This window comes from Pseudomonas sp. MT92, assembly GCF_058792515.1.
Window position 1 is genome coordinate 54,666 of record NZ_JBXAFA010000007.1, and the last position, 115,104, is coordinate 169,769.

The following is a 115,104-nucleotide window of genomic DNA, read 5'->3' on the forward strand; positions in this document are numbered from 1 at the left end:
CCTTGCAGGTCCTGATGCGAACCGGGAAGCTAAAGCAATCAGTCACCTGACGGAGAGAACCAGCCTTGGATTGGCACACCCTGCTTACCCGTGAACGCCTTGGAAAACCGCTGCACAGTCCGGAAGAACTCGGTCGCAGCCCCTTTCACAAAGACCATGACCGCATCATTTTTTCGGGTGCGTTTCGCCGCCTCGGGCGCAAAACCCAGGTTCATCCGGTTTCGAGCAACGACCATATCCACACCCGCCTGACCCATTCCCTTGAAGTGAGCTGCGTCGGTCGATCACTGGGCATGCGTGTCGGCGAAACCATCCGCGGCGCCCTGCCCGACTGGTGCGAACCCAGTGACCTTGGAATGGTGGTGCAATCAGCCTGCCTGGCACATGACATCGGCAATCCGCCGTTCGGGCATTCCGGTGAAGATGCGATTCGGCACTGGTTCCTGCAAGCCGCCGGCCGTGGCTGGCTGGACGCAATGAGCGAAGCGGAACGAAGTGACTTCCTCAATTTCGAAGGTAATGCCCAAGGTTTCCGAGTGCTGACGCAGCTTGAATATCACCAGTTCGACGGTGGGACGCGTCTGACCTACGCGACCCTCGGCACCTACCTGAAGTATCCATGGACGGCCCGGCACGCCGACTCGCTGGGTTACAAAAAACACAAATTCGGTTGCTATCAGAGCGAGCTGCCGCTACTGGAACAGATCGCTCACAAACTCGGCCTGCCGCAACTCGAAGAGCAACGCTGGGCGCGTCATCCGCTGGTGTATCTGATGGAAGCCGCCGATGACATTTGCTACGCGTTGATCGATCTCGAAGACGGCCTGGAAATGGAGCTGCTGGAATACACCGAAGTCGAGTCCCTGTTGCTGAATCTGGTGGGCGATGACCTGCCGGAAACCTATCGCCAGCTCGGTCCGCAGGATTCTCGTCGGCGCAAACTGGCGATCCTGAGAGGCAAAGCCATCGAGCATTTGACCAATGCGGCGGCCCGGGCCTTTGTCGAGCAACAGGACGCACTGCTGGCCGGCACCCTGCACGGCGACTTGGTAGAGCACATGCACGGCCCCGCCAAACGCTGCGTTCTGAACGCCAAGGACATGGCGCGCAAGAAAATCTTCCAGGACAAGCGCAAGACCCTGCACGAAATCGGCGCCTACACCACGCTGGAAATCCTGCTTAACGCTTTCTGCGGCGCGGCACTTGAGCAACACGGCGGTCGGACGCCATCGTTCAAGAGTCGGCGGGTTCTCGACCTGCTGGGCAACAATGCACCCGACCCCAACGGCCCGTTACACGCGTCGTTCCTGCGCATGATCGACTTCATCGCCGGCATGACCGACAGCTATGCCAGCGACATGGCACTGGAAATGACCGGTAGCTCTAGCCACTGACAGGAACAGGAACATCAGCCATTACGCCCCCCTTAATGGCTGATGTCCCCCGAAAACTGCAAGTGCGCTCAAGGTTCGCGGAAATCCCCTACAGCTCCTGTCGAGTGAACTGATCGATTTATCCGCGTTTCCCACGGAACAATCACGCCTACTTTGTTCGATAGAAAAAGCGTGAATAATATGATCAAAGACAATCTGCGCATCTTGTTGGTGGAAGATCACCCGTTCCAGCTCAGAGCCACTCAGTACCTGCTCGAGAGTTACGGCTTCACCCAGCTAACCACCACTGACTGTGCCCAAGGTGCATTGCAACTAATGCTCACCGCCACACAACCGTTCGATATTCTTTTGTGCGACCAATGTCTTCCCGATCTCTGTGGCCTTGATCTGGTCAAATTCGCCAGTCATCAAGGGATGATCAAACAGGCAATACTTCTAAGTAGCCTGACACCCGCCGAACTGGACCAACTTGAACACATGGCAAACACCCATGGACTCCCGTTGCTGGGCTACTTGATCAAGCCTTTGAAACAATCCGAATTCAGAAATTTATTGACCCTGATCCCATAACAAAAAAACAACAAAAAACCAGCACTAAATATTACAACTAAACCCTAACAAAGTTTATTGATCCTTATAAAAAACCTAGTTGACACGTAGGCCTATTCCTTTTTGCATGTAGGAACATTCCTATAATGGCGCTACGACTACCTCAGTTCATACGTCACCTCAACTATCTGAGCTAAGGTGCGCGCTTTATTTGAGCTTGCATGGAATTTTATTATGAACTCCGTTTTTATTGTCGACGATCACCCTGTCATCCGACTTGCCGTCCGTATGCTGCTGGAACACGAAGGTTATGAAGTCGTTGGCGAAACTGATAATGGGGTCGACGCCATGCAGATGGTTCGCGAATGCATGCCCGACCTGGTCATTCTCGACATCAGCATTCCCAAGCTGGATGGCCTGGAAGTACTGGCCCGCTTCAACGCAATGAGTACCCCACTTAAAACATTGGTATTAACGGCACAATGCCCGACACTTTTCGGTATTCGCTGCATGCAGTCCGGCGCTTCTGGATATGTCTGCAAACAGGAAGACCTGAGCGAACTGATCAGTGCCATTAAAGCAGTATTGTCAGGTTACAACTATTTCCCAAGTGAAGCGCTCAACCCGGTTCGCGGCGATGAAGCGCGTTACGCCGAACTCGAACTGTTCAAATCAGTAAACGATAGGGAACTGATGGTATTGCAACTTTTTGCCCAAGGCCGCACCAACAAGGAGATCGCCAAAGGCATGTTTCTGAGCAACAAAACTGTCAGCACTTATAAAAAACGTCTCATGCAAAAGCTCAAGGCCAAATCCCTGGTTGAACTCATCGAAATGGCAAAACGTAACGCTTTGGTGTGAGAAACAGGATGCTCAGTCGTTTAAAGGATTTTCTGATACTCACGACAGCAGGCTTATGCCTGAGCACCTCATTGCTCGCGGCGCAGGATGGTGAGGATTACGTCTTGCTCAGCCGCTCGACGGCCGGAAATCTGGAAGTCCAACTGGATCCATCGCAACGACAATGGGTCAGGAACAAACGTGAATTGGTTCTGGGTACCTCAGCACCGGATTATCCACCGTTCGACCTGACCCTCAGCGGCCACGACTATGAAGGCTTCACTGCCGATTATGCGGGCATACTCGGCAAGGCCACTGGCTTGCCCATCAAGGTTCAACGCTTCTCATCCCGGGGAGCCGCAATCGAAGCCCTCAAAAACGGCGAGGTTGACTTGCTCGGCACCGCCAATGGATTCGAAGCAAGCAATGCCGACATCGTATTGTCCATGCCCTACGCGGTGGACCAACCGGTCCTGGTGACACGCGAAGGCGAAACCCGATCACTGACTGACGGCCTTGCCGGTCTGCGCCTGAGCATGGTGTATCACTATCTGCCGCTGGAGGAGGTCAAGGCCCTCTACCCGAAGGCGATCATTACCTCCCATCCCTCCTATCAGAATGCGATCAACGCCGTAGCCTTCGACCAGGCGGACGTGTTTCTCGGCGATACCATTTCGACCCATTACATGATCAACAAGGGCTACCTGAACAACATCCGCATGGCCAACTTCGGCAAACACGAAGCCCACGGATTCAGTTTTGCGGTGCACAAGAACAACCCGGAACTGCTCGGCATCATCAATACGACGCTCATCGCGATCCCTGTCAGCGAACGAGAAAACATCGCCAAGCGGTGGAGCGCCGGCAGCGACATCCTGCTCACCGATCACAAGCTGGAGCTCAGTTACGGCGAAGAACGCTGGCTGGCGCAACACCCGGTGGTCCGAGTAGTCGTCAATGAAGCACTTGCGCCATTGACGTTTTTCGACAGTGACGGCAACTTCCGCGGCGTTGCCGCCGACTTGCTTGAACTCATCAGGCTGCGCACCGGTCTGCGCTTCGAGATCCAGCGCAGCCGAAGCGACAGCGACATGATTCAGCGGATCAGAAACAACCAGGCCGATCTGATCGCCGCACTGCTGCCCAGCGCAAAACGGGAAAGGCTGCTGAATTTCAGTCGACCCTATCTGCAAAACTCCAATGTCCTGTTGACGCGCAAAGCCGCGGACAGCCCTGCCAATCTTACGCAGCTTCATGACAAGCGCCTGGCCATCGCCCAAGGCAATCCACTGATAGATTTTTTGCGTACCGAGTTCCCGCAGATAAAACTCGTCAAAATGCCGGACACGTTCAGTGCCGTGGAAATGCTTGCCGAGGGCCAGGCAGAAGGTGCAGTGAGCTCTCTGGTGATCGCCAACTACTTCATCTCATCGCGGCTCTTCGAGCACAGCCTCCAAATCAGCACCACCATCGGCACCGAGCAAGCGGCATTCTCTCTGGCCACGGGTCGCGACGCCAAGGAACTCAATGCCATCCTCAACAAGGCGCTGTTGAGCATCTCGCCGGAGGAACTGGGGATTATCAACAGTCGTTGGCGTGGTTATTCAGCATCCTCACAAAGCACCTGGCGCACCTATCATCGGGTGTTCTATCAAATCGTCATCGGCGCAGGCGTGCTGTTGTTAATTTCCATGGCCTGGAACGCAAACATGCGGCGCCAGATCAATCAACGCAAAGCGGCCGAGCGTGCATTGAACGATCAATTCGAATTCATGCGTTCACTGGTCAACGGCACGCCACATCCGATTTATGTACGTGATCGCCAGGGTCTGCTCCAAAGCTGCAATGACAGCTACTTGCAAGCCTTCAGTGCAAAACGCGAAGACGTCATTGGCAAAAGTGTCATTCAAGGCACTATGAGCAACGCCTTCGAAGCCCGGGAATATCAGGCCGACTATCAGCGCGTCGTGGCCGAGGGCACACCCCTGATTCTCGATCGTGAACTGCACATCGGTGGACGCCGGTTGACGATCTATCACTGGATTCTCCCTTACCGTGACTCTAGCGGCGAAGTGCAAGGCATCATCGGTGGCTGGATCGACATCAGCGAACGGCGGCAACTGTTCGATGATCTGCGTTGTGCGAAAGAACGCGCCGACGAAGCCAACCGGGCCAAAAGCACATTCCTGGCCACCATGAGCCACGAGATCCGCACCCCGATGAATGCAGTGATCGGTATGCTCGAATTGACGCTCAAGCGTATCGAACAGGATCACCCGGACCGTCCAGCCATCGATGTGGCGTACAACTCGGCAAAAGACTTGCTGGAATTGATCGGCGACATTCTCGACATCGCCCGCATCGAATCGGGGCACTTGAGCCTGAGCCCGGAGCGTGTCAATCCGCAGGAAATCGTCGCGTCAGTAGCACGTAACTTCGATGGGCTGGCCCACCAGAAAGGACTCGAATTGCGGCTGGAGTTCAACCCGGCCAACCCACCGATCGACGTCCTGCTGGACCCGTTGCGTTTCAAGCAAGTGCTGTCCAACCTGGTCAGCAACGCCATCAAGTTTACCGAGCGCGGTCAAGTCAGGATTATCGTCAACCTGCAGCCGTCCGCCGAGCCGGGCCAGGTACGAATGCAATTGCAGGTCGAGGACAGCGGTATCGGAATCAGCGAACAGGATCAGCAACGCCTGTTCGAGCCTTTCGCTCAGGCCGATAACGCCGGACAGTCCGCCAGGGGCGGCACCGGGCTTGGCCTGGTGATCAGCCGCGGTTTGTGCGAAAGGATGGGGGGCAGCCTGCAGTTACGCAGTCAGCCGGGGCTGGGCACTCAAGTGGGCATTACCTTGCACCTGCCCACATTGCCACGTGAACCTGGGCCGAAAATGGTTGAAACAGAAACACCCGCAGCATTAACTCCCTTGAATGTACTGGTAGTCGATGATCACGCGGCCAATCGCCTGCTCATGTGTCAGCAGCTGGAGTTTCTGGGCCATCGATTCAGCGTCGCTGAGGATGGTCAGGCAGGATTCGAGCTATGGAAAGCCGGCACCTTCGATCTGGTCATTGCCGATTGCAACATGCCGGTCATGAATGGTTACGAGCTAGTCCGCGCCATTCGCCGCCAGGAATGCCAAACGCAACAACGCCCGTGCACCGTGCTGGGATTTACGGCCAATGCACAGCCGGAAGAAATTCAACGTTGCAAACAAGCCGGAATGGACGATTGCCTGTTCAAACCGCTGACCCTGACGGCCTTGAGTCAATGGGTTGAGGGCATGGAGCCCATGGTCCTCGCCCCCGTTTTCAGCCTGCAAGGATTTGAACTGATGACAGGAGGCAATCCCGTACTGAACCGACGATTGTTGACCGAACTGATCAATAGCAATCGTCTGGACCGACAAAGCTTGCTGGCGTTATCCGGGTCCACGGATCCGCAGGTTTTTCTCGATATCGCCCACAAGATCAAAGGTGCCGCCCGAATCGTTCAAGCCTCCCGATTGATCGACACCTGCGAAGCGCTCGAAGCGGCCTGCCGCAGCCAGTTCGAGCCAGGCAGGACGGCCGAATGCTGCAAGGCCATCGAGAGCGCCATGCTCGAATTGGACCAGGCATTGCTGCAGCAAATTGGGCAAAACGACGGAAGCAAAATCACAGAGCCTTAACTATGCTTGGACGCTGAGCAGTGCGTTAATCATCATGGAGTGAACTGCATGCCCAACCCACTGCGCCCGGATCAACGGCGGTTTCCCCTGCACGTTCATATCAGTGTGATGTTCACCCTGCTGCTGTTGCTGACCGGGGTGGTGTTGGGCATTTTCAATTACCGTCAAACCACGCAGATCATTCTTTCCAGCAGCGAAAAGCTCTTCAATCGCATCGAGCAGGATGTCCGCCTGGATCTGCAGGCGACCTACGAGCCGATTCGACATCTGCTCAGCTTGTTGGTGCTCAACCCCGCCGTGCAAGGTTCCGACCTTCAGCAACGCCTGGCGCTGCTCAAACCCTTCAGTCAGTCGCTGCGGGATAACCCGGATCTGGCATCCCTGTATCTGGGCTATGGCAACGGTGATTTTTTCATGGTTCGCCCGCTGCGCGCCCCGCAGCTGAAAACGCTGCTCAACGCCCCGGAAGCAGCGGCTTACCAAGTGTGGAGCATCGAGCGAGACACCCGCGGTCAGGCTCATTCCCAATCGTTGTTTTTCGATCAGGACCTGGCCTTCATCAGTCGTCACGAAGACCCCACCGACACCTACGACCCACGTAGTCGCGCCTGGTTTTCCAGCGCCAGCCGCGACAGCACCCAGATCACCACAGAACCCTACGTCTTTTTCTCTACCCACAACGTCGGCACCACGCTGGCCCTGCGCAGCGGCGACCATGCCGTGATGGGCGCCGACCTGACCCTGGAAGAGCTCAGCGCCACCCTGGCCAAACATGTCGTGACGCCCGCCACCGAGATCGTGCTGTTCGATGCCCAAGGCAATGCCATCGCGTATCCCGACAGCAGTCGTCTGATCGTCGACGACCAAACGGCGCGTCTGATCAAGGCCGCCGACCTGAGCCCCAGCCTCGGCGCCCTGCTCAAAAGCCCCCCCGAGGGCAACCGGTTGAATGCCGGCGGTCGCCAATGGATCGTGGCCCGCAGCAGCATGCAGGAAGGCGGTCCACAAGGTCTGCAGTTGGCACTGCTGGTGCCGGAAGACGAATTGCTGGTCGATGCCTACCGCATGCGCTGGCAAGGTGCGCTGATTACTCTGGCGACACTGTTGCTGTGCGTTCCTCTGGGTTGGCTGACGTCGAGGGTGTTGGTCAAACCCCTGCGCGCGTTGGTACAGGAAGCGGATGCGATTCGCAGCTTCGACTTCAATTTCCCGCTTTCCCGTCGCTCCCCGGTGCTGGAAGTCGATCAACTGAGCGTGTCGATGGCGCGCATGAAAGACACGCTGGCAAGCTTCTTCCAGATCACCGACAGCCTGAGCGCCGAGACCCGTTTTGCGCCGCTGATGGAGCGGGTGTTATTTGAAACCGTGAAAATCGGCCAGGCCCAGGCCGGTCTGATTTACCTGCGCGAAGGTGACGGTGATCGCATGGAGCCCCAGGGCCTGGTCATCAATGACACCGCTGAAACGCTGTCGTCATTCGATATCCACGGACATGATCTTCAAGACCCGAAAACTCCAGCCTGGATGCAACAGCTTTCGACCGCCGACAATGTCGTCAGCCATTTCGGCTTCGAACAGGCGGGGGATTTGCAAAAAGTGTTGCTCGCACTGGCTTGCCCTCGGGTTCATCTGATCGGTATCCGCTTGCACAATCGTCATAACGAAACCGTGGGCCTGCTGGTGTTTTTATTGGCCGACAGCGGTAACCAGAGTGACCTGGAAAAACTCCGGCCCGACCGTATCGCGTTTCTGCAGGCGGTGTCCGGTGCGGCAGCCGTGAGTATTGAAAGCCAGCGCCTGCAAGACCGACAAAAAAACCTGCTGGATGCCTTCATTAAACTGCTGGCCGGCGCGATTGACGCCAAAAGCCCCTACACCGGAGGGCATTGCCAGCGAGTACCGGCCCTGGCACTGATGATTGCCCAGGCTGCCGCGGCCAGTCAGGATCCAGCCTTCAGCGGTTATCGCCCCACCGAGGATGAATGGGAGGCGCTGCACATTGCAGCCTGGTTGCATGACTGTGGCAAGGTCACCACACCTGAATACGTCGTCGATAAAGCCACGAAACTGGAAACGTTGAACGACCGCATCCACGAAATCCGCACCCGTTTCGAAGTGCTCAAGCGCGATGCCTGGGTCCGCTATTGGCAAGCCGTTGCAATGGGGGGGGACGAGCAAGACCTGTCGCTTTTGCGCGATGCCACGCTGACGGCGCTCGATGATGATTTCGCCTTTATTGCCCGGTGCAACCTTGGAGGTGAAGCGATGGCAGAAGCCGACCTGCAACGACTACGCAGCATTGGCCAACGCACCTGGACCCGAACCCTGGATGACCGGTTGGGCGTTTCCTGGGAGGAGAACCGGCGTCAGGAACGCACCCCGGCACCGACACTGCCGGTCAGCGAGCCGCTGCTGGCGGACAAACCCGAGCATTTGTTCGAACGCATCGACGCCGAACTCATTGCCCCGGACAATCCCTTGGGATTCAAACTCGATGTGCCGCGCTACAAATACAATCGCGGCGAGCTCTACAACCTGAGCATTGCCCGAGGCACCCTGACGAACGAAGAGCGCTACATCATCAATCATCACATGGTGCAGACGATCCTGATGCTCAACCACCTGCCCTTCCCCGGCCACCTGCGCAACGTTCCGGAAATCGCCGGAGGCCATCATGAAAAAATGGACGGCACCGGTTATCCCAAACGCTTGAAGCGCGAAGACATGAGTCTGCCGGCGCGGATGATGGCGATTGCCGATATTTTCGAGGCGTTGACTGCTGCCGACCGCCCCTACAAGAAAGCCAAATCCCTGAGCGAAGCGCTGGGCATCATGGCCAACATGTGCCGGGACGCTCACATCGATCCGGAATTGTTCGGGTTGTTCATTAACGACCACATCTATCTGCGGTACGCCGAGCGTTTTCTCGACCCACGGCAAATCGATGCGGTCGATACGTCAAGCCTGCTGATCAAGGCAGGCTTGCGGGTTTGATCAGCAATCGGTCAGGCGCAGGAAAATCGCTGCCAGTTGCTCGATGCCGGCCTGATCCTCTGCGGTGAAACGCGCCAGTTTCGGGCTGTCGAGGTCCAGTACGCCGATCAAACGACCGTCCTTGACCAGCGGCACGACCAGTTCGCTGTTCGAGGCGCTGTCACAGGCGATATGCCCTGCAAACGCATGCACATCTTCGACCCGTTGACTCTGCAAGGTCGCTGCCGCCGTTCCGCAAACGCCGCGGCCGAACGGGATCCGCACGCAAGCGATCTGCCCTTGAAACGGGCCCAGCACCAGTTCTTCATTGCGATTGAGATAGAAGCCGGCCCAGTTCAAGTCATCGAGCTGATTGAACAGGAAGGCCGAAAACTGTGCGGCATTGGCGATGAAGTCCCGCTCGTCCGCCAGCAACGACTCAAGCTGCGCGTGCAGCATGCCATAGCCTTCGAGGCCCTGGCCGCTCTTGTGTATATCGATCATGCCTTGTGCTCCAACAGTTTCAGCCCAACCCAATAGCGGGCAAATTGATACGCGCAACGTCCGTTACGATTACCGCGCCCGGTGGCCCAACGCACCGCAAGGATGTCCAGTTGCTCGTCGCGTTGCCACTTGAGGCCGGCCTTGTCCGCCAGTTGGCCGATCCAGTGTTCGACCACGTTGAGGAAATGCTCCTGGGTGAACGGATAGAACGACAGCCACAGTCCGAAGCGGTCCGAGAGCGCGATCTTGTCTTCTACCGCCTCGCTGGGATGCAGTTCGCCGTCGACTCGCTTCCAGTTTTCGTTATCGCTTTCCTTTTCCGGCACCAGGTGGCGACGGTTGGACGTGGCGTATAGCAAAACATTATCCGGTGCTTGCTCAAGCGAACCGTCGAGTACGCTCTTGAGTACGCGGTAATCACCTTCGCCCGACTCGAACGACAGGTCATCGCAGAACAACACGAAACGTTGCGGCAGTTTGGCGATTTGTTCGACGACGCGCGGCAAATCGGCCAGGTGATCACGCTCGATTTCGATCAGACGCAAACCCGCCTTGGCGTGCTCGGCCAGCAAGGCGCGAACCAGCGAGGATTTACCGGTACCGCGCGAGCCCCAGAGCAATGCGTGGTTGGCCGGCATGCCATCAAGGAACTGTTGGGTATTGCGCCCCAGTTGCTCCACTTGGCGATCAACGCCGATCAGGTCGGAAAGACGCATGTCGAGACTGACTTCCAGGGGCAACAGAAAGCCGCTGCGACCCTCACGCTGCCAGCGCGCCGCCAGGCTCTGAGTCCAGTCGATGGCATGCCGAGGGGTGGGCAACAGTGGCTCGATACGAGCCAGAACGGCATCGGCGCGTTCAAGAAAAGCATTCAATCGGGAATCCACGTCTTTTCCTCGGGCACGTTCACAGTAATGATGGCGATACAGCGACGAAACATGGTGGTCGATGAGCGATTAGCCCCGTGTGCAAGGGCTCGCCAGGCACATCGGAATCCATGCATGATCGACTATGCTTGAGCAGCGAAGGGAAACGGAAGTGGTTCAACACCCCATGGACATTAAATTCACCAACCGACTGTCTTACAAACAGGCGCGGCTTACCGTGCTGGTCGGTTTCATTCTGGGCATGCTGCTCAGCCTGCTGCAAATAGGCATCGATTATGCCAGTGAAGACGCTTCCATCAACCGCGAAATACAGTCTTTACTGGAAATCAGCCACAACCCCGCGTCCCGCATCGCCTATAACATCGATGCCGAACTGGCTCAGGAACTGACACTGGGCCTGCTGCGCTCACCCGCGATCATCGGCGCGAAACTGACGGACAACAACGGCAACGTGCTGGCCAACGTCAAACGCCCGGGCTTGCAAAGCGGCTATCGGGTGCTCAGCGACTTCCTGTTTGGTGCCGATCGCCAGTTTGAAGACCGCTTGTATCTGGATCACTTGCCGAACGAATCCCTTGGCACGCTGCAACTGGACGTCGACACTTACTCCTTCGGCTACCGTTTCCTGCGTCGGGCCGAGGTGACCCTGCTTAACGGCTTCGCCCGCAGTCTGATCCTGTCGGGCATCCTGCTGGCGCTGTTCTACGTGATGCTGACCAAACCATTGGTGCGCCTGATCCACGAACTCAGTGGCCGCGATTCGCGCAGTATGGAGCCGACGTCACTGGAATGTCCGGCGGGGCACGCCGACGATGAAATCGGCGTACTGGTGAAAGTGGCCAACCAGCAGTTTGAAAATGTCGCCACCGAAATCCAGCAGCGGCGCAACGCCGAAAACCGCCTGACCGACTATCTCGGCCAATTGGAAAACATCGTCTCGGCCCGCACAGCGGAACTCAAGGCGATCAATGCGCGGCTGAGCCAGTCCAACCAGGAACTGGAAACCGCTCGCAGCACAGCCCTGGACATGGCTGAAGCACGCTCGGCGTTCCTGGCCAACATGAGTCATGAAATTCGCACGCCCCTCAATGGCCTGCTGGGGATGATCGCGCTGTCCCTCGATGGCCCGCTGAATCCCGAGCAACAGCAACAACTGTCCATCGCCCATGACTCGGGCAAGGTTCTGGTGGAGTTGCTCAACGATATCCTTGATCTGTCGAAGTTCGATGCCGGTCAGCTGGAACTCGAACACATCCCGTTCGACCTCGCCTCGCTGATCGAAGACACCGCCAACCTGCTGTCGCAGAACGCCGCGCCGAGTGTCGAACTGACCTGCCTGATCGAACCGCAGTTTCCGGCGCTGGTACTCGGCGATCCGACCCGGGTCAGGCAAATCGTCAGCAACCTGCTGTCCAACGCGCTCAAATTCACCCGGTTCGGTCGGGTCGATGTGCGTCTGTCTACCTTTGACGACGGCGTCAGAATCGAGGTCTGCGATACGGGCATCGGTATCCCGCAGGACGCACAGGTCAAGATTTTCCAGCCGTTCACTCAAGCCGGTGCCGGCATCACCCGGCAATTTGGCGGCACCGGGCTCGGGCTGGCCCTGACCTACAATCTCTGCGAAGCCATGCAGGGCCGCCTCACCATCAGTTCGGAAGCGGGTTTCGGCAGCCAGTTCTGCGCAGAATTGCCACTCCCCCGTCACACCCGGGCACTCGCCATCCCGGCGCTGCAAGGCAGAGTGGTTGCAATCACTGCGGCCAGCAGCGGTTTGGCGGAATTGCTCGGCAGCTTGTTGCCAGGATGGGGGCTTGAATATCATCAGTGCGCCATCGATGACCCATTGACCGGATTGGCGCCCGATGTGCTGATTACCGATTGCCCCGAATGCCTGTTCAACCTGCGTCCCACTTTCACCGCGCCAATTTTGCTGGTGACCGCTTACGGCAGTTTCATGCCCAGCGATCAGGTCAGCGCCCTCGCCCCCCTGCAACAACAGGCACGCCCCTTGGCACGCAACGCACTGCACCAGACCTTACGACGAATCCTTCAACCGGATACCAGCATCATCAATGCCCCCCATATCAACACCCACTCACCGCAACGACGCGGACGGGTGCTGCTGGTTGAAGACAACCCGGTCAACCAACTGGTGGCCAAAGGCATGCTCGGGAAACTCGGCTGCGATGTCACCGTCGCTGCCCACGGTGCCGAGGCGCTGGATCAGCTGGAGTACAAGGAATTCGATCTGGTGCTGATGGACTGCAACATGCCGGTGATGGATGGCTATGAAGCCAGCCGGCAAATCCGCCGCAGCGGACGCTGGCCACAACTTCCCATCGTCGCCCTGACCGCCAATGCCATGTCCGAGGAACGCGAACGATGTCGTGCTGCCGGTATGAGCGACTACCTGGCCAAACCCTTCAGCCGGGAAGAACTGGCTGCCCTGCTCGACGTGTGGATCCCCCTTACGACAGAGTCTTGATTTGCCCCAACAGATGATCGAGACCATCGCGCAGCTGATTCAATCCACCCAGATCCACACCGCTGTCGCAAAGCAGGCGAGCCTTCAGTGGCCCGACCCGATCGCGCAACGCCAGACCGGTTGGCGACAGGCTCAGGTGCACCTCACGCTCATCCCGCGCCGAGCGCTGACGCTGCACAAGTTGCAACTGTTCCAGGCGCTTGAGCAGTGGAGTCAGCGTGCCCGAATCCAGGGCCAGGCGTTCGCCCAGCGCCTTGACCGTCGGCTGTTCGGGTGCTTTTTCCTGCCATTCCCACAACACCAGCATGACCAGGTATTGCGGATAAGTCAGACCCAACTGATCGAGCATCGGCTTGTAAGCACGAATCACTGCACGGGAAGCGGCGTATAGCTTGAAGCAGAGCTGGCTGTCGAGATTCAGCGAATCGACTGACAGGCTGTTCATTTGAGCAAGGCTTCAATCTCGCGGCTCAGGTCCTGCGGCTTGGTCGCCGGGGCGAAACGCTTGACCAACTGGCCGTCCTTGCCGATCAGGAATTTGGTGAAATTCCACTTGATGCCCTGGGACCCGAGCACGCCCGGCGCGCGCTTTTTCAACTGGACGAACAGTGGGTGAGCACCGGCACCGTTGACGTCGATTTTCTTGAACAGCGGAAAACTCACGCCGTAGTTGAGCTCGCAGAACTCGCTGATCGCTCCTTCGCTGCCCGGCTCCTGCTTGCCGAATTGATTGCAGGGAAAGCCCAGCACGACCAGGCCTTGATCCTTGTAGGTCTGCCACAGCTCTTCAAGGCCTTTGTACTGAGGCGTGAAACCGCACTTGCTCGCGGTATTGACCACCAGCACGGCTTTACCGGCGAAATCCGCCAAGGTCTTTTGCTCGCCCTTGATGGTGGTGCAAGGGATGCTCAGCAGGTTATCGCTCATGTTCGAGGTACCGATTGAAGGGAAGTGAACATAAAATAGCGAGCAATTGAATTGCGTGCAATTTAATTAATCAATCGACGCTGCTCGTTCGGTAGAACCCGAACCTGCAGGCACTGGCTTGTCAGCGCCTGCAGGGCATCCCCACGCCCCGGTTCAGTCTCGAGGGACGAGGTCCAGGCACACCGAGTTGATGCAATAACGCAGGCCGGTCGGTGGCGGGCCATCTGGAAATACGTGTCCCAGGTGCGCATCGCATCTGGCGCAGACCACTTCAGTGCGGATCATGCCGTGGCTGACATCACGAATCTCGATCATGGCGCTGTCGGCGATCGGTGCGTAGAAGCTTGGCCAACCGCAGCCGGAATCGAATTTGGTCCTGGAGTCGAACAGCGGTTCGTTGCAGCAGATGCAGTGGTAGACACCGTCGGTCCTGGTATCGTTGTACTTACCGGAGAACGGGCGCTCGGTGCCCTTGAGCCGGCATACGTTGTACTGCTCCGGATCGAGCATGGCTTTCCACTCTTCCAGGGTTTTTTCCAACTTTTCCATCGTCACACCTCAGCAGCTGAAAAAGCCCGATCTGTATCTTTTCCACGGATCGGGCGGCACGTATGATTGCGCCTCGTCAAACGCCAGTCTGGCAGCCAGACCACGCGCATTCAAACGGATTTATGGGTGCTGCCTCTCAAGGCTTCAGACCTGTGATTACGCAGGATTCCCAGTACGGTTGGTCATTCGCCGCCTGGATCGTTCATTTTCGGGAACACATCGCCATGCAGGTCAGCAAATCGAACAAGCTCGCCAACGTCTGCTACGACATTCGCGGCCCAGTGCTCAAGCACGCCAAACGCCTGGAAGAGGAAGGCCATCGCATCCTCAAGCTGAACATCGGCAACCCGGCGCCCTTTGGTTTCGAAGCGCCGGACGAAATTCTCCAGGACGTCATCCGCAACCTGCCCACCGCCCAGGGTTACAGCGATTCCAAAGGCCTGTTCAGCGCACGCAAGGCCGTCATGCAGTACTACCAACAGAAGCAGGTGGAAGGTGTCGGCATTGAAGACATCTATCTGGGCAACGGCGTTTCCGAACTGATCGTGATGTCGATGCAGGCCCTGCTCAACAATGGTGACGAAGTGCTGGTCCCGGCGCCGGACTACCCGCTGTGGACCGCCGCGGTCAGCCTGTCGGGCGGAAGCCCGGTGCACTATCTGTGCGACGAGCAGGCCAACTGGTGGCCGGACCTGGCCGATATCAAGGCCAAGATCACCCCGAATACCAAAGCGCTAGTGATCATCAACCCGAATAACCCCACCGGTGCGGTGTACTCGAAAGAAGTGCTGCTGGGCATGCTGGAACTGGCCCGCCAGCATAATCTGGTGGTGTTCTCCGACGAGATCTACGACAAGATCCTTTACGACGACGCGGTGCACATCTGCACGGCGTCCCTGGCGCCAGACCTGCTGTGCCTGACCTTCAACGGTCTGTCCAAGTCCTATCGGGTGGCCGGTTTCCGTTCCGGCTGGATCGCCATATCCGGCCCCAAACACCATGCCCAGAGCTACATCGAAGGCATCGATATGCTGGCCAACATGCGCCTGTGCGCCAACGTGCCGAGCCAGCATGCGATCCAGACCGCACTGGGGGGATATCAGAGCATCAACGATCTGGTGTTGCCGCCAGGACGCCTGCTGGAGCAGCGCAACCGCACCTGGGAACTGCTCAACGACATTCCGGGCGTGAGCTGCGTCAAGCCGATGGGCGCGTTGTATGCGTTCCCGCGCATCGATCCGAAAGTCTGCCCGATTCACAACGACGAGAAATTCGTCCTCGACCTGCTGCTCTCCGAGAAGCTGCTGGTGGTGCAAGGCACGGCCTTCAACTGGCCATGGCCTGACCATTTCCGCGTTGTCACCCTGCCGCGCGTGGATGATCTGGACATGGCCATCGGGCGCATTGGCAACTTCCTGAAGTCCTATCGCCAATAAGCGGATTTTCACCGTGCGACGCCCTGGCGGGTCGCACGGTGATTCATTCAGCAACATATGTTTGCATCCTGCGGCTCACCGACGTATCAACCCCACACCTGTACCCACTTGCCGGCCCACGACTAGCGGCGACGGGGTTCGGGGCGTCCAATGGCCTACAAACTCTTCCTGCCGAAACCTCGGAAATGCCCTTCAAGCAGCTAAGCTGTTGCCGTAAGACACAGTTTGAAATAGTCACTTGGTTGAATACCCCGGTGCAGCACCTTATATACCCCGCAGTACGCTACATCTTTAGCAAAAGGAGATTTCTACAACCATGATGCGCATCCTGCTGTTTTTGGCCACTAACCTGGCGGTCGTGCTGATTGCCAGCATCACCCTGAGCCTTTTCGGCTTCAACGGGTTCATGGCGGCCAACGGGGTTGATCTCAACCTCAATCAGCTGCTGATTTTCTGTGCGGTCTTTGGTTTCGCCGGTTCCCTGTTCTCGCTGTTCATCTCCAAGTGGATGGCGAAGATGAGCACCAGCACCCAGATCATTACCCAGCCACGCACTCGTCACGAACAATGGCTACTGCAAACCGTCGAGCAATTGTCCCGCGAAGCCGGGATCAAGATGCCCGAAGTCGGGATTTTCCCAGCCTACGAAGCGAACGCCTTCGCCACCGGCTGGAACAAGAACGACGCACTGGTCGCGGTCAGCCAGGGTTTGCTCGAACGATTCTCGCCCGATGAAGTGAAAGCCGTACTGGCCCACGAAATCGGCCACGTGGCCAATGGCGACATGGTCACGCTGGCACTGATCCAGGGCGTGGTGAACACCTTCGTAATGTTCTTCGCACGGATTATCGGTAACTTCGTCGACAAGGTGATCTTCAAGAACGAAGAAGGTCAGGGCATCGCCTACTACGTGGCGACCATCTTCGCCGAACTGGTGCTGGGTATCCTCGCCAGCGCCATCGTCATGTGGTTCTCGCGCAAACGCGAGTTCCGCGCCGACGAAGCCGGTGCACAACTTGCCGGTACGGCTGCGATGATCGGCGCCCTGCAACGCTTGCGTGCGGAACAGGGGCTGCCCGTGCACATGCCGGACACCCTGAACGCTTTCGGCATCAACGGTGGCATCAAACAGGGCTTCGCCCGCATGTTCATGAGCCACCCGCCGCTGGAAGAGCGTATCGATGCGCTGGCTCGTCGCCGGGGCTAAGAGACTCCGTGGCAAACAAGAAGGCCCGCAGTGATGCGGGCCTTTTTTTGGGTCTTCACGGATTACCGGGTGGACACCCGATACACCCGCTCCTCAAGCCGGGTAACCCCCGCCTCCAGAAATTTCCCGCTCTCGCTCAGCACATCCTGATCCTCCAGGATTTTTAGCGACCATGCCTGGCCAAACAATCGCTGCACTTCGTCATCCAGCACGGCAAACGGTGGGCCGTCCATTTGAGCCTGGTCATAATCGAGGGTGATCAAAAGCCCATGGCAATCCTTGGGCAGGATCCGCTTCAAATGCGTGGCATATTGCTCGCGCATTGACGGTGGTAGCGCAATCAATGCGGCCCGGTCATAAAGCGCAGAGCAATCAGCCACATCGCCGGCTGTCAGCTCGAAGAAGTCACCGCACCAAAGCTCGATGGAGCCTGCCCGATAAACCTTGAACGGCCCCTGCTCGCTCACCGCAGGGTCAAAGTGATGCTCGCTGAAAAAGTCCTCGATGGCTTTTTCCGACAGTTCGACGCCCAGAACCTCGTGCCCCTGATGAGCGAGCCACAACACATCCAGACTCTTCCCACACAAGGGCACCAGAACGCGACTGCCCTCTTCCAGGCCCAACGCTGGCCAGAACCGTTGAAGATAAGGATTCACTTGCGGCAAGTGAAAGCCGATCTGATTCGACGCCCACTTCTTGTGCCAAAACTCCGGCTGCATAAGTAACCCCAAAAATTCGATCAAAACACCCTAAAACTTATATTAGATTTAGATCAATGATCTGACTGAAGATGGTGCCATCTTAACTCTCCGGAGCTCGTTCATGTTCCCCAGCCTGTACATATCCCATGGTTCCCCGATGCTCGCCCTGGAACCCGGTGCCAGCGGGCCTGCCCTGGCTCGCCTGGCGGCCGAGTTGCCAAAACCCAAAGCCATCGTGATTGTTTCCGCGCACTGGGAAAGCAATGAACTGTTGGTCAGCGGTCATCCACGACCTGATACCTGGCATGATTTCGGCGGTTTCCCTAAAGCCTTGTTTGAAGTCGAGTACCCGGCACCCGGCGATCCACAGCTGGCAGCCGAGGTCGTCGAACTGTTGAAGGCCAGCAACCTTCCCGCCCGCATCGATTCCAACCGACCTTTCGATCATGGTGTTTGGGTTCCGTTGTCACTGATGTATCCGCAGGCGGACATCCCGATTGTTCAGGTTTCACTACCAACCCGTGGCGGTCCTGCCCTGCAGGCCCACGTCGGACAGGCGCTGAGCAGCCTGCGCCAGCACGGCGTACTGCTGATCGGCTCCGGCAGCATCACCCATAACCTGCGAGAACTGGATTGGCATGCCGGCCCTGAGAGCGTGGAGCCTTGGGCACAGGCGTTCCGGGACTGGATGGTCGAAAAGCTTGCGGCCAACGACGAGGCAGCCCTGAACGATTATCGCCAACGGGCACCCAATGCCGTGCGCAATCATCCCAGCGATGAACACCTGCTGCCGCTGTACTTTGCGCGCGCGGCCGGGGGGGATTTCAGCATCGCCCACCAAGGATTCACTATGGGTGCACTGGGCATGGACATCTATCGTTTCGGCTGACCGGTACACCAAGTCGCCCTGCCATCCGGACAAAAAAAATCCCCGAACCAGTCGGGGATTTTTTATGTGCGATCAATCAGCCCGAAAGCGGATCAATCTTCGCGGTAGCGACGCAGCTTCAACTGCTTACCGGCAACGCGAGTGTCCTTCAGCTTGGTCAGCAGACGCTCCAGACCATCTTCCGGCAGCTCAACGAGGCTGAAGCTGTCACGAACCTGGATGCGACCGATGGCTTCACGAGCCAGGCCACCTTCATTGAGGATGGCGCCCAGCAGGTTCTTGGCCGCGATGCCATCACGCGCGCCCAGCGCGGTACGGCAACGAGCACGACCTTCGGCCAGAGGCATTGGTGCGCGACGCTCGCGGTCACCACGCTCAGGACGATCACCGGAACGCTCTGGACGATCGCCACGCGGTGCGTTGTTCGGCACCAGTGGACGCTCCTTCTCGATAGCGGCCAGGTTCAGCGCTTGACCGTTGGTAGCCTTGCGCAGCAGGGCTGCGGCCAAGGCACGCGGGCTGCAACCGATATCGGCAGTCAGGCGATCCAGCAGTTCACCATGGGTCGATTCAGCTTCAGCCACCAGCGGCGACAGGCTGTTGGTCAGTTTCTTGATGCGCGCATCCAGAACGGCTTGAGCGTCCGGCAGGCGAACTTCGGCAACTTTCTGACCGGTTACACGCTCGATGACCTGCAGCATGCGGCGCTCACGTGGAGTCACCAGCAACAGCGCACGACCTTCGCGACCGGCACGGCCGGTACGGCCGATACGGTGAACGTAGGACTCTGGATCGTACGGCATGTCAACGTTGAACACGTGAGTGATGCGCGGAACGTCCAGGCCACGAGCAGCAACGTCGGTCGCCACAACGATGTCCAGACGGCCATCCTTGAGGGAGTCGATCACGCGCTCGCGCTGGTTCTGGGCAATGTCACCGTTCAGCGCAGCGGCTTTGTAGCCTTTGGCTTCCAGGGCACTGGCCAGGTCCAGGGTCGCTTGTTTGGTACGCACGAACATGATCAGCGCATCGAAATCTTCCACTTCCAGCAAGCTGAGAACGGCAGAAGTCTTCTGGTCAGCGTGAACCAACAGGTGAGCCTGTTCGATCGCGGTAACGGTCTGGGTCTTGGTCTGGATCTTCACGTGTTGCGGATCGCGCAGGTGGCGTTCGGCAATGGCACGGATCGATTGCGGCAAGGTGGCCGAGAACAATACGGTCTGACGGGTTGCAGGCAGAGCCTTGAAGATAACTTCCAGGTCGTCCATGAAGCCCAGCTTGAGCATTTCGTCGGCTTCGTCGAGAACCAGATGGTTCACGGTCGCCAGTACTTTTTCGTCACGACGCAGGTGGTCGCACAGACGGCCCGGAGTGGCGACAACGATCTGTGCGCCATTACGGATTGCTTTCAGCTGTGGGCCCATCGGCGCACCGCCGTAGACAGCCACAACAGTCACGCCCGGCATTTGCTTGGCGTAGGTTTCGAAAGCGGTTGCAACTTGTAGCGCCAACTCACGAGTTGGGGCCAGGATCAGGGCTTGCGGCTCGCGCTTTGCAGGATCGATGCGATGCAGGATCGGCAGGGCGAACGCGGCGGTTTTACCCGTACCGGTTTGCGCCTGACCAATCATGTCGTGACCGGCCATGATGATCGGGATCGATTGCTGCTGAATAGCCGATGGCTCTTCGTAGCCAGTCGCGGTGACGGCTGCAAGAATATTCGGATTAAGATTAAAAGCGGCGAAGCCGCCGGTTTCCTGGGTCATGGGTCTGCCTCTAAGTGCATCCGCAAAGACCCATGCTCCAAAGCTGCGCGTGCCGTGTTGAGACTCAAGAGTCGCCCTGGCAGCTTTGTCGGCGGGGATTTGCGAAAACGAATGAATGAAAAGAATCGTCAAGGAAGAGTCCGCGATGCGGACGTGCAGCCGAAGCTGACTTCGGGGAATTGCTCTACCTAAACGCGGCCCGGCTAAAGGCCGGCGCGCACTATACCGGAATTTGCTGAAAAAGGGAGCTTTTTTTATCGCAAAACTCCTGTGCACGGCGTTCTGTCACAGGCTTTGCGGATAATCAGGCGAGCGTCTATTTTTCAAAGGCCCGGCCATGCGGGCGCTGAAGCTAAAACGGTTCATCTTGAACAGGCAGACCGTCGGTCTGACTCCCCTTCCCGCCCGAGGAAATGCACCATGAAAGAGCTCAACACCAGCCGCGTGAGCCGTGAAAAGCGTGGTCATGTCCTGATGATCGGCCTGGATCGGGTCGCCAAACGCAACGCCTTCGATCTCGACTTGCTCAACGAATTGAGCCTGGCGTACGGCGAGTTCGAGGCTGACACCGAAGCGCGGGTGGCGGTGGTCTTCGGTCATGGCGAGCATTTCACCGCCGGACTGGACCTGGTCAATGCCAGCGCCACGTTGACCGAAGGCTGGCAGGCACCGCCCGGCGGCTGTGATCCGTGGGGTGTGTTCGCCGGTCCGAGGGTCAACAAACCGGTGATTGTCGCCGCTCAGGGCTACTGCCTGACGATTGGCATCGAGTTGATGCTGGCCGCCGATATCAACCTGTGCGCCAGCAACACCCGTTTTGCGCAAATGGAAGTGCAACGCGGCATTTTCCCCTTTGGAGGCGCCACCCTGCGCCTGCATCAAGTCGCCGGCTGGGGGAACGCGATGCGCTGGATGCTGACCGGGGATGAGTTCGATGCCCATGATGCCTTGCATCTGGGGCTGGTGCAGGAAGTCATGGCCAGCGAGGATTTGCTGCCACGGGCAATCGAGCTGGCCGAGCGAATTGCCCGGCAGGCGCCACTCGGGGTTCAGGCGACATTGATGTCGGCCCGGCAGGCGCGTTATGAAGGGGAAACGGTGGCCGCGCAAGGATTGCCGGCGCTGGTGAAGAAGCTGATGAGCAGCGAGGATGCCCGGGAGGGTGTTTTGTCGTTGGTGGAGCGGCGCCCCGGAGTCTTCAAAGGCATGTGAAATGTGTGTTGGCCTCCATGGCCTCATCGCGAGCAAGCTCGCGATGAGGTCCGCCCAGGCAACAATCAGCTCGCTGGACGAATTGCCTTGATCAACGGCTGCAACGAATACCCCAACCGCGGCGCCAGCCCTTCGGCCCGCGCGATCAGGCCGTCCATGTCCAGTTGCTGATCCAGCTCCGAGGGCACGATCAGGATCACATTGCCCTCCTTCACCGGCAATTCCCAGTAATGCCGATGGTAGAGCCCGCGCAGCAACGCGGCACCCAATGGTTTGCCATCATCGGTAGCCCATTGATTGATCACCAGCCAGCCGCCCGGATTCAGGCGTTTCTGGCAGTTTTCCAGGAAAGTCCAGGCCAGGTGTCCGACTCCGGGACCGACATCGGTATACAAGTCGACAAAAATCAGGTCCGCCGGCTCCGCAGTGTCGAGCAACTCCAGCGCATCACCCACGCGGATGTACAGACGCGGATCGTCATCGAGCCCGAGGTATTCGATGGCCAGGCGCGGCACATCAGGGCGCAACTCGATGGCTTCGACGTCCTCCAGCGGCAGGAACTTGAGGCACGCCTGGGTCAGCGTCCCGGCACCGAGGCCCAGAAACAATGCACTTTCCGGCTGCTCGTGGCACAGCGCACCGATCAGCATGGCCCGGGTGTAGTCATATTCGAGCCAGCTCGGATCGGCCGTGAAGACGCAGCTTTGTTCGATGGCATCACCGAATTCGAGAAAGCGGTAATCGGCCACTTCCAGCACGCGAATCACGCCAAATTCGTCCTGCACCTCGGCGAGCAGATGCTCGACGCGCTCCTCAGTCATTTCGTCTCCTGATCGTCACCGGGCCCGGCAACGCAATAACACCGCCAACAGGGTGGGGCAAAGGCGCGATTGTCCGCGAAGCGACGGGAACAGGTCACGCACTAATTGCTGATAACATGGCTGTCCGAGCGTAAAACATTAGAGACTGCGATGAGCCAACCCTGGAGCCCTGACAGCTGGCGCGCCCTGCCGATCCAGCAACAACCCCTATACCCCGACGCGGCGCATTTGCTGCAAGTCGAGCAAACCCTGTCCAGCTATCCGCCGCTGGTGTTTGCCGGTGAAGCCCGGGAGTTGCGCCGTCAGTTTGCCGAAGTGACCCAGGGCCGGGCGTTTCTGTTGCAGGGCGGCGACTGCGCCGAAAGCTTCGCCGAGTTCTCCGCCGCGAAAATCCGCGACACCTTCAAGGTGCTGCTGCAAATGGCGATTGTCATGACCTTTGCCGCCGGCTGCCCGGTGGTCAAGGTCGGGCGCATGGCCGGGCAATTCGCCAAGCCGCGCTCGGCCAACGACGAAACCATCGACGGCGTGACCCTGCCCGCCTACCGTGGCGACATCGTCAACGGCATCGGCTTCGATGAAAAAAGCCGCGTACCGGACCCGGAGCGCCTGCTGCAGTCCTACCACCAGTCCACCGCCACCCTGAACCTGCTGCGCGCCTTTGCCCAGGGCGGCTTTGCCGATCTGCATCAGGTACACAAGTGGAACCTGGACTTCATCGCCAACTCGGCCCTGGCGGAAAAATACAGCCACCTGGCCGACCGCATCGATGAAACCCTGGCCTTCATGCGCGCCTGCGGCATGGACAGTTCGCCGCAACTGCGCGAGACCAGTTTTTTCACCGCCCACGAAGCGCTACTGCTGAACTACGAAGAAGCCTTCGTTCGTCGCGACAGCCTGACCAACGACTACTACGACTGCTCGGCGCACATGCTGTGGATCGGCGACCGCACCCGTCAGCTCGACGGTGCCCATGTCGAGTTCCTGCGAGGGGTGAACAACCCGATCGGGGTCAAGGTCGGTCCGAGCATGAACCCTGAAGACCTGATTCGCCTGATCGATGTGCTCAACCCGGACAACGATCCAGGCCGCCTGAACCTGATTGCGCGCATGGGCGCGAACAAGGTCGGCGATCACTTGCCGCAGCTCATCCGCGCCGTACAGCGTGAAGGCAAGCAAGTGCTGTGGAGTTGCGACCCGATGCACGGCAACACCATCAAGGCCAGCAGCGGCTACAAGACCCGTGACTTCGCGCAGATTCTTGGCGAAGTGAAGCAGTTCTTCCAGGTGCACGAAGCCGAGGGCAGCTACGCCGGCGGCATCCACATCGAGATGACCGGGCAGAACGTCACCGAATGCATCGGCGGTGCGCGGCCGATTACCGAAGACGGCTTGTCGGATCGTTACCACACCCATTGCGACCCGCGGATGAATGCCGATCAGTCGCTGGAGTTGGCGTTTTTGATAGCAGAGACTTTGAAGCAGGTTCGGCGCTAACTCGCATCGCCCCCATCGCTGGCAAGCCAGCTCCCACAGGATTTACGTCGTTGGGCAATAATGTGCACGACGCAACCTCTGTGGGAGCTGGCTTGCCAGCGATGCCCTCAGATCAAACCCCGCAAATGCTGGCCAAGGCCACCCGCAACCTGTCCGCACTCGCCCGCGGACAATTCAACTGAACCTGCACCAGCCCCAACCATTGCGCCATCTGTCGCAGATTGGCCGCCAACGCCAGCATCCCTTCGTCATCCAGACCCGGTTCTTCCTCATGCACCGCGTGCACCGCCAGTCGACCGACCGTCCGTTCGGCGCGCAGATCAACCCGCGCGGCAATCCGTTCGTTGTGCAGGAACGGCAGGACGTAATAGCCGTAAATCCGCTTGTCCTGCGGCGTATAGATCTCCAGCCGATAGCGAAAGTCGAACAGGCGTTCGGTACGACTGCGTTCCCAGATCAGTGAATCGAAAGGTGAAAGCAAGGCACTGGCCTCGACCTTGCGCGGTACCTTGGGCTCAGGCAGGCAATAGGCCAGTTGGCGCCAGCCCTGGACTTCGCAGGTGAGCAACTCACCGGCCTCGGCCAACTCCGCCAGACGTGGACGGCTATCAGCGGGATTCAGGCGAAAGTAGTCGCGCAGATCCTTTTCCGTGCCGACGCCCAATGCTGTCATGGCATGCAACAGCAATCCGCGCTGGGCTTGCGCCTCATCAACCCGTGGCTGCGAAAGAATCGCCGAGGGAATCACCCGCTCCGGCAAATCATAAAGCCGTTCGAACCCACGCCGGCCGGCCACGGTCACTTCACCGGTGGCGAACAACCATTCCAATGCATGCTTTTCCGCACTCCAGTCCCACCACGGCCCCGCTCGCTCCTGGCGGGTCGACAGACTCCCGGCCCCCAGCGCGCCCTGCGCCTCGACAGAGGCCAGAACCCGACGGATGACGTCCTGCTGCTCACGACCAAAACGCGCCAGTTGTTGATAAATGTCTTCGCCACGACTCGCTCGCTGCATGCGCCAGCGCAGCAACGGGTACATCGACAGGGGCAGTAAAGAGGCCTCGTGGCCCCAGTATTCGAACAATGTTCGACGCCGGCCCTGACTCCAGGCAGCCTGGTCGAGCACGTCGCAAGTGTAGTTTCCAAGGCGGGAAAACAGCGGAAGGTAGTGCGAACGCACCAAGGCATTGACTGAGTCGATCTGCAGAACGCCCAGTCGCTCGATCAGGCGGTTGAGCTGAAGCGGCTTGATCGTCGCTGGCGGCTGACGCCCGTTGAACCCTTGGGCAGCCAGCGCCAGACGCCGAGCCTGTTTGAGGGTAAAGGACAACGTTGCGGGCATGAGCATCTCCTTGTCTGCTCGCAACCTACCTCACCGGTAAGTGGTTTGTGTAGCGTGGCACTCATCATTTATGCATCGGGTCTTTCCAGAATGGCTGGACCGACTCGAATTCGACATCCGCACGACTCATGCCGATATCTTTCAGCGCTTCATCGCTCAGACTCGCCAGCAGTTCGCGCTCCTTGTGCAGCTCGTACCAGCGACTGAATTTGTGCAGCAGATCGGATACCAGGTGGATCGAGTGTTTTTCTACCGCTGGGTATTCATGTTGACCTTTCATCTTGTTGCCCTCCGTTTTGGATAGCTCCAGTCTCGCGCCAGGACTAAGATCAATCCAACGAATGTTTCTGATGTCACATATCTCGGAGATTGATGAATGTCCGCCTACCCGAGCATCGACACCGAAGTGCTGCGCACCTTCGTCGCCATCGCCGACCAGGGCGGTTTTACCCGCGCCGGAGAGTTGGTCAACCGCACCCAGTCGGCCGTGAGCATGCAGATGAAGCGGCTGGAAGAAGATGTATTGCAGCGCCAGCTGTTCCAGCGCGACGGCCGGCAGGTTCGGCTGACGGCGGAAGGCCAGGTATTGCTCGGTTATGCCCGGCGCATCCTCAAGCTGCACAGCGAAGTCTTCAACACCTTGCGCGAACCGCACATGGTCGGCACGGTACGGATCGGTACTCCGGACGATTACGTGATGCGTTTTCTGCCGGGGATACTGCGCCGGTTTGCCCAGTCCTATCCGCTGATCCAGATCGAAGTGCACTGCGAGTCATCCAAACAATTGCTGATGCGCCAGGACCTCGACCTGTCCATCGTGACTCGCGAACCGGGCAGCGAGATCGGTCAGCTACTGCGCAAGGAACGCTTGGTCTGGGCCGAGGCGCAATGCTACAGCGCCCACGAGCAGACGCCGCTGCCACTGGCGATGTTCAACAGTGATTGCTTCTGCCGCCTGTGGGCCTGTAACGCCCTCGATGTCATGGGCCGCGATTATCGCGTGGCGTACAACAGCGACAGCCTGTCGGCGATCATGGCAGTGGTCAGCGCCGGTCTGGCCGTGACCGCGCAACTGGAAAGCCTGATCACCGCAGACATGCGCATCCTCGGTGAGGCCGAAGACCTGCCGAGCCTGCCCGAGGCCAGCATCATGCTGGTGCGCAACCTGCACAACCCGTCCCCGATAACCGAATGCCTGGCCGACCACATCGTCGAAGGCTTCAAACCTTAAAGGCGAGCATCACCGCGCAGCACACCAGGAAGCCGCAGAACAATCCGCGCAGCAACCGCTCGGGCATGGCATGGGCGATCCTCACACCCCAACTGATGCTCATCAGGCCACCGAGCGCCAGTGGCACGCCAATCATCCAGTGCACCTGATGGTGTACGGCATAGGTGACCAGCGTGACGCCGGTGCTTGGCAATGCCAGCGCCAGCGACAAGCCCTGCGCCACCACTTGCGTGGTACCGAACAGACTGGTCAGTACCGGCGTAGCCACGACTGCCCCGCCTACACCAAACAACCCGCCCATGGTTCCGGACGCCGCGCCGAGCACACCCAGCCACGGCCACGAATAATTCATCTGCGCCGAGGCCGGTGCGCTGGCGGTGAACATGCGCACCAGGTTGTAGGCCGACAGAGCGACCAGAAACGCGACAAAGCCAATCCGCATGATCTGCGCATCGATGCCCACGGCCCAAATCGAACCGATCCAGGCGAAACAGAACCCCATCGAAGCCAACGGCAACGCGTGGCGCAACTCGATGCGGTTGCGTTGGTGATAACGCCACAGTGCCAGCATCACATTCGGCACGACCATCACCAACGCCGTCCCTTGGGCAATCTGCTGATCGAGACCGCACAACACGCCCAGCAAGGGAATGGCAATCAAGCCTCCGCCGATGCCGAAAATCCCGCCAAGGGTTCCCAGGGCTGCGCCGAAGACCAGATACATCAGAAACTCAATCACAGCCGTTTTTCCCTTTGGGTGAGGCGATTCATCCTACGCAGTTGGTTCTGGCTCGGAAACGCACAGCAACGCACAATGGCTATGCCAATTTCGCACAAGCATTGACCACACATGAATCCGAATCAATTGACTGATCAACTGGGCCTGTTTCTGGACGTGCTGGAAACCGGGAGCTTTTCTGCGGCGTCCCGCCGTCATCCGCTGACGCCTTCGGCGGTGGCCCGGCGCATCGATAGCCTGGAAAGCGCCGTCGGCAGTCAGTTATTCATACGCAGCACCCACGCGGTGCGCGCCACGCCGGCGGGGCTGGCCTTTGCAGAACGCGCACGGCGGATCGTCGCTGAGTTACGCCTGGCCAGGGCGGAAGCCGTATCCCTCAGCAGCGCGCCGGAAGGTTTGATTCGGGTCGATGCGCCGGCCGCGTTCGGTCGCCGGCATCTGGCCCCGGTGATCGCCGATTTCTTGATGCTTTATCCCGGCCTCGATGTGCAATTGCACCTGATTGACAGTTTTGTCGACATGCAAGGTTTGAACCTGGGCAAGGTCGATCTGGTGCTACGTGCCGGGCAGATGGCCGACACCCGGCTGGTGGCCACGCCGCTGGCGAGCATGATGCGCATCGCCTGCGCCAGTCCCGACTATTTGCAGCGCCGGGGCGTACCCACCGATCCGGCTCAGTTGATTGATCATGACGGCCTCGATTGGGATGGCCTGGCTCCCCCCTTCGCCTGGCGATTCGAGCGAGACGGTCAAATGCAATTGCACCGCCCTTCCCGGGTGCGCATGAGCGCCAACAATGCCGAGGCGCTGGTCTGCGGTGCATTGGCCGGATTGGGTATTGCGCATTTGCCGACCTGGCTGGCCAGTGAATACCTGCTGCGCGGCGAACTGTTGCCCTTGTTCTGTGAGAGCGGCCTGCCGAAACCCGAGAGCTCCGGGATCTATGCCTTGCGCCTGGAACAGCAACCCAATTCCCGCAGCCGCTTGCTGCTGGAATACCTGAAGAGCCGTTTCAGCCCGATACCGCCGTGGGACCTGGTACTGCAAACCCACTTGGGCCGCCACTAGTCGAGAATTGTCTGGCGCATTAAAGATTCGCCCGCTAGATTCTGAAGATCACTGATCAAGGCTTTGACATGACCACCGAGCGCGACACCCCGGACACCTGCGACGACCTGCTGCTGGACAATCAGGCCTGCTTCGCCCTGCACTCCACTTCACTGATGATGACCAAGGTCTACAAACCTTTGCTCCAGGCGTTGGGCCTGACCTATCCGCAGTACCTGGCGATGTTGGTGCTGTGGGAACAGGACGGTTTGACCGTAGGCGAAATCAGCGCACGCTTGCTGACCGATCCTGGCTCGCTCACGCCGCTGCTCAAACGCCTGGAGACCGAAGGTCTGCTCAGTCGCACCCGCAGCCGTGAAGATGAGCGCGTGGTGATCGTCGAACTCACCGCCAAGGGCCGCGCCTTGCGCGACCAGGCCCGTGACATCCCCCAATGCATCCTCGGCGCGAGCGGCATGACGCTGGAGCGACTGCAGACACTGCAAGCGGAGCTGCAAGCGCTGCGTCATCACCTGCAGGAAAGCCTGATTTGAATCCGCATCACCCGTTTGTGGAAACCTGAATCCTGTGGGGGCCGGGCTTGCCCGCGATTGCGGTATGTCAGCGCCATTGATGTCGACTGACAGGACGCTATCGCGGGCACGCCCCGCTCCCACAAGAATCGCCTGCGTATTTGAAATCCCGGCCACATAAATTTTTTTTGCGACCCGCCTTTCCCCCTCCAGCGCCTCTATATCAAGCCTTCCAGCCAATTCGGTCGCATCGACGCGATCCCTGGATAGACTTTTCTTAAAAATTTATATTGCGCGCTAAATATTTGCGCGATACATTCATCTCGCACTTACTTAGCGCGCAAACATTTAGCGCAAAAAAAACACAACCTGAACGAGGCTTTCACCATGCAAACTCTCTACACCGCAATCGCAACTTCCACTGGTGGCCGTGATGGTCGTGCGGTTTCCAGTGACAACATCCTCGACGTCAAACTCGCCACCCCGAAAGAACTCGGCGGTGCGGGCGGCGCAGCAACTAACCCTGAGCAATTGTTCGCAGCCGGCTACTCCGCCTGCTTCATCGGCGCTCTGAAATTCGTCGCCAGCCAGACCAAACGCAGCATCCCGAACGACGCATCGATCACCGCCCACGTCGGTATCGGTCAGATCCCTGGCGGCTTCGGTCTGGACATCGACTTGCATATCAGCCTGCCGGGCCTTGAACAGGCCGACGCGCAATCCCTGGTCGACGCGGCCCACCAGGTCTGCCCGTACTCCAACGCCACCCGCGGCAACGTTGATGTGCGTCTGCACGTCACCGTCTAACCGCTGATTGCCCAGGCCCGAACAGGAAATGAACATGAACACTTTCAGCAAAGTCTTGACCGGTACCCTCCTCGCCCTGTCCATCCAGAGCGCATTTGCCGGCGACGTTGAACACAACACCCAGGCATTCCTCGATGTGCTCAATGCCGGCACCGGCAAACCGATGGAGCAAATGACACCTGCCCAAGCGCGCGCCGTATTGGTAGGAGCGCAGGCCGGGGTGAAGCTGTCGCTGCCAAAAGCCGATGTCAGCCAGAAGACGATTCAGGTCGACGGCCAGCCGCTGAACCTGACCATTGTCCGGCCGGCCGGGGTCAAGGGTGAGCTGCCGGTGTTCATGTTCTTCCACGGTGGTGGCTGGGTACTGGGCGACTTCCCGACCCACGAACGACTGGTGCGTGACCTGGTTGTCGGTTCGGGTGCAGCGGCGGTTTTCGTCAACTACACACCGTCGCCGGAAGCGCACTACCCGGTGGCGATCAACCAGGCCTACGCCGCAACCCAGTGGGTGGCCGAGCACGGCAAAGAGATCCATGTCGACGGCAAACGCCTGGCCGTGGCCGGCAATAGCGTCGGTGGCAACATGGCGGCCGTGGTTGCACTGATGGCCAAAGACAAGGGCACACCGGCGATCAGGTTCCAGGTGTTGCTGTGGCCGGTGACCGACGCCAACTTCGAGACGGGTTCGTACAACCAGTTCGCCGAGGGGCACTTCCTCAGCAAAAACATGATGAAGTGGTTCTGGGACAACTACACCACCGACGCCAATCAACGTAACGAGATCTACGCCTCGCCGCTGCGGGCCACCACTGCGCAACTCAAGGGCCTGCCACCGGCGCTGGTGCAAACGGCGGGTGCCGACGTCCTGCGCGATGAAGGTGAAGCCTACGCCCGCAAACTTGATGAAGCCGGCGTGCCGGTGACCTCGGTTCGTTACAACGGCATGATCCACGACTACGGCTTGCTTAACGTGGTCAGTCAGGTGCCAGCGGTGCGTTCGGCGATGTTGCAGGCTTCGCAAGAACTCAAAGAGCACCTGAAATAAAAAATTGAGCCTCAAACCGCAAACACAAAAAAGCCCGACTCAATGGTCGGGCTTTTTCATTCCTGAAGCTGTGCTTATTTGGCACGGCCTTTGTAGGAACCGCCTTCGCGGGTATCGATCTCGATCATGTCGCCGATTTCGATGAAGTCAGCAACCGACAGTTCGGTACCGTTCTTCAGTTTGGCAGGCTTCATCACCTTGCCGGAAGTGTCACCGCGAGCGGAACCTTCGGTGTAGTCAACCTGACGCACGATGGTGGTCGGCAGCTCTACGGAAACCAGACGGCCTTCGAAGAACACGGCTTCGCAAACGTCGGTCATGCCTTCTTCAATGAACGGCAGTACGCTTTCGATGTCTTCAGCGTTCAGCTCGTACATGGTGTAGTCGGTGGTGTCCATGAACGTGTAGGAGTCGCCGCTGATGAAGGACAGGGTCGCTTCTTTGCGGTCGAGGATCACGTCGTCCAGCTTGTCGTCGGCGCTGTAAACGGTTTCGGTCTTGTAACCGGTCAGCAGGTTTTTCAGCTTGGTCTTCATGATCGCGCTGTTACGACCCGACTTGGTGAATTCAGCTTTCTGAACCAGCCAAGGATCGTTGTCGATACGGATCACGGTACCGGGTTTGAGTTCTTTACCAGTTTTCATTGCGAATATCCGAATTTGGATGGGATTTACAAAAATCTAGGCCGCGTATCATATCCAATTTACATAAAACTGTACCAGCGCCGTGGCAAGATCAGCCTGCAAGGCTTGTTCCAGACACCACGCCTGGGCGTGCTTTTCCAGCTCTGGCCAGTGTTTGCGGGTCGATTGCCAGTGGTCGGCCATTATTTCACCGGCATTCCACGCCCGCCAGAGACCGCTGATCGCCTCGCCAGCCGGCCCGGAAAGGCCCTTCACATAGAGCGCGAGGAAGGCTTCCAGCTTGTCCAGGTGGACATCTTCGTCCTGCTGATAGATGTGCCAGAGCATTGGTCGACCCGCCCACTGCGCGCGGACAAACGAGTCCTCACCGCGCACGGCATTGAAATCGCAGCTCCACAGCAACAAGTCGTATTGGTCCTGTCGGACGAACGGCAGCACTTGCACGGTCAAGGCGTCGCGCACATGCACGGCACCCGCCGCCAGCCCTTGCACACCGAGCCAACGCTCGACATCGCCAAGAATCCGCCCTTCCGGCACCAACAGATGCGTGGGCGTCACGTCGCCAGCCATCGCGTCGAGCCAACTGGCCAGGCCGGTATTTTCGTAGGCGAACAGCGAGATCAGTTGCGCGCCGGGTGCGCGATCGATCCCCAGCCCTTGAAGGAAAAGTCGCTGCGCTGCCGGACTCTGTTGAAATTGCTCACGCCGTTCAAGAAGATCGCTTTCACGCAGCAAGCCACCGGTGCCCTTGTGGAACCCGGGGAAGAAAAAGAACTTCTGCACCTGCTTGTACTTCACCGACGGCAAGCCATGACAGCCGACGATCCAGTCCTCGGCGCTCAAATAATCGAGGTTCATCCACAGCGGCGTTTTTTCCCGTTCGACCATCGCCTCCATGTAAGCACCCGGCAACTGGCAGGCGAACGCGGCGATCACCACATCGGCGGCTTCAGTGGGCTGCCAGTCGGCCACCCACTGCCGCACCTCAACACCTTGCTGCCATTGCTGCAACGCGTGGATGTCGATGTCCGGGCAGAGGCGCTCGAAGGCGCGCAGATCATCGACCCACAACCGCACCGCCTGCGAATGCTCGGCAACCAGTTGCCGGGCCAGACGCCAGGTCACGCCGATGTCGCCGAAGTTGTCGACGACGGTACAAAAAATATCCCAGCGGGTTTTCATTTCAGGCATTCCAGGCTCCCGTTGGCAAAAGCCCCGATTGTCCGCATAAATTACCCCGCGCAGAAGGGCCGACGGCGATTAATCTTCGTGCGACAATCGCCACTCGCCCGCGACCACCGCCAGGAGGCAGCTATGCCCTACCGTCCCAACCCGCGCCGCCCATTGCCGATCCAGCTCAACACCTTGCAATTGAGCGGCAGCATCGCCCTCGGTTTGTGGCTGGGGTTCATTGCCATTGCGCTGACCTGCTGGCTCGCTTCTCGCTTTTTGTTCAGCGAGCAATTGGCACCCGTGGCCCAGGCCGTGCAGCAGCTGGCCAATCCGCCTGCTGCTGCACAACCGGTACCGGATATTCCTCCACAGAGCCCGCTGTTCGAGCAATACGAAGAGAACCTGCGCAAGAACGAGCAAGCACAACGGCTCGATCAGGCTCGCAGCAGCAGTCGCAATCTGTCGAATCCCAAGTGCCAGTTCTGGCTGCAACAGGACCACACCGCACCGAGCGAAAAAAGTCGCGCCAACGTTTTGCAATTCTGCGATTGACCATGAACAAACAAACTGTCCACCAACTGATTCTCGACAAGTTGCGCATTGATCTCGACATCGCGGAACGCGCCGCGCAGACCGCATACGAAACCGCGACCCATGAAGAAAACATCGCCGAGAACAAGTACGACACGCTGGGACTGGAGGCGTCCTATCTGGCCGCCGGCCAGGCCAAACGGGTCGAGGAGATCAGGCAGTCACTGGCACTTTGCCAGAACCTGATACTGCGTTCTTATGATGAGCAGCGCGGGATCGAGGTCGGCGCACTGCTCGGCCTTGAAGACGAAAAGGGTCGCGAGCAATGGCTGTTTCTGGCACCTGATGCGGCAGGCCTGAAGGTCGATCTGGTGGGGCAACTGATCACGGTCATCACCCCGCGCTCGCCGCTGGGCAAAAGCCTGCTGGGCAAGTTCGAGGGCGATGAAGTGGAGATTCTGGTGGCGGGTACTCGGCAACAGTTTGCTGTCACCGAAGTGGTCTAGCGGCGCCCACTGATCAATGGACCGGCAGTTCGACGCCGTCGAACAGCTCTTCCAGCTCCTGCTTGTTGTGGCACTGGATGGCCTTGGCCATAACTTCGCGAGTCAGGTGCGGAGCGAACTTCTCGATGAAGTCGCACATGAAGCCACGCAGGAAAGTGCCGCGACGGAACCCGATTTTGGTGATGCTGGATTCGAACAGCTCGCTGGCGTCGAGGACCACCAGGTCGTTGTCGAGTTTGGTGTCGACCGCCATTTTCGCCACGATGCCCACGCCCAGTCCCAGGCGAACATAGGTCTTGATCACGTCGGCGTCGGCCGCGGTGAACACCACTTTCGGCGTCAGGCCACGATGACTGAAGGCTTCGTCGAGCTTCGAACGGCCGGTGAAACCAAACACGTAAGTCACGATCGGGTATTCGGCCAGGGCTTCGAGGGTCAGCTTCGACAGCTTGGTCAGCGGGTGTCCCTGAGGCACGACCACGCAGCGGTTCCAGCGATAGCACGGCATCATTACCAGATCGCCAAACAGTTCCAGCGCTTCGGTGGCAATGGCGAAATCCACGGTTCCGTCAGCGGCCATTTCGGCGATCTGCATCGGCGAACCCTGGTGCATGTGCAGGGCCACGTCCGGGTATTGCTTGATGAAATTGCTGATCACCGGCGGCAATGCATAACGCGCCTGGGTGTGGGTGGTGGCGATCGACAGGGTGCCTTTCTTCTCGTTGGAGAATTCCTGGGCGATCTGCTTGATGCTTTCGACCTTGCGCAGAATCTCGCCAGCCGTGGTAATGATGCGCTCGCCAGCCGGGGTCACGCGGGTCAGGTGCTTGCCGCTGCGGGCGAAGACCTCGACGCCCAATTCGTCTTCCAACAGTCGGATCTGTTTACTGATGCCCGGTTGCGAGGTGTACAGGCTTTGGGCGGTAGCGGAAACGTTGAGGTCGTGGTGCGCCACTTCCCAGATGTAGCGCAATTGTTGAAGCTTCATATGAATCCCTCAAAGCAGATAGACGCCACGGGCATCAGCGACGTTATATAACTATATTAATGGTTTGAAGAATAAATCTAGAACTTTTTATCAAACTGGCACTATTGGTGCTCTAGCGATCCCCCTGGCGACGGCGCTCCACCAGCGGCACCAGATAGACCGGTACGCGGGACAGTTGCAGGACGCGCGCCGCGGTCCGACCCAGCGGCGTTTCCGCGCCAGCCCCATGGCTGTGGCTACCCAGGATCAACAAATCCACCGAGAGTTTCTGCGCCTGGTCGAGAATCACCTGCGACGGATCACCCTGCAGCACCCGCACAGCACGAATCAGCTCCAGATCCTGTGCGCCCTCCCCCCCCAATTCTTCACGAAAACTGTCGAGCACCCGCTGCTCGATATTGGCAATGACCGTGTTCAGGCCCTGACTGTGAAATTCGTTCAACGCTTGCTCATCAAGGTAACTCTGAAGCACCGACTCAGCGAACAGCCCCATGGGTTCAACCGCGTGCACCACGTAGAGATCGGCATTGAAGGTCCGTGCCAATGCCAAGGCATGCTGCATCACTAGCGGTGCGTACAGGCCGAGGTCAGTGGCATACAGCATCGAATGAATCATATGACCTCCTCGAGTGCCAACATGGCGCAGACTTGAATCAGCTTAGCAGTGCCTTGGCGAGTACGACGCCCCGCGCAACACGTTGATCGGCGGGCTTAAACCTTTTGCTCGTTGCTTATGCCATGGGGGACATGACCGGTGGCGACGACTTCGCGGGCCAGTTCGCAATGACCGGCCTGATCGTCGAAAAACACGTCGGCGGCGAAGGCCTCGAGGAAGGCCGACTTGGTCAGGCCGCCGAGAAACAGCGATTCGTCCAGGCGAATGTCCCATTCGCGCAAGGTGCGGATCACCCGCTCATGGGCCGGCGCCGACCGCGCCGTCACCAGGGCCGTGCGGATAGGACAGGCATCGTCCGGGAACTCGCGCTGCAACAGATTGAGGGCGGCGAGGAAGCCTTTGAACGGCCCACCGCGCAACGGCTCGCGGGCCGCCTCGCGTTCGCTGGCCTGGAATGCTTCCAGACCACCGGCCTGATAGACGCGCTCCGACTCGTCGGAAAACAGCACCGCATCGCCGTCAAAGGCGATGCGCAATTCATCGCTGGCTGCTCGGCTGGCGCCTCCCGACAGAATGGTCGCCGCGGCGAAGCCGGCGTCCAGCGCATTGCGCACGTCTTCGGCATGGGTCGACAAAAATAAATCGCAACCAAACGCCTTGAGGTACGGATAGGGACTACGCCCCCCGACAAACGCTGCGCGGGAAATCGCCAGTCCATAGTGATGGATCGAGTTGAACACCCGCAGCCCGGTGTCGGCACTGTTGCGCGACACCAGGATCACCTCGACCCGGGCACGGCCGAGGCTGGCATTGAGATTGAGGAGTTTTTGCACCAGCGGGAAGGCATCGCCGGGTTCGAGGATCTCGTCCTCATGTTCGATCTGATACTGCCGGTAAGCTTCGACGCCACTCGACAGGTAGACCTTGTGACTTTCACTCAGGTCGAACAACGCTCGCGAGGAAATCGCCAGCACCAGCTTGTCGTCAATTGCCTTCGGCATGCCCTTCCCCATTGGTTGGTCGACTCAGGTGTTGCGTCGATCGATAAAACTCAGACTGCGATACAACGCCTCGATGCGCGGCAGCTCACACCCCGCCGCTTTGGCCGCCGCCAGTGGACGGGTGTAAATGGCCGCCAGCTCCAGTGGGCGCTTGTGCAGGAAGTCGTGATACATGCTGGGCCAGTAATCGGGCATTCTCTCGGTGACCATGAACAAATGTTCGGCATAGCCCGCCGGAATATCGTGACCGCAAGCAGTGGCGCCCAGGATCACTTCGGCCATCAGTGCCCTGATCAACTCGCGGCTGTCGGCATCGGCCATCAACGGCGTAGTGCTCGCCCCCAGTAAAACCGACAAACCGTTATAGGGAACATTCCAGACCAGTTTTTGCCAGCGTGCCTGATGCAGATTCGCCATCGCCTGGGAGTCGATACCGGCGGCACGGAACAGTCCGACACCTTCCTCGACAATCGCCGCACGCGCCATCGCATCGGCCGCGGGACCGCTGTGGAAGCCGACATGCACCGCGCCGAGCGCCTGATGGGTAATGACGCCGGGACCTTCGCGATGAACGCAGATGTAACAGAGGCCACCGAGTACATGCAGCGAATCGGGAAGCCGTTCACGCAGGCTGTCTTCGACGTCCAGGCCATTTTGCAGCAGCAATACTTTGGCATTCGGTGCCGCGGCTTGAAGAATGGCGGGTGCCAGGTCCGCATTGCTGGTCGTTTTCGTCCCGACCAGCAGCCAGTCGCACGGCGGCATGTCTTCGGCCGTCGAATAGGCCTGCACCGGACTCAACGTCATGGCACCGTAGGGCGCACTGTCGACGTGCAGACCGCGTTCGGCCACCGCGGAAAACTCGCTGCGCAACAGGAAATGCACGTCAAAACCGGCGCGCGCCAGCATCACACCGTAAAAACCGCCGATTGCACCGGTCCCGATAATACCGATTGTCGGCTTGGCAACCGCCCTCATCATGGCAACTCCTCTGCTGTTCGGCTCAATGCCTTGCGCACCGCTCGATTGAGCTCGCTTTCTGTCAGGCGCGAATTCAATGCTCCAAAGAACTCACCGTCGCGCACGACAAACAGCGCCGGCAAATGAAAGACCTGATAACGCTCGACCACCCCGCCATTGTTTCCGGCGTCGATCCAGCACAGCCGATCGACGGCCAGATCAAGAGAGGGCAATCGCTCACGGGCAAAACGACAACTGGAACAGCCCACGCTGGTGAAAATGACCAGCGATACACCGTTCATCGTCAGCAGCCGTTGGTCGGCGTCGAAATCGGTCAGTTCCAATTCGACCACTATACTGGGGGAAACACTGTCAGATGGCCGACACATGGAGTCCGTGTTCATGGGACGATTCATTCCTCATCCTGATGAAGTGCCCGTCGAATTAACGTTGCTGACACCTGAGTGTATTTCACGGCAACAATTGCACACTACCAGCCTCGGGGGCATGGCTTGCAATTATCATCGCGCCTGGCGCCATGGTACGGCGCTGGAAGTGCGCATGCCGACCCTGAACCCCGACATGCGAATTCCAGGCTACGTGGCCTGGTGCCTGCGACGCAAACATGGCTATCTGGTGGGTATTGCCTTCGTGGACGAACAGACGTTGTTCAGCGCCCGGATGGGCGAGCAGGTATGCCAGATCGAACGCTTCTGCCGCCAGCATGACGCACACAGCGACCTGCAGGAAGTTCAGGCGCTGGCCCTCGAGTGGGTTCAGGAGCATGCCGACGAGTTCTCCGATGACACGGTTCACAGAGCATTTGCGCAATCAATGCTCGATTAAACCGCCCCCTGCCCATTGTCGAGCCACGGTGTAACGCGCTAAGGTTCCGCTCCCCGACGCGCTTAATTTGCTGTGCTCCGCCGCGCGGGTTCGCTGGCGGCCGGCACCCGTGACCTGACGAGTAAACGATGGCTGATTTACCGATCAACGACCTAAACGTCGCCTCCAACGAGACTCTGATCACCCCCGATCAGCTCAAGCGCGATATCCCCCTGAGCGACGCCGCCCTGCGCACCGTCACCAAGGGCCGCGAAGTCATTCGCAATATTCTTGATGGCACCGACCATCGCCTGTTCGTGGTCATCGGGCCTTGCTCGATCCACGACATCAAGGCAGCGCACGAATACGCCGAGCGCCTCAAGGCACTTGCCGCGGAAGTGTCCGATACCCTGTATCTGGTCATGCGCGTGTACTTCGAGAAGCCACGCACCACCGTCGGCTGGAAAGGCCTGATCAACGACCCGTACCTGGATGACTCGTTCAAGATCCAGGACGGTCTGCACATTGGTCGCCAACTGCTGCTGGACCTGGCCGAAATGGGCCTGCCGACCGCCACCGAAGCCCTCGACCCGATCTCCCCGCAATACTTGCAGGACCTGATCAGTTGGTCGGCCATCGGCGCGCGCACCACAGAATCCCAGACTCACCGCGAAATGGCCTCCGGCCTGTCCTCGGCCGTCGGCTTCAAGAACGGCACCGATGGCGGCCTGACCGTGGCGATCAACGCCTTGCAATCGGTTTCCAGCCCGCACCGTTTCCTGGGTATCAACCAGGAAGGTGGCGTGTCGATCGTGACCACCAAGGGCAATGCCTACGGTCACGTGGTCCTGCGCGGTGGCAACGGCAAGCCGAACTACGATTCGGTCAGCGTCGCCCTCTGCGAGCAGGCGCTGGACAAAGCGAAGATCAAGCCGAACATCATGGTCGATTGCAGCCACGCCAACTCCAACAAGGACCCGGCCCTGCAACCGCTGGTGATGGAAAATGTCGCCAACCAGATCCTCGAAGGCAACAAGTCGATCATTGGCCTGATGGTCGAAAGTCATCTGAACTGGGGTTGCCAGGCCATTCCGAAAGACCTCGCCGACCTGAAATATGGCGTTTCGATCACCGATGCCTGCATCGACTGGTCGGCCACTGAAACGACCTTGCGCAGCATGCACGCCAAGCTCAAGGATGTGCTGCCTAAACGCGATCGATCCTGATCGCGCCATTGGCTGCAGACAAAAAAACGCCGGGCTGAACCCGGCGTTTTTTTATGCGTTCGTTTTTTTCAAGCTTACTGGCTCAGCTTGGCGGCATGCCGCTGGTGACGCTCCATGTAGCGCTCGACATAGGAGCACGATGGAATGACGGTGTAGCCCATTTCCTCGGCGTACTGCAGCGCCTGTTCGGTCAGCGCCGCCGCAATGCCACGACCACGCAAAGCGTTGGGCACAAAGGTGCGATAGATATCCAGGGTCTGTTTCCCCAGATCCATATAGGTCAGGTAGGCACGATGACCGTCCACATTGGTCTCGAACTGATGACCAGCCTGGTCATGGTGGATGGACAACGCCTCGCTCATCACTACTCCTCGCGGGTCTTGGATTCCGACCCCTACCTTACCGATGTTTTTCCGGCGAAGAAACATCTACGCCACCCCGTGCCTGAATGGACACCGAGAAGAGCTACACCGATCTCGCGCAACCGAGCACGTACAAATAGTAGGCACCATTGGCAAAAATGCTCAAGGTGCACTCGTCATCATGCTGGTTGGCGGGTGCCGCTCCGGGTTACGCAGGGCTGGCTCGACCGAAGATCGCCCCAAGGTCGATAGCCTGAACATTGCCGGATGTTGAGACTTAAGACGAGCGCCCTTTGTTAAAGTCACCTGAAGATAGAGAAAGATATGAGAGACGCCACCCAAGATCCGAACAAAAGTGTAGACGAATCCATCTAGACACTCTTCAGCCAAGACAGAGAAAAAGTGCTGCGAGAGCGGTAAGCTTTTCCTCATGGGATCGCTCAGCTCGGGCATTGCAGCTGTATATTTTTTAAACAGAGCAGTTAAAAGTTGCTCGAAAAAGAATCAACGCCTACAATTTTTTTGGCTTCTTGCTTTACGTCAGTTTACTTACGACTAGTAATGGGTAGTATGTACGCCGGCTAATTCCTCACTGTGAGGAGATAGCTAATTTAATGGAAAGTCCTTGAAGGGGAACACGATGAACAACGTTCTGAAATTCTCTGCTCTGGCCTTGGCCGCAGTTCTGGCTACCGGTTGCAGCAGCGCATCGAAAGAAACCGAAGCACGTCTGACTGCTACTGAAGACGCAGCAGCTCGCTCCCAAGCTCGTGCAGACGAAGCTTACCGTAAAGCTGATGAAGCTCTGGCTGCTGCTCAAAAAGCACAACAGACTGCTGACGAAGCTAACGAGCGTGCTCTGCGCATGCTGGACAAAGCTAGCCGCAAGTAATAATCCTTCGGGATTGTTATCAAGCCGACCCATTTTTGGGTCGGCTTTTTTATTGCCCGGCGTTTGTCGCAAGCAATAAAAAACCCGCCGACGCGGCCTGCGTCGGCGGGTCCTTTTCCAGGCTTACTGCATCGGGTCGAGCGGAGCGCTTGTGACCATCGGCGCGGAAGTGCTCGGCACGGCGATTTCCACCGGCAGGCCGTCTTCAGCAGCAACGACGTCACGCACCACATCCCAGTTCATGCGCAGATTGTTGGTAATGTCTTCACGCTTGAGCATCGCGTTGATGACCGCCGTGTGCTTGTCGACCACCGACGGGTTGCCATTGTCATCCAGCGGGGTGTGCGCTTCGAGATACACCTTGCCGCCACTGACGCCGAACTTGTACGGGTCATTGATAATCCGCACCGACGTACCGACCGGCACCATGCTCGCCATTTCCAGCACGTTGTTGTTGAACATGCGGAAGCAGCCGTGGCTGGTGCGCATGCCGATGCCGAACTTCTTGTTCGAGCCGTGAATCAGGTAGCCCGGAGTGCCCAGGCTGAATTTGAACGGCCCCAGCGGGTTATCCGGGCCCGCCGGCACCACGTTCGGCAACGGATCACCGTCGGCGGCGTGTTCAGCCTTGATCGACGCTGGAGGCGTCCAGGTCGGGTTAGGCGTTTTCGCAGTGATGGTGGTGTGTGCGATGGGTGAGCCCCAGCCCTCACGCCCGATACCCAGCGGGAAGGTGTACACCACATTCTTGCCTTTCGGGTAGTAGTAGAGGCGGTATTCGGCCAGGTTGATCACAATGCCTTCACGCGGACCCGGCGGCAGGATGAAACGGGTCGGCAGGATGACTTCGGTACCGGCACCCGGCAGCCAGGCGTCGACGCCCGGGTTGGCCGCGACCATTTCCGTGTAGCCCAGGTCGTAGGTGGTACCAAGGTCGGCGAAGGTGTCTTCGTACTTGGCCTTGATGACTTGCACCTGGCCGACGATATCTTCACCGGGCGGTGGTAGTGGCAGCTCCAATGCTGCAACAGGACCCGCCACACAGAGGGCGGCAAGTGTCAGGCAGCGGGTGACGGCAGGAAAGCGCGGCAACATCCGGAAAATCCTTCGCATGATCAACAGAGGGTATAAGGACGAGATTGTACACCGACGCCCGTTATTTCGGGGAGTTGGCCGATAGCTTGCTATCGTTGATGATTTACAGCTCGAACCGCAACTCTGGCCAGATCGGCGAAGTGCCGCGCTTTTGCGACTCGAGAATCGCTCGACACAACGAGCACAGGCGCTGGTCCTGAAACACCCGGCGATCGACACTCGACCAGCGTGGCTGCGCCGGCAACAGGCTGCCGCACAAGGTACGGTCCGCCGAGCCGCCCAACTCCAGCTGACGCGCCACCAGATGCACCCGCACTTCCTGGCAGGCGAACAGATCCAGCTGTTCGTCAGGCTCGATCAGTTGGTAGGCAAAAAGTGACCAGGCGGGACGCGGCATCGGGGGCTCCAAATCGGGGGCGCCACCTTAGCCGAAAGCCCGCGCCTAGAAAAGAGTCATAACAGCGGTTTTAGGGTAGGCCAGACATTCTCCAGCAACTTGTCCTGGGCCCCGGCCGCCGGGTGTATGCCGTCGGCCTGCATCAAGTCCGGATGACCGCCCACGCCGTCGAGGAAAAACGGTACCAGCGGGATGTTTTTCTCGGTGGCCAGATTGCTGTAGACCTCGGCGAAGGCATCGGTGTAACGCTTGCCATAATTGGGCGGCAACTGCATGCCGAGCAACAGCACCTTGGCACCGCTGGCACGGGAGCTGTCGATCATTGAGGCAAGATTTTGTTGCAATTGAGTGGGCGGCATTCCGCGCAGACCATCGTTACCCCCAAGTTCGAGGATCACCAACTCCGGCTTATGCTCTGCAAGCAGCGCTGGCAGGCGTGCCTGGCCTCCGGCACTGGTGTCGCCACTGATGGATGCATTGAACACCTTGTCGTCGAAACCTTCGCGCTTGAGCCGCTGTTCAAGCAACGACACCCACCCCACCCGGGTATCCAGGCCGAAACCGGCGCTGATACTATCGCCAACGATCAGGACTGTACCCGCCGCTGCGTTCTGGGCCATGCACATCAAGGCCAGGCCAGCACTCAAAAACCACACACGCATCGGATTCTCCATGGGCGCAAGCATTCTCACCGCGAAGAACCTCAGCAAAGTGGTCCCCAGCGCGGAAGGTGAACTGACTATCCTGCACGAACTCAGCCTGGAACTGAACAAGGGTGACAGCCTGGCCATCGTCGGCGCCTCTGGCTCCGGCAAATCCACCCTCCTCGGCCTGCTCGCCGGACTCGACCTGCCGAGCAGTGGTGAAGTCACCCTCGCCGGGCAAAGCCTGAGCCACCTCGACGAAGACCAGCGCGCCCGCATTCGTGCCGAGCACGTGGGTTTCGTCTTCCAGTCATTTCAGTTGCTCGACAGCCTCAATGCCCTGGAAAACGTCATGTTGCCGCTGGAACTCGACGGCCGCAAAGATGCCCGCGAACGCGCCACCGAATTGCTCGAGCGCGTGGGCCTTGGCCAGCGCCTGACCCACTCGCCACGCCAGCTCTCCGGCGGCGAACAACAGCGCGTGGCGATTGCCCGTGCGTTTGCCGCCGAACCAGACGTGCTGTTTGCCGATGAACCGACCGGCAACCTCGACAGCCACACTGGCGAGCGCATCAGCGACTTGCTGTTCGAACTCAACAAGGAACGCGGCACGACCCTGGTGCTGGTGACCCACGACGAACGCCTGGCACACCGTTGCCGGCGCCTGATCCGCCTCGAAGCCGGCCTGCTGGTCGCCCCCCTGGAGCCTTGATGGCACGCTTGCCGTTTGTGCGCCTGTTCAGCCTCGCCATTCGCCAATTAATGCGCGATGCCCGCGCCGGCGAATTGCGCGTATTGTTTTTCGCCTTGGTGGTGGCCGTGGCCGCGAGCACTGCCATCGGTTATTTTGGCGCCCGCCTGAACGGCGCCATGATGTTGCGCGCCACCGAGTTTCTCGGCGCCGACCTGCTGCTCGAAGGCAGCTCACCGGCGCGCCCGGAGCAGATAAGAAGCGGCACCGATCTGGGCCTCGAACATGCGCAAGTGGTGGAGTTTTCCAGCGTCATCGCCACCGACAATGGCATTCAGTTGTCGAGTATCAAGGCGGCGGATAGTGTCTACCCATTACGCGGCGAACTGAAAAGCGCCCCTGCCCCATTCGCCCCGGAAACGTCCGGAGGCGGGCCGAAACCCGGCGAAGCCTGGGTCGAATCACGATTGCTGACCGCGTTGAACCTGAAGATCGGCGACAGCATCGATGTCGGCATGAAACCCCTGACCCTGTCGCGGGTACTGACCTATGAACCCGACCGTGCCGGCAACTTCTACAGCCTGACGCCACGGGTGCTGATCAATCTCGACGACCTTGCGGCAACCGGCGTGGTGCAGCCCGGCAGTCGGGTCAGTTATCGCGAGCTCTGGCGTGGCAATGCCCGGGCACTGGAAACCTATCGCCAACTGATCAAGCCTGGCCTGGCAGCCAACCAGCGCATCCAGGATGCCCGCGATGGCAACCGGCAGATCGGCGGTGCGCTCGGCAAGGCCGAACGTTATCTGAACATGGCCAGTCTGGTGGCGGTCTTGCTCGCCGGAGTGGCGGTGGCATTGTCGGCGACACGCTTCGCCACCCGCCGCTTCGATGCCAGCGCGCTGCTGCGCTGCCTGGGCCTGTCCCGGCGCGAAACCATGGTGCTGTTCAGTTTGCAATTGACCGTACTCGGATTGCTCGCGAGCATCAGCGGCGCCGTGATCGGCTGGCTGGCGCAACTGGGGTTATTTGCCTTGCTGCATGACTTGTTGCCCAGCGACGTGCCACCGGGTGGCCTGTTCCCGGCTTTTGCCGGAATCGGTACCGGCCTGGTGGCATTGGCCGGGTTTGCCTTGCCGCCATTGGCGGCGCTGGGCCGGGTGCCACCGTTGCGGGTGTTGCGTCGCGACATGCTGCCCATTCCATCCAGCACCTGGATGGTTTACGGCGCGGCGTTGGCCGCATTGGGTCTGATCATGTGGCGCCTGAGCCTGGATCTGCTGCTGACGTTTGCCCTGCTGGGCGGCGGCATGATTGCCGCGCTGGTGTTGGGTGGCCTGCTGTTACTGCTGCTGAAAAGCCTGCGACGCATGCTCGCCCGAGCCTCCCTGCCGTGGCGCCTCGGCCTGGGCCAATTGCTGCGTCATCCGCTGGCGGCCGCAGGCCAGTCCCTGGCGTTCGGCTTGATCCTGCTGTCGATGACGTTGATCGCCCTGCTTCGCGGCGAGTTGCTGGACACCTGGCAAAACCAGTTACCCAAAAATGCGCCGAACTATTTCGCGCTGAACATCCTGCCTGCGGATAAACAGGCCTTTACCGATCGCCTGATCTCACTGTCGGCGCAATCGGCCCCGCTCTACCCGGTCGTGCCGGGTCGGCTGATCAGCATCAACGGTGAACCGGTGCAGCAAATCGTCAGCAAAGACTCGGCCGGTGATCGAGCGATCCAGCGCGATCTGAGCCTGACCTGGGCGGCGGACCTGCCGGCGGGCAACAAACTCACCGCGGGTAACTGGTGGCAAGAGCAGATTCCGGACGAGGTGCCTGGCGTATCGGTGGAAGGCAAGGTCGCCGAAAGCCTGAAGCTCAAGCTCGGCGACCACATGGTATTCAGCGTCGGCGGGGTCAACCGCGAGGCGAAGGTCACCAGCCTGCGGGAAATCAACTGGGACAACTTCCAGCCGAATTTCTTCATGATTTTCCAGCCCGGCACCCTCAAGGATCTGCCGGCGACCTATCTGACCAGCTTCTATCTGTCAGCGGGCCACGACCAGCAGATTGTCGATCTGTCCCGCAGCTTTCCGGCGGTGACCATCCTGCAGGTCGAAGCGTTGCTGGAACAACTGCGCAGCATCCTCGCCCAAGTCACGCTGGCGGTGGAATACGTGTTGTTGTTCGTGCTGGCGGCTGGCATGGCGGTGTTGTTTTCCGGCCTGCAGGCGACGCTGGATGAGCGCATTCGTCAGGGCGCGCTGCTGCGGGCACTGGGAGCGGAACGCCAGTTGCTGGTCAAGGCGCGGCGGATCGAATTTGGTTTGCTGGGTGCCGTCAGCGGATTACTGGCCGCACTGGGGTCGGAAGTCGTGAGTCTGGTGCTTTACCGATTCGCCTTTGACCTGCCTTGGCATCCGCACCCATGGCTGTTGCTGCTGCCACTGATCGGAGCCGTGCTGATCGGCGGCGCCGGCGTGTTCGGCACTCGTCGCGCCTTGAACGCCAGCCCCCTGACAGTCCTGCGCGAGGGTTGATCCATCAACCTTCCTCCCCTCCATGAAGATGCCGTTATCCGAGTATTTCATCCTGTTTTCGGTATGAAATCTCATTGATCCACCACAGCACTTCCCCACTGGGGGTCTGCACAACGGCCTCGTCCCCCACCTCTTTCTTCAACAACGCACGGGCCATGGGGGAATCTATCGAGATGTAATCGTTGCGACCGTAGATCTCGTCATACCCCACGACCCTGAATTTTTTGATATCCCCGGCCTCGTTTTCGATCTCGACCCAAGCCCCGAAGAACACCTTTCCTTCCTGCTCGGGTGAATACTCGACAACCCGTACATCCTCGAGACGTTTGCGAAGGTATCGGACTCGCCGATCAATTTCCCGAAGCAGCTTTTTGTTGTACTGATAATCCGCGTTTTCACTGCGGTCGCCGAGCGATGCCGCCCAGGTGACCTTGCGCGTCGTGTCGGGGCGCTTTTCTCGCCAAAGGAAATCAAGCTCCTGCTTCAAAGCCTCATGACCTTCCTTCGTGATGATGTTGGTGCTCAAGACGGGCCTCTCACTTACGGTTATCCGGGCACGATTGTGTAGCGCCCTGTCCTCAGGTTCACAGCGAAAACGCCAGCATCCCGGCGCGTTCGTATCATAACTTCAGCCAGCAGCTTTCAGGTAAACCGCATCAGGGATGAACCTTAGACGCTCTTGGCTATACAGGCCCACACCGGGAGCCAATGACACGGAGAAGAGTGACGACCATTGTCAGTCGGTTTTTTTCAGCCTATCTTATACAAAACCTATACAAGAAGCTCTGACATGTACAATAAACAGCCGTGGCCACTCACACTGTACTTTGACGGTGAATGCCCGCTCTGCGCTCGGGAAATCAGTTTCCTGAGCCGACGCGCCATTGCGGCCCGACTGCTGTTTGTTGACATCAGTGACGAAGGGTTTGACGCAAAGGCCCTGGGGTTCACTGTCGAGCAAATGCAGTCCTCCCTTCATGCCAGATTCGCCGATGGCCGCTGGATGACGGGCCTGGACGCCACGCTCTGGAGCTGGCGAGCAGCCGGCCTGGGAATTTGGGCCACGCCACTGACATGGCGCGCGATCCGCCCGTTGCTGGCCGTCGGGTATTGGCTGTTCTGCCGCTTGCGCCCCCATTTGGCCTGGTTGCCTCATCCGGATGGAAGCCGTCGCTGTCACGACAACCGCTGTGCGCTGCCGGAGCCAAAAGCCGCACCTGTCGAGGGGACGGCCTTGAACACAACACAGACCTGGAACGCTTCACCCTGTCATTCGCCCGGCGACAAACCCGGGCCACAGGGGCTTTGACCAAACCCGCGTAAAACCTTGAGTGACCAGCACTCCCCTGTTGCCAGGGGTGTCCCTTTCCTGAAAGGCCGTATGGCTGAGAAAAATCAACGTGAACCCATCATTAGCCGAGCACTACCGTGAAATTCTCGTCGGCGTCGGCGAGGACCCTGAGCGCGAAGGACTGCTGGACACACCCAAGCGCGCAGCCAAAGCGATGCAATACCTGTGCAACGGCTACACGACGCGCCTGGAGGACGTGATCAACGGCGCCCTGTTCGAATCGCAGAACGATGAGATGGTCATTGTGCGCGACATCGAGCTGTATTCATTGTGCGAGCATCACATGCTGCCCTTTATCGGCAAGGCCCATGTGGCCTACCTCCCCACGGGGCGAGTGCTGGGTCTGTCGAAGGTGGCACGAGTGGTCGACATGTTCGCCCGCCGCCTGCAGATACAGGAAAACCTGACCCGGCAAATTGCCGACGCCATCCAGCACATCACCGATGCCGCCGGGGTGGCCGTGGTAATCGAAGCGAAGCACATGTGCATGATGATGCGGGGCGTTGAGAAGCAAAACTCGGTGATGACCTCATCAGTCATGCTCGGCGCCTTTCGCGAGTCGTCCACGACGCGCCAGGAGTTCCTGCAACTGATTGGGCGCCGATAGCGGCCGTTTCTTTGCTTTTGACGGCGAACGCCTACCCGGGTAGGCAAGGAGTGCACCTTGAATCTGCAAGCGTTGACCGAGCGGGCCTTGAAGGGTGAAGTCCGTGAACTGGAACTGCTGTCGCTGGAGGGCGGTTTTTATCTGGCTCGCGTCAGGCTGGATCAGGGCCAGTTCACCCTGCTGGATGATGCAGCAAAGCCGATGCACCTGCGCTCTGTCAGTCATCTGCGTGAAATGCTGCAGCTTGTCCCGCCCTTTCCCTGCGTGCTGGTGCAGCAATGTGTCCACGATGAGATGTGCGGCGTACGTGAAGGCCCCATCGAGTCGATGCGCATTCCTTTTTCACTGGCTACGCCCTGGTGAACCTGTGACCCCGGCCCCTGCCTCATGAAAAACACTCGTCGGCTGTGCCTGGTCCTGGGCGACCAGTTATCGTTTGATCTGGCCTCATTGAAAGGGCTGGATAGCAAGCTCGATGCGGTGTTGCTGGTAGAGGTGATGGAGGAAGCCAGCCACGTCCCTCATCACCCGCAAAAAATCACACTCATCTTCAGTGCCATGCGCCATTTTGCCGAGGCGTTGCGCCAGCGTGGCATCCATGTGCAATACGTTGCCCTCGATGATCCGCACAACACCGGTTCAGTGCCCGGCGAGCTACGGCGCTGGCAGTCACTGTTGCAGCCGCACGAACTGCACCTGACAGCGTGCGGTGACTGGCGTCTGGAGCAGTCGCTCAAGGATGCCGGGTTACCGATTCAGTGGCATGCCGATACACGCTTTCTCTGTTCCCGTGACGAGTTCTCGGCGTGGGCGAACGGCAAAAAGCAGCTGCGCATGGAGTTCTTCTACCGGGAAATGCGGCGCAAGAGTGGCCTGTTGATCAATGGCGATGGTACGCCGGTGGGCGGCGCCTGGAACTTTGATGCAGAAAACCGCAAGGCCTTGCCCAAAGGCGTGAAACCGCCGTACCCGGCACGCTTCGGCGCAGACTCGATCACCCGAGACGTGATGGCACTGGTGGGCAAGCATTTCTCTCACCACTACGGTTCCCTGGATACCTTCGACTATCCCGTGACCCACGCCGAGGCACAGGTGCTGTGGGACTACTTTCTAGACTTTGGCCTGGCCGCCTTCGGCGACTATCAGGATGCCATGGCCAGCGACGAACCCTTTCTGTTCCATGCCCGCATCAGCGCCGCGCTCAATATCGGCCTGCTGGACCTGCGTCAGCTGTGCAGTGATGTGGAGGCCGCCTATTGGTCAGGCAGCGTTGCCCTGAATGCGGCCGAAGGATTTATCCGGCAACTGATCGGCTGGCGCGAATACGTGCGTGGCGTCTACTGGCTGAAAATGCCGGACTACGCCGACGGCAATCTATTCGGCAACAGCAGGCCGCTGCCGGAGTTCTACTGGACCGGCGACACGCAGATGAACTGCATGCGCCAGGCGATCGGCCAAAGCCTGAAACAGGCCTATGCCCATCACATCCAGAGGCTGATGGTTACGGGCAACTTTGCGCTGATCGCCGGCGTGGCCCCGAGCCAGGTTTGCGACTGGTACCTGGCGATCTACATGGATGCCTTCGACTGGGTCGAACTCCCCAATACACTGGGCATGGTGATGCACGCCGATGGCGGATATCTGGGCTCGAAACCTTACTGCGCCAGCGGACAATACATAAAACGCATGTCTGACTACTGCCGTGACTGCGTGTACAAGGTGAGTGAAAGCACAAGCGAGGATGCCTGCCCCTTCAACTCGCTCTACTGGCATTTTCTGATGCGTCATCGCGACCTTTTGCGCGGCAATCAACGCATGGCCATGGTTTACAAAAACCTCGAACGCATGCCTGATGCCAGGCAGCACGCACTCTGGCAACGCGGCCAGGCCCTGCTCGCCAGACTGGACGCAGGGGAATCGCTTTGAGTGAATCGGGATCGGACGAGCCTGTCGCATCATCAGCGATGCGATTCCTCGGCGCCTGACGTTCCCGCCTTAGAACCTCAACGACGGGTGATAAGCCCTTGGCGGGCCACACGGGTCAGTTGCCTGATCACGTCGACCGCCTCGGCGGCGCTGGGCGATTGAATCACCGCCAGATCGAAACTGTCGCTGGCAAACCGGGCCAGGGACTCTCCGTCTTCGACGAACTGGATAAGAAACGCTGCGGGCCCACCGGTACGGCGTGGCCAGCCATCGAGATAACGCAAGAGCGTCGGCTGGTGTTTACCGCCAAGCAGGATTTTTGGATTGCGCTGGGTGAGATGTGCCGTAATCGGCGCGGGGCGTACAACGGGGCTTAGTGCATTCATCGTGTCGTGTCTCTGCCTCAAAAGTCTGCATGGCAGGTGAGAGGCAACACCGAACCAGCGCTTTAGCGGTATTTCGAAGCCTGTTTCAAGCTTCTGACAGCAACTCAATGAGTCACCTGGCGCCCCGCAAGTAGCTGTTTAAATCGGCGCATGGGCAACATCCTATTGAAGCTGACCGGACAGTGTCAAGAATGACGCGCAACAAAAAGGCCCGCTCGAAGCGGGCCTCATTCGTTGAGCCAGAGCGGTCAGCCGGCGATGGCGCGGTCGGCTGACAGCTTGCCGGCTCCTTCGATCATCACGGCGATGCTGCCACCCAACAACGCGAGGGCGAACTCATAACCGTTGTTCGCCATAAACAGACCGTTGTGGATGTGCACCGAGAAGATGGCGACCAGCGACAGAAAGGTCAGGCCCAGTGCCGCCGGACGAACCAGCAACCCGATGATCAAGGCCAGGCCGGCGAAAAACTCAGTGCCGCCCGCCAGTGTTGCCATCAGATAGCCCGGCGCCAGGCCGATGCTTTCCATGTACTGTGCAGTGCCGGCCAGGCCATAGCCGCCAAACGCGCCGAAGAGTTTCTGCGATCCGTGGGCAGCGAAGATGATGCCGACAAAAATTCGCAGAACGGTCAGGCCGTAGCCAGCGCGGGTAGACAGAACCTTGTTAATCAGTGTGCTCATGCTGCGTCATCCTTAGAGAGTATGGGTGGGTTGGCCGCTATATTAATCAGTAAATTTCATGTTAAAAGCGTAAAAAACCCACCATAACAATCAGTTTATTCGATCACTTTCGTAGGGCAACCTTCTGCCCCTGGGGCTCCAACGACTCCCGCTCCCGATCGAACGCCAGGTAATACTTGTTCACACTATTAACATAGCTGACAGGTCCCATCCCCACCTGCTCCATGGCAATGCGTTCAACCTGAAAAAACCATTGATTCGGATTCAACCCTCGACGCCGTGCCTCGGCGCGCATCCCCTGGACCCGCTCCGGACCGATGTTGTAGGCCGCCAGTACGAACGCCATGCGCTCACGTTCGTTGAGTTTCGGGCTGGAGAAGAACTTGCGGCGAATCATCGCCAGGTACTTGGCGCTGGCCTGCACGTTCGCATCCAGATCCTGAATATTGTTGACCCCTACCCGCTGAGCCGCAGACGGGGTGATCTGCATCAGGCCCGTCGGCCCGCCACCACCTCGAGACGAGGGCTGCAAGGCGGACTCCTTGAACGCCAGTGCCGCCAGATTCAGCCAGTCGATGCCTTGGGCATCCGCGTGTTTCTGCAGCACCGGTCGAAGCTGTTCCAGGCGCTGCCGGTGAGCCTTGGCCAATGGATCGTGCACTTGATACAAGCGCCGATAAATCCGCAGGAAAGCGACATCCTGGTCCGATGGCTTCTTGTAAGTGGTCAGGAAGCGATCGATGCTGGCCCGCAACATCGACGCATCGCGGCGCACGAACCAGAACTCCTCGCCGGGATTGCGGATGTGCACCTGACGATCGAAACGCAACTTCGGCAGAACTTTGCCCCAACGTTCGGCGATCGGTTGTTCGACGATGGTCAGATGAAAAATCCCGCCCTGAACCATTTCCAGCACATCCTCGACCGCCAGGGTCGGATCGACCCATTCGATCTTCACTGGCGGCAGTTTGTGCAAGGCGAGTTTCTGATTGATCTGGCTGACGGCGTCCCCGGCGGCGCTGCCGGTGGGCAAGGCCAGGGTTTTACCCGAGAGTTGTTCGAGACGGGTGTAGCTGCGCTCGCCTTTTCTGCCGACCAATACCAACGGAATACCGCTGGCAATCGGTTCACTGGTGCTGACGGCTTGACCCGCTTGCATATCGAGCAGTTCCCCTGGAGCCACCACATCCCCTTCCCCACGCTGCAACGCGCCGAGCAATTGATCCTTGGCTTTGGGAATGATCTTGAGAGTGACTTCCTGACCGTCACGGGCATACCCATTGAGGTATTGCTCGAAGGCGCGCAAGCGATGGTACTCGACGCCGATGGCCTGGCCCTGGACTTCGCCGGAGCTGTTGCGGCTCTGGTTGACCAGTACCCGCAGGACGCGACTGCTGCGGATTTCCGCCAGGTCACGCACCTTGCTCGCCGGAGCGGCTTGCAGCGGCCCGGGCAGACGCGCAATCGCCGGCATCGGCAGTAGCAGCGAACAACACAGCAGTAGCAAAACCGAGGAACGCTTCATCCACTCTCCGGAAAGAATTCGGGTTGATCCCATGAGTTTTTTCATGAAATCAAACGAAAAAAACAGAGCGCCTGAAGCGCTGGCAACGGGCGAAAGACTGGCACAGTGATGGCACACTAACCACTCCATCCTGGCTCGCGGCATCAAAAGACAGCTTTAACTCGTTGTAGTTCTTGGCTTTTCTGATAAATCGACAGCTCTGATATGCTTTCCGGCCTTTGGTCCGAGGTAGCACCATGCAACTCATCGATATCGGCGTCAACCTGACCAACCCCAGTTTCGCCGACAAACACCAGGCTGTACTCGAGCGCGCCTACGCCGCCGGCGTCTGCCAATTGGTGCTCACCGGCACCAGCGTCGAGGGCAGCGAACAGGCGCTGGAGTTGTGCCAACAACTGGATGAAAGCGCTCAACGGCTGTTCGCCACCGCCGGTATTCACCCCCATTCGGCCAGCGACTGGAATGCAGACAGCGCCCGGCGTCTGCGCAGTTTGCTCAAGGAACCGAACGTGGTTGCCGTGGGCGAATGCGGACTGGACTTCAATCGCGACTTTTCTCCGCGCCCGCAGCAGGAAAAAGTCCTCGAGGAGCATTTGGCGCTGGCAGTCGAATTGCAATTGCCCGTGTTCCTTCACGAGCGCGACGCCAGCCAGCGTTTGCTGGACATCCTGCGCGACTTCCGCGATCAACTACCCGCCGCCGTGGTGCATTGCTTTACCGGCGAACGCAAGGCGCTGTTCAGTTACCTCGACCTGGACTTGCACATTGGTATCACCGGCTGGATCTGCGACGAACGCCGAGGCACTCATTTGCATCCGCTGGTGAAAGAGATCAAACGCGGACGCCTGATGCTGGAAAGCGATGCCCCCTATCTGCTGCCACGCAGCCTGCGGCCCAAGCCGAAGAACGGTCGCAATGAACCGGCCTACCTGACCGAAGTGCTGCGCGAAGTGGCGGTGCATCGCGCAGAGAGTGTGGAAGATTTGGCCGCCCACACGACCGCCTGTGCACGAGCGTTCTATGGTCTGCCTTCCATCCCGGAATAAAACACACCTCCGGTGGGAACGAGTTTGCCCACCGGGTAAAGGGGTGACCCATTGACGCATGTCAACATTCGTCAGCCTGCATAGCGGCACAATACTGGCACCTTGCCAATACTGTTTCCGCTATCAGAGAAAACCTCCATGGGTGCCTGGCTTAGCAATATTTCGCTGAAATACAAATTCTGGGCGGTAAATGCCGTCGCCTTCGTCACCACGCTGCTGCTGGTGCTGTACGCCGTGCAACTCGAACAGCAGGCCCGGATTCAGACCGCCCAGGCATCGGCCCAGGCCCAGGCTCGATTGCTTAACGCCTGGCCCGTGGGGCAGCCACTCCCGAAAGCGGACAATGTCCTGATCTCCGATCACGGTCGTGCCCCGCTGCTCAACGAGCAGCCTGTGCTGGAACTGACCGATGCCAAGGGCTGGGTCGAGATCGACAGCATGCCCTTGTTGGGTGACAACCTGCTCATAGGCGCCGAGGTATTCACCCGCGCCGACGGCCAACAAGTCGCGGTGATTGCCCATGGCCCGAGCCTCAGCCAGGTATTCAGCGAGCGTTTTGCCAACTACGCGGTCGCCGTGTTCATCCTGATGCTGGCGATGCTCGGCGCTTCGCAACTGCTGATCCGCTTCTTGCTCAGCCAGCTCAACACCTTGAAAGACGTGATGCTCCACGTCGAAAAAACCGGCGACCTCTCGGCCCGCGTCCCACTGGCGTGCAGCGACGAAGTCGGGCAAATGGCCAATGCCTTCAACGCCATGCAGGCCGGCTATCAACGGGTGGTCAACACCGTCGCCAATACCGCCCGGCAACTGGATGACGGCGCCGCGCGGCTGGCGTCGAGCATGAACGACGTGCGCCAGGGCATGCTCGGCCAGCAAAGCGAAACCGATCAGGCCGCCACGGCAATCAATGAAATGACTGCCACCGTCTACCACATCGCCCAGCACGCGGGCGCCACCCGTGACCTCTCGCAATCGGCCGACACCCTGGCCGGCAGCGGGCAGGAAGTGGTGATGCGCGTACAGAAGTCGATTGCCGGGTTGTCGACCGGGGTGCAGCAGACCGCCGAAATGATTCAGCGTCTGGCCGAGGACAGTCAAAAAATCAATGGTGTGGTCAATGTGATTCACAGCATTGCCGAGCAGACCAACCTGCTGGCGTTGAACGCTGCGATTGAGGCGGCCCGCGCCGGTGAAATGGGTCGTGGATTTGCCGTGGTCGCCGATGAGGTACGCAACCTGGCCAAACGCGTGCAGACCTCCACCGACGAAATCACCGTGATGGTGTCCGCGCTGCAGGCCGGGACCCGGGATGCCGTGGACTTCATGCAGGAGAGCTCGTTCAAGGCCGACGACTGCGTGCAACAGGCGCAGGAAGCGGGCGCGGCACTGGCAGAAATCACCGGCGCGGTGGCGCAAATGCGTGAAAGCAATACGCAGATCGCGGTGGCGGCCGAGCAGCAGAGTCAGGTGGCGGAGGAGATGAATCGGGCGGTGGTGAGCATTCGCGATGTCACCGAGAACACGGTGCGGCAGACCGTCAATTCGGCAACGACCAGTAATGACCTGGCGGCGTTGGCCGGGGAGTTGAGCAAGGCTATCGGGCAACTCAAGCTCTAAGGGACTCATCGCGAGCAGGCTCGCTCTCACAGGGGATAATCAGCGGCCACATGTTTTGTGTCTGACAAAACGCCATGGTGGGAACGAACTGGCTCGCGAAAAGGCTGGCCCGCTCAGCATCAATATTGACCATGACCTCTATCACCTCCATAGCCAACCTTGATTCGCCGCTCGCATCTGCCAGACCTATCCTTTATTCATGTGTTCAACATGGATCGAGGATAAACATCATGGGTAAACGTCACCCCAACCTTCCCGCCTGGCAATGGCGCGCCTACCCGAACAATCATCAGCATCCGACCAATCTGGTGTTACACCTGATTGCCGTACCGCTGTTCATCCTGGGGTTCCTGTTGATTGTTACCGGGGTGTTCGGCTTGAGCTTCGTGAACATCGCCATCGGCGTGATCGGCCTGTTGGCCGCGCTGGCCTTGCAACGTCACGGTCACAGCCTGGAGGCGCAAGCGTCCGAGCCGTTCAGTGATCGCAAGGATGCCGTCTCGCGCCTGCTGGTCGAGCAGTTCCTGACATTCCCACGGTTTTTCTTCAGCGGCGGCTGGTGGCGCGCCTGGCGGGAGCGCCACCGCCATCATTGATCAGGCGAACACCGTCACGGTCTGCCGGCTCATGGCAATCAACCGCCCCCGCGCATCCCACAGGTTCGCGGCGGCATGGCCGTAGCCGTCGGCGGCGTGTTCGGTTTCGACGAGGTATTTGCACCAGTCCAGGGTGCTCAGTTCGAGCAACGGCTGCACGAACTCGATGGTCCAGGTCAGGGTGCTGCCCATCGCCGGCTTCTTCAGAAACGGCATCAGCGCCGGCGGCCAGGCATCGACCAGTGCCAGGATGTGCGACTCCGTGACCGCCTCTTCCTTCACATCGCCACGCAAGCGCACCCAGCCGCCCATCTCACGGGATGTGTTGCCAGTGAACGGCAGCCCGCCGACACTCCAGCGCATCGCCAGATGCCGCATGAATTCCGGGGTCACGCCCTTGACGTAGGGCAGCTCCTGGCAGTCATCCCAGTGTTTCATTTCCGGGGCCGGTTGCGCCGTCACCGCCACTTCCGAAGGCCGCGAGGCGCCGAAACTGCCCTGGATCAAGGTCACCACCTGCCCCTTCTGCATCGCCCGGCCCAGCACCTGGCTGACGGCTTTGCCTTCACGCAACACATCGACTTCGAAACTGACCGGCACTTCCGGTTCGACCGGACCTACGAAGGTGATCGCCAGCGAACGCACCTGCCGATCCGCTGGCACCCTGGCGCGCATGGCTTCGTATTGCAAGGCAGCCACCAGACCACCGAAGCTAGCTCGCCCCTGTGCCCACTCAGCCGGAATCGACAACGCCTGGGGCTGGCGGCGAACGGCGTCAAGCAAATCGGAAAAACGCATGCAAACCTCAAGGGCAGGAAAAGGATCAGGGAATCTTAACCAGCCGGCGCGTCGGCCACAGTGATGATTACCGCCAAAGTGCACGACAGATAAGCCGTGCAGGAGGGCCGGGAAACAGTCAGGATTTGAAGCAGGCCTTGCTGAACTTGTCCAGGACACGATCGGCACGGTGCTCCGCCTTGACCATGGTGGTTTTCCAGACCGCGACACAAGGATGCAAATCCGCCTCCTGCTCGGCCCTGACCAGCCATTGCCAGCAATCATGCCAATCGCCCAGTGCCGCCTGGGCCGATCTCAGCCTGGGCAACGCCGCCTTCGGCAAACGGTCCAGCTCGGGGTAAGCTTCGATGCCATAGCGCACTCGCTTGATCAGCAGGCGCAAACGATGGCGGTCGTGGGCAGGATCGTGCAGCGCCTCGTCGAGTTTCTTCCACTGCTTGGCCAGGCGCCTGACGATACGCTTGCGCAGGCCCTTGAGCAGATCCTGACGCTGGGCGGCCCGCAGGAAGCGCGGAAAGGCATCGAGAATTATCAGCAGTTGGTTGAGCTCAGGGCTTGCGGCCACTGCGGGATAGGCTTCGTCCATCTGCGCCATGCGTCGCTGAGCCGCTTCGGGTTGACCGTGCTGGAGCAAATACGCCGCCAGCACTTCGCGATCACGCAAGGGGGTGGTCAGGCTGCCGACCGCAGACGCTGCCGCTTCCAGCTGTTCGACACCGGGCAAGCCACGCAAGGGGCGTAACAGGCTGCGCATGCGGCGCACCGTGGTACGCAGATCGTGCAGCGCTTCCGGATCGGTGCGGGCACTCAGGCGAGCCTGACAGGCCAGCAGACGAACCTCCAGCCCTAAAACCTGCGCCACCAACCGATCAATCAAGTCAGACATCGCTTGCTCCTTGAATCGAACTTCCCCAATGAACTTACATCATGCCTCAACGCCCTGCCCGTGACTCACGAATATAGAACCGGGCCTTCTCGGCCTTTTTGGTGCAACCTTCGAACCCTTCGAATTGCTGCTGGGTCTTGGCCGCGGTCAACAGCGACAAGGCCTTGGAGTAACTGACCGTCCCGGCGAAACCTTCGGCTTTGGCCAGGTCCAGTTCATGCCACGCCGCATCGAGGTTGCTGCCACAACTATCGCGGTATGCGGTTTTTCCGGCGCAACCGGCCAGTGCCAGGGCAATCAAAGGCACACAAATCCAGGCTTTCATCACTCACACCTCAAAGATAGGTAAACAATTGTGCAGGTAGGACGGCCTGGGGCATGAAAAGTGCCGTCCATCGCCACAGCAAACTATAGCGTTCGAAAGAATAACCATCTGCCGCCATGGAGTATCGAAATAACGACGCGTTGACCCATCGAGCGACCTTAACGATTGAAGCACGCCCCTCGATGGGTGCATTGTTGAACCATTCAAAACGAGGGCGATTGATGAAGAAGCGTGTCGCACTGGTACTGGGCTCAGGTGGAGCCCGCGGCTATGCCCATATTGGCGTTATTGAAGAGATCGAGCGGCGTGGCTACGACATCGCCTGCGTCGCCGGTTGCTCCATGGGCGCGGTGGTGGGTGGCATTTATGCCGCTGGCAAACTCAAGGAGTATCGCGACTGGATCGAGAGCCTGGATTACCTCGACGTATTGCGTCTGGTGGACGTCAGTTTTCGCCTGGGGGCGATTCGTGGAGAAAAGGTCTTCGGACGGATCCGCAAGATTGTCGGCGAGATCAATATCGAAGAGCTGCGCATCCCCTACACGGCGGTGGCCACCGACCTGACCAACCAGCAGGAAATCTGGTTCCAGGAAGGTTGCCTGCACCAGGCCATGCGGGCTTCGGCGGCAATTCCCAGCCTGTTTACCCCGGTGATGCAAGGCAATCGCATGCTGGTGGATGGCGGCATTCTCAACCCGCTGCCGATCGTGCCAGTGGTGTCGAGCCATTGTGATTTGATCATCGCGGTCAACCTCAACTCCACCAACCAGCGCCATTACCAACTGCCGGTGATCCAGCGACCCGCCGCGTTCAGGAGCCGCTTCGACAGCCTGATCAGTTCCCTCGGTTCGAAGCTGCCGTTCCGGCGCAAGCAGGCCGAACAATTATTGCTGCTGGAAAGAGAAGCGTTGATGGCCGAAGCCGCCGAGATCAACCCCTGGGTCGAATCCGCCGAACCCGAAGCCCAGCAACCGGCAGCCGCGCCTGAACGCGATGGGGCACCGAAGTCAGCCACCGGCTCATTCATCATCGACAACGTCGGGCCGGCGTCGTTGCTGGATTTGATCAACCAGAGTTTCGAGGTGATGCAGACGTCCCTGGCGCAGTACAAGATTGCCGGGTATCCACCGGACATCCTGATCAACGTGCCGAAGCGGGTGTGCCGGTTTTTCGAGTTTTACAAAGCGCCGGAGCTGATCGCGCTGGGACGGGAGATTGCGCGGGATACGCTGGATCGGTATGAGAGCGAGCGCGAATCCTGAGTGAGTTTGAGGGTGCCATCGTCGGAACGCCGCCCGGAGCTTGCTCGCGATGGCGCCACTACAAACACCACAGCACTAAAGCCCCCCCTCACTCAACAACCGATACCCTACGCCCGCCTCAGTCACGATAAAACGCGGCTGGGTCGGATCGTCCGCCAGCTTCTGCCGCAAATGCCCAACCACGATCCGCAAATAATGACTGTCATCGGTGTGGGTCGGTCCCCAAATGTCCTTGAGCAATTGCTGCTGGGTGATGACCCGCCCCGGATGCCGCGCCAGTTGCGCCAGCACCGCGTACTCCTTACGGGTCAGCGCGACTTCGGCGCCCTCGAGCAATACCCGGCGATAGGCCAGGTCCACGGTCAACGGGCCGAAGGTCAGCGCCGCTTGCTGAGCCTCGCCCACTGGCGCCTGGCGTAACAACGCACGTATCCGCGCCAGAAACTCTTGAATGCCGAACGGTTTGGTCACGTAGTCGTTGGCGCCGCCATCCAGCGCTTCGACTTTCTGCCCTTCGCCGGCGCGTACCGAGAGCACCAGCACCGGCACCGTCGACCACTCGCGGAATTCGCGCAGCACTTGTTGGCCGTCCATGTCCGGCAGCCCGAGATCGAGCACCAACAGGTCCGGTTTGTTCAAGGCTGCCTGGGCCAGGCCTTCGGTGCCAGTGCCGGCCTCCAGCACTTTGTAGCCCTGGGAAGCGAGGCTGATACGCAGGAATTTGCGGATCTGCGGTTCATCGTCGATGACCAAAATGGTCGCGGTCTGGGTCATGGTTTCCGGTCGCGGCATAGAAAGTTCCAAAGAGTATCAGGCTTCACTTTCAGCGCTCACTTTCAAAGGCAGGCTGTTCCTGCAACGGCAAGTGCAAGGTGATGCAGGTGCCACGCCCTTCGATGCCGTCGGCGACACTGATACGACCACCATGGGCGCCCACCATGCCCTGACAGATCGCCAACCCCAGCCCCGTGCCCTGCCCGCCGCGATCACCGCGCGCGGCGGTGTAGAACATGTCAAAAATCTTCGCTCGTTCAGCCTCGGGAATGCCCGGCCCTTCATCGCCTACCGAGAAAAACAGCTCTCTGTCGGCCACGCCGACGCGCACTTGCAGGCGCCCATGGGACGGCGAAAAACGCGCGGCATTTTCCAGCACGTTGATCAGTGCCTGTTCGATCAGTGCGGCGTGGACATACAGCAGCGGCAACTCGGCCGGTATCTCGACACTGACCTGCAACGGCGCCAGCACCGCACGCAGGCGATTGAGCGAACTGCCGACAATATCGGCCGGAGACACCCAGTCCCGCGCCAGCTTCAAGGCACCGTGACCGAGGCGGGTCATGTCCAGCAAATTTTGAATATAACGGTCGAGGCGCTCGGCTTCATCGCGGGTGCCTTCGAGTAATTCGCGGCGATCCTCCAGCGGGATCGCTTCACCGAGGGCCAACAAGCTGTCGATGCTGCCGCGCATGGAAGTCAGGGGCGTGCGTAAATCGTGGGACACCGAGGCCAACAAGGCGCTGCGCAGTTGTTCGGTCTCGCCGTGCAGGCGTGCGGCTTCCAGATCATCGGCCAATTGCGCGCGAGCCAGAGCCTGGGCCAACGGTTGACTCAACGCGGTCAACAAACGACGACGCTGGCCGCTCAAGGTCTGGCCTTCCTTGGCGCACACGCCGAGCAGCGCCAGCGGTCCATCCTCCACCGACAATGGCCACCACCACCAGCGCCCAAACGGCAGCGTACCGGTGCCGGCACCGGCCGGTTGATCGTGTTGCCAGGCCCAATCGGCGGCGGCACGCTCGGCCTCGGTAAACTCCAGCGGCCCACCGGTTTCGACCTTCCAGCCGCTTTGTCCGTCGCGATTGAGCAGGCACAGTTTCAAGTCACTCCAGCCGTTGAGGTGCTGGGCGGCGGCGCTGATCACGGCCTGACGGTCAGTGGCGGCGGTGAGTTTGCGTGACAGGTCGAGCAACTCGGTGGTTTCTTCCTGGGTATCGCGCAAGGCCTGCAACTGTCGGCGCTGGCGCGCCGCGAGGTTGCCCGTGAGGGCCGCCATCAGCAGGAAGAACAACAAGGTGAGCACGTCTTCTTCGCGCTGGATGCTGAAGGAAAAATTCGGCGGAATGAACAGGAAGTCATAGGTCAGAAACGACAACGCCGCACAGGCCAGCGCCGGCCCGAGGCTGCTGCGAACCGCCACCAGCAACACGGCGGCGAGGAACACCAGCGAGATATTTGGCAATGGCAGGACACTGGCCACGCCCCACGCCAAGGCACTGGCCAAAATCGTTGCCACGACAGCGAGCGCATAGTCGAACCAGACCAGCGCATGCGCCGGATATTGTCGGGGCGGATTTTTTTCTTCGTCACTGTCGAGGACGTTGATTTCCAACCCTCGCGCATGGCGCAACAAGCGTGCCGCCAGACCACCACCCAACAACCGCCGACGCAGTCTCGGCCGGGACTGGCCGACCAGTACCAGGCTGGCACGGCGCTCGGCCGCGTGCTGGATCAGGGTTTTCGCCACCTCGCCGGCACGCAGCAGCACCACTTCGCCGCCCAGGCGTTCGGCCAGCTGCTGGGCGCTTTGCAGGCGCAGTCGCGACTGTTCGTCACGCACGCTGCCGTTGTCCACGTGCACCAGGCTCCAGGGCAGATGCCGTCGCTGGGCGACGCGGCTGGCGTGGCGCACCAGGCGCTCGGCCTGGGCATCGCCGTCAACGCCCACCAGCAGGCGTCCCCGTACGGCCGGCGCGGCTTGACCCAGTTGGCGATAACCCTGGGCCAGATCGTTATCGACCTGGGCCGCCGCGGTTTGCATCGCCAGTTCGCGCAGGGCAGTGAGGTTGGTCTGGGTGAAAAATGCGTCGATGGCGGCGCGCGCCTGCTCCGGCACGTAGACCTTGCCGTCGCGCAGACGCTCGAGCAGTTCCCGTGGCGGCAGGTCGATCAACAGTAGTTCGTAGGCCTCTTGCAGCACCCAATCCGGCAAGGTCTCGCGAACCTGCACGCCGGTAATGCCACGGACCTGATCGTTGAGGCTTTCCAGGTGCTGGACGTTGACCGTGGTGAACACGTCGATGCCGGCGGCGAGCAATTCCTGAATGTCCTGCCAGCGTTTAGCGTGGCGACTGCCGGGGGCGTTGCTGTGGGCCAGTTCGTCGACCAGCACCAGCTTCGGTTTGGCCGCGAGCAGACCGTCGAGGTCCATCTCTTCGAGCACTACGCCCCGGTACTCCGAGCGCACCAGCGGTTGTTGCGGCAAGCCGCCGAGCAACGCTTCGGTTTCGGCGCGACCATGGGTTTCGACGACGCCGGCAATGACTTTCACGCCTTGGCGCAGTTGGGTGTGCGCTGCTTGCAACATGGCGTAGGTCTTGCCGACACCGGGTGCTGCACCGAGGAAAACCTTGAGTCGGCCACGGCCATCCCGGGGCAGGTCTGCTAACAGCGCGTCGGCGCGGCCGGAGTCGCTCATGTTTGAAGCTCTCTTTTTTCAGGTGTTGATGTGGTGATTGTTCAGCTGCCATCGCTAGCAGGCTAGCTCCCACAGGGGATTGCTGACTTCCTGTGGGAGCTAGCCTGCTAGCGATTGACGCCGCCACCGATCTACAGTTTTTCCAACGCCAGATTCAACGCCAGCACATTCACCACCGGCGGCCCAACCAACGGTTGCTCGATGTGCGCATTCATCAATTGTTCAAGCGTAGACACCGGTACGTTGCGCGCTGCCGCGACACGCGCCAGTTGATAGGCAATCGCCGCCGGTGGCAAGTGTGGATCGAGACCACTGCCGGAGGTGGTAATCAGCGCCAACGGCACCGGCCCCTGACCGGGTACGAGCAGTTTATTGGCATCGTCGATCACCCGAGTGGCCAGCGCCGGGTTGCTCGGCGACAGGTTGCTGGCGCTGCTCAACACGGTGGCAAATGCACCGGCCGATGGCCGTGGGTGGAACCAGGCGTCACCGACGAAATCCTGGGCGATCAGCGCAGAGCCCCGGACCTTGCCCTCGGCATCGCGGACCAGGCTGCCATTGGCCTGATCCGGGAATGCAACCTGGGCCACGCCTGTGACCACCAAGGGGTAAGCCACGCCGGTGATCAGGGTCATCAAAACCAACAGGCTCAAGGCCGGACGTATCATTGTGGACATTTCAAAATCCTCGAATTCGCAGGAAAACCTGTAGGAGCGAGCTTGCTCGCGATGGATCTGAAGGCGCCGCGCTTTGTCAGAAAGGGCGCGTTATCGTTGACCACCATCGCGAGCAAGCTCGCTCCTACAGTAGGGGGTGCCAGATCAAACCAGATGCAACGCCGTCAACAGCATGTCGATCGCCTTGATGCCCACAAACGGCACCAGAATCCCGCCCAGCCCGTAGATCAGCAGATTGCGTCGCAACAATGCCGCTGCACTGGCCGCCTGGACTCGTACACCGCGCAACGCCAGCGGAATCAGCACCACGATGATCAAGGCGTTGAACACGATCGCCGAGAGAATCGCGCTCTGCGGGCTGCTCAGGTGCATCACGTTCAACACGCCCAGTTGCGGGTAGATCGCGGCAAACAGCGCCGGCAAAATCGCGAAGTACTTGGCCACATCGTTGGCGATGGAGAAAGTCGTCAGCGCACCACGGGTCACCAGCAATTCCTTACCGATCTGCACCACGTCCAGCAGCTTGGTCGGATCGCTGTCGAGGTCGACCATGTTCGCCGCTTCACGGGCGGCTTGCGTGCCGTCGTTCATCGCCATGCCGACATCCGCCTGGGCCAGGGCCGGGGCGTCGTTGGCGCCGTCGCCGCACATCGCAACCAATCGACCGTCGTTCTGCTCGTGACGAATGCGCGCCAGTTTTTTCTCCGGCGTGGCTTCGGCCAGCACATCATCCACCCCCGCTTCGGCGGCAATTGCCGCAGCGGTCAGCGGGTTGTCGCCGGTCACCATGACCGTGCGAATCCCCAGCTTGCGCAGCTCGGCGAAACGCTCGCGGATGCCGGGCTTGACCACATCCTTGAGGTGGATCGCACCGAGCAGTTTGCCGTCGGCACAGACCAGCAACGGGGTGCCGCCGCTCTGGGCGATCTTGTCGATTTCCCGCGACAGGGCCGGGGCCAGCTCGGCGCGTTTCTGACCAACGAACGCGAGCAGCGAATCCACCGCCCCCTTGCGGTACACGCGACCTTGATAGTCGACACCCGACAGGCGCGTTTCGGCGCTGAACGGCACGCCGGTGAGCAACTCAGCCCTCGGTTCGGGTTGTGGATGCAGGGCACGCAGGTATTCGACGATGGATTTGCCTTCGGCGGTGTCATCGGCCAGCGAGGCGAACAACGCACCTTCGGCCAGCTCTTTCGAGCTGACGCCCGGGGCGGCGTACACCGCCGTGCAACGACGGTTACCGAAGGTGATGGTGCCGGTCTTGTCCAGCAACAGGACGTGCACGTCCCCCGCCGCTTCCACGGCGCGACCGGACTTGGCAATCACGTTCAGACGCACCAGGCGATCCATCCCGGCAATACCAATGGCCGACAACAGACCGCCGATGGTGGTCGGAATCAGCGTGACCAATAACGCCACCAGGAACACCAGCGGCAGGCTGCCGTTGGCGAAGTGGGCGAACGGCTGCAGGGTGACGACCACCAGCAGGAAGATCAGGGTCAGGCCGATCAGCAGAATGTCGAGGGCCACTTCGTTCGGGGTCTTCTGGCGTTTTGCGCCTTCGACCAGCGCGATCATGCGGTCCAGGGTCGATTCGCCCGGGTTGGCGGTGATCTTCACCAGCAACCAGTCGGACACCAGCCGTGTGTTGCCGGTGACGGCGGAACGGTCGCCGCCGGACTCACGGATCACCGGCGCGGACTCACCGGTAATCGCCGCCTCGTTGACGGCGGCGATGCCTTCGATCACCTCGCCATCACCGGGGATCATCTCCCCCGCTTCGACGCGCACCACATCGCCCTTGCGCAGGCTGGTAGCCGGCACCACTTGAAAGGTGCCATTGCTGGTTTTACGGCGAGCGCTGAGGCCTTCACTGCCAGCCTTGAGACTGTCGGCGCGCGCCTTGCCACGACCTTCGGCCAGGGCTTCGGCAAAGTTGGCGAACAGTACGGTGAACCACAGCCACAGGGCGATTTGTGCGGCGACGAAGGTCGGCACCGCCGTGTCTGGAATGAAGCACAGCACGGTGGTCAGGATCGCCGTCAGTTCGACCACCAGCATCACGGGCGCACGCTGCAACTGGCGTGGGTCGAGCTTGACGAAGGCTTGCACCAGCGCCGGGCGCCAGAGGGCCGAGATCGCGGTTTTCGGTTGTTCCGGCGCTTTCGCGGCGACGGGTTTGCTTACGGGCATATTCATCATTGACTCCTTAGAAGCCCATGCTCAGATGTTCGGCAATCGGGCCCAACGCCAAAGTCGGCAGGAAGGTCAAACCACCCACCAGCAAAATGGTCACGGTCAGCAGGGTCACGAACAGCGGGCCGTGGGTCGGGAAGCTGTTCTGGCCGATCGGCGCGGTTTTCTTCATCGCCAGGCTGCCGGCCAGGGCCAGTACCGGGAGGATGTAGCCGAAGCGACCGATCAACATGCCCAGGCCCAGCATCAGGTTGTGAAAGGGCGTGTTGGCGCTAAAGCCACCGAACGCGGAACCGTTGTTGGCGCTGGCCGAGGTGTAGGCATAAAGCAACTGACTGAAACCGTGGGCACCGGGGTTGCTTACGGCTGCTACCGGGCCTGGCAGGCTGGCGGCAATCGCGCCGAGCACCAGTACGCCCACCGGCATCACCAGCAGGGTCACCACCAGCAATTGCACTTCCCTGGCCTGCAGTTTCTTGCCGAGGTATTCCGGGGTGCGACCGATCATCAGGCCCGCCAGGAACACGGCGATCAACACGTTGAGCAACATGCCGTAGAGCCCGGCACCCACCCCGCCGAAGATCACTTCGCCGACCATCATGTTGACCAGCGCGACCATGCCACTCAGCGGGTTGAGGCTGTCGTGCATGCCATTGACCGAGCCGTTGGAGGCGGCAGTGGTGGTCACCGACCACAGCACAGTGGCGGTGGTGCCGAAGCGCGCCTCCTTGCCTTCCAGCGGTGCGGTTTGTTCGACCGCGACGTTGTTCAGGGTCGGGTTCGGTTGGTATTCAGCCCACAGCGAGGTGGCGCCGCCGATCAGGAACAGCGCCAACATGCAGGCGATGATCGCGCGGCTCTGACGCAGGTCTTTCACGTAGTGGCCGAAGGTAAACACCAGCGCCACCGGGATCAGGATGATCGAGCTGACTTCGAACAGGTTGCTCCACGCCGTCGGGTTCTCGAACGGATGCGCCGAGTTGACGCCGAAGAAGCCACCGCCGTTGGTACCCAATTGCTTGATCGCAATCTGGCTGGCAGCAGGACCGAGCGGGATCACCTGATCGACGCCTTGCAGGGTCACGGCATTCACATACTGCGCGAAGGTTTGCGGCACACCCTGCCAGACCAGGTACAGCGCCAGCAGCAGGCACAGCGGCAACAAGCCGTAGAGGGTAGCGCGGGTCATGTCGACCCAGAAGTTGCCGAGGCTTTTGGTCGACTTGCGGCCAATGCCACGGCACAGCGCAACCAGCACGGCCAGGCCGGTGGCGGCGCTGACGAAGTTCTGCACGGTGAGGCCGACCATCTGACTCAGGTAGCTCAACGACGCTTCGCCGCTGTAGGACTGCCAGTTGGTATTGGTCATGAAGCTGACGGCGGTGTTGAATGCCAGCGTCCACTCCTGACCCGGCAGGTTTTGCGGGTTGAGCGGCAAATGGTCCTGGAACACCAGGATCGAGAACAGCAGCAAGAAGCCTGCGAGGTTGAACGCGAGCAAGGCCAATGCGTACTTCTGCCAGCTCTGTTCGGCCTGCGGATCGACCCCGGCCAACCGATAACAGCCACGCTCGACCGGGCCGAGGATCGGCGTCAACCAAGTGCGCTGCCCTTCCATGACCTTGTAGTAGAAACGCCCGAGAAACGGCGCCGGGACCAATACCAACGCGAAAAACGCGAGGATCAGCCAATAGTCATAACTGTGCATAGCCGCTCCTAGTTCCGGTCCGCGCGCAACAGCGCAACCAACAGATAAATGAACAGCCCCACTGCCAGCAGCAGTGACACCCCGTCCAGAACGCTCATGGAAATTCTCCGTGTTACGGCGCATTGCCGCGTGTGGAGTCATTGTCGACAGGGAGGCTGTAAAGGAGCGAGATCGAGGGGTGCGGCGGGGCATAAAGAAAGTGTAAAGAGTGGGTTTATGGCTTTGTTACAGCGGTGGTCTGTCGGGCCTTATCGTGAGCAAGCTTGCCCGCGATGGCGGCATAACTGACGACGACGCTCTCATCTGGAGCAAAAAATACCGGCATACAGCGCCGAACATCCCCGATACGACAGCTTTCAACGCTTTACGACGGCAAATCACGAAATGGCACGCCCACTGCACACCCCTCCCCCGAGCTGTCCAATCCGTTGAGGGAGCAAACGCATGAACACACAACTCAAACCCACGCTGGGCACCCTGCACTTGTGGGGCATTGCGGTCGGGCTGGTCATTTCCGGTGAATACTTCGGCTGGAGTTATGGCTGGGGCGTGGCCGGGACATTGGGCTTTCTGGTGACCTCATTCATGGTCGCCACCATGTACACCTGCTTCATTTTCAGCTTCACCGAGTTGACCACGGCGATTCCCCATGCCGGTGGTCCGTTTGCCTACAGTCGCCGAGCCTTTGGCGAGAAAGGCGGATTGATCGCCGGGCTGGCGACGCTGATCGAGTTCGTCTTCGCCCCGCCGGCCATCGCCCTGGCCATCGGCGCCTACCTCAACGTGCAATTTCCCGCCCTCGACCCGAAACACGCTGCGGTCGGCGCGTACATCGTCTTCATGGGCCTGAACATCCTCGGAGTGAAACTCGCGGCGACCTTCGAACTGGTGGTCTGTGTGCTGGCGGTTGCCGAACTGCTGGTGTTCATGGGTGTGGTCGCGCCGGCGTTCAGCTTCAGCAACTTCGCCCTCAATGGCTGGGCCGGTTCCGATGTATTCGGCGCACCGGCGATTGCCGGGATGTTCGCGGCGATTCCTTTCGCCATCTGGTTCTTCCTGGCCATCGAAGGTGCGGCCATGGCCGCCGAAGAGGCCAAGGACCCGAAACGGACGATTCCCAAGGCCTACATCAGCGGGATCCTGACCTTGGTGTTACTGGCGATGGGGGTGATGTTCTTCGCCGGTGGCGTCGGCGACTGGCGCACCCTGTCGAACATCAACGACCCGCTGCCGCAGGCAATGAAAACCGTGGTCGGCGAGAGCTCGGGCTGGCTGCACATGCTGGTGTGGATCGGCCTGTTCGGGCTGGTGGCGAGTTTCCACGGGATTATCCTCGGCTATTCGCGGCAATTTTTCGCACTGGCCCGGGCCGGTTACCTACCCGCCTCCCTGGCCAAACTGTCGCGTTTCCAGACACCGCACCGGGCGATCATTGCCGGCGGCGTGATCGGCATTGCAGCGATCTATAGCGATGGCCTGATCAACCTTGGCGGCATGACCCTGACGGCGGCGATGATCACCATGGCCGTGTTCGGCGCCATCGTGATGTACATCATGAGCATGCTCAGCCTGTTCAAACTGCGCAAAACCGAGCCGAACCTGGAGCGCACCTTCCGCGCCCCGTGCTACCCACTGGTGCCGTTCATTGCATTGGTGCTCGCTGCGGTTTGCCTGGTGGCGATGGCGTGGTTCAACATGTTGATCGGGCTGATCTTCCTCGCATTCATGGCGGTGGGGTTCGTGTACTTCATGCTCACCGGGCAGTTACGTGCCGATGCGCCGGCGGATGCGATGTTGACCGGGCTTTAAACAATCACAGTGCAGCTGACCTATCAGGCATAGAATGGAACCACTGCGAAAGTCATTCGCTCAAAGTGGTATGCACGCGCGGTTGTCGAACCTCGCCAACCGGCCTGCCTTCAAGGAGAGTCCTATGCCCTGGTATGCCTGGTTGATTCTGGTAATAGCCATCGGCTCCATCGTTGGCGGTTTGATGATGCTGCGTGACACCGCCAACAAGGTCGATCTGACCGATGAGCAACGTCGACGCGTAGCCGAGCGTAATGCGCAAGCGGACGCCAAGGATGCGCAGGACCGCTGAACAAAAAAACGCTGTGACTGACGGCTTTGTTTTGTGTACGCAACCCAGTGTGGCGAGGGGCGGCTTCGCGCCCCAGCGGGAGCAAGCTCCCTCGCCACAGAAGCTCTCCACGACGTTTCTACTTTTCCCACTCAGCCTTGGCGATGTGCAAGCCGTGCATGCCTTTGTATGCTGCACGCTCAGGCTGGCTCCACCCCTCCAGCAACGATTCCTCCAACCGATAAATCTCCACGCCCAACGGACGACAAACGCTGAGCGGATCCTGCGCGTCTGGCCCCCACATGGCCAACGACAAGTCTCCGCCTGGACAGGTCGACAGTGCACACAGCAGGTCGATTTCGGCGAAAAATTCCAGGTAATCGCCCTTCTTGGCCGGACAGGCTTTCATGAAGTACATGTCGTCGTGGTTCAGCCCCGTGCACTGGAAAATATTCAACACATCGTGCACGTCGAACTCGGTCAGGCCGTGGGGCAGCACCGCGCGGGTCAGGTTGGAGTGGCAGTGGTGGTGAAAATCCTCGCCGGTGAGCATTTTGTTCACATAGGGATCGCAGCGGGTGCCGAGCAAATCGTGCAGTCGACCGCCATGTTCGTCGATGCCATAGTCAGCCAGGCTGTCGTCGGTGATGGTCACCAGCGGTCGCAAAAACGGCAGGTTCGACCAGAGCCGGTCATGGGTGCTGACGTGTGCGCCTTGTAGCTGCCGGGTGCGCGACGCCCACAAGCGCTCGCGCGGGTCGTTGGCATTCCAGACGTTGAAATCACCCACTTGCGGCCCGACCGGTGTCGTCACGCGAAACACATGGCCGGCCGGGACTTTCCAGGCGCGGCCGGTGCGAATCGGTACTTCGAAGGATTCGATCAGCGTGCGTCCCTCCTTCACATCACGCACCCGCTCATAAAAGGCTTTATCCACCTGCAAGGCGGAGCCTTTGCTGACTTGATAGGCCGCCGGATAGTCTTTGTACATGGCACGAATCCTCGATCAGTGATGGGAAGAAGGCGCAAGCATTTGCAACAGCTGGTGTTCGGAATCGTCGAGATACAGGCCCATGGCCTCCTCGGCCGCACGCTTGTTGCCTTCGACCAGAAGTTCATGGATCTGCCGGTCGCGGGCCAGCCATGGCGCCTGAAAACGTGACTCATCGGGCGCGGTGCAAAACACCAGGCGCAATTGAGCCACGACATTGGTAAAGAACTCATCAAACAGCGGGCTGCGCAGCAACCCGACAATGTGTTGATGAAATTGCAGACTGTGGGTGCCGACGGCGCGCCAGTCCTCGCGCTCCCGCGCCAACTCTGTGGCTTCCAGGGCTTGGAGCATCCGGTCGGACTGATCGTCACGCAGGGGGTGACTGGCACTGATGGCTTGCAGTTCCAGCGTGCGCCGGACCTTGAACAGGTCCCGCACATCATCACTGCCCAACTTGCGCACCATGACGCCTTTGTTGCGCACATAGCGGGTCAAGCCATCCTGACCAAGACGATGCAAGGCTTCACGGATGGTGTTACGCGAAGCGTTATAGGCAGAGACCAGGTCGTTTTCCACCAGCGCCATGCCAGGCAGCAAGCGTCCACCGATGATGTCGGCGCGCAACTCCAATGTGATGTGGTCAGCCAGTGACAGTCCGCTGTTCATACTCATTGCCTCAGGATTGTTCAACAATCGTCAGCCAACAGGTAATCACTATTCGTGCCATCAGGTGCAATGCAACACGATCGGTTAGTCGCATCTGCATGCTTTTTAGAAATAGAAGTACAGTCACCATGCAATTTTCAAGGGTTAATATGGCGCATTGATGTGGAGATATCAGATGCGTTATTCGCAGGACCATAAAGCCCAGACCCACCAACGCATCATCAAGGAAGCTTCAGCGCGCTTTCGCCGTGACGGCATCGGCGCAACCGGCCTGCAACCTCTGATGAAAGCGCTGGGCTTGACTCACGGTGGCTTCTACTCGCACTTCAAGTCCAAGGATGAATTGGTGGAAAAGGCCTTACAGGCGGCAGGGGATGAGGCTGATATCGTTTGTGCAGAGCTGTTCGCTCAGGATCGACCGCTGGACGCCTTCATCGATGCCTACCTGTCGCAATGGCACCAGACTTGCCCCGAAGAAGGCTGCCCATTGCCCACGATGTCATCGGAGCTCGGCATGCGCGGGCAGCCGAGTCCGACTTCAGATGCGGTGCTCAATGCGCGACTTCGACAAATCCAGAACACCCTTGAAGGCGACGATACGGAAAAACGCAGCATTGTCATCATGTCCACGCTGGTCGGGGCGTTGCTGCTTTCGCGCTGTGTCGAGAATCCCGAGCTGGCCCGGCAGATTCTCGACGTAACCCGCGCGTCACTTAAACAATCACAAGGCTAACCTTCCCAGCGCTTGAACAACACGCTGGCATTGACCCCACCAAACCCGAAACCGTTGGACAGCGCATATTCGATGGCCATCGGCCGAGCCTGACCATGGACGATGTCCACGCCATCGGCAGCGGGGTCAGGATTTTCGAAGTTCAGAGTCGCCGGTACGATCTGATCACGGATCGCCAGCAGCGTGAAAATCGCCTCGACTCCGCCTGCTGCGCCGAGCAAATGCCCGATCGCCGACTTGGTCGATGTCACGGCAATTTTGTTGTCCGCTCCAAACAACGCCTTGATCGCCGCCAATTCCCCCAAATCGCCAACCGGCGTCGAGGTCGCGTGGGCATTCAAGTGCTGGACCTGCTCTGGCGCAATACCGGCCTGCGCCAATGCCAGCGACATGGCGCGGCGCGCGCCGTTGCCATCCTCAGGCCCCGCAGTCAGGTGATAGGCGTCTGCACTGGTGCCGTAACCGACCAACTCCGCCAAGGGTTGAGCGCCCCGCGCCAAGGCGTGTTCCAGAGACTCGATCACCAGCAGGCCGGCGCCCTCGCCCATGACAAAACCATCGCGCCCACTGTCGAACGGCCGTGAGGCACGCTCCGGGGTGTCGTTGTAACCGCTGGACAAGGCCCGAGCAGCTGCAAAACCGGCGAGACTGACCCGATCGATCGCCGCTTCTGCTCCACCACACACAGCGATGTCGGCCTCACCACAACGAATCAGGCGCGCCGCATCGCCGATCGCTTGAACCCCGGCAGCACAGGCCGTCACGGGCGCCCCCAACGGCCCTTTGAAACCGTGTTGAATTGATACATGTCCCGCTGCCAGATTGACCAGAAACGACGGGATAGTGAACGGTGACAAACGTCGCGGGCCACGAGTGTCAGTGGTGCGCACCGCATCAGCTATCGCACCGAAACCACCGATGCCGGAACCGATGATGGTTGCCGTGCGCTCCTGGGCAGTAGCGGTTTGCGCTTGCCAACCGGCCTGTTCAATCGCCTGCCGCGCCGCTTCCATGGCGAACAAAATAAAGCGATCCATTTTTTTCTGCTCTTTGGGCGCGGTTGCCCGATCCGGATCAAAACCGGCCTCGGCATCCTCCGCCAGCGTGGGCACCGCAGCGCCGACCTTGGCAGGCAAATCAGCAACCACCTCATCGGGCAATTTCCGCAATCCGGAGCGTCCCGCCAACAGACGCGACCAGACAGCTTCGACCCCGCTACCCAGCGGGGACACCAGGCCCATGCCCGTTACAACCACTCGACGATTACTCATTACGCAAATACCTCATGCCGATTAGTGGCGCTTCATTTATAACGCGCGGCGGCCTGGCTTCTGGACAGATTCGGCGCCATCGCATGACGCGCCGCTACATACGACTCCCACTCAGAGAGATTCGGCAAGGAAGGGATGGTGATCAACTCACCTTGATCCAGGCCCGACAGCGCAGCATCGACCATCTCTCCTGCTTCCATGACCATATCAGCGGGAATCTGGGTCGCATCGATACCGGAACGCTCCCAGATCTCGGTGCGTGTGACGCCCGGCAACACAGCCTGGACCTTAACCCCGGTGCCGTCGAGTTCGGCATTCAATGACTGGGTCAGGCTCAACACGTAGGCCTTGCTGGCGCTGTAGGTCGCGTTGAAACGCTCGGGAAACAAAGCCACGACCGAGGCAATATTAATGATCGTGCCCCGACCCGCCTTGGCAAAACTGGCGGCCGCTGCCGATGCCAAGCGCGTGACGGTAGTGACATTCAGCTGGATCAATCGCTCCAACTGATCGGTATCGGCATTGGCCAGCAAACCGTCCGCCGCAACACCGGCGTTATTCAGCAACAGATTGATACTCGAATCGCTGCGCAGACGCTGCTCGAGTTTCAGCACATCCTCCTTTTGCGTCAGATCTGCCTTCAACACTTCGACCTGAACCCCATGCTCGGCGCGCAACTGGGTCGCTGCTTCTTCCAGCCGCTGCAGATCGCGAGCAACCAACAACAAATCAAAACCACGCGCCGCCAGACGCTGTGCGTAAACCGCCCCGATACCGGAGGAAGCACCGGTGACGAGGGCCGTACCTTGGGATTGGGTGGAAGTCATGACTGTGCTCCTGGAAATGCTTGAGAAAAGGTCAGCGCATTAACCTCAACGCGCCTGGACGGGTATTTATTATATGCATAATTTAAACGCCATATGATAGTCGTAATTTTTAGGCGGCGGACGGAAGGCGCAGCTTTGCGAACGCCAGAGCGCAAAAAGGCCGGTCAATGACCGGCCCCCTTGGCGTTGAATGTTTAGCTTAGTTCACTTCCAGCTTATCGCGATTACGATCCAGAATTGCCTTGCCGATTCCTTTCACTTCGAGCAACTCGTCCACCGAAGCAAACGGCCCATTGATATCACGGTACGCAACGATCGCCTGAGCCTTCGCCTCGCCAATTCCGGAGAGTTCCTTTTGCAATGTGGAAGCATCGGCAGCATTTAGATTGATTCTGCCCGATTGTGCAGTTGGAGAAACCTCCATCACCATGGGGGCATTGTTGCTCTCCGGCTTCGCAGCGGGAGCCGCAGTAGCAGCGATAGAGGCAGTGGTCAGAAGGGCAAAAACCAGGGAGTTGAAGTAGCCAGTACGCATAAATGACGCTCCATGACATCAATTGAGAAAACAGCTTTCCGAAGCTGTCTCCCAAACTTAGGTGATGTCTGGAGCCTGTCAAAAATGTGTCCATTGCAGGATGTGAAACAATGAAGATTTAATGCCCATCCCATTACTACATCCCCAATCGCGGCTGCAACCAATCGTATTTACGGACCATCAAATCAGCCTGAACAACACTAATGAAGCGCCCACTGAATTGCCTTGGAAAACGCTTCAGTCGAAACAACATAACTACGATGATAACGATGTACTGAAGCTTGGTCCGGACAGGACACCCCCCGGACAAACAAGATCTGCGCACCACCAGCCTCGATAAAACTGGCATATCCTCGAAAATTGAAATCCGGGCAATCATTTATCAGAGCAACGATGCGCGCCCCGGCGTTACAGAAAATCGCGTTTGTAAGGGCCGAGCTACAAGAACCAACCACAATTGTGGCAGATTGAAATGCATCGACTTGTTCGGAGAAACTCATCGTTTCCGGGTAGATTGTTGTGAATCCCAAGTCGTGTAATATTTTTCCTAACTCGACTTCATTCACCAACTGTCGACTGCTGAAGCCACGCCTGGAGAGAAACAAGCGTGTCGACTTTTCAGAAAATACAAAATTTTCTCTTTCCAGTCCTTCAATAATCTTTGCTTTCAATTGTGAGAAAATATCACTTGGCCAAACCGTGTCATAAGCAACGCCCTCTTCGACATCCAATGGAAAAAAAGCGGGAACCGGCGCGACAGCCAGCCTGGAAAATTCGACGATTGTATTAACTGGCAAGACAACAACAGGCCGCTTCTTTGAATTAAGCAGAGAGAGCGAATCCAGATGTGACTGGGGCATGTTCGCATCCACCACAATTGAAAAACTCTCGTCACAAAAATCACTGTCGAACGCCAGCATTCTGGGCAAATACTCAAGAAACCAATGCCCATAATTGCCGCTTTGAACACCAAACATTTTTAATCCGTGATCAAGCACCTCGGGTTGTTTATTTGGCCACTGCACCAATGCGTCCTTCTTATTTCTGGAGAGCACAATTTTTTGTTTATCGTAGATATCACCCAATCCCGAGCGGTAAAAAACGGGATGCGTAACGCCATCTAAAATTACCTGTCTTTTACTGACGACGACATTGCATTTAGAAATACCGACCGTATTTTCCATCAGCGCAATGTAAAATGGTGGCGCTAAAAAATCACCCTCTTCAGACGTAAGCGGCGAGCCTTCTTCAAGAAAGTTCAAGGATGGTTTCGCTATCGGGCGTGATGGAAAAATCTCGCGGTATGAATAATCAAACTCAATACAATGACTCTTGACCGAACGCATAGGCATAATATACGTTCCGAGCGTTGCCTTTTTGACCTTGCTTTCACCGATTAAACGTAATGCTTGAGACACCATCCCCTTATTAAAATACCGTCGAGACAGTTTTATCAAAGCATGTCCTGCCAACTCATATCCACGCTGGTTAGCCAAGGAATAGTTTCTATAAGCAAGATCGCTATCCCCTCGCCCTTCTGCAATTTCCCCTGCCTTCGTCAAAGCGTACGAATACAAATTATCCGCATCCAAAATTCCAGGACTTTGCGATAACTCCTGAAAAATACGCTGTGCACTCAAAAAACGCCCTGCCAAACAAAAACATATGCCAGCTATTTTCAAATAGAGTGGTGCGGGAATATGACTTTTGGCAAGTCGAAGAAGTTTTATTGATTGTCGAAAACGCTTTAGCGACGCGCTATGTATGGCTTGATATGCCATGAAAAATTCATTTTGAACAGTACCGGACAGGATATCGTTGAAATAGGGGCCCAACACAAGCTCAACTATCGACAGCGATTCACGACCTTCATGAATGCCAGAATGCATAAAATGTAATAAAGGATTTACACATGCCTCTTTAACATCAGGATAGGAATCATAATAGTAGTTCGTCGAAAAAAAAGGTGAGGGATCAAGGCCGGCAGCGGCACCTTCCAGAACATAATGTTCTAGAAGGGTAATATTCAACCATTGCACACCCGGCAATTGTGCCAAGTAGTACTCGCTATCGAATAATGGATGAGGGTTACTATCCTTGCTGAACCCTTTGCTAACAAAATCAACGACAGACTCACCTGAACTACCTGCATCGCCTTGATAGCAACGCGACCAGTAACCAACGTCAAAATACGGTAAGACAAGCTCAAGTCGAGAATCAATATTATCAATAGCGTTTTTTGTTCGAGGAACCGAAAGCCTTGCAAGCAGTCGGCGCAGGCACGATTTGCTGATAGAAAGACAGTTAGCAAACAAAGAATTCACCGTCATTCACCTCAAGAAGTAGCAGAAAGGTAATGATTGAGCAGCTCAATCCGAGGGCGCATCTGCCCCTCATAACTGAACTCCCTCAAGATGGCACGCCTACCGTTTTGCCCAAGTTCCATCAATGCCTCTCGATCGGACAGATAGCCGTTAATCAATTGACTGATTGAATCAGGATCCCTGTCAATAATCTTCATCTCGTAATCCTTAAAAATGTCACTGCCATCGAGATGAAAATTCATACCTTTAAAATCGGTCAGGAAGACAGCAACGCCTTTCAATCCGGCTTCTACTACAGCGGTTGTTGGAAAACCATCAAACGATTCCGGCTGGGAAGGATCCAACGCACTAAGATGGATATTGGGAGACAATATCAAGTCCATATTTGTGTAAAAACCATCAAAGAAATCTGCGGATTGCGTCCCATAGAACGTGACATTACGAATATCACCGAGCTCAATGGTATTTTTATCAAAGCCACCAACGACATGAAAACGGATGTCTGGTGAATTCGCAAAATTTTTGACGATATCGACAAATACGTCATACCCCTTTTCAGCGCCGGTCGCCGAATATTTCTGAGCAACAAAACATACATCGAGTGGCTTATCCAGGCTCTTCGCCGTCGACACATGATCGCCCAAGGTATAAATATTTGGAATGATGCCGCCGTATATATGCTGAATGCGGTCCGGCTCACAAAAACCGCCCTCGACCAGATATCGATAGGAGACGTTCTGAGTTGTAATAATTTTTGACAACCTTGGGTTATCACAAAGCCTGTGAAGTTTCTGATCCGAAACACCGTCATTCAAATTGAACCCACCACCCGGATAAAGGGTAAACAAGAGATGTTCGGCAGATGGCAGACCTATCTGAGTATAAAAGTAATCAGCCAGGTTCAAGAAGACGCAATAAGCGACTTTGGGATCGCCAATAAAGTCAGTATCAAAATACCTGATTCGATTCGACGCCAGCCCGCTGACTTTTCTGAATTGATCCACCTGTGCATGAAACGGCAGTGGCTCCCCGTATTTTGACAAGTTATCCGGTAGCACCTGTATTGAGCACTCATCAATCTCTTCGAGATAGCTCTTGAACTCCCCATAACGAAAAGAAGAGACCTTGGACGGAAAGGACGAATCCAACAGCAGGATCTGCGACTCGCAAGGCAGATCAATATTGACTTTTTTTGCTTCGGCAATAGTCATTACTGCTTCCGAAACCAAACCTTCAAAGGCTGGAGGTATCTCAGATAACTCTGAAAAGGCTTTACCCGCCTTCTCGAACCGACCAAGCCTGAATATGCAAAGAGCGAGTGCCGTTTTAATTTGATTCGATTCCGGCAAAAGCTCCAGAAACTCACCTAGAACGGAGTGCATCTCTGAAAATTTAATTGAATTCCAATATCGATTAATGAGTAACGCGACCGCTGAATCTTCAATTAATTGGCGATGCAACTCGATCAATTCAGGCGTTGCTACCCCTGCCTTATACCACGCCAGTCCACGCTTTATCGTATCCAGATCCGGCGCACTCAGAGTCAACATCAAGTTCAATTTTACAGCCATGCTGTTCAACGGATCAAACTCAAGAGCCCTTTGAATTCGAAGCCCGGCATCAGCACTGGTAATTGAAAACGGCCAACGCCCCTCTGCAAAACCATATTCGATGTAATGGGAAAGGGGATCGGCATTGGCGGCAGCAATGTCAGGATACCTTTCCAAGTAGAAATCCTTATCAAGCAATTCCTTGCATGCCAGTTTAACCGCGTCGAACTTCTCAGGTTCTTTTTTGACGATCTTGAAAAGATAATCATGGGCAACAGACTTCAAATACTTGATCATTTTATTTACTAATTTTCGCATTCTAAAATCCCCACGAGCCCAGAAAACCTGGCCCCCCCTCCCTTTTAGCCAGTTCACTGGCATGCCTCACCGGATCAGCACAGCCCTCTAAAATTCGGTCCAAATAAACCAAAAGCCCACCCTGAGAAAGGGTGAGCTTTTCAACACTATAAACTCAACTGCGTAATTAAATAAAATCACATGCCAAAATAAGCGGCCGCGACAGAAGCCGGATCTCCGTCCATTTTGATTTTTCCGTGCTCCAGCCAGATAACCCTATTACAGGTGTTCAGGACGAGCTCACGTGAATGCGTCGCCACCACCAGTATCTTGGTAGAGTTGAGAATATCAGTCATCCGCGCCTCTGCTTTATGCTGGAAATTTGCATCGCCTACAGACAACCATTCATCCATCAGAAGAATCTCTGGAGAAATAATGGTAGAGACGGAAAATGCCAAGCGCAGATGCATACCTGAAGAATAAGTCCGCGTAGGCATATCGATGAAATCACCCAGTTCGGAGAACTCTACGATTTCGTCAAATCTACGTTCGATTTCAGACTTGCTGATCCCTAAGAGAGCTGCTCGATAATAGATATTTTCTCGCCCTGTCGCCTCCGGATCGATGCCAAGCGAGATATCAATTAACGAACCAATATCACCTTCGATACTGGCAACACCTGAAGTGGGCACAAAAACCCCGGACAACAGGCGTAATAAAGTGCTCTTACCCGCTCCGTTATGCCCTAGCAAGCCAACCCTATCGCCGTCCTTGAAGGAAAAATTGATACCCTCCAAAGCGCGAACGACTACGTGCCCCCGCTCATCTGCTGACAACTTTCCGCCCGTAGCGACCTGAATAAGCCGCTTTTTTAGGGAGCGTCCATTAGCATTGTAAATGGGAAATTCGGCAGTGACGTTATTAAAATCAATAGAAGCCATACAATTTTCCATCAAAGCCAGTAAGGGATACGGCGCATATACCGATTATATATAACAATTGCAACCAACCAACCGATCACTGCCATGGCGATCGAAAAGATCCAGCTCTCTGCAGCAGGCGTAGTACCCAATACCGGCCCACGAGTAATTTCCAGCAAATGATAAATCGGGTTCAAATTGAGCAAGTAGGCCGCATGCCGTGAAGGAAGCAACGACGGCGCCCACATAATGGGGGTCAGGTAAAATACGACTTGGGTAGCGTTTACAATGATCTGCGTGATGTCACGGAACCTGGTGCTTAATACCCCAAGAACCAGAGAAATCCAGAGCAGATTTATAGACAGTAGAATGATACCCGGTACAAACAGCAGCATCGTCAGGGTCAGTGGCTTTCCAACAATCAAGAAGACAATCGGTACGATGACAATATTATGCCCCAACACAATAAAATTGCGCCAGAAACAGCGAAGCACATGAACAAAAAGAGGAATATTTAACTGCTTAATAATCGCTTCAGCAGAAGTAAATGCTACACAACCTTCAGTCACGTTGGACGAAATGAACCCCCAAAGGACGATCCCCAAAGCGAGAAATGGCAAGTATTCCTGCATCGGCGTATTAAAAATCTGGCCAAATACCAAACCAATAGAGGCAATCATTACCCCCATACTGACGGTCAGCCAAAACGCGCCTAATCGAGAACGCCTGTATCGCTGCTTGATATCCGCCCATCCCAGCATGCCGACGAGTGGATAGCGCTTTACTGACGAAACAATGTCGGCCAGCGCGTTAAATATTGAATTACTTGTCATTAATTACGCCACACTTAGTTAAAATCAACCCTGGTCGGGTATCTCCCGGACCAGGTATCTCATCAATCGACGAATATTCAATAAACATCAAACACACGCTCTCGAACATTCAAGAATGGGAGAGTCTGGACAATACCCGCTGCCAAACCCCGAGAGCTCTTGATTTCTGTTGACTCATCACCGCAACGACTTTTGGACGAAGCACATCGATCTCCCCCAGTTCCTTCTGGAACCACCGGTCATCCATGCCATAATCCTCAACAATAACTTTTTGATGAGCTGAACTGTTAAGGAGCTTGTTCAGCTTCAACATTCCAATCAGCTGATAGGGCTTCCCCAACCACTGATTATAATTCCAGTATAAAAGCGCCTTTTCGATATCAAGATGTACATCGGAAGTGATCGCCTTGAACTTGATCAAATCAGAAAATCCATCTTCCAACTGTTTCGCAGTCACATCATCAAAAAACTCATCGGCTATCAGATAATGCTCATTCATGGTACGAATCGAATTGGAAACGGTTTGACTGCTTGCGTTCTCACCAGGCATCAATCGAAAGGTAATCAATTCCCGATCGGATATATGGATCGGATAGTGTTTGACCAAACGGATCCACATTTCCAAATCTGGTAACTGACGCAGCCGATTACTGTACATGCCCAGATGATCGTAACAACTCTTGCGAATCAGCATTGTAGGATGGCAGATGCAATTTCCCAATTCGAAGAAACGTCTCAACCAAGCACCCTGCGAACGATTTTCTTGGTCGAATACGTCCGATGCCTTACCCATGGAGTTGCCGTCTTTATCGACAAAACGCGCCCTGCCGAAACAGGCACCAACCTGAGGATTGTCTCGCAGGAACTTGACTTGATAAGCAAGTTTATCGGTATCGCACCAGTAGTCATCCGAATTGATGAGTGCGATAAATTCACCCGATGAACGCCCAATTAGCTCGTTGGTAACAACACCAGCTCCTCGGTTCACTTCATTAGGGAAAAACTTGATCCTCTCATCCTTGATTGAGGCGACCACCTCTCGGGTCGAGTCCGCAGAGCCGTCATCCGAAATCAAGAATTCGAAATCCACATCCACTTGCCCGAGCACGCTTCTGATTGCTTGTTCAACAAAACTGGCGTGATTATAAGTCGCCATGATGACGGATACTGTAGGTTTTTTCATACGGAACGACTCCGTTTAACGACCCTGGCAAGCAGATTCATGACTGCAACGGGAACAAGCAATTTGATAACCATTATAAAAACGGGTGGCATTAAGCTCACAAGTGTCGGAATTACACGAAACACTGGTTTCCCAACGGACTCGGCAACGTGCCCGAGTTGGGAGACTGTAATCAGATGACGTAAATGACTGGAGAGTCGCTCGAAGTCTTCGTGAAAAACATTATCTGTCAACGCATCGTATGCGGGCAGAATGGCCAACTGCGCTTTCAACTTATCGATGTGTGGGGTTTGTGTCCAAACGCCACCGCCGTGAAGACGATAGACAGACATTGGCTCTTCCAAAAATCCAATCAAGCTGGTTTTGGCCAAAACAATGTTGGTAATCCAATCATATGATTTGATATCAAACAACCCTTCGGGGAGTCGACTCAAGGCACTCCGCCTATACATACAGGTTGAAAAATTACCTACAACATTATCGGCTATCAATTCTCTGGCAGAGATAAACCGATGCCCGGCGGAAGCCGGAACTCTAGGTGATAGGTGTGCACGATCCTCTTCATAAACATAATAATTGACAGAGCATACATCCGACTCCCAATGCGCTGTCAGAAAGTCTACCTGGCGTTGCAGCTTGCAGGGACTGATCCAGTAGTCGTCCCCTTCAAGCACCGCCACAAATTCCGAAGTACAAGCTTCAAAACCGCGCTTGTAGTTTTTCGTGATACCTAAATTTTCACTATAGTCCAGGTATTTGAATGTAAAGCGTGGATCAGCGCCTTCATATTCTTGAATAATCGAAAGCGTGCTATCGGAAGATTTATCATCCGCCACGACCAATTCGATCGGCCCATCAAATACCTGTCCAAACAAGGAATTCAGCGCTTGGCGAATATGTTTTTCGTGGTTGTATGCAACCAACAGAACCGATATGCCAACCGCCTCTTTAAGCACTGGTCACCCCTTCTTCTGATTTTGGCTTTTTAGGGATAAAAATTTCCGCTTCGCCATCAATTACCAACTGACCTTTGACAGTGCAGTAAGTTCTGAATGTCACCACTCGCTTACGGGTGCATACTGCTTTTACACAAACAGTGGCTACAACCGTGTCCTGAAGATAAACGGGTGCTTTAAAAACGAGATTCTGCGAAATATAAACACAACCCGGACCTGGCAGCCGCGTTCCAAACATTGCAGAAAAGAAACCAGCCGAAAACAAACCATGCGCAATACGCGCCTTGAATCTCGAGTGTTGTGCGTACTCGTCACTCATGTGGACGGGATTATTATCTCCCGACAATCCGGCATACGCTTTAACATCAGCGTCCGTTACTGTATGAGAATATGAAACCTGCATACCGATTTCAATTTGTTCAATCGCCAACTCAGTCGGGAATAAATGAATTGTTGTCATTTACGCATCGCCTCTCGCGTGAGAGGGCGAGCCGGATTCCCCACGACTGTAATGCCTGGAGGAACACTCTTGGTCACCACAGCGCCCATGCCAACGATCGCACCACGTCCGATGGTCAACGGCCGCGAAGCCTTGCCCTGAATAATAGAAGCCCCCGTACCAATATAGGCGTGATCTTCAATAACAACATTACCATTACATTTGACACCTGGTGCAAACGTAACAAAATCACCAATTACACAATCATGGGCAACATAAGAATAGATGTTCGCATGAAAGTGCTTGCCAATTTTCGCATTTGAAGTGACCGTCACAAATGGCGAAAGCACCGCGCCTTCCGCGATCTCGTTGCCATCAAGGATCACTGCATTTCCAGCGATGACCGAGAACGGTTTTGCCCCCTGACTTTCACAGACGGCAGATATACGCTCCCTCGCGTCGGATGCCCCAATTGCAATACTGAACAGTCTTTCGCCCGACAAGGATAGAAAACGATCTAACGAAATAACGGGATAACCATTAATGGTGTCCTCTCCGATTTCGCCCTCGACAACAAAATATAGTTCCGCGCTATCGCTCGCAAGGAGGTCGTCTACCATAGCCTTGGCGAGGGGGATTACTTCACGGCCATATCCACCAGCGCCGATGATCCCAAAATATTTTTTCATACAGCCTCCTGCAAACCAATACAATTCAATATCTAATCGAGCGCTTGATTATCCGGCATACCATGTCGATTTCTTCACGCGATAGCGTATGGTAAAGCGGCAGGCACATAATACGCCGTGAAACATCTTCCGAGATTGGGGAGCGTTGCTCGTGGACGTAAGGCAATTCAGAAAGCGAAGGGTAAAAATAACGACGAGGATAAATATTGTTCAGATTCAGCTCAGCCATGACGTGCAGGAGCGTCTTCTCATCATCGAATATGACAGGAAAATATGAATGGTTGTAATCAGTATTTTCGGCAATTTTCTGGAATCGAATAGGCAGATCCGTGAGCTCGGACTTGTAGTGCTCGCACAACTCTTTACGAACTTTAAGAATCTCTTCAACATACTTGAGATTCGTCAAGCCCATGGCAGCATGCACCTCGGAATTTTTGCCATTCACGCCTACCCCACCGAACTCTGTGAGCGACGAATGACCAAAATTTCGCATCATTGCCATCTTTTTCAATATTTCAGGATTGGACGTGGTTACAGCGCCCCCTTCTATAGTATGAAAAAGCTTGGTGGCATGAAAACTACAGGTCGCGATATCGCCAAAGGCCAATAGCGAGCGCTTCTTATATTGAGTACCGAACGCGTGAGCAGCATCATAAATAACGCGCAACTGATGTTTTTGTGCAATTTTTTCAATCGCTTCAACATCACATGGATTGCCGAATACATGGGTTGCCAAAATAGCGGAAGTGCGCGACGTAATGGCTTGCTCAATCTTTTCCGGATCGATATTCAGAGTATCTGGGCAAATATCAACCATAACAGGTTCGCAACGCTCCCAGACGATACTGGAAGTAGTAGCAACATAACTAAACGGCGTGGTGATGATTTCACCCTGCAAATCGAGCGCTCGAATTGCAATTTGAAGCGCGATCGTACCATTACTGAGAAACAGCAGATGATCAACGTTAAGCTTTTCCTTGAGTTTTAATTCAAGCTCGTTCACCAACGGCCCATTATTGGTAAACCATTCACGTTCCCAAACCCCTTGTAGATAAGTCTGAAACTCACCAAAGGGAGGGATAAACGGCTTCGTAACTGTAATATTCATGAACGCCCCGACAAGCAAAACGACTACTTAGTTCTGTAAAAATGATTGTATTTCAATACTACGAAGAGCTGAATATCTCTCCAACGAACAAGCCGTGAGCCCTGACAGCTGGAAAATCGACTCCATTTCCGAGGCAAACAGGGCATCTTAAACGCCGACGAGGATGCCGTAAATACCATCGAAGCATACCGCCACCCCGTTGCCTGGCACGATCGAAAGGCCTCAGGGATCAAGGCTGCGCTGCTGATAAATCCAGTCCACAATCTCTCCGTCGGGCGAGTAGCCACTCACCGTTTCCCTGAGAAGCTGGCGAACGCGCGAGTAGTCATCTTCCTCTACGGCAACCAGTAACTCACTCAGGCGTGTCTTCAGCACATCCCACGGCACATGATCCTCATCCGCACTCATGATCATTGGGTGAGGAGTGGCGGAAACATTGTCACCTATCAGTAACTCCTCATAGAGCTTCTCACCCGGACGAAGACCGGTGAACTCGATAGCGATGTCTCCCTGAGGACTTCTATCCGATCGAACGCTCAATCCCGACAAATGGATCATTTTCTCTGCCAGTTCGACAATCCTCACCGGCTCACCCATATCGAGAACGAAAACGTCTCCCCCCTGCCCCATCGAGCCCGCCTGGATAACCAATTGGGCTGCCTCGGGAATTGTCATGAAGTATCGAGTGATCTTCGGATGAGTGACCGTCAAGGGCCCACCCGACTTGATCTGACTGTGAAACAGGGGTATCACGGAGCCTGACGAGCCGAGCACATTGCCAAAACGCACCATCGTGAAACGAGTTTTATTCACCCGCGAGATGTTGCCTTTATCGCCAAACAGCACTGGTGCGACTTCACGACTCAATGCCTGCAAAATCAGTTCCGCGAGGCGCTTTGTACTTCCCATCACATTCGTTGGGCGGACCGCCTTGTCGGTGGAAATCAAAACGAAATTCGAGACCCCCGTTTGCAGCGCCGCCTGCGCAGTATTTAAGGTTCCAATGACGTTATTAAGCACGCCCTCGGCGATGTTATGTTCCACCATCGGTACATGTTTATAAGCCGCTGCGTGATAAACCGTGTCAACTTTCCAGGTCTTCATTACATCCTGAAGTTTATGAGGATGACGGATAGAACCCAGGATCGGAAGCAAGCGAATCGAGATGGACTCACGATCTATTCGACGCTCGAGCTCAGACAAAATACTGTAGAGGTTGAATTCACCATGATCGAACAACAACAGCGCCGTGGGGCCTAATGAAAAAATCTGACGGCAAAGCTCTGAACCGATCGAACCACCGGCCCCCGTCACCATTACAACCTTGCCTTTTATACAATGGGTCAGCAAATCCGCTCGAGCCGGGACGGAATCACGCCCCAGGAGATCAGCAATATCAACCTCCTGAATATCGTCCACTTTCACTCGTCCGCTGGCCAGATCGGTGAAATTTGGAACACTCCTGATATGCAGCGGAAAGCCTTCAAGGAAGTTGAGAATTTCGCGACGACGCGCTCGCGTTGACGAAGGAAGTGCGAGAAGTATTTCCTGGGCCCCCGTCACATCAATCATTTGCTGTATGTGCTTTGGCTTATAAACCTGAAGCCCGGAAATGGACCGGTCCGCAATGCTGGCATCATCATCAATAAAAGCGACCGGCCGCATAACCCGCCCCATGCGCAAAGCAGCGACCAGTTGATTACCAGCAACGCCCGCCCCATAAACAGCAACTTTAGTTAAACCATCATCACGATTTGTAAAGGGCACGTGTTGGGCAGCCGAGAACCAATCCCCCATGAAATACTGGCGCATGCACAGACGCAATCCGCCAATAATCACAAGACTCAACCACCAGTAATTGAAAATTATGGAACGAGGTACCACACTGGCGTGATTGCTGTACCAGTAAACAACCACAGCAAGTATCAGTGACGAAAGGCTTACAGCCTTCACAATTACAATGAGGGCATCATTTCCAAAATACCGCATCACCGCGCGGTACATTCCGATCCGTATGAAAAGTGGAATTGCGACAATTGGCGCACTAACGAAAAGCCACGCATGCACCCGGATCGGGTTGTACATGTCGTCAATGCCCAACCGGACGATGAACGCTAGCCAGAGTGCCAGCCAAACCAGCACAACGTCGGTACCAACCTGTAGCAGACGTTTCTGCCTGCGTGGCAACCCTAGAAGGAATGAACGTAATTTATCCATTGATTCGCTCGATCACCGTTCTGCTCCCTGAAGCTATTAACAACCTCATTGTAGCTCTTTTTTTCGGCGAAATACGACCGCTGAACGGAAGGCGGACAGGCGAAAAACGGGCAGTTGGCAGCGCCTGCCCTGCCACTCGCCACCAAGCCGCCATTGCTGTTAAACTCGCGCAAAGCCCACCCACATTAATTACTGTGACTTGCCTAAACACGTATCCCTCAGATCGTACGCACCTCTCATTTATTAGAGTAGATGCTTTACTTTACCGAGGCGCGAGAGATTTCAATCATGGTAGAACAAATGAAGGATATCTTCCGCTTGGACTCCGACCCATCAGCGATAGCTGAGCACTCGATAGAGAGCAAAAAAGTCGCAATACTTGTTTGCACTTACAATGGAGAGCGATTTCTCAGGGAACAACTGGAATCATTCATTAATCAAACTCATAAAAACTGGTCGATCCATGTCTCGGATGACGGGTCGACAGACGCGACACTGGAGATTCTTGAAGAGTACAAGAAACAACTAGGCGATGAAAAAATCGTCATATTGCAAGGCCCCCGCCAAGGCTTTGCAAAAAATTTTCTGTCATTGATTAAAAATCGAGAAATTGTCGCCGACTACTTCGCATTTAGCGATCAGGACGACATTTGGCTTGAAGACAAACTGAGTCGCAGCATCGCTCAAATACCTCAAACCCCCACCAGCAAGCCCCACCTGTACTGTTCAAGAACAAAGTTGGTCAACACTGATCTTGCGCCACTGGGATTTTCTCCATTATTCAAAAAGCGTCCCTGTTTTGAAAATTCATTGGTTCAAAGTATCGCAGGCGCCAATACAATGATGATTAATAATGCGGCTCGCGACCTAATGTGCCGTATCGCCGATGACGCCTTGGTCGTAGCACATGACTGGCTTGCGTATCTGTTGGTGACCGGGTGTGGCGGCCAAGTTGTCTTTGATCAAAACCCCACACTGCTTTATCGACAGCACGAGGGCAACCTGATTGGAGCGAATGCAACCTACAAGAATCAGGTCAATCGTATCTTGAAAATGCTAAGCGGGCGTTTCAGCGAGTGGAGCACTCAAAACCTGATAGTCCTGAATTCCATCCGAATGGAGCTCACAGAAGACAATAGACGTACCCTTGAGCGCTTCGAAGCCGCCCGCAATAGTGGGTTGCTATCAAGGCTTTATCTGATGAAGAAAAGTGGAGTTCATCGGCAAACACTCAAAGGCAACATCAGCCTGGTTGCCGCCGCGATACTCAATAAAATATAGACACATCCGTAACGCAATAAAACACCCATCAGAAAACATTTTCGGAGTAGTTTTCGCGACTCTTGGTCAGCCTGCTACTCCTGCCTCAAACTTCCATGCCAGCATTGCCAGCGGAACAAACGCTATCAGACAACCCGCCCCGCCCCCAAGCCAACCTGCCCCCACCAGCAATGCAATCGGCAACAACCAAACAAGGTTTATCAATACAACAAGCGAAGTTACCACCAGATGGCTTTGGTATCGACGTGAGGCGTGCTGATAGGCGTGACTCCTATGAGCCTGATATACCTTTTCGCCACGAAGCAGCCTCCTCATCAGAGTCCAGGTCGCATCTACGATGAAAACACCAAGAAGTATTATCCAGCACCAAAAGAACTCAGGTCGAACCCAGGCAGACTCTAACGCTAATGCACCCAGAATGAATCCCAGGAAACCACTGCCGGCGTCCCCCATGAAGATTCGCGCTGGAGGAAAGTTCCAGCACAAGAAACCTGCAACCGCCCCGATCAGGACCAGCGGTCCCCATATCAGGCTTGTAGCATCAAACCACCAGTAAACCAGACACATCCCCAAACACGCACTGATGGCCTCCGCGCTCGCCAAACCATCGATGCCATCCATAAAGTTGTAGAGATTGAGCATCCAAACCAGATAGAACGCGGCCAGTACGCTACCTATCACCGACAGATCGACTCTTTCACCAAACAATTGGATGGGTGCAAGGCCGTTGAGCCAGTACAACGCCCAAGCTGCGGCTATGAAGTGACCGAGGAGCCGCCACTTGGCGTCGATATGCCCGTGATCGTCCGCGAAACCAATGATTGCGACAAGCAGCCCGCCACCCAGCACACCCAGTAACGACGCGCCTTCCAAGTACCCCATCCCACCCAACACAGGGAGTGCCACCGAACAGGCCGCGACAATGGCGACGCCCCCGCCCCGGGGGGTTGGCACAGAATGAGAACTCCGTTCATTCGGGATATCCATCAGGCTTTTGGCCAATGCGTAACGACGCAGTACCAGGGTCAACCCACAGGAGATCGCAAAAACTACACCCAACAACCACCAGACAATCATCTGTTTTTTAAATCCCGGTAATAATCTGCAGTTTGGCGGAGCGCCTTCTCGACAGAGACAGGCGGAACCCAGCCGAGTACATGCCTGGTTTTACTGATATCGACTTGCAACGAGGCACACAGGCGCTGGGCAACACCTTGCTTTCCAAAACATGACGCCACAGCCTTCAGCAGCCACACCGGCAACGGCAAGAGCCGTGCTTTTTTACCAAGAGCATTTGCCATGTTTTCGAGCAATTGGGTGGTGGACATATCTGCGTCATCACTGACAAGAAAGGTTTGCCCGGCCGCCGCAGGATGGTCAATGCAAGTGACGAGCAGGTCCACAAGATTACCAATTGCTACCAGACTTCGCCGATTACCAATCGCCCCGAAGGGCAGCACCACTCCCCTGTCGAGCCAGCGCATCATGCTCAGGAAGTTCGCCTTGACACCTGGTCCATACACAAGCGGCGGGCGAATAATGACCACCTCCATCCCTGTCTCCCGAGCGATGTCTCTCAGCGCTATCTCCGCCTCCATCTTCGAGATACCGTAAGGATCCATCGGCTGATGTTTCAAATCCGCATCAAACGGTTTGCCTGGCTCTGTTGACTCACCATTGACTTTAATCGAGCTGATAAAAATGAAGCGCTTTACTCCGGCAGCCGCAGCACTTCGTGCAAGCCTGACAGTACCGTCGACATTGATACGTCGAAACTCGGCAAGGGCATCAACTGCCTCGTCATTCATTACATGAACGCGAGCTGCGGCGTGAACAACCACCTCAACACCCATCATTGAAGTGATCGTGACTGCCCCACCCAAGTCGAAGGGCACGACCTGACAAAGGCCGTCCAGTCGCGTTCTGCCACGTGAAGCGGCTACTGGAGTGTACCGGCGATCAAGAAGCAGCCTGTAAACAACAGCCTCCCCGACAAACCCACTCGCCCCCGTCACCAGTACTCGCGAGACGCTCATTTTGTTTTTCTTCCAATAACAGCGGTTGCCAAACATATAAAAAAGAAAAATATCTTGTCACGAAACCTGCGCCGACACTTACAAGCATTTAAAGATAACGCAAGTAACTCTTTTCGACCTAACTTGAACCACTGACTAACAAATAGCACCTCTGACACTCCCACAAGACTCGCTATCAACTTGACTTGGGAGAACCACCAACCATCGTGAATAGTTTTATAACGAGCAATCAGCGGATTGAGGCCTGTATTGGCCCCAACCTGATTCCGCTCGTGTTGCCGGTACTGCATTGAGGAATAAGGATCGATTAGCCATTTATAGCCATGACTGCGCGAAAAAGCATAGCAGTACCAATCATGCAAACTGACATCCTGAACAGCCTGCCAGTTTTCAACAATCGAGGTCTTTAACACTTCAGCCAAATGATGGCTAAAGACATATGTGCAACCTGGCCCCGCCGCCTCAAACAAATAGTCCCACTCAACCTGAGCCTGAGCTTTATCAAGAAGGTGCGTTCTTCCGTCCGACCAGAATGCCGTCACATTACTGGAGTAGGCATCAACATCTTGTCCGCATAACATTTCGGTTGCTCTCTTCAGCTTATCCGAATGCCACACGTCATCTTGGTCAGCGAACGCAATGAAGTCATAAACTTCAAAGCTTACGTCGCGCATCAAACGAAAAAAATTCCGGGAAGCACCACCAAAACGCCCCACCGCCGGTAGCACGGTTACATTTGAGTGTAGGGCCGCGAAAGACTCGCACCACGCCTCAGTACCATCGTTGGAGGTATCGATGCTGATATGGATACTGACGTCTACGCCAGACTGGCAGAGGATCGAAGCCAACTGCTCTTCGATCCACTGCATACCGTTGTAGGCAGCCAGCAAAACTGCAACCTTGGGTTGTTTTAATGGCATGCCATTCCTGCTTGCAACTAATAATCACGGAAGGGAGCATTGCTCCCTGATCAACGTGAAGGTGAATCCAGCAGTTTCTGCAGGTACTGGCCGTAGCCGGTCTTTTTCAATGCGTCAGCCTGACTGGCAAGCTGCTGTGCTGTAATCCAGCCATTGTTGTACGCAATTTCTTCGAGGCAAGCGACTTTCAATCCTTGGCGCTTCTCGATGGTGTGCACGAAGTGACTGGCCTCCAGCAAAGAATCATGAGTCCCGGTGTCCAGCCACGCGAACCCGCGCCCAAGCATTTCTACATTGAGGGCTTTCTTCTCCAGGTAAGCACGATTGACATCTGTAATCTCCAACTCACCACGCTCTGAAGGCTTGATGTTTTTGGCAATCTCGACAACATCATTGTCGTAGAAGTACAGGCCGGTCACCGCATAGTTGGATTTTGGTTTCAGCGGTTTCTCTTCAATACTTAGCGCCCGACCGGTTTTGTCGAATTCAACAACACCAAAGCGCTCCGGATCGGAGACGTGGTAGCCGAATACAGTAGCGCCATGCTGTTGAGTGCTGGCTGATCGCAAATTATCAGAAAAATGCTGACCATAGAAAATGTTGTCACCAAGGATCAAACAACAAGGATTCTTACCAATAAACTCCTCACCAATGATAAACGCCTGAGCGAGGCCGTCCGGACTGGGCTGTTCGGCATAGGTCAACTTGACCCCATACTGACTGCCATCGCCCAGCAGCTTACGGAAACACGGCAAGTCTTCAGGAGTCGAAATGATCAGAATTTCCTGCATACCCGCCAGCATCAGCACCGACAACGGGTAGAAAATCATCGGCTTATCGTAGATCGGCAACATCTGTTTGGAGACGCCCAGAGTTAGCGGATGCAGGCGTGTACCCGAACCGCCAGCGAGGATGATGCCTTTACGATTTGTCGTGGTCATTTGTTTAGAACTTCCCTAAGCATTCGATTTACACCACTTTGCCAATCCGGCAAGTGTAAAGAAAAATTTTCGCGTAACTTCTGAGTATTTAGACGCGAGTTCAGCGGTCGTTGGGCAGGTGTCGGGTAAGCAGTCGTGTCGATTGGATTGACTGCTGTTACGGCAAGTTGCTCGCCATTGGCCTGGGCGAATGCAATCACATGGCTTGCATAGCCGTGCCAAGACACTTCACCACTGGCTGCCAGGTGATACAAACCTGAAAGTTCGGGCTGCTGCAGCGCCTGCCGAATAGCCAGAGCGGTAACATCAGCTATCAAATCAGCCCCTGTCGGGGCTCCGATCTGATCTGCAATAACATTCAGCGTATCCCTGTCTTTCGCCAGACGCAGCATCGTCTTGGCAAAGTTGTTGCCGCGCGCACCGTAGACCCAGCTCGTGCGGAAGATCAAATGCCTGCAGCCCGATGCATGGATTGCTCGCTCACCTGCCAGCTTGCTCGCACCGTACTGATTCACCGGGCCGACAGCATCCGTCTCCAGCCACGGCACAGAACCGCTACCACTGAAGACGTAGTCGGTTGAATAGTGAACCAGCCAGGCATTGAGAGCGGCTGCCTCTTCGGCAAGCATCTGGACCGCCTGGCCATTCACAAGGAAGGCCAGCTTGGTGTCTGATTCAGCCTTGTCGACTGCGGTGTAGGCCGCTGCGTTGACGATGACATCAGGCTTGATCTGCCGGATCGTCGCGCGTAAAGCATCTAGATCGGACAAGTCGCCGCACAACCCGTCAACAGACTCACGATCCAGTGCAATCAGCTCACCTAAAGGTTCGAGGGAGCGCTGCAGCTCCCAACCTACCTGTCCATTCTTACCCAGCAGAAGGATTTTCATGCCTTGTTCGAGCGATCCGCGTAATTTTGGTCGATCCACTGCTGATAGCTGCCGCTCTTCACGTGGGCGACCCATTCAGCGTTATTGAGGTACCACTCGACGGTCTTGCGAATACCGGTTTCGAAGGTTTCCTCAGGAGCCCAGCCCAGCTCACGCTGAATTTTGCTGGCATCAATGGCGTAACGCTGGTCGTGCCCAGGACGATCCTGAACATAAGTAATCAGACTCGCATGGGGGCGATAAGCGGAGTCAGGACACAGCTCGTCTAGCAGCGCGCAAAGGGTGTGCACTACTTCGATGTTCTGTTTCTCGTTATGGCCGCCGATATTGTAAGTCTCACCGACAACACCCTCAGTCACCACCTTGTAGAGTGCCCGGGCATGATCTTCGACGTAGAGCCAGTCGCGAACCTGATTACCCTTGCCATAAACCGGCAATGGCTTGCCTTCCAATGCATTAAGAATGATCAGGGGTATCAATTTCTCGGGAAAGTGGCATGGCCCGTAATTGTTAGAACAGTTGGTGACCAGGGTCGGCAGGCCATAAGTGCGGGCCCAAGCGCGAACCAAATGATCTGAGCTAGCCTTGCTGGCCGAATAGGGTGAGCTTGGCTGATATGGGGTTGTTTCGGTGAAAAGGTCTTCCGGACCGTCAAGGTCTCCGTAAACCTCATCAGTCGAAATATGATGGAATCGGAAGCTGGCCTTGCGCACTTCATCCAGCGAGGCCCAATACTGGCGCGCCGCCTCCAACAGGGTGTAGGTGCCAATGATGTTGGTCTGGATAAATTCAGACGGCCCGGATATCGAGCGATCAACGTGGGATTCTGCGGCCAGGTGCATGATGGCATCCGGTTGATGTTCACGCAGCACGCGATCAATCTGATCACGGTCACAGATGTCGACACGTTCGAACACGTAACGTGAGTTCTGGCTGACTTCCGCCAAAGACTCAAGATTACCGGCATAAGTCAGCTTATCGACGTTAACGACAGAATCAGACGTGCCGCAAATGATGTGCCGAATGACTGCCGAGCCGATAAATCCGGCACCGCCGGTTACTAGAATTTTCACGCGAGACCATACCTTTGAGTTACTGACAGAGCCGCCTTCCGAACACTGTCTAATCCATGAATACAAAAGCCATAAAACTTGAGGCCTCTGTTAGCACTGTTCCGACTTGACGTTGGAAAATGCCATTATCGAACAAGGCGAGCATTTTACAGTTTAATGAACGGTTTACTAATGGATATAGACAAGCAGTGGCGCAAATTCGACAGTTATCTCCTGCTCGTCGCAATCAGACAAGTCACTTGCGCGAAGCCCTGAAAGATCGCCCTAGGAACCAGCTTAGCAGCGGGCCGACTACCATGCCGATCAATAGCGCGAGAACCATCATCAGAGAGACCGGCAACTCCGGCCCGGCCCAGCCTAGAAACAGCAGTGACACCGACTGCTGGTTTTCGAGTACGAAGGCCAGGATCGCCAGCACCAGCAACAGTATGAAGATACCAAGAAGCACTCTTTTTAAATTACGCATGAGCGACTCCTTGAGGAGCGACGACAGTCAAAGGACTTCCTCTTCATCCTCGTTTACACGATCACGCAATTCTTTTCCCGGCTTGAAATGCGGAACGAACTTGCCGTCGAGGCTGACGGACTGACCGGTTTTTGGATTGCGACCCACACGCGGCGCACGGTAGTGCAGGGAGAAGCTGCCAAAACCACGGATCTCGATACGATCCCCCGTGGCCAGACATTGGGACATTTGCTCAAGCATGGTCTTGATAGCCAGCTCCACATCTTTTGATGAGAGCAGCCCTTGATGGGTGACAATTCGTTCGATCAACTCCGACTTCGTCATATTTTTCCCTTCTTTTTCAAGCAGCTAGATCAGCGCTTCAAAGGTTTTAGCACGCCCGGATGATTTTGAACAGTCCGAGTTTTAACATCCCCTCACCCACTACAAATTCCCGATTTCAGGGCATTGCCACACTTACACGCCGTCGCACGCTCATCTGCAGATGACCAGCATGGTGCGAGTCAGATAACCCGCCGGATTGAAGCCAAAGGGAAACTCATCTTCTTCCTTGACATCATCGGACCTGGCCACAACCTTATAGCCTGCTGCCTTGCACTCCTTGGCCGCTCGCTTATGACACTTGTCCCACCCCGAGCCCAATCCCGAACAATCAATCTCAATACCACTGACCCCACGCACAGCGTGAGTCTTGGCGTTAGTCGTACAACCCGCCAATGTCAGAATTGCTATTGCGACAATAAGCTTGTTCATTCACTTCCTTATGCCGGGCACTCTGCCCGACTGTCGTTCGACTCAGTCTAAAGACTAGCTGCAAATAAACGATTGATCCGATTAAAGAAAGAGACAGCTGTTGGCCACATTGGTTTCCCCCCGACCCACACCGCCATCACTCCTGTTAAATTCCAGGCACAAAAAAGGGCGACCGAAGTCGCCCTTTTTTTACAGAAAGTCAGAACTTAGTTCTGTTTTTCCGCTTGTGCAGCACGCAGCAGGTCACCCAGAGTGGTGGCTACTGGAGCATCCGTAGCTACTGGCTTGTCGCGCAGGCTCTGGATAGCTTCTTTCTCGTCTTCAACGTCTTTCGACTTGATCGAGAGCTGGATTACGCGGCTCTTACGATCAACGCTGATGATCTTGGCTTCTACTTCTTCGCCTTCTTTCAGAACGTTGCGCGCGTCTTCAACGCGGTCACGGCTGATTTCGGAGGCTTTCAGAGTCGCTTCGATATCGTCGGCCAGAGTGATGATGGCGCCCTTGGCGTCAACTTCTTTCACGATGCCCTTAACGATTGCGCCTTTGTCGTTCTCTTGAACGTACTCGGAGAACGGATCGCTTTCCAGCTGCTTGATACCCAGGGAGATGCGCTCGCGCTCTGGATCAACCGACAGGATAACGGTGTCCAGCTCGTCGCCTTTCTTGAAGCGGCGTACGGCTTCTTCGCCCACTTCGTTCCAGGAGATGTCGGACAGGTGAACCAGGCCGTCGATGCCGCCGTCCAGACCAATGAAGATACCGAAATCGGTGATCGACTTGATGGTGCCGGAGATTTTATCGCCCTTGTTGAACTGGCCAGAGAAATCTTCCCATGGGTTAGATTTGCACTGCTTGATGCCCAGGGAGATACGACGACGCTCTTCGTCGATGTCCAGAACCATAACTTCCACTTCGTCGCCGACTTGTACGACTTTCGAAGGGTGGATGTTCTTGTTGGTCCAGTCCATTTCGGAAACGTGTACCAGACCTTCAACGCCTTCTTCCAGCTCAGCGAAGCAGCCGTAGTCGGTCAGGTTGGTTACACGAGCGGTGACGCGAGTGCTTTCTGGGTAACGGGCTTTGATAGCAACCCATGGATCTTCGCCCAGTTGCTTGAGGCCCAGGGAAACACGATTGCGCTCGCGATCGTATTTCAGAACCTTGACATCGATCTCGTCGCCAACGTTGACGATTTCGGAAGGATGCTTGATACGCTTCCAAGCCATGTCGGTAATGTGCAGCAGGCCATCGACGCCACCCAGATCGACGAATGCGCCGTAGTCGGTGAGGTTCTTGACGATACCTTTGACTTGCTGGCCTTCCTGCAGGGATTCCAGCAGAGCTTCACGCTCGGCGGAGTTCTCGGCTTCGAGGACGCTGCGACGGGAAACGACAACGTTGTTGCGCTTCTGGTCCAGCTTGATGACCTTGAATTCCAGCTCTTTGCCTTCCAGGTGCGTGGTGTCGCGCACTGGACGGACGTCAACCAGAGAACCTGGCAGGAACGCACGGATGCCGTTAACGTCGACTGTGAAGCCGCCTTTAACCTTACCGTTGATAACGCCCTTGACCACTTCTTCGGCTGCGAAGGCTGCTTCCAGAACAATCCAGCATTCAGCGCGCTTGGCTTTTTCACGGGACAGCTTGGTTTCACCAAAGCCGTCTTCAACCGAGTCCAGAGCAACGTGAACTTCGTCACCGACGTTGATGTTCAGTTCGCCAGCGTCGTTGTAGAACTGCTCAAGCGGGATGAGTGCTTCAGACTTCAGGCCAGCGTGAACGGTTACCCAGCGAGCTTGGTAATCGATATCAACGATAACACCGGTGATGATGGAGCCTGCCTGAAGGTTCAGGGTTTTTAGGCTTTCTTCAAAGAGTTCCGCAAAGCTTTCGCTCATTTTAATTCCTGTTGATGAGGGCGAAGAATACGCCCATCTCCACACCCCAGACGATGTGGGTTAGTTTCATTTAAAAGAAGCGCCGCAGGACTATGACTGGTCCCCCGCGGCCTTCTTGGTCACCCGGCGATATCGCGAATGGCGATTTCGCTCATGATGCGTTCCAGCACCTGATCGATGGACAATTCCGTGGAATCCAGCTGAATGGCGTCAGCCGCCGGCTTGAGCGGGGCTACCGCTCGCTGGGTGTCACGCTCATCGCGTGCACGTATCTCATCTAGCAGACTCGACAGACTAACACCATCGACTTTGCCCTTCAACTGCAAGTATCGACGGCGCGCACGCTCCTCGGCACTGGCGGTCAGGAAAATCTTCAGCGGTGCATCCGGAAATACCACCGTACCCATGTCTCGACCGTCGGCCACCAGACCCGGCGCTTCCAGGAATGCGCGCTGGCGCTGCAACAATGCTTCGCGAACCGCGGGCAATGCAGCCACCTGGGAGGCACCGGAACCGACGCTCTCCGTACGGATCACATCGCTGACTTCGTCACCTTCCAGAATGATGCGCTGCAACTGACCGTCGGTCGCCGCAATGAATTGCACATCCAGATGAGCGGCGAGTTTTTTCAGCAATTCTTCATTAGTCAGGTCGACGCCGTGGTTATGCGCAGCGAAGGCCAGCAAACGGTACAACGCACCGGAATCCAGCAGATTCCAGCCAAGGCGTTTGGCCAGTATCCCAGCGACGGTGCCTTTTCCGGAGCCGCTAGGCCCATCAATGGTGATGACCGGTGCAATGCTGTTCACGACTGGGCCTCTTGGGCAACGCGGATGCCGACCTGTGCACACAGCGCGAGGAAGTTGGGGAACGACGTCGCGACGTTGGCGCAATCATGGATGCGGATGGGCGCACTGGCACGCAGCGAGGCAACACTGAAGGCCATGGCAATCCGGTGATCGCCGTGACCGTGCACTTCGCCGCCGCCGATCTGGCCGCCATCGATGATGATGCCGTCCGGGGTCGGTTCGCATTTGACACCCAGCGCCAGCAAGCCATCGGCCATGACCTGAATACGGTCCGACTCCTTCACCCGTAGCTCTTCGGCGCCGCGCAGCACGGTGCGCCCTTCAGCGCAGGCGGCCGCCACGAAGAGCACCGGAAATTCGTCGATGGCCAATGGAACCAGCGCTTCCGGAATCTCGATACCTTTGAGTTTAGCTGCACGTACGCGCAGGTCAGCTACTGGCTCGCCGCCCACTTCACGCTGGTTTTCCAGGGTGATGTCGGCGCCCATCAAACGCAGGATGTCGATCACGCCGGTACGGGTCGGATTGATGCCGACATGCTCGAGCACCAGCTCGGAACCTTCGGCGATCGAAGCCGCCACCAGGAAAAACGCCGACGACGAGATATCACCGGGTACTTCGATGTGGGTGGCGGTCAGCTTGTTGCCGGATTCGACCGATGCAGTCGCGCCATTTACGGTCACCGGATAGCCGAAACCACGCAGCATGCGCTCGGTGTGGTCACGGGTCGGAGCAGGCTCGGTAACGGTGGTCTTGCCTTCTGCGTACAGACCCGCCAGCAGCAGACAGGACTTCACCTGAGCACTGGCCATCGGCATGGTGTAAGTCAGGCCTTTAAGTTTGTGACCACCACGAATGATCATCGGTGGGCGACCTTCAGCGGCGGTCTCGATCACGGCGCCCATTTCACGCAGCGGATTGGCCACGCGATTCATCGGACGCTTGGACAGCGAGGCGTCGCCGGTCAGGGTGCTGTCGAAATCTTGCGCGGCCAGCAGGCCGGATAGCAGGCGCATCGAAGTACCGGAGTTACCCAGATAGATCGGACCAGGCGCCGGCTTCAGACCATGCAGGCCGACGCCGTGAATGGTCACGCGGCCGTGGTGCGGCCCCTCGATCACGACACCCATGTCACGGAAAGCCTGAAGGGTCGCCAGGGCGTCTTCGCCCTCGAGGAAACCTTCCACTTCGGTCACGCCTTCGGCCAGGGAGCCCAGCATGATCGAACGGTGGGAAATCGATTTGTCACCTGGTACGCGAATCCGACCGGACAGGCGGCCACCAGGTTGAGCCAGGAAAATCAGATCGTTGGAATTCATAGCGTCCACATAGGCCCGACGGGCCAGGATTTTACTGAAATGCTCGCGGGCAACCCGGGCGCGAGTGAATACGCCCAACAATTGGTGCCCATCCCCTGCATCGACCGCGTCGCGCAAGGCGTCGAGGTCGCTGCGAAATGTATCGAGTGTGCGCAGGACAGCTTCCCGGTTGGCGAGGAAGATGTCGTGCCACATGACCGGGTCGCTCCCGGCGATTCTTGTGAAATCGCGGAAACCGCCCGCAGCGTAGCGGAAGATCTCAAGATTTTCATTGCGCTTGGCTAACGAGTCGACCAAACCGAATGCCAGCAAATGCGGCAGATGACTGGTCGCCGCCAACACTTCGTCGTGGCGCTCGACCTGCATGTGCTCGACATCGGCACCCAATTCCCGCCACAAACGGTCGACCACCGCCAACGCTGCCGGATCGGTCTGATCCAGCGGCGTCAGAATCACCTTGTGGCGTCGAAACAGCTCGGCATTGGAGGCTTCCACCCCGCTCTGCTCGGAACCGGCTATCGGATGCCCCGGAACGAAACGCGGCGGCATACCGCCAAATGCTTCGGTCGCGGCTCGCACCACATTGCCCTTGGCGCTGCCGACGTCGGTCAGGATCGCCGACCCCAGCTTCATCTCAGCCAGTCGGGCGAGCAGTTTTTCCATGGCGAGGATCGGCACCGCCAACTGAATAACGTCCGCGCCCTGGCAGGCCAGTGCCAGGTCATCTTCGCAACGATCCACCACACCCAACTCAACCGCCAGCTTGCGCGATTGTGGGTCGAGATCGACGCCGACCACTTCTCGGCACAGGCCGCTTTCACGCAAGCCCTTGGCAAACGAACCGCCGATCAACCCCAGGCCGACCACCACCAGGCGCCCGATCACAGGTTCAGCAGATGGCCGTGCAGTGACATCAACCACGAGCCAGAACCTTGGCCAGCGCCTCGAGGAAGCGGCTGTTTTCAGCCGGCAGACCGATGGTGACGCGCAAGTGATTCGGCATGCCGTAGTTAGCCACCGGACGCACGATCACACCTTCACGCAGCAACCCCTGGAAAACCGGGGCCGCCACTCGACCGAGATCAACACAAATGAAATTGCCCTTGGAGGGAATCCAGCTCAGCCCCAGATCGCGGAAGCCCACTTCCAGCTGCTGCATGCCGGTCTCATTGAGTCGACGACTTTCGGCCAGGTATTCGGTGTCTTGCAGGGCGGCGCAAGCGGCAGCCAGAGCCAGGCTGTTGACGTTGAACGGCTGGCGCACACGGTTCAGCACATCGGCGACCACCGCGGTGGACAAGCCATAACCTACGCGCAGCGCCGCCAGGCCATAGGCCTTGGAAAAAGTCCGCGAAACCAGCAGGTTCGGGTAAGCCGCCAGGAAATCCAGGCCGTCCGGCAGATCGCTGCCTTCGGCGTACTCGATGTAGGCCTCGTCCAGCACGACCAGCACGTGTTCCGGCACGTCCTGCAGGAATTCGTCCAGCGCTTCGGTGTCGAACCAGGTTCCGGTCGGGTTGTTCGGGTTGGCGATGAACACCACGCGGGTGTTGGCGTCGATCGCTGCCAACATGGCCGGCAGATCATGCCCCCAGTCTTTGGCCGGAATCACTTTGGCCTGGGCGCCGACAGCCTGGGTCACGATCGGATAGACCGCAAACGCGTGCTCGCTGAACACCGCATTCAGGCCCGGCGCCAGGTAAGCGCGCGCGACCAGCTCCAGAATGTCATTGGAGCCGTTGCCCAGGGTCACTTGACTCAGCTCGACGCGGCACTGCTCGGCCAGCAGGGTCTTGAGCGCGAAACCGTTGCCGTCCGGGTAGCGGGTCAGCTCCGCGAGCGCATCGCGGATGGCTGCCAGCGCCTTGGGGCTGGCGCCCAGCGGGTTTTCGTTGCTTGCCAGTTTGACGATACTGGCCGGATCGAGGTCCAGCTCGCGCGCCAGTTCGTCCACGGGCTTGCCCGGAACGTAAGGCGAAAGTTGTTGCACGCCCGGCTGCGCCAGAGCTAGGAAATCACCACTCATTTGCTACCGCCCTTAGAGAACTGCTTTCGGGTAGGAACCCAGCACTTTGAGTGCCACTGCTTCCTGACTGATCTTTTCCAGCACACCTTTGATCAGCGGATCACGGTGGTGGCCGACGAAGTCGATGAAGAACACATAGGTCCATTTGCCACTGCGCGACGGACGGGTCTCGATTCGCGTCAGGTCGATGCCATTGTCGTGGAATGGCACCAGCAACTCGTGAAGTGCGCCAGGCTTGTTGCTCATGGAGACGATGATCGAGGTCTTGTCGTCGCCAGTCGGCGGCACTTCCTGGTTGCCGATCATGAGGAACCGCGTGGAGTTATCCGGACGGTCTTCGATTTTCTCGGCCAGTCGGGTCAGCCCATACAGGCCGGCCGCCATGTCACCGGCAATCGCCGCCGAGTTCCACTCGCCCTTGACCCGCTTGGCCGCCTCGGCGTTGCTGGACACCGCCACGCGTTCGACATTCGGGTAATGGGCGTCCAGCCACTTGCGGCACTGGGCCAGGGACTGAGCGTGGGAGTAGATGCGACTGATGCTGTCGGTCTTGGTGTTCTCACCGACCAACAGGTGATGGTGGATGCGCAGCTCGACTTCGCCGCAGATCACCATGTCGTGTTCAAGGAAGCTGTCCAGCGTGTGGTTGACCGCGCCTTCGGTGGAGTTCTCCACCGGGACCACGCCAAAGTTCACCGCACCGGCCGCCACTTCCCGGAACACTTCATCGATCGCCGCCATCGGCTTGCTGATCACGGCATGGCCGAAGTGCTTCATGGCGGCCGCCTGGGTGAAGGTACCTTCAGGGCCGAGATAGGCCACTTTCAGCGGCTGCTCGAGGGCCAGGCACGAAGACATGATTTCGCGGAACAACCGCGCCATCTCTTCGTTACCCAGCGGCCCCTGGTTACGCTCCATGACACGCTTGAGCACCTGAGCTTCGCGCTCAGGACGATAGAACACCGGCACTTCGCCTTCGGCCAGCGAGGCCATCTTTACTCGCGCGACTTCCTGGGCGCAGCGCGCACGCTCACTGATCAACTCCAGGACCTTTTCGTCCAGGGCATCAATGCGCAGGCGCAGTGCCTTGAGTTCTTGCTCAGACATTAGCCGTGTTCCTTCTCGAACTCTGCCATGTACGAAACCAGCGCATTGATCGCGTTGATGTCGACGGCGTTATAGATGGAGGCGCGCATGCCGCCCACGGAGCGGTGCCCCTTGAGGTTCAACAGACCACGCTCGTCGGCGCCAGCCAGGAACGGCTTGTCGAGACGGTCGTCCGCCAGGCGGAACGGCACGTTCATCCAGGAACGGTCCGACTTGTTGATCGGGTTGCTGTACAGGCCGCTGGCATCGATGAACTCGTACAGCGTGCGCTGCTTCACTTCGTTGAGCTTGCCGATGGCTTCGACACCGCCCTGCTCTTTCAGCCACTCGAACACCAGGCCGGACAGGTACCAGGCCAGGGTTGGCGGGGTGTTGTACATCGAACCGTTATCAGCCGCGACCTTGTAGTCGAGCATGGTCGGGCACAGGGAACGGGCGCGACCCAGCAGGTCTTCGCGAACGATGTTCACCACGATGCCGCTCGGGCCGATGTTTTTCTGGGCACCGGCGTAGATCATGCCGAAGCGCGAGACGTCGATCGGACGGGAAAGAATGTCCGAGGACATGTCGGCCACCAGCGGAACATCACCGGTTTCCGGAACCCACTGGAACTCCAGACCGCCAATGGTTTCGTTCGGCGCGTAGTGAACGTAGGCCGCGTCTTTCGACAGCTTCCACTCGTTCTGCCCGGGAATGGCGAAATAGTCGTAAGGCTTGGCGGTAGCGGCAACATTGACGTGGCCGTAGCGCGAAGCTTCTTCGATGGCTTTCTGCGACCAGATACCGGTATCGATATAGTCGGCAGAGCCGCTTTCCGGCAACAGGTTCAGAGGAATCTGAGCAAATTGCTGGCTGGCGCCACCTTGCAGAAACAGCACTTTATAGTTCGAGGGGATATCCAGCAGATCACGCAGATCCTGCTCGGCTTTGGTGGCAATGGACACGAACTCATCACTGCGATGACTCATCTCCATGACCGACAGGCCCTTGCCGTGCCAATCGAGAAGTTCACCCTGGGCGCGCTGCAGGACAGCTTCGGGAAGCGCCGCAGGACCGGCACAGAAGTTATAGGCTCTCTTGCTCACATCCAATCTCGCTCTGATTTGGTGGTATCACGCAATAAATCACATTGTCAGCCAACACCGGGTCCCTGCTGAAACAGATGTGTGGGAGCGAGCCTGTTCGCGATTGCATCACCGCGATACTTCAGACGTACCGTGGCGCCTGCATTGCGAGCAGGCTCGCTCCCACAAGGGATCTCCAGAGGTGTCGATATTTCATTACGGACAAACAACAAGGGGGCGAATTTTCATCCGCCCCCTGCTTACCCGCTTACTCTTGAGGTTCTTCGTCAGCGGCGGCGTCGAGTTGCTGGTCTTCGACAACGTCGTCGATCACGACCTCACCGTCGAACTCCGCACCCTCTTCACCTTCCAGCTCTTCACCCTCGACCTCCGACGGTTCCTGAACCCGCTCCAGACCAACCAGGGTTTCATCCTTGGCCAGTTTGATCAGGGTTACGCCCTGGGTGTTACGACCCAGGCTGGAGACTTCGTCGACACGGGTACGTACCAGGGTGCCCTGGTCGGAAATCAGCATGATCTCCTCGCCATCGAGCACCTGAACCGCACCGACCAGACGGCCGTTACGCTCGTTGCTGACCATGGCGATAACGCCCTGGCCGCCACGCTTGTACTCAGGGAACTCGGTGATCGCCGTACGCTTGCCGAAACCACGCTCGGAAGCGGTGAGGATCTGGCTGCCTTCTTCCGGGATCAGCATGGAAATCAGCTTCTGGCCTTCCGGCAGGCGCATGCCGCGCACGCCGCGGGCGGTACGGCCCATGGCGCGAACGTCGGATTCCTTGAAGCGAGTCACCTTGCCGCCATCGGAGAACAGCATGACTTCACGTTCGCCATCGGTAATCGCTGCGGAAATCAGCACGTCGCCCTCATCCAGCTCCAGGGCGATCAAGCCGACGCTGCGTTGACGGCTGAAGGATTCCAGCGGGGTCTTCTTCACGGTGCCGTTTGCGGTAGCCATGAAGATGTAGTGACCTTCGGTGTACTCCTCGACCGGCAGCATGGTGGTGATGTATTCACCGTCATCCAGCGGCAGCAGGTTGACCAGCGGACGACCACGGGCAGCACGGGACGCCTCGGGGATTTCGTAGGTCTTGAGCCAGTACACCTTGCCCTTGCTGGAGAACAGCAGCAGCGTGGTGTGACTGTTGGCAACCAGCAGGTGAGCGATGTAGTCCTCATCCTTGACGCCAGTCGCCGACTTGCCTTTACCGCCACGACGCTGGGCCTGGTACGCAGCCAGCGGCTGGGTCTTGGCATAGCCACCGTGGGAAATGGTCACGACGCGCTCTTCTTCCGGGATCATGTCACCCAGGGTCAGGTCGAGACGGGCATCCAGAATCTCGGTGCGACGCACATCGCCGTATTCGGCGCGGATCACTTCCAGTTCTTCGCGGATCACTTCCATCAAGCGCGTGGCGCTGTTGAGGATGCGGATCAGCTCGCCGATCTGGTTGAGGATCTCTTGATACTCGGCCAGCAGCTTTTCGTGTTCCAGACCGGTCAGACGGTGCAGACGCAGTTCCAGAATGGCTTGCGCCTGTTCTGGCGACAGGAAGTACTTGCCATCGCGCAGACCGTATTGCGGATCGAGGTTTTCCGGACGGCACGAATCGGCGCCGGCACGCTCGACCATCGCGACCACGGCAGAGGATTCCCAAGGGGTGCTGACCAGCGCTTCCTTGGCTTCCGACGGGGTTGGCGAGGCCTTGATCAGGGCGATGACCGGGTCGATGTTCGACAGGGCAACCGCTTGACCTTCAAGGATGTGACCACGCTCGCGCGCCTTGCGCAGTTCGAACACGGTGCGGCGGGTAACCACTTCGCGACGGTGACGGACGAAGGCTTCCAGCAGGTCCTTGAGGTTCAGGATCCGTGGGCGACCGTCGATCAGCGCAACGATGTTGATGCCGAACACCGCTTGCAGCTGGGTCTGGGCGTAGAGGTTATTGAGAATCACCTCCGGCACTTCGCCGCGACGCAACTCGATCACGACGCGCATACCATCCTTGTCGGACTCGTCGCGCAGCTCGGTGATGCCTTCGAGCTTCTTCTCTTTCACCAGCTCGGCGATCTTCTCGATCAGACGGGCCTTGTTCAGCTGGTATGGGAGTTCGGTGATGACGATCTGCTGACGGCCACCGACCTTGTCGATGTCTTCGATCATCGAGCGGGCGCGCATGTAAATGCGGCCGCGACCGGTGCGGTAGGCTTCGATGATGCCGGCGCGACCGTTGATGATCGCTGCCGTCGGGAAGTCCGGACCGGGAATGTATTGCATCAACTCATCGACGGTCAGCTCAGGATTGTCGATGAGGGCCAGGCAACCGTCGATGACTTCACCGAGGTTGTGCGGCGGAATGTTGGTCGCCATGCCCACGGCAATACCGCTGGAGCCGTTGACCAGCAGGTTGGGAATACGGGTCGGCATGACCGCCGGGATCATTTCGGTGCCGTCGTAGTTCGGCACCCAGTCCACGGTTTCTTTATGCAGGTCGGCCAGCAGCTCGTGCGCCAGCTTGGTCATGCGCACTTCGGTGTATCGCATGGCCGCGGCGTTGTCGCCGTCCACCGAACCGAAGTTGCCCTGGCCGTCTACCAGCAGGTAGCGCAAGGAGAATGGCTGCGCCATCCGAACGATGGTGTCGTACACCGCGGTATCACCGTGCGGGTGATACTTACCGATCACGTCACCGACAACACGGGCAGATTTCTTGTACGGCTTGTTGAAGTCGTTGCCCAGCTCGCTCATCGCGAACAGCACGCGCCGGTGCACGGGCTTCAAGCCATCGCGCGCATCCGGCAGTGCCCGCCCGACAATTACGCTCATCGCGTAGTCGAGGTAGGACTGCTTCAGCTCGTCTTCGATATTGACCGGGAGGATTTCTTTGGCCAGTTCGCCCATGAGAAGCCTGATTCCTTTTTCTGGTGAAACTTCGTCACATCCATATGGGACGAACGAAGCTCGCCGCTGCAGGCTCATTGCCATGCACCGACTTACGACAAATCAACGAGTTATGCCATGGATCTGCGCAGTAAAGGTCGCCCCTTGGGGCAGCCCTGGAAACCGCCGGATGTTATCACAAGAGCCGCCACGCACCTATCCCCCAGATGCGCATGGAGCATAGTTAGTTGACCGGTGACAGGCTTGAAGGAGATCAGAGAAGCTTAGAGCCGCTTTGAATGAGGAATTTGGGGCGGGATCTGGCTGATTCATTGGTATATAGGGCCTCATCGCTGGCAAGCCAGCTCCCACAGGTTTTGTGAACACTTCAGAACCCTGTCGGAGCTGGCTTGCCAGCGATGGCGATTTACCAGGCACCAGAGAACATCAATGCAGGCGCTTACGACACATCAACTGCGTCATTTTCGCCGTATCCGGGCGCTCGACGATGCCTTTTTCGGTGACGATGGCGTCGATCAAGTCAGCCGGTGTGACATCGAACACCGGATTGAATGCATCGACATCCGCCCCGACCCGTTTGCCACCGACTTCCAGCAACTCGCGACCATCACGCTCTTCAATCGGAATGTCGTCGCCACTGGCCAGGCTCATGTCGATGGTCGAACTCGGCGCCACCACCATAAATCGTACACCGTGGTGCATGGCGTTGACCGCCAGCTGATAAGTGCCGATCTTGTTCGCCACGTCGCCATTGGCGGTGATCCGGTCCGCGCCGACGATCACCCAGGTAATACCCTTGGTTTTCATGATGTGCGCAGCAGCGGAATCGGCATTGAGAGTGACGGGGATGCCTTCGTTGGCCAACTCCCACGCCGTTAATCGCGAACCCTGCAACCATGGGCGCGTTTCATCGGCGTAAACGCGCTCGACCATGCCTTCGATGAACGCCCCGCGAATCACACCCAACGCGGTACCGAAGCCGCCGGTGGCCAGCGCGCCGGTATTGCAATGGGTCAGGATGGCCTGAGCGTTGCCCTGATGCTTGCGGATCAGGTCCACACCCAGTTGCGCCATGGTGAGGTTGGCTTCGCGATCACTTTCGTGGATTGCGATGGCCTCGGCCTCCAGGACAGAGAGCGGATCGGCGTGATTCTTCAGCCGATCGAGCCGTTCCTGCATGCGACCCAGCGCCCAGAACAGATTGACAGCGGTCGGCCGGGAATCGGCGAGCAGAGCAAAATCCTCCGCCAGCGCCGCCTGCCAGTCCCCGCCCTCGGCAAACCGCGCGCGAGCCGCCAGCACAACACCATAAGCGGCACTGATACCGATCGCCGGCGCACCGCGCACCACCATCGAGCGAATGGCCTCGGCCACGCCAGCCGCGCTGGTGTAGGCGATCCAGGTCTCCTCGAACGGCAAAATACGCTGATCCAGCAGATACAGGGCGCCATCACGCCAATCGATGGCCTTCACTTTCTCCGCAGCCAACAGTCGATCGCGCATCCCTCACCCCGCACTCATGAACAAAAGCCGCCGATTATAGCGATCCCCCCGCGAAGACGCTCGGGTATACTTCGCCATCCTTTACAAAAGCACTGGAACCGACCCTCGATGCCGAACACTGCCGCTGCGCTCGACCTGTTATTACTGCCGACCTGGCTGGTACCCGTCGAACCCGCTGGCGTTGTCCTCAAGGACCATGCCCTGGGCATCCGCGACGGACGCATTGTCTTCATCGGCCCACGTTCCGCCGCCCTGAAGCTTAATGCAAGCGAAGTGCGAGAACTGCCGGACATCTTGCTCAGTCCCGGCCTGATCAATGCTCACGGACATGCGGCGATGACCCTGTTCCGCGGCCTGGCCGATGACCTGCCGCTCATGACCTGGCTGGAAAACCACATCTGGCCAGCCGAAGCCAAATGGGTCGACGAGGAGTTTGTCCGCGACGGCACGGACCTGGCCATCGCCGAGCAGATCAAAGGTGGCATCACCTGCTTCTCTGACATGTATTTCTTCCCGAAGGTTGCCACCGAGCGCGTGCATAAGAGCGGCATTCGCGCACAGATCGCGATCCCGATTCTCGATTTCCCCATTCCCGGCGCCAGCACGGCGGACGAAGCCATTCGTCAGGGCATCGAGTTGTTCGGCGACCTCAAGCACCATGACCGCATCAAAGTCACCTTCGGCCCCCATGCCCCCTATACCGTGGGCGACGAAAACCTGGAAAAAATCCGCGTGATCGCCGAAGAACTCGACGCTTCGATCCACATGCACGTGCATGAAACCGCGTTCGAGGTGCAGCAGTCGATCGAGCAGCGCGGAGAACGTCCGCTGGCTCGCCTCGCGCGACTGGGCCTGCTCGGGCCGCGCTTCCAGGCCGTTCACATGACCCAGATCAGCGAGGAAGACCTGGCCCTGCTGGTAGAAAGCAACACCAGCGTGATTCATTGCCCGGAGTCGAACCTGAAGCTGGCCAGCGGTTTCTGCCCGGTGGAACGCCTGTGGCAGGCTGGCGTGAATGTCGCGGTCGGCACCGACGGCTCGGCCAGCAATAACGATCTGGACCTGCTCGGTGAAACCCGCACCGCCGCCCTGCTGGCCAAGGCGGTCGCCGGCTCGGCCACCGCGCTGGATGCCCATCGCGCCCTGCGCATGGCCACACTCAATGGTGCACGCGCCCTGGGGATCGAAGCCGAGGTCGGCTCACTGGAACTCGGCAAAGCCGCGGACATGGTGGCATTCGACCTCTCCGGGCTGGCCCAACAACCAGTCTATGACCCTGTTTCGCAGCTTATCTATGCAACCGGCCGGGACAACGTGAAACACCTTTGGGTCGCCGGCCAGCAACTGCTGGACGACCGGCGCCTGACCCGCCTGGATGAACAACAGTTGATCGCTACCGCCAAGGCCTGGGGCCAGCGCATCAGCGGTCGCAATGAATCGTAAGCCCCCCGGAACGAAAACCGGGGCAACAGGATTTTTCAAGTTTTAGAGGACTTAAACCATGAGCAACGTCGACTACACCGAAATCGCCAAATTCGAAGCCCTGGCGCACCGCTGGTGGGATCGTGAAAGCGAATTCAAACCCCTGCACGACATCAACCCGCTGCGAGTCAACTGGATTGACGAACGCGTCAACCTGGCCGGCAAGAAAGTCCTCGATGTCGGCTGCGGCGGTGGCATTCTCAGCGAAGCCATGGCCCAGCGCGGCGCTACGGTGATGGGCATCGACATGGGCGAAGCGCCGCTGGCGGTCGCGCAGTTGCATCAACTGGAGTCCGGCGTGAACGTCGAATACCGGCAGATCACCGCCGAAGCCCTGGCCGAGGAAATGCCGGAGCAATTCGACGTAGTCACCTGCCTGGAGATGCTCGAACACGTGCCGGACCCCTCCTCGGTCATCCGCGCCTGCTTCCGCATGGTCAAACCCGGCGGCCAGGTGTTCTTCTCCACCATCAACCGCAACCCGAAGGCCTACCTGTTCGCCATTGTCGGCGCCGAATACATCATGAAGCTGCTGCCGCGCGGCACCCACGACTTCAAGAAATTCATCCGCCCTTCCGAGCTTGGCGCCTGGAGCCGCATGGCTGGCCTGACGGTCAAGGACATCATCGGCCTGACCTACAACCCGCTGACCAAGCACTACAAACTGGCAGCCGACGTTGACGTCAACTACATGATCCAGACCCTGCGCGAGGAGTAAGCCGATGCGTATCAGAGCAGTTCTATTCGACATGGACGGCACCCTGCTCGACACCGCGCCGGACTTCATTGCGATCTGTCAGGCGATGCGTGCCGATCGCGGCTTGCCGCCGATCAACGACAAACATATTCGCGATGAGATTTCCGGTGGCGCCAAGGCGATGGTCGCCGTGACCTTCTCCATGGACCCTGAGTCCCCAGGCTTCGAAGAGCTGCGCCTGGAATTCCTTGAGCGCTACCTCGTGGGTTGTGCCGTGCACAGCAAGCTATTCGACGGCATGGGCGAACTGCTGGCCGACATCGAGAGCGCCAACCTGATCTGGGGCGTGGTCACCAACAAGCCACTGCGTTTCGCCGAACCGATCATGCAGCAGCTCGGGCTGGCCGAGCGTTCGGCCCTGCTGATCTGTCCGGACCACGTGAAGAACAGCAAACCGGACCCCGAGCCACTGATCCTCGCCTGCAAGATGCTCGACCTTCACCCGGCCAGCGTCTTGTTCGTCGGCGATGATTTGCGCGATATCGAATCGGGTCGCGATGCGGGTACCAGGACGGCAGCGGTGACTTTCGGCTACATCCACCCGGACGATAACCCGCGGCACTGGGGCGCAGACGTGGTGGTCGATCATCCGCTGGAATTGCGCAAGGTGCTCGATAGCGCCCTTTGTAGCTGCTGACCAAAGATGCCTTGGTGGTGAGGAAGCTTGCTCCCTCGCCACAGGTTCGGTCTCCGCTTCTTGTTGAATTTGCTGTGAGGTTTTTATGTTCGATTATTCCGCTCGCCCTGATTTGCTCAAGGACCGGGTCATCCTGGTCACCGGCGCCGGTCGCGGCATAGGCGCCGCCGCCGCGAAAGCCTATGCAGCCCATGGCGCTACCGTACTGTTACTGGGCAAGACCGAAGCCAATCTGACTCAGGTCTACGACGAAATCGAAGCGGCCGGCCATCCGCAACCCGCGGTGATCCCGTTCAATCTGGAAACCGCCCTGCCCCATCAATACGATGAGCTGGCGGCGATGATCGAAAGCGAATTCGGCCACCTCGATGGCCTGCTGCACAACGCGTCAATCATCGGCCCACGCACGCCGATCGAACAACTGTCCGGCGAAAACTTCATGCGGGTCATGCAAGTCAACGTCAACGCCATGTTCATGCTGACCAGCACACTGTTGCCACTGCTCAAGCTGTCCCGGGACGCCTCGGTGGTATTCACCTCCAGCAGCGTCGGCCGCAAGGGCCGTGCGTACTGGGGCGCTTACGGTGTCTCGAAGTTCGCCACCGAAGGCCTGATGCAAACCCTGGCCGATGAAGTCGACACCGTGGCCCCCGTACGCTCCAACAGCATCAACCCGGGTGCTACGCGTACCAGCATGCGCGCCCAGGCGTATCCCGGGGAAAATCCGCTGAACAACCCGACGCCGGAAGAGATCATGCCGGTCTATCTGTACCTGATGGGGCCGGACAGCACAGGTATCAACGGCCAGGCATTCAACGCCCAGTAATACCGTGCGTCGCTTTTGTGCCGCGCCGACTTCCCGTCGCGGCACTCAAGGTTCAGTGGTTTTTCAGTCAAACAAATGCCGCACAAGTGCCCTCCACCATTTCAGCTACCGCTAACATGCTGATTTCGAAATATTTTTATTTAATTGAACGCTCTGGCATGACTTTCGCTCTACCTTTGTTCAAACAGGCAGTGAGAAAGCAGGCAAGCGGGGCTTAACTCGACGGGTTACAAAACCGCGATAAAGCAGATTAGACTTGTAAGAGATGTCCTACGGGACTGACGGACCAGTATGACGCGCAGCCCAAAGCCGCTCTCACCCAGCTTGTAAGACAGCCTTACTGCTCAGGGGCGCACACCATATGAAATCACCTTCCCAGTCCAACGCAATTGACTTCGATAGCGCCAAATTGCAACGCCTGGGTTTTGGTCAGCAGCAAACCACCCTGGAAAGACCTCCCAGTCTGGCGCAACTGCGCCAGCAACTGAGCCTGCAACTGCAAACCAGTCTTGAGCCACAACGCATTCTCGGACTGTTTTTCCGCGAAATTCAGCGACTCGTTCCACTCGATTCCTTGAGCTACCAGCACAATAGCAGCGACTTGCGCCTGGAGTTCGGCCAACGCGGTCATCACTCCATCAGTTACAACCTCAGTCATGAAGGCGAACACCTGGGTGAACTGGTGTTTCGCCGCAATCAGCGCTTCACCGAGCCAGAACAGGGCAACCTCGAATCGCTGCTGGCCTCGCTGCTTTATCCGATGCGCAACGCCTTGCTTTACCGTGCCGCCACCCGGAGCGCATTGCGCGATCCACTGACCGACACCGGCAACCGTATCGCCATGGACCAGACGCTGCAGCGGGAAATCGAACTGTCACGGCGCCATCTGCAACCGCTGTCGCTATTGATGCTGGACATCGATCACTTCAAGCAGATCAACGACACCCACGGGCACAGTGCCGGCGATGACGTGCTCAAGGCCGTTTCCGCGTCGATCAAGGGCCAGTTGCGTAACGTAGACATGGTGTTTCGCTATGGCGGGGAAGAGTTCCTGATCCTGCTGTCGAACACCGCCCGGGAAGCAGCGGCCATGGTTGGCGAACGACTGCGGTTGGCGGCGCAAACCGAGGACTTCCTGGCTGATGGCCGTCTGGTCGGGCTGACTGTCAGCATCGGTTGCTCGACCCTGTTGCCAGGCGAGTCTGTGGAGAGCCTGTTGCGCAGGGCCGACAATGCGCTTTATGTGGCCAAGCGCGAAGGGCGTAACCGTTTGACGATGGCGGGCTGAGATTTCAGCAACGCTACATAATCAATGTGGGAGCGAGCCTGCTCGCGATAGTGGAGTGCCAGTCAACATCAATGTTGATTGATAAACCGCTTTCGCGAGCAGGCTCGCTCCCACAGTCTTATTGCATGTTACTCGGATCAGCTCTCGGCCAGCGCCAATCGCTCACGGGCTACCGGCGTTCTTTCCGCGTGCTCCAGCTGCATGCAGCGTTCCAGGAACAGAAACATGTAGTCGTAGCTCTTGCACACAGCCTGGCGCAATTCCGTCTGCAGGGATTTGCTCGGATTCATGCCTGCCAGTGTGCAGATGATTTCCAGCGCTTCCCATGGATGAGCATCGTCGTACTGAGCATGCATCTTCAGCCACTTCATCGCCCGCTTGCGCTCCTCCTCGGGAAACGACGCCGCATAGACGCCATTGGAACAGACCAGCGCCGACCACTCCCCGGTTGCGCCTTCAATGGCATAGTTGGTGGCCGCAATGGCCACGATCAGCGAGTCCGAGGAACTGGTGTGCCAGCACCAATGGCTCAAGGCGTGAAGTTCAGGGGCTACCTGTTGAGCCTGCAGATCTTCAAGAGTGACGCCGTGAGCACGGCTCCAGTTCACCCAGTAATCGGCGTGGTTCAATTCGACGCGAATGTTGCGCATCAACCAGCGACGCGCCATGTCCTCGCCTGGGTGGCGGGCAAAACGGGTCTTGGTCAGGTTTTGTGCCATGTATAACGCGAACTGTTCAACCACCGGCCAGCCACCTATCAGGTACTGGCGCATAGTCTTGGCACTGAGCGTGTTGTCACGCATGCGCTGATACAGTTCGTGTTCGACGACCCGGCGCTTGCTCTCGCTGCAGTCCTGGACCAATCGTTGAGCCCAGGCGGGATAACTTGCAGCTTCCATGAGTGGTCCGGTTCGGTTGAATGTGTCGATCACTGTCGAGCTCCTTTTGATTGTGATTGTTGGGATCAGCAAGAGATTTCAACGGAACGTGCCAGGCGCCCTGAACAACAAAGGCTGAGGCCTGGCGGGACGACTTTGCAAACTATCGCAGGTAAACAGTTGCGGGCGCTCAATGAGATACCCTTGAGCGTAATCCACCCCGATCTCCAGCAATGCCTGCTCGATCTGAGGCGTCTCGACAAACTCGGCAATCGTACGCTTACCCATGACATGACCGATATGATTGATCACCTCGACCATGGCGCGGTTAATCGGGTCGTCCAGCATATCCTTTACGAAACTCCCGTCGATCTTCAGGAAGTCTACAGGCAAATGTTTCAAGTAAGCGAATGAGGACATACCGGCGCAAAAATCGTCCAGCGAAAAATGGCAGCCTAAGCCTTTGAGTTCATTAATGAATCTGATCGCGCTGCCCAAATTTGAAATGGCACTGGTTTCAGTAATTTCAAAACAAATCATTTCAGCCGGTATTGAATAAGTAACGAACTGTTCACGCAGGAAGTCCAGAAAAGCCTCATCTCCGATGGTAGTGCCTGACAGATTGATCGCACACATGGCCAAAGGCCCCTGACGCTGTTCGGCACGACATTGGGCAATGATCTTGAATACGTTTTGCACGACCCAGCGATCAATCAAGCTCATCAGGCCATAACGCTCGGCCGCCGGAATAAAGCTGTCCGGCAGGATCATGCGCCCGGCTTCGTCATGCAGACGCAGCAGAATCTCAATGTGTCCGCTGCCCGCTTCAGTACGGCCGAGCGGCGCGATTTCCTGGGCATACAGGCAGAAGCGATCTTCTTCCAGGGCCATGTGCAAGCGTTGCACCCAAGCCATTTCGCCGAAACGCAGGGACAGTTCCGAATCATCCGGATGATAGAGCTGAACCCGGTTACGACCTTTTTCCTTGGCCATGTAGCAGGCCATGTCGGCAGCGCGCAACGAAGCCTCAAGTGTGGCCGGATGTTGCGCGACATGCACCAGCCCGATACTGACGGTGGTCACGAAAGGTCGACCTTTCCAGACAAAGTGCAGATTCTGTACAGTCTGGCGCAGGCTCTCGGCAATAATTTCCGCCGCCTCCAACCCACAATTCTCCAGCAGGATGCCGAACTCGTCGCCGCCCAGACGAGCGAGGGTATCGCCTTCGCGCAATCCCGATTGCAACAGCGCGCAGATATGCCGCAGTAATTCATCTCCCGCCGCATGGCCGCAGGTATCGTTGACCAACTTGAATTGATCCAGATCGAGAAACATCAGGGCGTGACGCCCCGTCTGCCGCGCCAGCGTGTGTAGCGCCTGCTCCAGGCGATACTCGAACTC

109 protein-coding genes (1 of these 109 cut by a window edge) are annotated in these 115,104 nt (G+C 57.5%); 40 read left to right on the plus strand and 69 right to left on the minus strand.

Going from position 1 to position 115,104, the window contains the following annotated elements:
• The first annotated feature begins 65 nt into the window (after positions 1–65).
• The 5 genes from AC1Q6D_RS14680 to AC1Q6D_RS14700 all read left to right on the plus strand — a co-directional run bounded on the left by AC1Q6D_RS14680 (position 66) and on the right by AC1Q6D_RS14700 (position 9,448).
• Positions 66–1,394, plus strand: coding sequence for a deoxyguanosinetriphosphate triphosphohydrolase (locus AC1Q6D_RS14680; RefSeq protein WP_047527221.1), 1,329 nt, complete (start codon positions 66–68; stop codon positions 1,392–1,394).
• A gap of 180 nt (positions 1,395–1,574) precedes the next feature.
• The gene (locus AC1Q6D_RS14685; RefSeq protein WP_103405338.1) at positions 1,575–1,964 is read left to right on the plus strand and encodes a response regulator; all 390 of its coding nucleotides are present in this window, start codon (positions 1,575–1,577) and stop codon (positions 1,962–1,964) included.
• Between the two features lie 213 nt (positions 1,965–2,177).
• Entirely contained in the window at positions 2,178–2,804 is a 627-nt protein-coding gene (locus AC1Q6D_RS14690; RefSeq protein ID WP_047527217.1) for a response regulator transcription factor, read from the plus strand.
• Between the two features lie 8 nt (positions 2,805–2,812).
• On the plus strand, positions 2,813–6,454 hold the full coding sequence (locus AC1Q6D_RS14695) for a transporter substrate-binding domain-containing protein (RefSeq protein WP_103405337.1): 3,642 nt from the start codon (positions 2,813–2,815) through the stop codon (positions 6,452–6,454).
• Between the two features lie 48 nt (positions 6,455–6,502).
• Complete coding sequence (locus AC1Q6D_RS14700; RefSeq protein WP_103405336.1) at positions 6,503–9,448, plus strand: HD domain-containing phosphohydrolase; 2,946 nt, start codon at positions 6,503–6,505, stop codon at positions 9,446–9,448.
• Here the strand turns inward: AC1Q6D_RS14700 and AC1Q6D_RS14705 are convergent, their stop codons facing one another.
• Complete coding sequence (locus AC1Q6D_RS14705; RefSeq protein ID WP_090468091.1) at positions 9,449–9,931, minus strand: GAF domain-containing protein; 483 nt, start codon at positions 9,929–9,931, stop codon at positions 9,449–9,451.
• The gene (locus AC1Q6D_RS14710; RefSeq protein ID WP_103405335.1) at positions 9,928–10,818 is read right to left on the minus strand and encodes an ATP-binding protein; all 891 of its coding nucleotides are present in this window, start codon (positions 10,816–10,818) and stop codon (positions 9,928–9,930) included. The genes AC1Q6D_RS14705 and AC1Q6D_RS14710 overlap by 4 nt, the downstream gene beginning before the upstream one ends.
• A gap of 166 nt (positions 10,819–10,984) precedes the next feature.
• Between AC1Q6D_RS14710 and AC1Q6D_RS14715 the strand changes: the two genes are divergently transcribed.
• On the plus strand, positions 10,985–13,306 hold the full coding sequence (locus AC1Q6D_RS14715) for a hybrid sensor histidine kinase/response regulator (protein WP_178083143.1): 2,322 nt from the start codon (positions 10,985–10,987) through the stop codon (positions 13,304–13,306).
• Here AC1Q6D_RS14715 and AC1Q6D_RS14720 read toward each other — a convergent pair.
• From AC1Q6D_RS14720 to msrB, 3 genes are all read right to left on the minus strand, one after another.
• On the minus strand, positions 13,290–13,751 hold the full coding sequence (locus tag AC1Q6D_RS14720; protein ID WP_103405333.1) for a MarR family winged helix-turn-helix transcriptional regulator: 462 nt from the start codon (positions 13,749–13,751) through the stop codon (positions 13,290–13,292). The genes AC1Q6D_RS14715 and AC1Q6D_RS14720 overlap by 17 nt on opposite strands.
• Complete coding sequence (locus tag AC1Q6D_RS14725) at positions 13,748–14,233, minus strand: glutathione peroxidase (protein WP_103405332.1); 486 nt, start codon at positions 14,231–14,233, stop codon at positions 13,748–13,750. The genes AC1Q6D_RS14720 and AC1Q6D_RS14725 overlap by 4 nt, the downstream gene beginning before the upstream one ends.
• 153 nt (positions 14,234–14,386) lie before the next feature.
• Positions 14,387–14,782 (minus strand): peptide-methionine (R)-S-oxide reductase MsrB, encoded by a 396-nt coding sequence (gene msrB, locus AC1Q6D_RS14730; RefSeq protein ID WP_047527201.1) that lies wholly within the window; start codon positions 14,780–14,782, stop codon positions 14,387–14,389.
• 224 nt (positions 14,783–15,006) lie between these two features.
• On the opposite strand from msrB, the gene AC1Q6D_RS14735 reads away from it, so the two are divergent.
• Complete coding sequence (locus AC1Q6D_RS14735) at positions 15,007–16,218, plus strand: pyridoxal phosphate-dependent aminotransferase (protein WP_047538412.1); 1,212 nt, start codon at positions 15,007–15,009, stop codon at positions 16,216–16,218.
• A 316-nt stretch (positions 16,219–16,534) separates the two neighbouring features.
• Positions 16,535–17,425 (plus strand): protease HtpX, encoded by an 891-nt coding sequence (gene htpX, locus AC1Q6D_RS14740; protein WP_047527200.1) that lies wholly within the window; start codon positions 16,535–16,537, stop codon positions 17,423–17,425.
• 62 nt (positions 17,426–17,487) lie between these two features.
• Here htpX and AC1Q6D_RS14745 read toward each other — a convergent pair whose 3' ends face one another.
• Positions 17,488–18,144 (minus strand): thiopurine S-methyltransferase, encoded by a 657-nt coding sequence (locus AC1Q6D_RS14745; RefSeq protein WP_090468085.1) that lies wholly within the window; start codon positions 18,142–18,144, stop codon positions 17,488–17,490.
• Between the two features lie 103 nt (positions 18,145–18,247).
• On the opposite strand from AC1Q6D_RS14745, the gene AC1Q6D_RS14750 reads away from it, so the two are divergent.
• On the plus strand, positions 18,248–19,015 hold the full coding sequence (locus tag AC1Q6D_RS14750) for a DODA-type extradiol aromatic ring-opening family dioxygenase (protein WP_103405331.1): 768 nt from the start codon (positions 18,248–18,250) through the stop codon (positions 19,013–19,015).
• Positions 19,016–19,107: 92 nt separating this feature from the next.
• On the opposite strand, the gene AC1Q6D_RS14755 is transcribed toward AC1Q6D_RS14750, so the two are convergent.
• A complete protein-coding gene (locus tag AC1Q6D_RS14755; RefSeq protein ID WP_047527197.1) occupies positions 19,108–20,781 on the minus strand; it encodes a DEAD/DEAH box helicase in 1,674 nt (557 codons plus the stop codon).
• Positions 20,782–21,201: 420 nt separating this feature from the next.
• Between AC1Q6D_RS14755 and AC1Q6D_RS14760 the strand changes: the two genes are divergently transcribed.
• A complete protein-coding gene (locus AC1Q6D_RS14760; protein ID WP_047527195.1) occupies positions 21,202–21,993 on the plus strand; it encodes a crotonase/enoyl-CoA hydratase family protein in 792 nt (263 codons plus the stop codon).
• Positions 21,994–22,058: 65 nt separating this feature from the next.
• On the opposite strand, the gene AC1Q6D_RS14765 is transcribed toward AC1Q6D_RS14760, so the two are convergent.
• Positions 22,059–22,814 (minus strand): spermidine synthase, encoded by a 756-nt coding sequence (locus tag AC1Q6D_RS14765; protein ID WP_047527193.1) that lies wholly within the window; start codon positions 22,812–22,814, stop codon positions 22,059–22,061.
• Between the two features lie 150 nt (positions 22,815–22,964).
• Here AC1Q6D_RS14765 and AC1Q6D_RS14770 point away from each other — a divergent pair, with 150 nt between their 5' ends.
• Positions 22,965–24,311: a class II 3-deoxy-7-phosphoheptulonate synthase gene (locus tag AC1Q6D_RS14770; protein WP_103405330.1), complete on the plus strand. Its 1,347-nt coding sequence runs from the start codon at positions 22,965–22,967 to the stop codon at positions 24,309–24,311.
• Positions 24,312–24,423: 112 nt separating this feature from the next.
• Here AC1Q6D_RS14770 and AC1Q6D_RS14775 read toward each other — a convergent pair whose 3' ends face one another.
• On the minus strand, positions 24,424–25,653 hold the full coding sequence (locus AC1Q6D_RS14775) for a winged helix-turn-helix domain-containing protein (protein WP_103405329.1): 1,230 nt from the start codon (positions 25,651–25,653) through the stop codon (positions 24,424–24,426).
• 64 nt (positions 25,654–25,717) lie between these two features.
• Entirely contained in the window at positions 25,718–25,933 is a 216-nt protein-coding gene (locus AC1Q6D_RS14780; RefSeq protein ID WP_103405328.1) for a DUF1127 domain-containing protein, read from the minus strand.
• A gap of 96 nt (positions 25,934–26,029) precedes the next feature.
• Between AC1Q6D_RS14780 and AC1Q6D_RS14785 the strand changes: the two genes are divergently transcribed.
• Complete coding sequence (locus AC1Q6D_RS14785; RefSeq protein WP_103405327.1) at positions 26,030–26,884, plus strand: LysR substrate-binding domain-containing protein; 855 nt, start codon at positions 26,030–26,032, stop codon at positions 26,882–26,884.
• Here AC1Q6D_RS14785 and AC1Q6D_RS14790 read toward each other — a convergent pair.
• Positions 26,874–27,623, minus strand: coding sequence for a sulfite exporter TauE/SafE family protein (locus AC1Q6D_RS14790; RefSeq protein WP_103405326.1), 750 nt, complete (start codon positions 27,621–27,623; stop codon positions 26,874–26,876). The two genes, AC1Q6D_RS14785 and AC1Q6D_RS14790, sit on opposite strands and share 11 nt — an antisense overlap.
• Before the next feature lie 111 nt (positions 27,624–27,734).
• Between AC1Q6D_RS14790 and AC1Q6D_RS14795 the strand changes: the two genes are divergently transcribed.
• The 4 genes from AC1Q6D_RS14795 (at position 27,735) to AC1Q6D_RS14810 (ending at position 31,055) form a co-directional block, all read left to right on the plus strand.
• The gene (locus AC1Q6D_RS14795) at positions 27,735–28,691 is read left to right on the plus strand and encodes a LysR family transcriptional regulator (protein ID WP_047527182.1); all 957 of its coding nucleotides are present in this window, start codon (positions 27,735–27,737) and stop codon (positions 28,689–28,691) included.
• Between the two features lie 68 nt (positions 28,692–28,759).
• On the plus strand, positions 28,760–29,224 hold the full coding sequence (locus tag AC1Q6D_RS14800) for a MarR family winged helix-turn-helix transcriptional regulator (protein WP_103405325.1): 465 nt from the start codon (positions 28,760–28,762) through the stop codon (positions 29,222–29,224).
• 366 nt (positions 29,225–29,590) lie between these two features.
• Entirely contained in the window at positions 29,591–30,010 is a 420-nt protein-coding gene (locus AC1Q6D_RS14805) for an organic hydroperoxide resistance protein (protein WP_047527178.1), read from the plus strand.
• A 34-nt stretch (positions 30,011–30,044) separates the two neighbouring features.
• Complete coding sequence (locus AC1Q6D_RS14810; protein ID WP_103405324.1) at positions 30,045–31,055, plus strand: alpha/beta hydrolase; 1,011 nt, start codon at positions 30,045–30,047, stop codon at positions 31,053–31,055.
• Between the two features lie 74 nt (positions 31,056–31,129).
• Here the strand turns inward: AC1Q6D_RS14810 and efp are convergent, their stop codons facing one another.
• Both efp and earP read right to left on the minus strand, forming a co-directional pair.
• Entirely contained in the window at positions 31,130–31,699 is a 570-nt protein-coding gene (gene efp / locus AC1Q6D_RS14815; protein WP_008057003.1) for an elongation factor P, read from the minus strand.
• 48 nt (positions 31,700–31,747) lie between these two features.
• Positions 31,748–32,890 carry an elongation factor P maturation arginine rhamnosyltransferase EarP gene (gene earP, locus AC1Q6D_RS14820; RefSeq protein ID WP_103405323.1) on the minus strand — a complete coding sequence of 381 codons (1,143 nt, stop codon included), beginning with the start codon at positions 32,888–32,890 and terminating at the stop codon, positions 31,748–31,750.
• 123 nt (positions 32,891–33,013) lie between these two features.
• On the opposite strand from earP, the gene AC1Q6D_RS14825 reads away from it, so the two are divergent.
• Together AC1Q6D_RS14825 and AC1Q6D_RS14830 are read left to right on the plus strand one after the other, a co-directional pair.
• On the plus strand, positions 33,014–33,424 hold the full coding sequence (locus AC1Q6D_RS14825) for a hypothetical protein (RefSeq protein WP_103405322.1): 411 nt from the start codon (positions 33,014–33,016) through the stop codon (positions 33,422–33,424).
• Between the two features lie 2 nt (positions 33,425–33,426).
• Positions 33,427–33,909, plus strand: a complete 483-nt coding sequence (locus tag AC1Q6D_RS14830; protein WP_103405321.1) for a GreA/GreB family elongation factor — start codon at positions 33,427–33,429, stop codon at positions 33,907–33,909.
• A 13-nt stretch (positions 33,910–33,922) separates the two neighbouring features.
• On the opposite strand, the gene cysB is transcribed toward AC1Q6D_RS14830, so the two are convergent.
• From cysB to AC1Q6D_RS14855, 5 genes are all read right to left on the minus strand, one after another.
• The gene (cysB, locus tag AC1Q6D_RS14835) at positions 33,923–34,897 is read right to left on the minus strand and encodes an HTH-type transcriptional regulator CysB (RefSeq protein ID WP_008031398.1); all 975 of its coding nucleotides are present in this window, start codon (positions 34,895–34,897) and stop codon (positions 33,923–33,925) included.
• A gap of 112 nt (positions 34,898–35,009) precedes the next feature.
• Complete coding sequence (locus tag AC1Q6D_RS14840; RefSeq protein ID WP_047527168.1) at positions 35,010–35,513, minus strand: universal stress protein; 504 nt, start codon at positions 35,511–35,513, stop codon at positions 35,010–35,012.
• A 95-nt stretch (positions 35,514–35,608) separates the two neighbouring features.
• Positions 35,609–36,514 carry a 5'-nucleotidase gene (locus AC1Q6D_RS14845; protein WP_103405343.1) on the minus strand — a complete coding sequence of 302 codons (906 nt, stop codon included), beginning with the start codon at positions 36,512–36,514 and terminating at the stop codon, positions 35,609–35,611.
• Between the two features lie 24 nt (positions 36,515–36,538).
• Positions 36,539–37,495, minus strand: coding sequence for a putative 2-dehydropantoate 2-reductase (locus tag AC1Q6D_RS14850; protein ID WP_103405320.1), 957 nt, complete (start codon positions 37,493–37,495; stop codon positions 36,539–36,541).
• Positions 37,492–37,878, minus strand: a complete 387-nt coding sequence (locus AC1Q6D_RS14855; protein ID WP_103405319.1) for a thioredoxin family protein — start codon at positions 37,876–37,878, stop codon at positions 37,492–37,494. Before AC1Q6D_RS14855 ends, AC1Q6D_RS14850 begins: the two co-directional genes overlap by 4 nt.
• Between AC1Q6D_RS14855 and AC1Q6D_RS14860 the strand changes: the two genes are divergently transcribed.
• On the plus strand, positions 37,877–38,320 hold the full coding sequence (locus AC1Q6D_RS14860; protein ID WP_047527162.1) for a PilZ domain-containing protein: 444 nt from the start codon (positions 37,877–37,879) through the stop codon (positions 38,318–38,320). The two genes, AC1Q6D_RS14855 and AC1Q6D_RS14860, sit on opposite strands and share 2 nt — an antisense overlap.
• A 128-nt stretch (positions 38,321–38,448) precedes the next feature.
• Positions 38,449–39,525 (plus strand): 3-deoxy-7-phosphoheptulonate synthase, encoded by a 1,077-nt coding sequence (locus AC1Q6D_RS14865; protein ID WP_047527160.1) that lies wholly within the window; start codon positions 38,449–38,451, stop codon positions 39,523–39,525.
• A 74-nt stretch (positions 39,526–39,599) separates the two neighbouring features.
• Here AC1Q6D_RS14865 and AC1Q6D_RS14870 read toward each other — a convergent pair whose 3' ends face one another.
• A complete protein-coding gene (locus tag AC1Q6D_RS14870; protein WP_020800382.1) occupies positions 39,600–39,887 on the minus strand; it encodes a GNAT family N-acetyltransferase in 288 nt (95 codons plus the stop codon).
• A gap of 640 nt (positions 39,888–40,527) precedes the next feature.
• Between AC1Q6D_RS14870 and oprI the strand changes: the two genes are divergently transcribed.
• Positions 40,528–40,779: an outer membrane lipoprotei OprI gene (oprI, locus tag AC1Q6D_RS14875; RefSeq protein ID WP_003199355.1), complete on the plus strand. Its 252-nt coding sequence runs from the start codon at positions 40,528–40,530 to the stop codon at positions 40,777–40,779.
• A 123-nt stretch (positions 40,780–40,902) separates the two neighbouring features.
• Here oprI and AC1Q6D_RS14880 read toward each other — a convergent pair whose 3' ends face one another.
• The 3 genes from AC1Q6D_RS14880 to AC1Q6D_RS14890 all read right to left on the minus strand — a co-directional run bounded on the left by AC1Q6D_RS14880 (position 40,903) and on the right by AC1Q6D_RS14890 (position 42,933).
• Positions 40,903–41,874 carry a L,D-transpeptidase family protein gene (locus AC1Q6D_RS14880; protein WP_047527148.1) on the minus strand — a complete coding sequence of 324 codons (972 nt, stop codon included), beginning with the start codon at positions 41,872–41,874 and terminating at the stop codon, positions 40,903–40,905.
• Between the two features lie 103 nt (positions 41,875–41,977).
• The gene (locus AC1Q6D_RS14885; RefSeq protein WP_047527147.1) at positions 41,978–42,271 is read right to left on the minus strand and encodes a hypothetical protein; all 294 of its coding nucleotides are present in this window, start codon (positions 42,269–42,271) and stop codon (positions 41,978–41,980) included.
• A 56-nt stretch (positions 42,272–42,327) separates the two neighbouring features.
• Positions 42,328–42,933 (minus strand): arylesterase, encoded by a 606-nt coding sequence (locus tag AC1Q6D_RS14890; protein ID WP_103405318.1) that lies wholly within the window; start codon positions 42,931–42,933, stop codon positions 42,328–42,330.
• 10 nt (positions 42,934–42,943) lie between these two features.
• Here AC1Q6D_RS14890 and AC1Q6D_RS14895 point away from each other — a divergent pair, with 10 nt between their 5' ends.
• Both AC1Q6D_RS14895 and AC1Q6D_RS14900 read left to right on the plus strand, forming a co-directional pair.
• Positions 42,944–43,627: an ABC transporter ATP-binding protein gene (locus AC1Q6D_RS14895; protein ID WP_047527144.1), complete on the plus strand. Its 684-nt coding sequence runs from the start codon at positions 42,944–42,946 to the stop codon at positions 43,625–43,627.
• Complete coding sequence (locus AC1Q6D_RS14900) at positions 43,627–46,131, plus strand: ABC transporter permease (RefSeq protein ID WP_103405317.1); 2,505 nt, start codon at positions 43,627–43,629, stop codon at positions 46,129–46,131. Before AC1Q6D_RS14895 ends, AC1Q6D_RS14900 begins: the two co-directional genes overlap by 1 nt.
• Before the next feature lie 34 nt (positions 46,132–46,165).
• On the opposite strand, the gene greB is transcribed toward AC1Q6D_RS14900, so the two are convergent.
• A complete protein-coding gene (gene greB / locus AC1Q6D_RS14905; RefSeq protein WP_103405316.1) occupies positions 46,166–46,657 on the minus strand; it encodes a transcription elongation factor GreB in 492 nt (163 codons plus the stop codon).
• A gap of 264 nt (positions 46,658–46,921) precedes the next feature.
• Here greB and AC1Q6D_RS14910 point away from each other — a divergent pair, with 264 nt between their 5' ends.
• The 4 genes from AC1Q6D_RS14910 (at position 46,922) to AC1Q6D_RS14925 (ending at position 50,015) form a co-directional block, all read left to right on the plus strand.
• The gene (locus tag AC1Q6D_RS14910; protein ID WP_103405315.1) at positions 46,922–47,440 is read left to right on the plus strand and encodes a thiol-disulfide oxidoreductase DCC family protein; all 519 of its coding nucleotides are present in this window, start codon (positions 46,922–46,924) and stop codon (positions 47,438–47,440) included.
• 91 nt (positions 47,441–47,531) lie between these two features.
• On the plus strand, positions 47,532–48,089 hold the full coding sequence (folE, locus tag AC1Q6D_RS14915; protein ID WP_103405314.1) for a GTP cyclohydrolase I FolE: 558 nt from the start codon (positions 47,532–47,534) through the stop codon (positions 48,087–48,089).
• Between the two features lie 57 nt (positions 48,090–48,146).
• Entirely contained in the window at positions 48,147–48,452 is a 306-nt protein-coding gene (locus tag AC1Q6D_RS14920) for a DUF6482 family protein (protein ID WP_103405313.1), read from the plus strand.
• Positions 48,453–48,476: 24 nt separating this feature from the next.
• Positions 48,477–50,015 (plus strand): cryptochrome/photolyase family protein, encoded by a 1,539-nt coding sequence (locus AC1Q6D_RS14925; RefSeq protein ID WP_103405312.1) that lies wholly within the window; start codon positions 48,477–48,479, stop codon positions 50,013–50,015.
• A gap of 77 nt (positions 50,016–50,092) precedes the next feature.
• Here AC1Q6D_RS14925 and AC1Q6D_RS14930 read toward each other — a convergent pair whose 3' ends face one another.
• From AC1Q6D_RS14930 to AC1Q6D_RS14940, 3 genes are all read right to left on the minus strand, one after another.
• The gene (locus tag AC1Q6D_RS14930; protein ID WP_047527136.1) at positions 50,093–50,401 is read right to left on the minus strand and encodes a hypothetical protein; all 309 of its coding nucleotides are present in this window, start codon (positions 50,399–50,401) and stop codon (positions 50,093–50,095) included.
• 248 nt (positions 50,402–50,649) lie between these two features.
• Complete coding sequence (locus AC1Q6D_RS14935) at positions 50,650–51,084, minus strand: DoxX family protein (RefSeq protein WP_047527135.1); 435 nt, start codon at positions 51,082–51,084, stop codon at positions 50,650–50,652.
• 103 nt (positions 51,085–51,187) lie between these two features.
• Positions 51,188–52,609, minus strand: coding sequence for an MltF family protein (locus AC1Q6D_RS14940; RefSeq protein ID WP_103405311.1), 1,422 nt, complete (start codon positions 52,607–52,609; stop codon positions 51,188–51,190).
• A 236-nt stretch (positions 52,610–52,845) separates the two neighbouring features.
• Between AC1Q6D_RS14940 and AC1Q6D_RS14945 the strand changes: the two genes are divergently transcribed.
• From AC1Q6D_RS14945 to AC1Q6D_RS14955, 3 genes are all read left to right on the plus strand, one after another.
• Entirely contained in the window at positions 52,846–53,655 is an 810-nt protein-coding gene (locus AC1Q6D_RS14945) for a TatD family hydrolase (RefSeq protein ID WP_103405310.1), read from the plus strand.
• A 138-nt stretch (positions 53,656–53,793) separates the two neighbouring features.
• Positions 53,794–55,275 (plus strand): methyl-accepting chemotaxis protein, encoded by a 1,482-nt coding sequence (locus AC1Q6D_RS14950; RefSeq protein ID WP_103405309.1) that lies wholly within the window; start codon positions 53,794–53,796, stop codon positions 55,273–55,275.
• A 230-nt stretch (positions 55,276–55,505) separates the two neighbouring features.
• A complete protein-coding gene (locus tag AC1Q6D_RS14955) occupies positions 55,506–55,871 on the plus strand; it encodes a terminase (RefSeq protein ID WP_090468043.1) in 366 nt (121 codons plus the stop codon).
• Here the strand turns inward: AC1Q6D_RS14955 and AC1Q6D_RS14960 are convergent, their stop codons facing one another.
• The 3 genes from AC1Q6D_RS14960 to AC1Q6D_RS14970 form a co-directional block, all read right to left on the minus strand.
• Entirely contained in the window at positions 55,872–56,669 is a 798-nt protein-coding gene (locus AC1Q6D_RS14960; protein ID WP_103405308.1) for an acyl-CoA thioesterase, read from the minus strand.
• Between the two features lie 118 nt (positions 56,670–56,787).
• Positions 56,788–57,555, minus strand: a complete 768-nt coding sequence (locus tag AC1Q6D_RS14965) for a CHAD domain-containing protein (RefSeq protein ID WP_103405307.1) — start codon at positions 57,553–57,555, stop codon at positions 56,788–56,790.
• A 46-nt stretch (positions 57,556–57,601) separates the two neighbouring features.
• Complete coding sequence (locus AC1Q6D_RS14970) at positions 57,602–57,880, minus strand: hypothetical protein (protein ID WP_034150181.1); 279 nt, start codon at positions 57,878–57,880, stop codon at positions 57,602–57,604.
• A 221-nt stretch (positions 57,881–58,101) separates the two neighbouring features.
• On the opposite strand from AC1Q6D_RS14970, the gene AC1Q6D_RS14975 reads away from it, so the two are divergent.
• Positions 58,102–59,142: a patatin-like phospholipase family protein gene (locus AC1Q6D_RS14975; protein ID WP_103405306.1), complete on the plus strand. Its 1,041-nt coding sequence runs from the start codon at positions 58,102–58,104 to the stop codon at positions 59,140–59,142.
• A 75-nt stretch (positions 59,143–59,217) separates the two neighbouring features.
• Here AC1Q6D_RS14975 and AC1Q6D_RS14980 read toward each other — a convergent pair whose 3' ends face one another.
• The 6 genes from AC1Q6D_RS14980 to kdpF all read right to left on the minus strand — a co-directional run bounded on the left by AC1Q6D_RS14980 (position 59,218) and on the right by kdpF (position 67,299).
• A complete protein-coding gene (locus tag AC1Q6D_RS14980) occupies positions 59,218–59,916 on the minus strand; it encodes a response regulator (RefSeq protein ID WP_103405342.1) in 699 nt (232 codons plus the stop codon).
• A 49-nt stretch (positions 59,917–59,965) separates the two neighbouring features.
• Positions 59,966–62,617 carry a DUF4118 domain-containing protein gene (locus AC1Q6D_RS14985; RefSeq protein WP_103405305.1) on the minus strand — a complete coding sequence of 884 codons (2,652 nt, stop codon included), beginning with the start codon at positions 62,615–62,617 and terminating at the stop codon, positions 59,966–59,968.
• A gap of 131 nt (positions 62,618–62,748) precedes the next feature.
• Positions 62,749–63,294, minus strand: coding sequence for a potassium-transporting ATPase subunit KdpC (kdpC, locus tag AC1Q6D_RS14990; protein ID WP_103405304.1), 546 nt, complete (start codon positions 63,292–63,294; stop codon positions 62,749–62,751).
• 144 nt (positions 63,295–63,438) lie between these two features.
• On the minus strand, positions 63,439–65,496 hold the full coding sequence (gene kdpB, locus AC1Q6D_RS14995) for a potassium-transporting ATPase subunit KdpB (RefSeq protein WP_103405303.1): 2,058 nt from the start codon (positions 65,494–65,496) through the stop codon (positions 63,439–63,441).
• Positions 65,497–65,506: 10 nt separating this feature from the next.
• On the minus strand, positions 65,507–67,201 hold the full coding sequence (gene kdpA, locus AC1Q6D_RS15000; RefSeq protein ID WP_103405302.1) for a potassium-transporting ATPase subunit KdpA: 1,695 nt from the start codon (positions 67,199–67,201) through the stop codon (positions 65,507–65,509).
• Positions 67,202–67,209: 8 nt separating this feature from the next.
• A complete protein-coding gene (gene kdpF / locus AC1Q6D_RS15005; protein WP_007899818.1) occupies positions 67,210–67,299 on the minus strand; it encodes a K(+)-transporting ATPase subunit F in 90 nt (29 codons plus the stop codon).
• A gap of 346 nt (positions 67,300–67,645) precedes the next feature.
• Between kdpF and eat the strand changes: the two genes are divergently transcribed.
• Both eat and AC1Q6D_RS15015 read left to right on the plus strand, forming a co-directional pair.
• Positions 67,646–69,010: an ethanolamine permease gene (gene eat / locus AC1Q6D_RS15010; RefSeq protein WP_103405301.1), complete on the plus strand. Its 1,365-nt coding sequence runs from the start codon at positions 67,646–67,648 to the stop codon at positions 69,008–69,010.
• 124 nt (positions 69,011–69,134) lie between these two features.
• Positions 69,135–69,302, plus strand: a complete 168-nt coding sequence (locus AC1Q6D_RS15015; protein WP_103405300.1) for a DUF2897 family protein — start codon at positions 69,135–69,137, stop codon at positions 69,300–69,302.
• Between the two features lie 118 nt (positions 69,303–69,420).
• Here the strand turns inward: AC1Q6D_RS15015 and AC1Q6D_RS15020 are convergent, their stop codons facing one another.
• A complete protein-coding gene (locus AC1Q6D_RS15020; RefSeq protein ID WP_103405299.1) occupies positions 69,421–70,272 on the minus strand; it encodes an urea carboxylase-associated family protein in 852 nt (283 codons plus the stop codon).
• A gap of 15 nt (positions 70,273–70,287) precedes the next feature.
• Positions 70,288–70,941, minus strand: coding sequence for a GntR family transcriptional regulator (locus AC1Q6D_RS15025; RefSeq protein WP_103405298.1), 654 nt, complete (start codon positions 70,939–70,941; stop codon positions 70,288–70,290).
• 175 nt (positions 70,942–71,116) lie between these two features.
• Here AC1Q6D_RS15025 and AC1Q6D_RS15030 point away from each other — a divergent pair, with 175 nt between their 5' ends.
• Positions 71,117–71,674, plus strand: a complete 558-nt coding sequence (locus tag AC1Q6D_RS15030; protein ID WP_103405297.1) for a TetR/AcrR family transcriptional regulator — start codon at positions 71,117–71,119, stop codon at positions 71,672–71,674.
• Here the strand turns inward: AC1Q6D_RS15030 and fabF are convergent.
• From fabF to AC1Q6D_RS15095, 13 genes are all read right to left on the minus strand, one after another.
• A complete protein-coding gene (fabF, locus tag AC1Q6D_RS15035; protein ID WP_103405296.1) occupies positions 71,671–72,945 on the minus strand; it encodes a beta-ketoacyl-ACP synthase II in 1,275 nt (424 codons plus the stop codon). The two genes, AC1Q6D_RS15030 and fabF, sit on opposite strands and share 4 nt — an antisense overlap.
• Positions 72,946–72,977: 32 nt before the next feature.
• Positions 72,978–73,772, minus strand: a complete 795-nt coding sequence (locus AC1Q6D_RS15040; RefSeq protein WP_103405295.1) for an SDR family NAD(P)-dependent oxidoreductase — start codon at positions 73,770–73,772, stop codon at positions 72,978–72,980.
• 199 nt (positions 73,773–73,971) lie between these two features.
• On the minus strand, positions 73,972–74,307 hold the full coding sequence (locus AC1Q6D_RS15045; protein ID WP_103405294.1) for a ComEA family DNA-binding protein: 336 nt from the start codon (positions 74,305–74,307) through the stop codon (positions 73,972–73,974).
• Between the two features lie 200 nt (positions 74,308–74,507).
• Complete coding sequence (locus AC1Q6D_RS15050; RefSeq protein WP_158249402.1) at positions 74,508–76,631, minus strand: glycosyltransferase family 61 protein; 2,124 nt, start codon at positions 76,629–76,631, stop codon at positions 74,508–74,510.
• An 11-nt stretch (positions 76,632–76,642) separates the two neighbouring features.
• Positions 76,643–78,499, minus strand: a complete 1,857-nt coding sequence (locus tag AC1Q6D_RS15055) for a glycosyltransferase (RefSeq protein WP_158249401.1) — start codon at positions 78,497–78,499, stop codon at positions 76,643–76,645.
• Positions 78,500–78,675: 176 nt separating this feature from the next.
• On the minus strand, positions 78,676–79,419 hold the full coding sequence (locus AC1Q6D_RS15060; RefSeq protein WP_103405291.1) for an ABC transporter ATP-binding protein: 744 nt from the start codon (positions 79,417–79,419) through the stop codon (positions 78,676–78,678).
• Positions 79,420–79,430: 11 nt separating this feature from the next.
• Complete coding sequence (locus AC1Q6D_RS15065; protein WP_103405290.1) at positions 79,431–80,231, minus strand: ABC transporter permease; 801 nt, start codon at positions 80,229–80,231, stop codon at positions 79,431–79,433.
• A gap of 109 nt (positions 80,232–80,340) precedes the next feature.
• Positions 80,341–81,414, minus strand: coding sequence for a glycosyltransferase (locus tag AC1Q6D_RS15070; RefSeq protein WP_047527108.1), 1,074 nt, complete (start codon positions 81,412–81,414; stop codon positions 80,341–80,343).
• Positions 81,411–82,370, minus strand: a complete 960-nt coding sequence (locus AC1Q6D_RS15075) for a glycosyltransferase family 2 protein (protein ID WP_103405289.1) — start codon at positions 82,368–82,370, stop codon at positions 81,411–81,413. Before AC1Q6D_RS15075 ends, AC1Q6D_RS15070 begins: the two co-directional genes overlap by 4 nt.
• Positions 82,363–82,830, minus strand: a complete 468-nt coding sequence (locus AC1Q6D_RS15080; protein ID WP_103405288.1) for a MaoC family dehydratase — start codon at positions 82,828–82,830, stop codon at positions 82,363–82,365. Before AC1Q6D_RS15080 ends, AC1Q6D_RS15075 begins: the two co-directional genes overlap by 8 nt.
• Positions 82,827–83,498, minus strand: coding sequence for an acetyltransferase (locus AC1Q6D_RS15085; RefSeq protein WP_047527106.1), 672 nt, complete (start codon positions 83,496–83,498; stop codon positions 82,827–82,829). Before AC1Q6D_RS15085 ends, AC1Q6D_RS15080 begins: the two co-directional genes overlap by 4 nt.
• 25 nt (positions 83,499–83,523) lie before the next feature.
• A complete protein-coding gene (locus AC1Q6D_RS15090) occupies positions 83,524–84,606 on the minus strand; it encodes a DegT/DnrJ/EryC1/StrS family aminotransferase (protein WP_103405341.1) in 1,083 nt (360 codons plus the stop codon).
• Positions 84,607–84,828: 222 nt separating this feature from the next.
• Positions 84,829–86,823, minus strand: a complete 1,995-nt coding sequence (locus AC1Q6D_RS15095) for a polysaccharide biosynthesis protein (RefSeq protein WP_103405287.1) — start codon at positions 86,821–86,823, stop codon at positions 84,829–84,831.
• A gap of 300 nt (positions 86,824–87,123) precedes the next feature.
• On the opposite strand from AC1Q6D_RS15095, the gene AC1Q6D_RS15100 reads away from it, so the two are divergent.
• Positions 87,124–88,104: a glycosyltransferase family 2 protein gene (locus AC1Q6D_RS15100; protein ID WP_081998001.1), complete on the plus strand. Its 981-nt coding sequence runs from the start codon at positions 87,124–87,126 to the stop codon at positions 88,102–88,104.
• A gap of 66 nt (positions 88,105–88,170) precedes the next feature.
• Here the strand turns inward: AC1Q6D_RS15100 and AC1Q6D_RS15105 are convergent, their stop codons facing one another.
• From AC1Q6D_RS15105 to mtnA, 17 genes are all read right to left on the minus strand, one after another.
• A complete protein-coding gene (locus AC1Q6D_RS15105) occupies positions 88,171–89,181 on the minus strand; it encodes an MraY family glycosyltransferase (RefSeq protein ID WP_492618474.1) in 1,011 nt (336 codons plus the stop codon).
• Positions 89,178–90,140 (minus strand): UDP-glucose 4-epimerase family protein, encoded by a 963-nt coding sequence (locus AC1Q6D_RS15110; protein WP_103405713.1) that lies wholly within the window; start codon positions 90,138–90,140, stop codon positions 89,178–89,180. Before AC1Q6D_RS15110 ends, AC1Q6D_RS15105 begins: the two co-directional genes overlap by 4 nt.
• Positions 90,137–91,060 carry a glycosyltransferase gene (locus AC1Q6D_RS15115; RefSeq protein ID WP_103405714.1) on the minus strand — a complete coding sequence of 308 codons (924 nt, stop codon included), beginning with the start codon at positions 91,058–91,060 and terminating at the stop codon, positions 90,137–90,139. The genes AC1Q6D_RS15110 and AC1Q6D_RS15115 overlap by 4 nt, the downstream gene beginning before the upstream one ends.
• Before the next feature lie 50 nt (positions 91,061–91,110).
• Positions 91,111–92,001 (minus strand): glucose-1-phosphate thymidylyltransferase RfbA, encoded by an 891-nt coding sequence (gene rfbA / locus AC1Q6D_RS15120; RefSeq protein WP_103405715.1) that lies wholly within the window; start codon positions 91,999–92,001, stop codon positions 91,111–91,113.
• Positions 91,998–92,891, minus strand: a complete 894-nt coding sequence (gene rfbD, locus AC1Q6D_RS15125) for a dTDP-4-dehydrorhamnose reductase (RefSeq protein ID WP_103405716.1) — start codon at positions 92,889–92,891, stop codon at positions 91,998–92,000. The genes rfbA and rfbD overlap by 4 nt, the downstream gene beginning before the upstream one ends.
• Entirely contained in the window at positions 92,888–93,964 is a 1,077-nt protein-coding gene (rfbB, locus tag AC1Q6D_RS15130; RefSeq protein ID WP_047527097.1) for a dTDP-glucose 4,6-dehydratase, read from the minus strand. Before rfbB ends, rfbD begins: the two co-directional genes overlap by 4 nt.
• A gap of 235 nt (positions 93,965–94,199) precedes the next feature.
• Positions 94,200–94,430, minus strand: coding sequence for a LapA family protein (locus AC1Q6D_RS15135; protein ID WP_103405717.1), 231 nt, complete (start codon positions 94,428–94,430; stop codon positions 94,200–94,202).
• Positions 94,431–94,457: 27 nt separating this feature from the next.
• Positions 94,458–94,754: an integration host factor subunit beta gene (ihfB, locus tag AC1Q6D_RS15140; protein ID WP_033055808.1), complete on the minus strand. Its 297-nt coding sequence runs from the start codon at positions 94,752–94,754 to the stop codon at positions 94,458–94,460.
• 150 nt (positions 94,755–94,904) lie between these two features.
• Positions 94,905–95,183, minus strand: a complete 279-nt coding sequence (locus AC1Q6D_RS15145) for a hypothetical protein (RefSeq protein ID WP_103405718.1) — start codon at positions 95,181–95,183, stop codon at positions 94,905–94,907.
• Positions 95,184–95,389: 206 nt separating this feature from the next.
• Complete coding sequence (gene rpsA, locus AC1Q6D_RS15150; protein WP_047527094.1) at positions 95,390–97,084, minus strand: 30S ribosomal protein S1; 1,695 nt, start codon at positions 97,082–97,084, stop codon at positions 95,390–95,392.
• A 119-nt stretch (positions 97,085–97,203) separates the two neighbouring features.
• On the minus strand, positions 97,204–97,893 hold the full coding sequence (gene cmk, locus AC1Q6D_RS15155; RefSeq protein ID WP_047527093.1) for a (d)CMP kinase: 690 nt from the start codon (positions 97,891–97,893) through the stop codon (positions 97,204–97,206).
• Positions 97,890–100,097, minus strand: a complete 2,208-nt coding sequence (locus AC1Q6D_RS15160) for a bifunctional prephenate dehydrogenase/3-phosphoshikimate 1-carboxyvinyltransferase (protein ID WP_047538394.1) — start codon at positions 100,095–100,097, stop codon at positions 97,890–97,892. Before AC1Q6D_RS15160 ends, cmk begins: the two co-directional genes overlap by 4 nt.
• A 28-nt stretch (positions 100,098–100,125) precedes the next feature.
• Positions 100,126–101,238 carry a histidinol-phosphate transaminase gene (gene hisC, locus AC1Q6D_RS15165; protein WP_103405719.1) on the minus strand — a complete coding sequence of 371 codons (1,113 nt, stop codon included), beginning with the start codon at positions 101,236–101,238 and terminating at the stop codon, positions 100,126–100,128.
• 12 nt (positions 101,239–101,250) lie between these two features.
• Positions 101,251–102,345: a prephenate dehydratase gene (gene pheA / locus AC1Q6D_RS15170; RefSeq protein ID WP_047527090.1), complete on the minus strand. Its 1,095-nt coding sequence runs from the start codon at positions 102,343–102,345 to the stop codon at positions 101,251–101,253.
• Complete coding sequence (gene serC, locus AC1Q6D_RS15175; RefSeq protein ID WP_103405720.1) at positions 102,345–103,430, minus strand: 3-phosphoserine/phosphohydroxythreonine transaminase; 1,086 nt, start codon at positions 103,428–103,430, stop codon at positions 102,345–102,347. The genes pheA and serC overlap by 1 nt, the downstream gene beginning before the upstream one ends.
• Before the next feature lie 247 nt (positions 103,431–103,677).
• Positions 103,678–106,332, minus strand: a complete 2,655-nt coding sequence (gene gyrA / locus AC1Q6D_RS15180) for a DNA gyrase subunit A (protein ID WP_047527089.1) — start codon at positions 106,330–106,332, stop codon at positions 103,678–103,680.
• Between the two features lie 426 nt (positions 106,333–106,758).
• A complete protein-coding gene (gene mtnA, locus AC1Q6D_RS15185; protein WP_047527088.1) occupies positions 106,759–107,835 on the minus strand; it encodes an S-methyl-5-thioribose-1-phosphate isomerase in 1,077 nt (358 codons plus the stop codon).
• A 108-nt stretch (positions 107,836–107,943) separates the two neighbouring features.
• Between mtnA and AC1Q6D_RS15190 the strand changes: the two genes are divergently transcribed.
• The 5 genes from AC1Q6D_RS15190 to AC1Q6D_RS15210 all read left to right on the plus strand — a co-directional run bounded on the left by AC1Q6D_RS15190 (position 107,944) and on the right by AC1Q6D_RS15210 (position 112,825).
• A complete protein-coding gene (locus tag AC1Q6D_RS15190; RefSeq protein ID WP_103405721.1) occupies positions 107,944–109,278 on the plus strand; it encodes a TRZ/ATZ family hydrolase in 1,335 nt (444 codons plus the stop codon).
• A 58-nt stretch (positions 109,279–109,336) separates the two neighbouring features.
• Positions 109,337–110,035 carry a bifunctional 2-polyprenyl-6-hydroxyphenol methylase/3-demethylubiquinol 3-O-methyltransferase UbiG gene (gene ubiG / locus AC1Q6D_RS15195; protein ID WP_103405722.1) on the plus strand — a complete coding sequence of 233 codons (699 nt, stop codon included), beginning with the start codon at positions 109,337–109,339 and terminating at the stop codon, positions 110,033–110,035.
• Positions 110,036–110,039: 4 nt separating this feature from the next.
• Complete coding sequence (gene mupP / locus AC1Q6D_RS15200) at positions 110,040–110,711, plus strand: N-acetylmuramic acid 6-phosphate phosphatase MupP (protein ID WP_090467988.1); 672 nt, start codon at positions 110,040–110,042, stop codon at positions 110,709–110,711.
• An 85-nt stretch (positions 110,712–110,796) separates the two neighbouring features.
• Positions 110,797–111,537 (plus strand): YciK family oxidoreductase, encoded by a 741-nt coding sequence (locus AC1Q6D_RS15205; RefSeq protein WP_047527085.1) that lies wholly within the window; start codon positions 110,797–110,799, stop codon positions 111,535–111,537.
• 361 nt (positions 111,538–111,898) lie between these two features.
• Positions 111,899–112,825, plus strand: coding sequence for a GGDEF domain-containing protein (locus tag AC1Q6D_RS15210; RefSeq protein WP_103405723.1), 927 nt, complete (start codon positions 111,899–111,901; stop codon positions 112,823–112,825).
• A 137-nt stretch (positions 112,826–112,962) separates the two neighbouring features.
• Here AC1Q6D_RS15210 and AC1Q6D_RS15215 read toward each other — a convergent pair whose 3' ends face one another.
• Both AC1Q6D_RS15215 and AC1Q6D_RS15220 read right to left on the minus strand, forming a co-directional pair.
• Positions 112,963–113,724, minus strand: a complete 762-nt coding sequence (locus AC1Q6D_RS15215) for an iron-containing redox enzyme family protein (RefSeq protein WP_219739221.1) — start codon at positions 113,722–113,724, stop codon at positions 112,963–112,965.
• Between the two features lie 78 nt (positions 113,725–113,802).
• Positions 113,803–115,104: the 3' portion of an EAL domain-containing protein gene (locus tag AC1Q6D_RS15220; protein WP_103405724.1), read on the minus strand. 1,158 nt of this gene lie beyond the right edge of the window; 1,302 of the gene's 2,460 nt are visible here — the last part of the coding sequence; its start codon lies off the right edge, out of view; it ends in the stop codon at positions 113,803–113,805.

Coding starts and splice junctions, on each gene's coding strand:
- AC1Q6D_RS14685 (WP_103405338.1), top strand. CDS start 1,575: ATGATCAAAGACAATCTGCGCATCTTGTTGGTGGAAGATCACCCGTTC.
- AC1Q6D_RS14690 (WP_047527217.1), top strand. CDS start 2,178: ATGAACTCCGTTTTTATTGTCGACGATCACCCTGTCATCCGACTTGCC.
- AC1Q6D_RS14695 (WP_103405337.1), top strand. CDS start 2,813: ATGCTCAGTCGTTTAAAGGATTTTCTGATACTCACGACAGCAGGCTTA.
- AC1Q6D_RS14700 (WP_103405336.1), top strand. CDS start 6,503: ATGCCCAACCCACTGCGCCCGGATCAACGGCGGTTTCCCCTGCACGTT.
- AC1Q6D_RS14705 (WP_090468091.1), bottom strand. CDS start 9,931: ATGATCGATATACACAAGAGCGGCCAGGGCCTCGAAGGCTATGGCATG.
- AC1Q6D_RS14715 (WP_178083143.1), top strand. CDS start 10,985: ATGGACATTAAATTCACCAACCGACTGTCTTACAAACAGGCGCGGCTT.
- AC1Q6D_RS14720 (WP_103405333.1), bottom strand. CDS start 13,751: ATGAACAGCCTGTCAGTCGATTCGCTGAATCTCGACAGCCAGCTCTGC.
- AC1Q6D_RS14725 (WP_103405332.1), bottom strand. CDS start 14,233: ATGAGCGATAACCTGCTGAGCATCCCTTGCACCACCATCAAGGGCGAG.
- msrB (WP_047527201.1), bottom strand. CDS start 14,782: ATGGAAAAGTTGGAAAAAACCCTGGAAGAGTGGAAAGCCATGCTCGAT.
- AC1Q6D_RS14735 (WP_047538412.1), top strand. CDS start 15,007: ATGCAGGTCAGCAAATCGAACAAGCTCGCCAACGTCTGCTACGACATT.
- htpX (WP_047527200.1), top strand. CDS start 16,535: ATGATGCGCATCCTGCTGTTTTTGGCCACTAACCTGGCGGTCGTGCTG.
- AC1Q6D_RS14745 (WP_090468085.1), bottom strand. CDS start 18,144: ATGCAGCCGGAGTTTTGGCACAAGAAGTGGGCGTCGAATCAGATCGGC.
- AC1Q6D_RS14750 (WP_103405331.1), top strand. CDS start 18,248: ATGTTCCCCAGCCTGTACATATCCCATGGTTCCCCGATGCTCGCCCTG.
- AC1Q6D_RS14755 (WP_047527197.1), bottom strand. CDS start 20,781: ATGACCCAGGAAACCGGCGGCTTCGCCGCTTTTAATCTTAATCCGAAT.
- AC1Q6D_RS14760 (WP_047527195.1), top strand. CDS start 21,202: ATGAAAGAGCTCAACACCAGCCGCGTGAGCCGTGAAAAGCGTGGTCAT.
- AC1Q6D_RS14765 (WP_047527193.1), bottom strand. CDS start 22,814: ATGACTGAGGAGCGCGTCGAGCATCTGCTCGCCGAGGTGCAGGACGAA.
- AC1Q6D_RS14770 (WP_103405330.1), top strand. CDS start 22,965: ATGAGCCAACCCTGGAGCCCTGACAGCTGGCGCGCCCTGCCGATCCAG.
- AC1Q6D_RS14775 (WP_103405329.1), bottom strand. CDS start 25,653: ATGCCCGCAACGTTGTCCTTTACCCTCAAACAGGCTCGGCGTCTGGCG.
- AC1Q6D_RS14780 (WP_103405328.1), bottom strand. CDS start 25,933: ATGAAAGGTCAACATGAATACCCAGCGGTAGAAAAACACTCGATCCAC.
- AC1Q6D_RS14785 (WP_103405327.1), top strand. CDS start 26,030: ATGTCCGCCTACCCGAGCATCGACACCGAAGTGCTGCGCACCTTCGTC.
- AC1Q6D_RS14795 (WP_047527182.1), top strand. CDS start 27,735: ATGAATCCGAATCAATTGACTGATCAACTGGGCCTGTTTCTGGACGTG.
- AC1Q6D_RS14800 (WP_103405325.1), top strand. CDS start 28,760: ATGACCACCGAGCGCGACACCCCGGACACCTGCGACGACCTGCTGCTG.
- AC1Q6D_RS14805 (WP_047527178.1), top strand. CDS start 29,591: ATGCAAACTCTCTACACCGCAATCGCAACTTCCACTGGTGGCCGTGAT.
- AC1Q6D_RS14810 (WP_103405324.1), top strand. CDS start 30,045: ATGAACACTTTCAGCAAAGTCTTGACCGGTACCCTCCTCGCCCTGTCC.
- efp (WP_008057003.1), bottom strand. CDS start 31,699: ATGAAAACTGGTAAAGAACTCAAACCCGGTACCGTGATCCGTATCGAC.
- earP (WP_103405323.1), bottom strand. CDS start 32,890: ATGCCTGAAATGAAAACCCGCTGGGATATTTTTTGTACCGTCGTCGAC.
- AC1Q6D_RS14825 (WP_103405322.1), top strand. CDS start 33,014: ATGCCCTACCGTCCCAACCCGCGCCGCCCATTGCCGATCCAGCTCAAC.
- AC1Q6D_RS14830 (WP_103405321.1), top strand. CDS start 33,427: ATGAACAAACAAACTGTCCACCAACTGATTCTCGACAAGTTGCGCATT.
- cysB (WP_008031398.1), bottom strand. CDS start 34,897: ATGAAGCTTCAACAATTGCGCTACATCTGGGAAGTGGCGCACCACGAC.
- AC1Q6D_RS14840 (WP_047527168.1), bottom strand. CDS start 35,513: ATGATTCATTCGATGCTGTATGCCACTGACCTCGGCCTGTACGCACCG.
- AC1Q6D_RS14845 (WP_103405343.1), bottom strand. CDS start 36,514: ATGCCGAAGGCAATTGACGACAAGCTGGTGCTGGCGATTTCCTCGCGA.
- AC1Q6D_RS14850 (WP_103405320.1), bottom strand. CDS start 37,495: ATGATGAGGGCGGTTGCCAAGCCGACAATCGGTATTATCGGGACCGGT.
- AC1Q6D_RS14860 (WP_047527162.1), top strand. CDS start 37,877: ATGGGACGATTCATTCCTCATCCTGATGAAGTGCCCGTCGAATTAACG.
- AC1Q6D_RS14855 (WP_103405319.1), bottom strand. CDS start 37,878: ATGAACACGGACTCCATGTGTCGGCCATCTGACAGTGTTTCCCCCAGT.
- AC1Q6D_RS14865 (WP_047527160.1), top strand. CDS start 38,449: ATGGCTGATTTACCGATCAACGACCTAAACGTCGCCTCCAACGAGACT.
- AC1Q6D_RS14870 (WP_020800382.1), bottom strand. CDS start 39,887: ATGAGCGAGGCGTTGTCCATCCACCATGACCAGGCTGGTCATCAGTTC.
- oprI (WP_003199355.1), top strand. CDS start 40,528: ATGAACAACGTTCTGAAATTCTCTGCTCTGGCCTTGGCCGCAGTTCTG.
- AC1Q6D_RS14880 (WP_047527148.1), bottom strand. CDS start 41,874: ATGTTGCCGCGCTTTCCTGCCGTCACCCGCTGCCTGACACTTGCCGCC.
- AC1Q6D_RS14885 (WP_047527147.1), bottom strand. CDS start 42,271: ATGCCGCGTCCCGCCTGGTCACTTTTTGCCTACCAACTGATCGAGCCT.
- AC1Q6D_RS14890 (WP_103405318.1), bottom strand. CDS start 42,933: ATGCGTGTGTGGTTTTTGAGTGCTGGCCTGGCCTTGATGTGCATGGCC.
- AC1Q6D_RS14895 (WP_047527144.1), top strand. CDS start 42,944: ATGGGCGCAAGCATTCTCACCGCGAAGAACCTCAGCAAAGTGGTCCCC.
- AC1Q6D_RS14900 (WP_103405317.1), top strand. CDS start 43,627: ATGGCACGCTTGCCGTTTGTGCGCCTGTTCAGCCTCGCCATTCGCCAA.
- AC1Q6D_RS14910 (WP_103405315.1), top strand. CDS start 46,922: ATGTACAATAAACAGCCGTGGCCACTCACACTGTACTTTGACGGTGAA.
- AC1Q6D_RS14925 (WP_103405312.1), top strand. CDS start 48,477: ATGAAAAACACTCGTCGGCTGTGCCTGGTCCTGGGCGACCAGTTATCG.
- AC1Q6D_RS14930 (WP_047527136.1), bottom strand. CDS start 50,401: ATGAATGCACTAAGCCCCGTTGTACGCCCCGCGCCGATTACGGCACAT.
- AC1Q6D_RS14935 (WP_047527135.1), bottom strand. CDS start 51,084: ATGAGCACACTGATTAACAAGGTTCTGTCTACCCGCGCTGGCTACGGC.
- AC1Q6D_RS14940 (WP_103405311.1), bottom strand. CDS start 52,609: ATGAAGCGTTCCTCGGTTTTGCTACTGCTGTGTTGTTCGCTGCTACTG.
- AC1Q6D_RS14945 (WP_103405310.1), top strand. CDS start 52,846: ATGCAACTCATCGATATCGGCGTCAACCTGACCAACCCCAGTTTCGCC.
- AC1Q6D_RS14950 (WP_103405309.1), top strand. CDS start 53,794: ATGGGTGCCTGGCTTAGCAATATTTCGCTGAAATACAAATTCTGGGCG.
- AC1Q6D_RS14955 (WP_090468043.1), top strand. CDS start 55,506: ATGGGTAAACGTCACCCCAACCTTCCCGCCTGGCAATGGCGCGCCTAC.
- AC1Q6D_RS14960 (WP_103405308.1), bottom strand. CDS start 56,669: ATGCGTTTTTCCGATTTGCTTGACGCCGTTCGCCGCCAGCCCCAGGCG.
- AC1Q6D_RS14965 (WP_103405307.1), bottom strand. CDS start 57,555: ATGTCTGACTTGATTGATCGGTTGGTGGCGCAGGTTTTAGGGCTGGAG.
- AC1Q6D_RS14970 (WP_034150181.1), bottom strand. CDS start 57,880: ATGAAAGCCTGGATTTGTGTGCCTTTGATTGCCCTGGCACTGGCCGGT.
- AC1Q6D_RS14975 (WP_103405306.1), top strand. CDS start 58,102: ATGAAGAAGCGTGTCGCACTGGTACTGGGCTCAGGTGGAGCCCGCGGC.
- AC1Q6D_RS14980 (WP_103405342.1), bottom strand. CDS start 59,916: ATGACCCAGACCGCGACCATTTTGGTCATCGACGATGAACCGCAGATC.
- AC1Q6D_RS14985 (WP_103405305.1), bottom strand. CDS start 62,617: ATGAGCGACTCCGGCCGCGCCGACGCGCTGTTAGCAGACCTGCCCCGG.
- kdpC (WP_103405304.1), bottom strand. CDS start 63,294: ATGTCCACAATGATACGTCCGGCCTTGAGCCTGTTGGTTTTGATGACC.
- kdpB (WP_103405303.1), bottom strand. CDS start 65,496: ATGAATATGCCCGTAAGCAAACCCGTCGCCGCGAAAGCGCCGGAACAA.
- kdpA (WP_103405302.1), bottom strand. CDS start 67,201: ATGCACAGTTATGACTATTGGCTGATCCTCGCGTTTTTCGCGTTGGTA.
- kdpF (WP_007899818.1), bottom strand. CDS start 67,299: ATGAGCGTTCTGGACGGGGTGTCACTGCTGCTGGCAGTGGGGCTGTTC.
- eat (WP_103405301.1), top strand. CDS start 67,646: ATGAACACACAACTCAAACCCACGCTGGGCACCCTGCACTTGTGGGGC.
- AC1Q6D_RS15015 (WP_103405300.1), top strand. CDS start 69,135: ATGCCCTGGTATGCCTGGTTGATTCTGGTAATAGCCATCGGCTCCATC.
- AC1Q6D_RS15020 (WP_103405299.1), bottom strand. CDS start 70,272: ATGTACAAAGACTATCCGGCGGCCTATCAAGTCAGCAAAGGCTCCGCC.
- AC1Q6D_RS15025 (WP_103405298.1), bottom strand. CDS start 70,941: ATGAACAGCGGACTGTCACTGGCTGACCACATCACATTGGAGTTGCGC.
- AC1Q6D_RS15030 (WP_103405297.1), top strand. CDS start 71,117: ATGCGTTATTCGCAGGACCATAAAGCCCAGACCCACCAACGCATCATC.
- fabF (WP_103405296.1), bottom strand. CDS start 72,945: ATGAGTAATCGTCGAGTGGTTGTAACGGGCATGGGCCTGGTGTCCCCG.
- AC1Q6D_RS15040 (WP_103405295.1), bottom strand. CDS start 73,772: ATGACTTCCACCCAATCCCAAGGTACGGCCCTCGTCACCGGTGCTTCC.
- AC1Q6D_RS15045 (WP_103405294.1), bottom strand. CDS start 74,307: ATGCGTACTGGCTACTTCAACTCCCTGGTTTTTGCCCTTCTGACCACT.
- AC1Q6D_RS15055 (WP_158249401.1), bottom strand. CDS start 78,499: ATGCGAAAATTAGTAAATAAAATGATCAAGTATTTGAAGTCTGTTGCC.
- AC1Q6D_RS15060 (WP_103405291.1), bottom strand. CDS start 79,419: ATGGCTTCTATTGATTTTAATAACGTCACTGCCGAATTTCCCATTTAC.
- AC1Q6D_RS15065 (WP_103405290.1), bottom strand. CDS start 80,231: ATGACAAGTAATTCAATATTTAACGCGCTGGCCGACATTGTTTCGTCA.
- AC1Q6D_RS15070 (WP_047527108.1), bottom strand. CDS start 81,414: ATGAAAAAACCTACAGTATCCGTCATCATGGCGACTTATAATCACGCC.
- AC1Q6D_RS15080 (WP_103405288.1), bottom strand. CDS start 82,830: ATGACAACAATTCATTTATTCCCGACTGAGTTGGCGATTGAACAAATT.
- AC1Q6D_RS15085 (WP_047527106.1), bottom strand. CDS start 83,498: ATGAAAAAATATTTTGGGATCATCGGCGCTGGTGGATATGGCCGTGAA.
- AC1Q6D_RS15090 (WP_103405341.1), bottom strand. CDS start 84,606: ATGAATATTACAGTTACGAAGCCGTTTATCCCTCCCTTTGGTGAGTTT.
- AC1Q6D_RS15095 (WP_103405287.1), bottom strand. CDS start 86,823: ATGGATAAATTACGTTCATTCCTTCTAGGGTTGCCACGCAGGCAGAAA.
- AC1Q6D_RS15100 (WP_081998001.1), top strand. CDS start 87,124: ATGAAGGATATCTTCCGCTTGGACTCCGACCCATCAGCGATAGCTGAG.
- AC1Q6D_RS15105 (WP_492618474.1), bottom strand. CDS start 89,181: ATGATTGTCTGGTGGTTGTTGGGTGTAGTTTTTGCGATCTCCTGTGGG.
- AC1Q6D_RS15110 (WP_103405713.1), bottom strand. CDS start 90,140: ATGAGCGTCTCGCGAGTACTGGTGACGGGGGCGAGTGGGTTTGTCGGG.
- AC1Q6D_RS15115 (WP_103405714.1), bottom strand. CDS start 91,060: ATGCCATTAAAACAACCCAAGGTTGCAGTTTTGCTGGCTGCCTACAAC.
- rfbA (WP_103405715.1), bottom strand. CDS start 92,001: ATGACCACGACAAATCGTAAAGGCATCATCCTCGCTGGCGGTTCGGGT.
- rfbD (WP_103405716.1), bottom strand. CDS start 92,891: ATGAAAATCCTTCTGCTGGGTAAGAATGGACAGGTAGGTTGGGAGCTG.
- AC1Q6D_RS15135 (WP_103405717.1), bottom strand. CDS start 94,430: ATGCGTAATTTAAAAAGAGTGCTTCTTGGTATCTTCATACTGTTGCTG.
- ihfB (WP_033055808.1), bottom strand. CDS start 94,754: ATGACGAAGTCGGAGTTGATCGAACGAATTGTCACCCATCAAGGGCTG.
- AC1Q6D_RS15145 (WP_103405718.1), bottom strand. CDS start 95,183: ATGAACAAGCTTATTGTCGCAATAGCAATTCTGACATTGGCGGGTTGT.
- rpsA (WP_047527094.1), bottom strand. CDS start 97,084: ATGAGCGAAAGCTTTGCGGAACTCTTTGAAGAAAGCCTAAAAACCCTG.
- hisC (WP_103405719.1), bottom strand. CDS start 101,238: ATGAGTGGTGATTTCCTAGCTCTGGCGCAGCCGGGCGTGCAACAACTT.
- pheA (WP_047527090.1), bottom strand. CDS start 102,345: ATGTCTGAGCAAGAACTCAAGGCACTGCGCCTGCGCATTGATGCCCTG.
- gyrA (WP_047527089.1), bottom strand. CDS start 106,332: ATGGGCGAACTGGCCAAAGAAATCCTCCCGGTCAATATCGAAGACGAG.
- mtnA (WP_047527088.1), bottom strand. CDS start 107,835: ATGCGCGATCGACTGTTGGCTGCGGAGAAAGTGAAGGCCATCGATTGG.
- AC1Q6D_RS15190 (WP_103405721.1), top strand. CDS start 107,944: ATGCCGAACACTGCCGCTGCGCTCGACCTGTTATTACTGCCGACCTGG.
- ubiG (WP_103405722.1), top strand. CDS start 109,337: ATGAGCAACGTCGACTACACCGAAATCGCCAAATTCGAAGCCCTGGCG.
- mupP (WP_090467988.1), top strand. CDS start 110,040: ATGCGTATCAGAGCAGTTCTATTCGACATGGACGGCACCCTGCTCGAC.
- AC1Q6D_RS15205 (WP_047527085.1), top strand. CDS start 110,797: ATGTTCGATTATTCCGCTCGCCCTGATTTGCTCAAGGACCGGGTCATC.
- AC1Q6D_RS15210 (WP_103405723.1), top strand. CDS start 111,899: ATGAAATCACCTTCCCAGTCCAACGCAATTGACTTCGATAGCGCCAAA.
- AC1Q6D_RS15215 (WP_219739221.1), bottom strand. CDS start 113,724: ATGGAAGCTGCAAGTTATCCCGCCTGGGCTCAACGATTGGTCCAGGAC.